Annotated in this window: 100 protein-coding genes, 5 tRNA genes and 4 pseudogenes (2 of these 109 cut by a window edge); 53 read left to right on the top strand and 56 right to left on the bottom strand. The window is 51.9% G+C overall.

The window, feature by feature from the left end; all coding sequences use genetic code 11:
* The 6 genes in view from TPCCA_RS00780 to TPCCA_RS00755 are tightly spaced (each overlapping or abutting the next) and all read left to right on the top strand, a layout consistent with a single transcriptional unit that may run on beyond the window.
* Positions 1 to 704, top strand: the 3' portion of a protein-coding gene (locus TPCCA_RS00780) for an SLBB domain-containing protein (RefSeq protein ID WP_013944852.1). It extends 781 nt beyond the left edge of the window; the window shows 704 of its 1,485 coding nt (coding positions 782–1,485); its start codon lies off the left edge, out of view; its stop codon occupies positions 702 to 704.
* The gene (locus TPCCA_RS00775; protein ID WP_013944851.1) at positions 691 to 1,710 is read left to right on the top strand and encodes an RnfABCDGE type electron transport complex subunit D; all 1,020 of its coding nucleotides are present in this window, start codon (positions 691 to 693) and stop codon (positions 1,708 to 1,710) included. Before TPCCA_RS00780 ends, TPCCA_RS00775 begins: the two co-directional genes overlap by 14 nt.
* Entirely contained in the window at positions 1,694 to 2,161 is a 468-nt protein-coding gene (locus tag TPCCA_RS00770) for a hypothetical protein (protein ID WP_193386053.1), read from the top strand. The genes TPCCA_RS00775 and TPCCA_RS00770 overlap by 17 nt, the downstream gene beginning before the upstream one ends.
* Positions 2,154 to 2,747 (top strand): hypothetical protein, encoded by a 594-nt coding sequence (locus TPCCA_RS00765; RefSeq protein WP_013944849.1) that lies wholly within the window; start codon positions 2,154 to 2,156, stop codon positions 2,745 to 2,747. The genes TPCCA_RS00770 and TPCCA_RS00765 overlap by 8 nt, the downstream gene beginning before the upstream one ends.
* Positions 2,741 to 3,319 (top strand): hypothetical protein, encoded by a 579-nt coding sequence (locus tag TPCCA_RS00760; protein WP_010881595.1) that lies wholly within the window; start codon positions 2,741 to 2,743, stop codon positions 3,317 to 3,319. Before TPCCA_RS00765 ends, TPCCA_RS00760 begins: the two co-directional genes overlap by 7 nt.
* Positions 3,316 to 5,175, top strand: a complete 1,860-nt coding sequence (locus TPCCA_RS00755; RefSeq protein ID WP_013944848.1) for an alpha-amylase/4-alpha-glucanotransferase domain-containing protein — start codon at positions 3,316 to 3,318, stop codon at positions 5,173 to 5,175. The genes TPCCA_RS00760 and TPCCA_RS00755 overlap by 4 nt, the downstream gene beginning before the upstream one ends.
* Before the next feature lie 9 nt (positions 5,176 to 5,184).
* Here the strand turns inward: TPCCA_RS00755 and TPCCA_RS00750 are convergent, their stop codons facing one another.
* From TPCCA_RS00750 to TPCCA_RS05210, 3 genes are read right to left on the bottom strand one after another with little or no spacing between them, the layout of a single operon-like run.
* Positions 5,185 to 5,475 (bottom strand): hypothetical protein, encoded by a 291-nt coding sequence (locus TPCCA_RS00750; RefSeq protein ID WP_144011657.1) that lies wholly within the window; start codon positions 5,473 to 5,475, stop codon positions 5,185 to 5,187.
* Positions 5,451 to 5,762 carry a chromate transporter gene (locus TPCCA_RS00745; protein ID WP_041610023.1) on the bottom strand — a complete coding sequence of 104 codons (312 nt, stop codon included), beginning with the start codon at positions 5,760 to 5,762 and terminating at the stop codon, positions 5,451 to 5,453. Before TPCCA_RS00745 ends, TPCCA_RS00750 begins: the two co-directional genes overlap by 25 nt.
* Complete coding sequence (locus tag TPCCA_RS05210; protein WP_041610022.1) at positions 5,759 to 6,292, bottom strand: chromate transporter; 534 nt, start codon at positions 6,290 to 6,292, stop codon at positions 5,759 to 5,761. Before TPCCA_RS05210 ends, TPCCA_RS00745 begins: the two co-directional genes overlap by 4 nt.
* 130 nt (positions 6,293 to 6,422) lie before the next feature.
* Between TPCCA_RS05210 and TPCCA_RS00735 the strand changes: the two genes are divergently transcribed.
* Positions 6,423 to 6,504 (top strand) — tRNA-Leu (locus TPCCA_RS00735).
* A gap of 73 nt (positions 6,505 to 6,577) precedes the next feature.
* Here the strand turns inward: TPCCA_RS00735 and TPCCA_RS00730 are convergent.
* Positions 6,578 to 8,548 carry an AMP-dependent synthetase/ligase gene (locus TPCCA_RS00730; protein WP_049774978.1) on the bottom strand — a complete coding sequence of 657 codons (1,971 nt, stop codon included), beginning with the start codon at positions 8,546 to 8,548 and terminating at the stop codon, positions 6,578 to 6,580.
* Between the two features lie 109 nt (positions 8,549 to 8,657).
* Here TPCCA_RS00730 and TPCCA_RS00725 point away from each other — a divergent pair, with 109 nt between their 5' ends.
* From TPCCA_RS00725 to TPCCA_RS00715, 3 genes are read left to right on the top strand one after another with little or no spacing between them, the layout of a single operon-like run.
* Complete coding sequence (locus TPCCA_RS00725) at positions 8,658 to 9,665, top strand: thiamine ABC transporter substrate-binding protein (RefSeq protein ID WP_013944846.1); 1,008 nt, start codon at positions 8,658 to 8,660, stop codon at positions 9,663 to 9,665.
* Positions 9,662 to 11,404 carry an ABC transporter permease gene (locus TPCCA_RS00720; protein ID WP_245522152.1) on the top strand — a complete coding sequence of 581 codons (1,743 nt, stop codon included), beginning with the start codon at positions 9,662 to 9,664 and terminating at the stop codon, positions 11,402 to 11,404. Before TPCCA_RS00725 ends, TPCCA_RS00720 begins: the two co-directional genes overlap by 4 nt.
* Positions 11,397 to 12,059 carry an ABC transporter ATP-binding protein gene (locus tag TPCCA_RS00715; protein ID WP_013944844.1) on the top strand — a complete coding sequence of 221 codons (663 nt, stop codon included), beginning with the start codon at positions 11,397 to 11,399 and terminating at the stop codon, positions 12,057 to 12,059. The genes TPCCA_RS00720 and TPCCA_RS00715 overlap by 8 nt, the downstream gene beginning before the upstream one ends.
* Here the strand turns inward: TPCCA_RS00715 and TPCCA_RS00710 are convergent.
* Positions 12,010 to 12,543: a methylated-DNA--[protein]-cysteine S-methyltransferase gene (locus tag TPCCA_RS00710; RefSeq protein WP_013944843.1), complete on the bottom strand. Its 534-nt coding sequence runs from the start codon at positions 12,541 to 12,543 to the stop codon at positions 12,010 to 12,012. The genes TPCCA_RS00715 and TPCCA_RS00710 overlap by 50 nt on opposite strands.
* A 170-nt stretch (positions 12,544 to 12,713) precedes the next feature.
* On the opposite strand from TPCCA_RS00710, the gene TPCCA_RS00705 reads away from it, so the two are divergent.
* Genes TPCCA_RS00705 through TPCCA_RS00695 form a run of 3 tightly spaced genes read left to right on the top strand, consistent with a single transcriptional unit; the run spans position 12,714 to position 15,918 of the window.
* Complete coding sequence (locus TPCCA_RS00705; protein WP_013944841.1) at positions 12,714 to 14,441, top strand: TrkH family potassium uptake protein; 1,728 nt, start codon at positions 12,714 to 12,716, stop codon at positions 14,439 to 14,441.
* 39 nt (positions 14,442 to 14,480) lie between these two features.
* On the top strand, positions 14,481 to 15,173 hold the full coding sequence (locus TPCCA_RS00700; RefSeq protein WP_013944840.1) for a potassium channel family protein: 693 nt from the start codon (positions 14,481 to 14,483) through the stop codon (positions 15,171 to 15,173).
* A gap of 7 nt (positions 15,174 to 15,180) precedes the next feature.
* Positions 15,181 to 15,918: a hypothetical protein gene (locus TPCCA_RS00695; RefSeq protein ID WP_013944839.1), complete on the top strand. Its 738-nt coding sequence runs from the start codon at positions 15,181 to 15,183 to the stop codon at positions 15,916 to 15,918.
* Here TPCCA_RS00695 and TPCCA_RS05205 read toward each other — a convergent pair.
* From TPCCA_RS05205 to TPCCA_RS05530, 4 genes are all read right to left on the bottom strand, one after another.
* Entirely contained in the window at positions 15,865 to 16,056 is a 192-nt protein-coding gene (locus tag TPCCA_RS05205) for a major outer sheath C-terminal domain-containing protein (RefSeq protein WP_083815490.1), read from the bottom strand. The genes TPCCA_RS00695 and TPCCA_RS05205 overlap by 54 nt on opposite strands.
* Before the next feature lie 276 nt (positions 16,057 to 16,332).
* The gene (locus TPCCA_RS00690; RefSeq protein WP_049774992.1) at positions 16,333 to 17,532 is read right to left on the bottom strand and encodes a hypothetical protein; all 1,200 of its coding nucleotides are present in this window, start codon (positions 17,530 to 17,532) and stop codon (positions 16,333 to 16,335) included.
* Between the two features lie 250 nt (positions 17,533 to 17,782).
* A tRNA-Val gene (locus TPCCA_RS00685) sits at positions 17,783 to 17,855 on the bottom strand.
* Positions 17,856 to 18,003: 148 nt separating this feature from the next.
* The gene (locus tag TPCCA_RS05530) at positions 18,004 to 18,690 is read right to left on the bottom strand and encodes a hypothetical protein (protein WP_041609983.1); all 687 of its coding nucleotides are present in this window, start codon (positions 18,688 to 18,690) and stop codon (positions 18,004 to 18,006) included.
* A gap of 246 nt (positions 18,691 to 18,936) precedes the next feature.
* Here TPCCA_RS05530 and TPCCA_RS00675 point away from each other — a divergent pair, with 246 nt between their 5' ends.
* Both TPCCA_RS00675 and TPCCA_RS00665 read left to right on the top strand, forming a co-directional pair.
* Positions 18,937 to 20,184 carry a hypothetical protein gene (locus TPCCA_RS00675; RefSeq protein ID WP_144011656.1) on the top strand — a complete coding sequence of 416 codons (1,248 nt, stop codon included), beginning with the start codon at positions 18,937 to 18,939 and terminating at the stop codon, positions 20,182 to 20,184.
* Between the two features lie 239 nt (positions 20,185 to 20,423).
* A pseudogene (locus TPCCA_RS00665) lies at positions 20,424 to 22,215 on the top strand (major outer sheath N-terminal domain-containing protein).
* A gap of 806 nt (positions 22,216 to 23,021) precedes the next feature.
* Here the strand turns inward: TPCCA_RS00665 and TPCCA_RS05600 are convergent.
* Positions 23,022 to 23,374 (bottom strand): annotated as a pseudogene (locus tag TPCCA_RS05600) (hypothetical protein).
* A 104-nt stretch (positions 23,375 to 23,478) separates the two neighbouring features.
* Between TPCCA_RS05600 and TPCCA_RS05760 the strand changes: the two are divergent.
* From TPCCA_RS05760 to TPCCA_RS00640, 3 genes and pseudogenes are all read left to right on the top strand, one after another.
* Positions 23,479 to 23,700, top strand: a pseudogene (locus tag TPCCA_RS05760) (major outer sheath C-terminal domain-containing protein); the annotation flags it as partial.
* Between the two features lie 160 nt (positions 23,701 to 23,860).
* Positions 23,861 to 24,262 (top strand): major outer sheath C-terminal domain-containing protein, encoded by a 402-nt coding sequence (locus tag TPCCA_RS05590; RefSeq protein WP_013944830.1) that lies wholly within the window; start codon positions 23,861 to 23,863, stop codon positions 24,260 to 24,262.
* A 529-nt stretch (positions 24,263 to 24,791) separates the two neighbouring features.
* A complete protein-coding gene (locus TPCCA_RS00640) occupies positions 24,792 to 25,463 on the top strand; it encodes a hypothetical protein (protein WP_013944828.1) in 672 nt (223 codons plus the stop codon).
* Between the two features lie 63 nt (positions 25,464 to 25,526).
* Here the strand turns inward: TPCCA_RS00640 and TPCCA_RS00635 are convergent, their stop codons facing one another.
* The 3 genes from TPCCA_RS00635 to TPCCA_RS00625 form a co-directional block, all read right to left on the bottom strand.
* Positions 25,527 to 26,321 (bottom strand): exodeoxyribonuclease III, encoded by a 795-nt coding sequence (locus TPCCA_RS00635; RefSeq protein WP_010881574.1) that lies wholly within the window; start codon positions 26,319 to 26,321, stop codon positions 25,527 to 25,529.
* Between the two features lie 76 nt (positions 26,322 to 26,397).
* Positions 26,398 to 27,504 carry a redox-regulated ATPase YchF gene (gene ychF, locus TPCCA_RS00630; protein WP_013944827.1) on the bottom strand — a complete coding sequence of 369 codons (1,107 nt, stop codon included), beginning with the start codon at positions 27,502 to 27,504 and terminating at the stop codon, positions 26,398 to 26,400.
* 13 nt (positions 27,505 to 27,517) lie between these two features.
* The gene (locus TPCCA_RS00625; protein WP_193386052.1) at positions 27,518 to 30,088 is read right to left on the bottom strand and encodes a tetratricopeptide repeat protein; all 2,571 of its coding nucleotides are present in this window, start codon (positions 30,086 to 30,088) and stop codon (positions 27,518 to 27,520) included.
* A 105-nt stretch (positions 30,089 to 30,193) separates the two neighbouring features.
* Between TPCCA_RS00625 and TPCCA_RS00620 the strand changes: the two genes are divergently transcribed.
* Entirely contained in the window at positions 30,194 to 32,050 is a 1,857-nt protein-coding gene (locus TPCCA_RS00620; RefSeq protein ID WP_013944825.1) for a phosphoenolpyruvate carboxykinase (GTP), read from the top strand.
* 218 nt (positions 32,051 to 32,268) lie between these two features.
* On the opposite strand, the gene TPCCA_RS00610 is transcribed toward TPCCA_RS00620, so the two are convergent.
* Positions 32,269 to 33,330 carry a KamA family radical SAM protein gene (locus TPCCA_RS00610; protein WP_013944824.1) on the bottom strand — a complete coding sequence of 354 codons (1,062 nt, stop codon included), beginning with the start codon at positions 33,328 to 33,330 and terminating at the stop codon, positions 32,269 to 32,271.
* A gap of 137 nt (positions 33,331 to 33,467) precedes the next feature.
* Between TPCCA_RS00610 and TPCCA_RS00605 the strand changes: the two genes are divergently transcribed.
* The 4 genes and pseudogenes from TPCCA_RS00605 (at position 33,468) to TPCCA_RS00590 (ending at position 38,169) form a co-directional block, all read left to right on the top strand.
* Entirely contained in the window at positions 33,468 to 34,277 is an 810-nt protein-coding gene (locus TPCCA_RS00605; RefSeq protein WP_010881569.1) for a methionine ABC transporter ATP-binding protein, read from the top strand.
* Positions 34,277 to 34,936 carry a methionine ABC transporter permease gene (locus TPCCA_RS00600; RefSeq protein WP_010881568.1) on the top strand — a complete coding sequence of 220 codons (660 nt, stop codon included), beginning with the start codon at positions 34,277 to 34,279 and terminating at the stop codon, positions 34,934 to 34,936. The genes TPCCA_RS00605 and TPCCA_RS00600 overlap by 1 nt, the downstream gene beginning before the upstream one ends.
* Positions 34,937 to 35,033: 97 nt before the next feature.
* Entirely contained in the window at positions 35,034 to 36,299 is a 1,266-nt protein-coding gene (locus tag TPCCA_RS00595) for a hypothetical protein (protein WP_013944823.1), read from the top strand.
* Positions 36,300 to 36,377: 78 nt separating this feature from the next.
* Positions 36,378 to 38,169, top strand: a pseudogene (locus tag TPCCA_RS00590) (major outer sheath N-terminal domain-containing protein).
* 31 nt (positions 38,170 to 38,200) lie between these two features.
* On the opposite strand, the gene uvrB reads toward TPCCA_RS00590, so the two are convergent.
* A complete protein-coding gene (uvrB, locus tag TPCCA_RS00585; RefSeq protein WP_013944822.1) occupies positions 38,201 to 40,207 on the bottom strand; it encodes an excinuclease ABC subunit UvrB in 2,007 nt (668 codons plus the stop codon).
* 151 nt (positions 40,208 to 40,358) lie between these two features.
* Between uvrB and thiD the strand changes: the two genes are divergently transcribed.
* Positions 40,359 to 41,168: a bifunctional hydroxymethylpyrimidine kinase/phosphomethylpyrimidine kinase gene (gene thiD / locus TPCCA_RS00580; RefSeq protein WP_013944821.1), complete on the top strand. Its 810-nt coding sequence runs from the start codon at positions 40,359 to 40,361 to the stop codon at positions 41,166 to 41,168.
* Between the two features lie 24 nt (positions 41,169 to 41,192).
* On the opposite strand, the gene hflC is transcribed toward thiD, so the two are convergent.
* Together hflC and hflK are read right to left on the bottom strand one after the other, a co-directional pair.
* A complete protein-coding gene (gene hflC, locus TPCCA_RS00575; protein ID WP_010881563.1) occupies positions 41,193 to 42,188 on the bottom strand; it encodes a protease modulator HflC in 996 nt (331 codons plus the stop codon).
* A gap of 4 nt (positions 42,189 to 42,192) precedes the next feature.
* The gene (gene hflK / locus TPCCA_RS00570; RefSeq protein ID WP_013944820.1) at positions 42,193 to 43,179 is read right to left on the bottom strand and encodes an FtsH protease activity modulator HflK; all 987 of its coding nucleotides are present in this window, start codon (positions 43,177 to 43,179) and stop codon (positions 42,193 to 42,195) included.
* A gap of 141 nt (positions 43,180 to 43,320) precedes the next feature.
* Here hflK and TPCCA_RS00565 point away from each other — a divergent pair, with 141 nt between their 5' ends.
* Complete coding sequence (locus TPCCA_RS00565) at positions 43,321 to 44,673, top strand: C1 family peptidase (RefSeq protein WP_041610018.1); 1,353 nt, start codon at positions 43,321 to 43,323, stop codon at positions 44,671 to 44,673.
* On the opposite strand, the gene rpoN is transcribed toward TPCCA_RS00565, so the two are convergent.
* From rpoN to TPCCA_RS00540, 5 genes are all read right to left on the bottom strand, one after another.
* Positions 44,670 to 46,097, bottom strand: a complete 1,428-nt coding sequence (gene rpoN / locus TPCCA_RS00560; protein WP_193386051.1) for an RNA polymerase factor sigma-54 — start codon at positions 46,095 to 46,097, stop codon at positions 44,670 to 44,672. The genes TPCCA_RS00565 and rpoN overlap by 4 nt on opposite strands.
* Positions 46,098 to 46,156: 59 nt before the next feature.
* Complete coding sequence (locus TPCCA_RS00555; RefSeq protein WP_013944816.1) at positions 46,157 to 47,890, bottom strand: DUF5312 domain-containing protein; 1,734 nt, start codon at positions 47,888 to 47,890, stop codon at positions 46,157 to 46,159.
* Positions 47,891 to 47,911: 21 nt separating this feature from the next.
* Positions 47,912 to 47,983, bottom strand: a tRNA-Glu gene (locus tag TPCCA_RS00550).
* A 36-nt stretch (positions 47,984 to 48,019) separates the two neighbouring features.
* Positions 48,020 to 48,091 (bottom strand) — tRNA-Glu (locus TPCCA_RS00545).
* 9 nt (positions 48,092 to 48,100) lie between these two features.
* Positions 48,101 to 48,171 (bottom strand) — tRNA-Gln (locus TPCCA_RS00540).
* 259 nt (positions 48,172 to 48,430) lie between these two features.
* Here TPCCA_RS00540 and rlmB point away from each other — a divergent pair.
* The 4 genes from rlmB (at position 48,431) to TPCCA_RS00520 (ending at position 54,240) form a co-directional block, all read left to right on the top strand.
* The gene (gene rlmB / locus TPCCA_RS00535) at positions 48,431 to 49,309 is read left to right on the top strand and encodes a 23S rRNA (guanosine(2251)-2'-O)-methyltransferase RlmB (protein ID WP_013944814.1); all 879 of its coding nucleotides are present in this window, start codon (positions 48,431 to 48,433) and stop codon (positions 49,307 to 49,309) included.
* 101 nt (positions 49,310 to 49,410) lie between these two features.
* Entirely contained in the window at positions 49,411 to 50,796 is a 1,386-nt protein-coding gene (locus tag TPCCA_RS00530; protein WP_013944813.1) for an ATP-dependent 6-phosphofructokinase, read from the top strand.
* Between the two features lie 119 nt (positions 50,797 to 50,915).
* Positions 50,916 to 52,727, top strand: a complete 1,812-nt coding sequence (locus TPCCA_RS00525) for a phosphotransferase (RefSeq protein ID WP_144011655.1) — start codon at positions 50,916 to 50,918, stop codon at positions 52,725 to 52,727.
* On the top strand, positions 52,708 to 54,240 hold the full coding sequence (locus TPCCA_RS00520) for a BCCT family transporter (protein ID WP_013944811.1): 1,533 nt from the start codon (positions 52,708 to 52,710) through the stop codon (positions 54,238 to 54,240). Before TPCCA_RS00525 ends, TPCCA_RS00520 begins: the two co-directional genes overlap by 20 nt.
* 31 nt (positions 54,241 to 54,271) lie before the next feature.
* Here the strand turns inward: TPCCA_RS00520 and polA are convergent, their stop codons facing one another.
* From polA to TPCCA_RS00505, 4 genes are all read right to left on the bottom strand, one after another.
* Positions 54,272 to 57,265 (bottom strand): DNA polymerase I, encoded by a 2,994-nt coding sequence (gene polA, locus TPCCA_RS00515; protein WP_013944810.1) that lies wholly within the window; start codon positions 57,263 to 57,265, stop codon positions 54,272 to 54,274.
* Positions 57,266 to 57,430: 165 nt separating this feature from the next.
* Positions 57,431 to 59,059, bottom strand: a complete 1,629-nt coding sequence (nadN, locus tag TPCCA_RS00510; RefSeq protein ID WP_013944809.1) for an NAD nucleotidase — start codon at positions 59,057 to 59,059, stop codon at positions 57,431 to 57,433.
* Positions 59,060 to 59,305: 246 nt separating this feature from the next.
* Entirely contained in the window at positions 59,306 to 59,779 is a 474-nt protein-coding gene (locus tag TPCCA_RS05585) for a RecQ family ATP-dependent DNA helicase (RefSeq protein ID WP_245522148.1), read from the bottom strand.
* Positions 59,764 to 61,128, bottom strand: coding sequence for a DEAD/DEAH box helicase (locus TPCCA_RS00505; RefSeq protein WP_245522147.1), 1,365 nt, complete (start codon positions 61,126 to 61,128; stop codon positions 59,764 to 59,766). The genes TPCCA_RS05585 and TPCCA_RS00505 overlap by 16 nt, the downstream gene beginning before the upstream one ends.
* Before the next feature lie 64 nt (positions 61,129 to 61,192).
* On the opposite strand from TPCCA_RS00505, the gene TPCCA_RS00500 reads away from it, so the two are divergent.
* Positions 61,193 to 63,166 carry an ATP-dependent helicase gene (locus TPCCA_RS00500; RefSeq protein WP_013944808.1) on the top strand — a complete coding sequence of 658 codons (1,974 nt, stop codon included), beginning with the start codon at positions 61,193 to 61,195 and terminating at the stop codon, positions 63,164 to 63,166.
* A 37-nt stretch (positions 63,167 to 63,203) separates the two neighbouring features.
* Here the strand turns inward: TPCCA_RS00500 and TPCCA_RS00495 are convergent, their stop codons facing one another.
* A complete protein-coding gene (locus TPCCA_RS00495) occupies positions 63,204 to 63,998 on the bottom strand; it encodes a cytochrome c biogenesis protein CcdA (RefSeq protein ID WP_013944807.1) in 795 nt (264 codons plus the stop codon).
* The gene (locus TPCCA_RS00490) at positions 63,991 to 64,593 is read right to left on the bottom strand and encodes a TlpA disulfide reductase family protein (RefSeq protein WP_013944806.1); all 603 of its coding nucleotides are present in this window, start codon (positions 64,591 to 64,593) and stop codon (positions 63,991 to 63,993) included. Before TPCCA_RS00490 ends, TPCCA_RS00495 begins: the two co-directional genes overlap by 8 nt.
* Positions 64,594 to 64,787: 194 nt before the next feature.
* Here TPCCA_RS00490 and TPCCA_RS00485 point away from each other — a divergent pair, with 194 nt between their 5' ends.
* On the top strand, positions 64,788 to 65,543 hold the full coding sequence (locus TPCCA_RS00485; protein ID WP_013944805.1) for a UMP kinase: 756 nt from the start codon (positions 64,788 to 64,790) through the stop codon (positions 65,541 to 65,543).
* 3 nt (positions 65,544 to 65,546) lie between these two features.
* Positions 65,547 to 66,203, top strand: coding sequence for a J domain-containing protein (locus tag TPCCA_RS00480; protein ID WP_013944804.1), 657 nt, complete (start codon positions 65,547 to 65,549; stop codon positions 66,201 to 66,203).
* Positions 66,204 to 66,255: 52 nt separating this feature from the next.
* Here TPCCA_RS00480 and infA read toward each other — a convergent pair whose 3' ends face one another.
* A complete protein-coding gene (gene infA, locus TPCCA_RS00475; protein ID WP_010881546.1) occupies positions 66,256 to 66,474 on the bottom strand; it encodes a translation initiation factor IF-1 in 219 nt (72 codons plus the stop codon).
* Between the two features lie 169 nt (positions 66,475 to 66,643).
* On the opposite strand from infA, the gene TPCCA_RS00470 reads away from it, so the two are divergent.
* Positions 66,644 to 67,006, top strand: a complete 363-nt coding sequence (locus tag TPCCA_RS00470; protein WP_010881545.1) for a TraR/DksA family transcriptional regulator — start codon at positions 66,644 to 66,646, stop codon at positions 67,004 to 67,006.
* A 73-nt stretch (positions 67,007 to 67,079) separates the two neighbouring features.
* Here the strand turns inward: TPCCA_RS00470 and TPCCA_RS00465 are convergent, their stop codons facing one another.
* The 5 genes from TPCCA_RS00465 to TPCCA_RS00445 form a co-directional block, all read right to left on the bottom strand.
* Positions 67,080 to 69,026: a tetratricopeptide repeat protein gene (locus TPCCA_RS00465; RefSeq protein WP_013944803.1), complete on the bottom strand. Its 1,947-nt coding sequence runs from the start codon at positions 69,024 to 69,026 to the stop codon at positions 67,080 to 67,082.
* Positions 69,026 to 70,036 carry a phosphate acetyltransferase gene (gene pta / locus TPCCA_RS00460; protein ID WP_013944802.1) on the bottom strand — a complete coding sequence of 337 codons (1,011 nt, stop codon included), beginning with the start codon at positions 70,034 to 70,036 and terminating at the stop codon, positions 69,026 to 69,028. Before pta ends, TPCCA_RS00465 begins: the two co-directional genes overlap by 1 nt.
* Positions 70,037 to 70,173: 137 nt before the next feature.
* Positions 70,174 to 70,782, bottom strand: coding sequence for an anti-sigma factor family protein (locus TPCCA_RS00455; RefSeq protein WP_245522145.1), 609 nt, complete (start codon positions 70,780 to 70,782; stop codon positions 70,174 to 70,176).
* A gap of 22 nt (positions 70,783 to 70,804) precedes the next feature.
* A complete protein-coding gene (locus tag TPCCA_RS00450; RefSeq protein WP_010881541.1) occupies positions 70,805 to 71,293 on the bottom strand; it encodes an RNA polymerase sigma factor in 489 nt (162 codons plus the stop codon).
* A 70-nt stretch (positions 71,294 to 71,363) separates the two neighbouring features.
* Complete coding sequence (locus TPCCA_RS00445) at positions 71,364 to 72,926, bottom strand: cysteine--tRNA ligase (protein WP_013944799.1); 1,563 nt, start codon at positions 72,924 to 72,926, stop codon at positions 71,364 to 71,366.
* A 181-nt stretch (positions 72,927 to 73,107) separates the two neighbouring features.
* Between TPCCA_RS00445 and TPCCA_RS00440 the strand changes: the two genes are divergently transcribed.
* The 4 genes from TPCCA_RS00440 (at position 73,108) to TPCCA_RS05700 (ending at position 76,657) form a co-directional block, all read left to right on the top strand.
* A complete protein-coding gene (locus TPCCA_RS00440) occupies positions 73,108 to 74,172 on the top strand; it encodes a UDP-N-acetylmuramate dehydrogenase (RefSeq protein ID WP_013944798.1) in 1,065 nt (354 codons plus the stop codon).
* A gap of 82 nt (positions 74,173 to 74,254) precedes the next feature.
* Positions 74,255 to 75,490 carry a Crp/Fnr family transcriptional regulator gene (locus TPCCA_RS00435; protein ID WP_013944797.1) on the top strand — a complete coding sequence of 412 codons (1,236 nt, stop codon included), beginning with the start codon at positions 74,255 to 74,257 and terminating at the stop codon, positions 75,488 to 75,490.
* A gap of 29 nt (positions 75,491 to 75,519) precedes the next feature.
* Positions 75,520 to 76,134: a hypothetical protein gene (locus TPCCA_RS00430; protein ID WP_013944796.1), complete on the top strand. Its 615-nt coding sequence runs from the start codon at positions 75,520 to 75,522 to the stop codon at positions 76,132 to 76,134.
* Entirely contained in the window at positions 76,094 to 76,657 is a 564-nt protein-coding gene (locus tag TPCCA_RS05700) for a DUF192 domain-containing protein (protein WP_013944795.1), read from the top strand. The genes TPCCA_RS00430 and TPCCA_RS05700 overlap by 41 nt, the downstream gene beginning before the upstream one ends.
* A 2-nt stretch (positions 76,658 to 76,659) precedes the next feature.
* Here TPCCA_RS05700 and TPCCA_RS00420 read toward each other — a convergent pair whose 3' ends face one another.
* Positions 76,660 to 77,568 carry a PilZ domain-containing protein gene (locus TPCCA_RS00420; RefSeq protein WP_245522144.1) on the bottom strand — a complete coding sequence of 303 codons (909 nt, stop codon included), beginning with the start codon at positions 77,566 to 77,568 and terminating at the stop codon, positions 76,660 to 76,662.
* A gap of 116 nt (positions 77,569 to 77,684) precedes the next feature.
* On the opposite strand from TPCCA_RS00420, the gene TPCCA_RS00415 reads away from it, so the two are divergent.
* Complete coding sequence (locus TPCCA_RS00415) at positions 77,685 to 78,131, top strand: PTS sugar transporter subunit IIA (RefSeq protein WP_013944793.1); 447 nt, start codon at positions 77,685 to 77,687, stop codon at positions 78,129 to 78,131.
* 111 nt (positions 78,132 to 78,242) lie between these two features.
* On the top strand, positions 78,243 to 78,476 hold the full coding sequence (locus TPCCA_RS00410; protein WP_013944792.1) for a hypothetical protein: 234 nt from the start codon (positions 78,243 to 78,245) through the stop codon (positions 78,474 to 78,476).
* 79 nt (positions 78,477 to 78,555) lie between these two features.
* Here the strand turns inward: TPCCA_RS00410 and TPCCA_RS00405 are convergent, their stop codons facing one another.
* Complete coding sequence (locus tag TPCCA_RS00405) at positions 78,556 to 80,538, bottom strand: putative glycoside hydrolase (protein WP_013944791.1); 1,983 nt, start codon at positions 80,536 to 80,538, stop codon at positions 78,556 to 78,558.
* Positions 80,539 to 80,700: 162 nt separating this feature from the next.
* Between TPCCA_RS00405 and TPCCA_RS00400 the strand changes: the two genes are divergently transcribed.
* Positions 80,701 to 82,287 (top strand): sigma-54 interaction domain-containing protein, encoded by a 1,587-nt coding sequence (locus TPCCA_RS00400; protein ID WP_013944789.1) that lies wholly within the window; start codon positions 80,701 to 80,703, stop codon positions 82,285 to 82,287.
* Between the two features lie 46 nt (positions 82,288 to 82,333).
* Here the strand turns inward: TPCCA_RS00400 and TPCCA_RS00395 are convergent, their stop codons facing one another.
* The 8 genes from TPCCA_RS00395 to TPCCA_RS00360 form a co-directional block, all read right to left on the bottom strand.
* Entirely contained in the window at positions 82,334 to 83,182 is an 849-nt protein-coding gene (locus tag TPCCA_RS00395; protein ID WP_013944788.1) for an FAD binding domain-containing protein, read from the bottom strand.
* 6 nt (positions 83,183 to 83,188) lie between these two features.
* Positions 83,189 to 83,656, bottom strand: a complete 468-nt coding sequence (locus TPCCA_RS00390) for a (2Fe-2S)-binding protein (RefSeq protein WP_010881529.1) — start codon at positions 83,654 to 83,656, stop codon at positions 83,189 to 83,191.
* Entirely contained in the window at positions 83,653 to 85,875 is a 2,223-nt protein-coding gene (locus TPCCA_RS00385; RefSeq protein WP_013944787.1) for a xanthine dehydrogenase family protein molybdopterin-binding subunit, read from the bottom strand. The genes TPCCA_RS00390 and TPCCA_RS00385 overlap by 4 nt, the downstream gene beginning before the upstream one ends.
* Positions 85,803 to 87,041, bottom strand: a complete 1,239-nt coding sequence (locus tag TPCCA_RS00380) for a DegT/DnrJ/EryC1/StrS aminotransferase family protein (protein ID WP_010881527.1) — start codon at positions 87,039 to 87,041, stop codon at positions 85,803 to 85,805. Before TPCCA_RS00380 ends, TPCCA_RS00385 begins: the two co-directional genes overlap by 73 nt.
* A 4-nt stretch (positions 87,042 to 87,045) precedes the next feature.
* Complete coding sequence (locus TPCCA_RS00375; RefSeq protein ID WP_013944786.1) at positions 87,046 to 88,548, bottom strand: polysaccharide biosynthesis protein; 1,503 nt, start codon at positions 88,546 to 88,548, stop codon at positions 87,046 to 87,048.
* 146 nt (positions 88,549 to 88,694) lie between these two features.
* Complete coding sequence (locus TPCCA_RS00370; protein ID WP_013944785.1) at positions 88,695 to 89,525, bottom strand: carbohydrate ABC transporter permease; 831 nt, start codon at positions 89,523 to 89,525, stop codon at positions 88,695 to 88,697.
* A 39-nt stretch (positions 89,526 to 89,564) separates the two neighbouring features.
* Complete coding sequence (locus TPCCA_RS00365; RefSeq protein WP_013944784.1) at positions 89,565 to 90,455, bottom strand: carbohydrate ABC transporter permease; 891 nt, start codon at positions 90,453 to 90,455, stop codon at positions 89,565 to 89,567.
* Positions 90,456 to 90,572: 117 nt separating this feature from the next.
* Positions 90,573 to 92,039: an extracellular solute-binding protein gene (locus tag TPCCA_RS00360; protein ID WP_245522141.1), complete on the bottom strand. Its 1,467-nt coding sequence runs from the start codon at positions 92,037 to 92,039 to the stop codon at positions 90,573 to 90,575.
* A gap of 247 nt (positions 92,040 to 92,286) precedes the next feature.
* Between TPCCA_RS00360 and TPCCA_RS00355 the strand changes: the two genes are divergently transcribed.
* Positions 92,287 to 93,828, top strand: a complete 1,542-nt coding sequence (locus tag TPCCA_RS00355) for an HDOD domain-containing protein (RefSeq protein WP_013944781.1) — start codon at positions 92,287 to 92,289, stop codon at positions 93,826 to 93,828.
* A 69-nt stretch (positions 93,829 to 93,897) separates the two neighbouring features.
* Here the strand turns inward: TPCCA_RS00355 and TPCCA_RS00350 are convergent, their stop codons facing one another.
* The gene (locus tag TPCCA_RS00350; RefSeq protein ID WP_010881521.1) at positions 93,898 to 94,170 is read right to left on the bottom strand and encodes a glutaredoxin domain-containing protein; all 273 of its coding nucleotides are present in this window, start codon (positions 94,168 to 94,170) and stop codon (positions 93,898 to 93,900) included.
* Between the two features lie 203 nt (positions 94,171 to 94,373).
* Between TPCCA_RS00350 and clpB the strand changes: the two genes are divergently transcribed.
* The 3 genes from clpB to TPCCA_RS00335 are packed head-to-tail and all read left to right on the top strand — an operon-like array spanning position 94,374 to position 97,827.
* Entirely contained in the window at positions 94,374 to 97,010 is a 2,637-nt protein-coding gene (gene clpB / locus TPCCA_RS00345) for an ATP-dependent chaperone ClpB (protein ID WP_010881520.1), read from the top strand.
* 50 nt (positions 97,011 to 97,060) lie between these two features.
* Entirely contained in the window at positions 97,061 to 97,447 is a 387-nt protein-coding gene (locus tag TPCCA_RS00340) for a hypothetical protein (RefSeq protein ID WP_010881519.1), read from the top strand.
* Entirely contained in the window at positions 97,444 to 97,827 is a 384-nt protein-coding gene (locus tag TPCCA_RS00335) for a hypothetical protein (RefSeq protein WP_013944780.1), read from the top strand. The genes TPCCA_RS00340 and TPCCA_RS00335 overlap by 4 nt, the downstream gene beginning before the upstream one ends.
* Positions 97,828 to 97,882: 55 nt before the next feature.
* On the opposite strand, the gene rlmN is transcribed toward TPCCA_RS00335, so the two are convergent.
* The 5 genes from rlmN to TPCCA_RS00310 all read right to left on the bottom strand — a co-directional run bounded on the left by rlmN (position 97,883) and on the right by TPCCA_RS00310 (position 101,790).
* Positions 97,883 to 98,905, bottom strand: a complete 1,023-nt coding sequence (gene rlmN, locus TPCCA_RS00330) for a dual-specificity RNA methyltransferase RlmN (RefSeq protein ID WP_013944779.1) — start codon at positions 98,903 to 98,905, stop codon at positions 97,883 to 97,885.
* A 180-nt stretch (positions 98,906 to 99,085) separates the two neighbouring features.
* Positions 99,086 to 100,267, bottom strand: a complete 1,182-nt coding sequence (locus tag TPCCA_RS00325) for a tetratricopeptide repeat protein (protein ID WP_013944778.1) — start codon at positions 100,265 to 100,267, stop codon at positions 99,086 to 99,088.
* A complete protein-coding gene (locus TPCCA_RS00320) occupies positions 100,255 to 100,569 on the bottom strand; it encodes a hypothetical protein (protein WP_041609981.1) in 315 nt (104 codons plus the stop codon). The genes TPCCA_RS00325 and TPCCA_RS00320 overlap by 13 nt, the downstream gene beginning before the upstream one ends.
* 44 nt (positions 100,570 to 100,613) lie before the next feature.
* Positions 100,614 to 101,159, bottom strand: a complete 546-nt coding sequence (gene rsmD / locus TPCCA_RS00315) for a 16S rRNA (guanine(966)-N(2))-methyltransferase RsmD (RefSeq protein WP_013944776.1) — start codon at positions 101,157 to 101,159, stop codon at positions 100,614 to 100,616.
* Positions 101,160 to 101,214: 55 nt separating this feature from the next.
* A complete protein-coding gene (locus TPCCA_RS00310; RefSeq protein WP_010881513.1) occupies positions 101,215 to 101,790 on the bottom strand; it encodes a hypothetical protein in 576 nt (191 codons plus the stop codon).
* A 141-nt stretch (positions 101,791 to 101,931) separates the two neighbouring features.
* Here TPCCA_RS00310 and rpsF point away from each other — a divergent pair, with 141 nt between their 5' ends.
* From rpsF to dnaB, 6 genes are all read left to right on the top strand, one after another.
* On the top strand, positions 101,932 to 102,213 hold the full coding sequence (rpsF, locus tag TPCCA_RS00305) for a 30S ribosomal protein S6 (protein ID WP_010881512.1): 282 nt from the start codon (positions 101,932 to 101,934) through the stop codon (positions 102,211 to 102,213).
* A gap of 8 nt (positions 102,214 to 102,221) precedes the next feature.
* On the top strand, positions 102,222 to 102,752 hold the full coding sequence (locus tag TPCCA_RS00300; protein ID WP_010881511.1) for a single-stranded DNA-binding protein: 531 nt from the start codon (positions 102,222 to 102,224) through the stop codon (positions 102,750 to 102,752).
* A gap of 116 nt (positions 102,753 to 102,868) precedes the next feature.
* Positions 102,869 to 103,168, top strand: coding sequence for a 30S ribosomal protein S18 (gene rpsR, locus TPCCA_RS00295; protein ID WP_013944774.1), 300 nt, complete (start codon positions 102,869 to 102,871; stop codon positions 103,166 to 103,168).
* A 105-nt stretch (positions 103,169 to 103,273) separates the two neighbouring features.
* Complete coding sequence (rplI, locus tag TPCCA_RS00290) at positions 103,274 to 103,744, top strand: 50S ribosomal protein L9 (protein ID WP_010881509.1); 471 nt, start codon at positions 103,274 to 103,276, stop codon at positions 103,742 to 103,744.
* Between the two features lie 5 nt (positions 103,745 to 103,749).
* On the top strand, positions 103,750 to 103,977 hold the full coding sequence (locus tag TPCCA_RS05175) for a hypothetical protein (RefSeq protein ID WP_083815486.1): 228 nt from the start codon (positions 103,750 to 103,752) through the stop codon (positions 103,975 to 103,977).
* Positions 103,961 to 105,277, top strand: coding sequence for a replicative DNA helicase (gene dnaB, locus TPCCA_RS00285; RefSeq protein ID WP_013944773.1), 1,317 nt, complete (start codon positions 103,961 to 103,963; stop codon positions 105,275 to 105,277). Before TPCCA_RS05175 ends, dnaB begins: the two co-directional genes overlap by 17 nt.
* Before the next feature lie 74 nt (positions 105,278 to 105,351).
* Here the strand turns inward: dnaB and TPCCA_RS00280 are convergent, their stop codons facing one another.
* The 4 genes from TPCCA_RS00280 to TPCCA_RS00265 form a co-directional block, all read right to left on the bottom strand.
* A complete protein-coding gene (locus TPCCA_RS00280; RefSeq protein ID WP_013944772.1) occupies positions 105,352 to 106,761 on the bottom strand; it encodes a sodium ion-translocating decarboxylase subunit beta in 1,410 nt (469 codons plus the stop codon).
* An 11-nt stretch (positions 106,762 to 106,772) separates the two neighbouring features.
* Entirely contained in the window at positions 106,773 to 108,554 is a 1,782-nt protein-coding gene (gene oadA / locus TPCCA_RS00275; protein WP_013944771.1) for a sodium-extruding oxaloacetate decarboxylase subunit alpha, read from the bottom strand.
* Positions 108,551 to 108,787, bottom strand: coding sequence for an OadG family protein (locus TPCCA_RS00270; RefSeq protein WP_013944770.1), 237 nt, complete (start codon positions 108,785 to 108,787; stop codon positions 108,551 to 108,553). Before TPCCA_RS00270 ends, oadA begins: the two co-directional genes overlap by 4 nt.
* Before the next feature lie 206 nt (positions 108,788 to 108,993).
* Entirely contained in the window at positions 108,994 to 109,953 is a 960-nt protein-coding gene (locus TPCCA_RS00265; protein WP_013944768.1) for a TrmH family RNA methyltransferase, read from the bottom strand.
* Positions 109,954 to 110,123: 170 nt separating this feature from the next.
* Here TPCCA_RS00265 and TPCCA_RS00260 point away from each other — a divergent pair, with 170 nt between their 5' ends.
* Positions 110,124 to 111,179, top strand: a complete 1,056-nt coding sequence (locus TPCCA_RS00260; protein ID WP_013944767.1) for a ribonucleotide-diphosphate reductase subunit beta — start codon at positions 110,124 to 110,126, stop codon at positions 111,177 to 111,179.
* A 69-nt stretch (positions 111,180 to 111,248) separates the two neighbouring features.
* On the opposite strand, the gene prmC is transcribed toward TPCCA_RS00260, so the two are convergent.
* Entirely contained in the window at positions 111,249 to 112,286 is a 1,038-nt protein-coding gene (gene prmC / locus TPCCA_RS00255; protein ID WP_013944766.1) for a peptide chain release factor N(5)-glutamine methyltransferase, read from the bottom strand.
* Entirely contained in the window at positions 112,286 to 113,341 is a 1,056-nt protein-coding gene (gene prfA / locus TPCCA_RS00250) for a peptide chain release factor 1 (protein ID WP_013944765.1), read from the bottom strand. The genes prmC and prfA overlap by 1 nt, the downstream gene beginning before the upstream one ends.
* A gap of 151 nt (positions 113,342 to 113,492) precedes the next feature.
* Between prfA and TPCCA_RS00245 the strand changes: the two genes are divergently transcribed.
* Positions 113,493 to 114,101 carry a phosphoribosyltransferase gene (locus TPCCA_RS00245; protein WP_013944764.1) on the top strand — a complete coding sequence of 203 codons (609 nt, stop codon included), beginning with the start codon at positions 113,493 to 113,495 and terminating at the stop codon, positions 114,099 to 114,101.
* 230 nt (positions 114,102 to 114,331) lie between these two features.
* Positions 114,332 to 115,343: the 5' portion of a M23 family metallopeptidase gene (locus TPCCA_RS00240; RefSeq protein ID WP_013944763.1), read on the top strand. 80 nt of this gene lie beyond the right edge of the window; the window shows 1,012 of its 1,092 coding nt (coding positions 1–1,012); it begins with the start codon at positions 114,332 to 114,334; its stop codon lies off the right edge, out of view.

Here is a 115,343-nt window from a genome sequence, read left to right as displayed (position 1 = left end):
TGCGCGCTGTCTTTCCATTCAACGAGATGCACGACGCGTATAGACGACATTATCCTTTTAGCAATCTATGTGCCCCACGCTATCGTGCAGGTTGCACAATCGATGCACTCACTGCAGTGCACGTGTATGAGGCAGTGGTACTCAGTCAGCCGCAAATCAGTTCCTACATTGCTCTGACAGGCGCTGGATTAAAATCACCGCAGGTACTCCGCGCGCGTATCGGCACCCCCCTTGGCGCGCTCATCGAGGAGTGTGGAGGGTTTCGCACACGCCCCGGGCATCTCATCATCAATGGACTGCTCAAGGGTAGTGTTTTAGAGTCGTTGGACCTGCCTTTCTCAAAGGGGATCAAATCGCTCCACGTCACCGGTAAAGCGCTTTCAAGCTCTGCGTCCTGTACCTCCTGTCAAAACTGTGGTGATTGCGCGCGCATTTGCCCAGTATATCTTGACCCAATAAAAATTGCGCGTGCCGCACACCGTAATCAGTTTACTGAAGAAGTGCTCCAATCCCTGCGGATTTGCCACCAATGCGGTCTGTGTTCTGCCGCCTGTACTGCGCGTATTCCTCTTGCAAAACTTTTGCACGATGCACAAGAACGCGCACTGCATCTTTCCCGTGCTCCAGTCACCAAAATAGAACCCCACTCCACACAAAGCGTCGGGAAAACTATCCGCGAGGCACCTGCCAATGCACACCGCTGAGTACAAACACGCACCCTTCCTTTACACCGGCTTAAGTGCTGGACAGAACGACAGTGTACTGTTGGCGCTGCTTGTTGCGCACGTGTTCGTCGTTGCAGCCATGCGCGACACGGTCGCGCTTTTTTCCATCGTCAGTACCGAACTCGGCGCACTGAGCGCCGCGCTCGTTCAAACACTACGCACACCACATGCGCCCCTGAGCGACTCTCTCGTACTGGGCCTGCTCATCGGTGCAGTACTCCCCGCACACAACTCTTTTTTGAACACATTTTGTGTTGCGTTCTGTGCCGTATTTTTTACGCGCGTTTTGTTCGGTGGCAAAACCGGGAATTGGCTCAACCCCATAGCGCTTGCCCCTGTCCTCCTCCGTCTGTGCACGGAGGGAACTTCCCTCCCAACGTCTGGGCGTGTCTCTGTTGTACAGGGAGCGATGTCTTATCCTCTTTTCTATTCTGCGCTTGTCGAGTGGGACGCCGCCGTGCGTACGTGGTGCAATACGCAGGTGTTCCAACCACTTGGTCTTACCCTCCCTGAGGGAGCGTTGAGCGCCTGTGTGTTCACTCAGGCTGCAGCGCCTGGGTTTCGCTATCCAGTACTTACCCTTCTTGCTGCACTGTGTGTATACGCAGTGCGGGCGCGACGCTACATCTGTTCGTGCGCGTTCCTTATGGTGTACAGCACACTGTTTTTTTTACCCGCACACGCACACCCTGCAACCCTTGTTTCCCTCATAAAAAGCGGCGCGCTGTTTACTGCATTCTTTGTACTCCCTGAGCCAGATACGTCAATGCGCACAAATGGCGGGGCTTGGATCTCAGGGGGACTCTGTGCTATGTGCGCGTTTTTTCTTGCAAAAAAGAATAGTTCTGCCCCAGATATGTGGGGTGCACACGACATGCACTTGTGGAGTGCGATACTACTCACCAACATCGTACAGCCACTCATTCTACGCGCAGAATCCTGGTACTACTATGTGCGGAGGCGTCGCTATGACGTACAACACTAACACGCGTCTTTCATCCTACGCAGGATTGAGCGCATTTGCGTTGTCAGTCTTTTGCATTCTATGGGGCACCGCGCGCACTGGTTCTTTTTTAAAAGAAAAGGCGCTCATCACCTGCGCCGTAGATATCCTTGCAAGGCAAGCCCCAGAACTTGGGGTCACGTCACGCACCCTGCGCATGGTACCGAGCTCCCCCATACCGCAGGCTGAGGTGCTTCGGGGAAAAAAGAATACGGGAGAGGAAATATTCCTATACTTTTTCCCACTCAGGGGAATGTACGGTTCGTTTCCTACCCTTTTTTTGTACGATAAAAAAGATGGTGCACGCTTTTGCCATCTCATAGGTAATCACCCTACACCACGTGATGCACGCTTTTATGGCATATCGAGTGCGCGCATCGCGCTTCAGTGTAGAAAAATAGAACACCTCCATCAAACAGTCGCATATGAGTAAGTACACGGTTAAGCGCGCGAGTGTATTGTGCATTTTTGGCATAGGACTATTTGTTCCTGCAACCGGAACCTTTGCCTGCGGTCTACTACTCGTACTTGGCTTTTGGGTTCTATTTTTTTCCTCGCTGCTGGCGAGATTTCTCTCGCAGTTTTTTATGCGCACGCGCAGCGCTCCTTTGTTCGAGGTCTGTCTTACCCTCTCAGCCGCCATTATGTATGACAACTTGATCCAAGGCTTTTTCCCGCTTGTGCGTATGATGCTGTGTCCTTACCTTTTCATTACCGCGCTTTCGCGCACACTCGATCTCTGTCTTACCGCATACGATGCAGATGCCGAATCGCTCGAATGCGCAGGTGTCTTCGGCATCATGATTGCGGGAATTTCTCTTGTACGTGAATTAGTTGCCTTCGGGTGCGTTTCGCTACCGGCCCCGTCGGGGTTCTTGCGCATCATCTCTTTTCCACCCAGCAATGTAATACGCTTTGCAGCCACCGGCGCAGGGACCCTCATAAGCTGTGGTATTGTTCTTTGGATATTCCGCAGTGCAGGTAACGACCACACGCCCTCTTTAAGGAGTGAATGGTGACAATGGTGCCACCCCTGTTTTTCGTATGCGCCCTTTTCTTTGCCGAGGGCATCGGATTAGATCGCCTGTGCATCGCTGCGCTCTCTCCACGTTGCACGCTCTTCCATACATGTCGCTTCCTTTTCCTAGGCGGAATATTGATAACCGGTAACTGGGTCTGTATACATTACGTATATGACCCGCTTGCGTTGCGTTTTCTTACACCGTTGGGTGTGGGCGCAAGTGCCTTTTGTCTGAGTACATGCAGCGGAAAACTGTCGCGCACGTGTACATCACACCGTGCTCAGAGCGAGTGGGGTCTTTTATACGCACTCGTATTTTACATTACGTACACTGCCCTTAACCTTTTTGAGGCGCTCGTTATGTGGGGAGTGAGCTGTGTCGGCTTTTTATGTTTCTCCACCATCTTACGCGCGATACATCAGCGCATCACGCAGGGAAACGGCACTGCAGTGGAGAAAACAGCTGCACTTCTCTTAGCAAGTATGGGTTTTATTGCACTGAGCCTGTACGGTACTGACGAGCTGTGGCTTTTTCCGATACCCGCGGCGGGGATGAGAACCCGATTATGAAAAAAGGAGACAATTCCAAAATACGTATCGCATTTGCTGCGAAGTTAACGGGAGCATGTGTTCAGTCCCTGCACGCAGAGCACGATCCTTCTCAGTACCAGGCATTTTTTTCAGGCCTGTGCAGGCACGAACAACTCCCACTGACGGTGCACATGACCGGTTCTTTTTTTCAATTTATACAAAAAAAGAATTCTCCCTATCCTTATCTTATCAACAATCTGCTTGGTTCCAAACGGCTTGAATTACTCAGCGGCGGTTTTTACCAGCCGTATCTTCCCCTCCTCCCTCAGGCGGATGTAATTAGTCAAATTGAGCTACTCACTTCTACCTTGCGAGAACACGTTATAAAACGCCCACGGGGCTGCTTTCTGGAAGCATCTGCATGGAGCGCCGCGCTCATTCCCTCACTCGTAAAGGCCGGAATGGAATACTGTCTCCTAGATTACCGTCTCTTCGAAGCCTCTGATATGCCCGCTACTAAACCTGCAGTACTTGAGGACAGCAGCAAATGCCTTGTTGCATTACCGTACCGCGAACTGACGATTGACACCCCCGCTGAAACATTCTATGCGCAACTTGTCGCACGGTACGGCGACACCCCCGGTACTGTGCTCATTTTCATGCTTCCGCTCGACTGCTACCAAAAATTATTTTTTACACACGACAATGCATCCACTTGGTTTAAAACATTTATTCAATACGTGCAAAAACCGAACTCTCCCTTTCGTTTAACGCATACTGGAGAAATATACAAAGAGCCTCCTGTTTGTCTCGGATACATCGCTTCGAATATGGTGCGAAACGATGTCCTTTTGCACAAAACGGCCAAGCAATTAATAATATGCAGCACACACGCGCGGTTGTTGTACGCAAAGATGATGTACGTACACAATATTGCTATGCAAATTAAAGGAGATAAACAACGCAAGCATCACGCACTGTCCGAATTATGGAAAGCAGAACAGGGAGTTTTTTTTATTTCTTCTGATCGGGGGTACGCATCCGCAGGAAGCGCGCAACGTACTGCATATAAATACCTCCTGACTGCAGAAAAAGTGGCACGCACTCCTGGTGTGTTTAATAATTCTCTCATTACGTTCGACTTTAACTTCGATGGTGTACGGGAGTTTCTCTCTCAAAGGGAGCTGATGAATATGTACGTCCAATTACCAGGTGGACTGATTTTTGAATTTGACATTTTTTCATCGTATAAAAACTATGCAGCAGTCCCTCGACAACCGGGAGGCATTTTTATTGACTATGTGCTCTCTGAGCAAGATGTTGTGCACCTGCGAGAAACCCCCGGCCATGCCGTGCCCACGGTGTTCTCGCATACCCCTTATCAGGAAATAGGATTCGATCCTATAAAGCACGAGCTTACACTTAGGGCGGAAGGTATCTTTGAAGAATTCAATCAGCCTGTTTCATTAAAAAAACAGTACTTTTTTAAGTCTGAAGGCGTACAAGTTCAGTACATCTTAAAAAACGAAAGTCCCCTCAATCTATCCGCATTTTTTGCAGTGGAAATGAATCTTGCCGTACACGGTACTGGTGACGCTGCACCCGAGCTTGTGGTTTTTTCGGAAAATGAAAAGTACACTGCAGCAATTACCCGTGATCATTTTCCCTGCATTTCATGGATGCGTCTTACCGATCCTGAGGGGAAGACTGTCTTTACGATCGAAGGAAACGAGAACCCTGACGTGGCTATCACGCCTCTGTGCGAAAGTACATCGAACCAGTATGCAAACACCGAAGGCATCAAGTGTCTTTTCTACTGGAAAGTCGACTTGAACGCTGGATACGAAACAGAAAAGATGCTCTTTCTCAAAGCCTTTTCTACAAAGAAAAGGTAACGTACTGATTCAATTACCAAAGCATAACGCACCCAGCGCGCCCAGGAATATCAAGAAAACTGGGTGTATCCTTTTGAAGAAAAAGCTCAGTGCGCATAACACCAAAAATAGCGTGAGTGTATGCACACCGAGCGATGGTGGTGTATTTCTTTTTCCAATTACAAACTGAAAAAACTGTGCATAGGGAAATACTGCTATAGAAAACACAGTCCCCACAGCGCCTGCGATCATACCCAAGGCACCGGCACGCAGACCATACAGCATGCGCGTAAGTATCACGCTGTGTTGAAAGGCGCGCAAAACACGCTCCATAAAAAAATAATGATAAACGAAGGAAACACCAATGCGCTCGTGCACACAAGCGCACCTGCTATACCTGCATACTCGTAGCCCACGTAGGTTGCCAAGTTAATTCCAATTGGTCCAGGTGTAGACTCTGAAATAGCAACCATTGAATAAAAATGCTCGGCACTCACCATACCCCGGATTAAAAGCTCACGCTGCATGACGCTGAGGGATACCAAGCCACCTCCAATAGAACAGAGACCGACATACATGAATAAAAAGCACAAAGACCACAAGTTCATACGCGTGACGCACACCACATACGTACGGTTTTTATTGCCAATCCTGCAAGCGCTGCACTTAACATGGCAAGGAGGGAGGGAAAATGAAATACATGCATCATCCCATACGTACCCATGGCAGTAACCCAGGCACCTGCATCGGGTAACGATTTTTTCCTAAGCGCGAAAAGCGTCCGCATCAGTAGCACTGATACCGCGACGTTCATGCCTTTGAGCACACGCGTGGTCCATGCATAGGTGTGGAGACTACGAATCCCAACTGCAAGGAAAACGATGATAAGAAATGAGGGTGTCACTACCCCCAGCGTGGTGCAAAGCGCGCCCCAAAAGCGTGCACGCTTTGCACCGCAAAAGGTAGCGACGTTTACCGCAATAATGACAGGTGTACACTGACCGATGGCAAAACAATTCACCAACTCTTCCTCATCCACCCACTTTTTGTGTTCGCAGAGCAAACGCTTCAAAAGCGGAAGCATCGCAACTCCACCACCAAAAGTACTCAAACCTATCTTGAAAAAGACCCAGAACAACTGAGCAAGCTCGCTACACGAAGGTCGGCGTGAACTCAGAGCATGCCTCCTTTTTGAAAGGAAAAACGAGAGAATACACAAAAAGCCATTGATCTCCTGAAGCCAAATATGACAGGCTTGCGCCCGCTGTGCGGCGGTGGTGGAAGTGGTATACACGCTAGCTTGAGGTGCTAGTGCCGTAAGGCTTGCTGGTTCAAGTCCAGTCCGCCGCAAAGGCCCGTGGGCCAGGGTTTGCGGAGCAGAGGAGCGACGTACACGCCCGTTCCCCTGCCACCAGGGACCCTGCTAGGAAAAGAGCTGCGCGATCTCCTTTGCGTACAGGTCGGCGACCCGGTGGCGCATTACCTCCTGCTTTGCGGAAAGCTCCACTCCCACTTCAAAGACCTTCGGCAGAAGCACAAAACGATTAATCCGCTCGAATATCTTAAACCCGTTCTCGGGTGATATCCGCTTTGCTATTTCCTGCTCGAAAAACTTCACCACCGCAGGATTTACTAGCAATTCTTCCATGCACTCTGTGCGGAGTTCCTGCGCCTCTGCCCACAGCCGCAGCTCTGCCTCGTCCGGAACTATCAACGCCGCCAAATACCGCTCATCCTGCCCGACTACCACTGCACGCGCAATAAAACGGGACTCCTGCATACTCATTTCGAGGGGAACTGGCTCCACGTTCTCCCCACCACGCAGCACAACTGTATCCTTCTTACGTCCCCGTAACACAATCTGTCCACCCACGCAGCGGTAGCCAATATCCCCCGTATTAAACCAACCGTCTGCATCTAACACCTGCGCGGTAAGCTCAGGATTTTTATAGTACCCCTGCATTATATTTTTGCCGCGTACAAGCACTATCCCCTTATACCCCACCGGAAGCTGGGCGCCAGTGTCATCCACAATCTTCACTTCATTGTACGCGCAGGGTGTACCCACGGAACCGAACACTGGTCTGCGCTCACTGCGCATGGCAATTACCGGCGCCGTTTCCGTCAGACCGTACCCCTCAAGCACTCTCACGCCAATAGCGTACAAAAACTCATCCACATTTGGAGGAAGCGCGCCCCCCCCTGAGATAGCAGTCTTAAAGGAGGTACCAAACTCCTTCCGTACCTTGCGGAACACCAAGACGTTTCCAAGAAAGTGCAGAGGAACTAAAAGGAGCCACGGCACACAGGCAAACAGCGGCGCACAAAACTGCGCACGACGCGTGGTATGCGTACGCAGCCCAAACACACTGCGGTAAAAGTAAGCGTACGCTTTGCCTGCTGCCAAAAAGAAATGGAAAAGTGCTGCAGCAACACCCCCTTTCTTACGCACATTCTTGAAAATGCCATCGTGAATGGCCTCCCAGATGCGAGGCACAGAAGGCAAAAAGTGAGGATTAAGCTTTGCCAAATCCGCAAGCATCACCGACCCTACCGGCTTGGAGTAAGCAACGCCCCCTGCGTGGGACAGTACCACATACTCGCTAATTCGCTCAAAAACGTGCCACACAGGCAACACTGACAACGCGATATCCCCCGGACACACGGTCAGCCTGTGGGAGATATCGATTAACTGACAAAGAAAATTCTCGTGCGAAAGCACCACTCCCTTCGGGGTGCCCGTGGTACCGGATGTGAAAATAATAGTAGCAACGTCCGCACGCGTGGTACGCCCAATCTCATCCTCTATCCTGCCTGGATGGTGCACCCGAAACTGTGTCCCATGCGCGAGTATGTCCTGGTAGGTGAAAAAAGAACACTTCCGCGCAGAACCGTCCTCATTCTGGACAAACTCATCCTTCATCGCCTGGTACGCACCGCCCGCATCCAACAGCACGATCTGCGACACGCTCGGCAACGCATCAAAACACCGCGCGAGTTTTTTCAACTGCGCGTCATTCTCCACAATTACGGTGCGTGCCTCTACCGCACCGAGAATCTGCACAAGATCACGCTCGGTAGCGTCAGAGCCGCGCGGGACGTCTGCTGCACCAAGCGCCTGAATACCAAAGCTCGCGTGGAGCCACTCAACCCGATTGTCGGAAATCAAACCAATGCAATCACCACGACCACATCCAATGCTGGCCAGACCCGCGGCAAACAGGCAAACATGCTCGTAAAACGAGGCAAAAGAAGTAGTTTCAAAGACTCCTGAGCTACTTTTAGCATACTGAGCAGGCAGCTGCGCGTACGCACCAGCAACCTGCGCGACAAGGTGAACGAGATTCTTGCTCCGTTCAATCCGCTCTTCGGAGGACGTACAACACACACTCATGCGGGCGAGTGTACCGAATGCACTCCCTTTGAGCAAGACAGCAGCACTGTACCCCTCACCCTGGATAGGAGCTCTAGAGCTATGCTATAGTCCCCGGCGGGGAGGGGCTATGGCTCACCGTATGCGTGTTGTCTTCTGCTGCGCTGCAGCGTTGTCGCTCTGCTGCTGTAGTCGCAGCCGGACGGACGCGCCGTCGCTTGTTATCTATGTCTACGACTCCTTTGCTTCTGAATGGGGACCTGGCCCTGAACTTGCGCGGCGCTTCTACGCGAAAACAGGGTATTCCGTTCAGTACGTGGTGTTTGAGGACGTCACGCGCGCTATTCATCGTGCCATCCGCGATCAGCACACGCCGTCATCCAGAGGTGCCGATCTTATCATCGGGGTTGACCAATACACCCTCCCCCTTGCGCGTGAAGCAGATCTCTTCAGTCCCTACCAACCGGCCCTTCCGCTTCCTCACGCCTTGCGCATAGACCCACACAACCTCGCAGTCCCCTATGACTGGGGGTACGTCGCCTTCATGTTCAACACAGACGCTGAGCTTCCCGAGCCACAGCGGCTTTCAGATCTTGCAAATCCCGTCTACGCAAAAAGCATTGCACTTGCAGACCCGCATACTAACGTGCTTGGTACGATCTTTATCGGTTGGGCCCACACATCACTCGGCGCTGCATGGCCTGCGTTCTGGAATACGCTCTATCGCGCGAATCTCCTTGCGCTCGCCCCGAGCTGGAGCGCCGCATACGGCTTGTTCACCGCAGGGGAAGCCGCACTGGTACTTAGTTACACCACAAGTGCAGCATACCACCTGCACCATGACAACCATACGCGCTTTAAACCTCTCCTCTTTCCCGAGGGCCACCCCATGCATATCGAAGGTATTAGCCTGGTGAAGCGTACGAAACATGCGCGGGTTGCTACTCAGTTTATCGACTTTCTGCTCAGCACTGAAGCGCAGGAGCTCCTTCCCCTCACTCAGTGGATGTACCCGGCCAATCCTGACGTACCGTTGCCTGCCGCATTCTCTGCAGTCCCTCAACCTGCCGCCTGCGTGTCTCTCTCGCCGCAGATGTGCCGCGCTGCAGCAGCGGCATTACACGCATCAACCCCATGACCACGCTCTTACATCCGTGCCGCCGCTCGTGTGCGTCTGGAGCTCTCTATCTGACAAGAGGAAGGGACGCGCGCAACTACTGTGTTGCTCTCATCTGTGCGTTGTGCTTCTCGCTGAGTATGGGCACATTCCTTATCCCCGTGTTCACGGCGGGAAGCGCCTTTTTCTCTAAACCGAGATTAGAAAACACTGCGGCACATCCCTCACCGGGAGCTTTGCAGACAGGTTCCCCCATCACTCCTTTCTTCTTCCCTCCCGGCACGCCTGGTGCCGCACGCTTTGGGACACTGTTTGCGCAGAGCGTTTTTCAAGCACTCTGCTCAGCGGTGCTCGCGTGCGCAGTAGGTTTTGGCGCCGCGTTTTTTTTTGTAAAACGCTCCCTTCGCGCGCGGGCGTTTTTTCCTGCACTCTGCGCCATACCACTTGCTGTCCCGCCCTTAACCATGGCGCTGGCATTTCTTCTTTCCTTCGGGAAAAATGGTTTGTGCACGCGTACGCTCGGCACACTCTGGGGTGTCTCCACGCCACGCACCTTTTTATATTCTGCCTCTGGCGTGGTGATTGCGCACGCCTGGTATAATTTTCCCCTCGCACTCGCTATCATCGCTAGAGCCTGGAATACCATCTCCACAGACGCTGAAGACGCCGCGCGCCTGTTAGGCGCGCGCGCGTATAGAGTTTTCTATACCATCACCCTTCCTGCACTCGCCGGCGCACTGCGTTCTTCCTTTCTTGTTATTTTTTTGTACTGCTTTTTCAACCTCATGATGGTGCTCTTACTCGGCGGCACAACGTTCACCACGTTGGAAGTGGAGCTCTATCGCAGTATACGAACACAGGCTGCACACCCCTACGCGAGTACCCTCGCACTGAGTCAGACGTTTTACGCACTGCTTATGATCTGGGGCGTTTCCACAGAAGAATCGCAGCAGGCGCAGTCGTGCGTAGCGCGCACACGCCCTCTGCCCACACAAAGCATACAGGGAAACATTGAGCGCATAGGATTTTTTGCACTGCTGTGCGGAATTCTTTTTTTTCTCATTCTCCCTCTTTTTTCTCTTATTCTTCACTCAATAACGCGCCACCGTACAGGAAGGACCGTATCGTTCACCCTCACTGCGTGGCACACCCTTTTTTCTGCGCCATCGTTCTGGCATGCGCTGCGCAGCACCATATGGATCGGCTTTTGGAGTTTTTGCGTCACTGTCGGTAGCGTGCTGTGCTACGGATATATGGTACTCATGCGACACGTTTCCAGATGGAAAACACGCCTACCCTTTCTACCCCTCGCAGTTTCTCCTATGGTGCTCGCCTTTGGCTGGTCGCTCATGCCGCGGTGTGCTTCGCGCATACTCTTGGTGTGTGCCCAAAGTGCACTTGCATTTCCCTTCGCATGGCTGTCACTGTACTCAACGCTCATGCGCATTCCTACACCTGTTATTTTTACAGGACAGATGTTGTCGCGCAACCGACTAGATTTTTTCTTACGTACTATATGCCCCTTATGTAAAAAAGGAATTGTAAGTGCTGGCGTATACGCCTTTGCACTCAGTGCGGCGGACGCTGCATTTCCGCTCGTGTTAGAAATTCCTGACTTTCAAAGCGTAGCATTACTGCTTTACCGTCTCTCGAGCACATACCGTTTTGCAGAAAGCTCTGCGCTTGCTCTGGTGCTATCGCTTGCAAGCAGCGTGCTTTTAATAGGCGTACACCAATGTAAGGAATACTCCTATGGATAATAGGCCGTACGTAGTAGTACAAGAACTGACAAAAGTATGGGAAGAAAAAAGGATCAGCCTGTCTTTCTCGCTGAGGCAAGGCACATCGCTCGCACTGTTAGGCGCATCTGGCTGCGGCAAGTCCACCATTCTAAAAATGATTGCAGGCCTTATCACTCCAGATCATGGATCGGTTTTTATCGCTGGAACAAACGTAACTCATTGGGCTCCTGCACGTCGGAGAATTGGAATGATATGCCAAGATTTTGCGCTGTTTCCTCACCTTTCTCTTGAAGACAATATAGGCTACGGATTAGTTTCCCAGGGACTCACAAAAAAAACTGCGCGCGTGCATGCTCGGGAGTGGATGGCACGCTTTGGTTTACAGAACATGGAGAAACGATCGGTAACCACGCTGTCCCATGGGGAAAAGCAACGGGTGGCGCTTGCACGTAGCCTTGCGGTCCGCCCTGCGCTCATATTGTTTGACGAAGCGCTTTCTGCAATAGACGCAGATTTACGGACTACGTTGCAAGGAGAGCTGCGCGCGCTGCAGCGTTCACTTGGGTACACTGCAGTCTACGTCACGCACGACAGTACAGAAGCGGCAGTCCTTGCGGACACCGTCATTCACATGCGCACACAGCCGCCTCTTGCTGCAGCAAAAAATGCTTGAGAGCACTCCCGTACGCAAAATCGCCGATTGATGCACGCGCACTTATTACCCGATGGCAAGGAATAAGCAAAAGCAGCGGGTTGCGATGCAATGCCTGTCCAACTGCGCGTGCGGCGCGTGGACAGCCGATGTCCTGTGAAAGCTGTGCATAGCTTTTTGTCGTGCCGTACGCGATGTTGCGCGTGGCGCCCCAGACGCGTTGCATAAAAGGCGTGCCCTCTGCCGTGACCGGTACTGAAAACTCGCGCAGCGCTCCACAAAAGTAAGCGTGAATTTGGGACTGCGTCTCACGCAAGAGCGCCGTTTTACCCGGGCACACGTGCTGCGCGCACACACCAGATACAGGAGATCCTCTTGGACCAACCCGATGGAGCCACACATACACAATAGTGTGCGCTCGCTCGGCTATGCACATACGACCGAGCGGTGTTTCCATCTCTAGATACAGCAAGGGAAAACGTATCCCACCCTGATGCACAGACATTGCCTGTCTCCCCCCCCTCCACGAACACAGATATCTTCGTTTTTCAAAGAAAAACTACATCTGATCTTTACAACCTGTGTGTTCTTATCGTGTTCGTATATGCGTACGAGCTCGCTCATGCACCCTCCCCATACAGACAGAGACTTGAGCTCTCCTGAAAAATAGCTATAATGCGCCCCATGCATATTGGCAATTTCACTCATCTTACGATGCTCGTGTTGTGCCTTGCGATTCGTTTGTGTGATCAATTCCTCCCGTTCTCGGTGCAGTTTTTCACGATTGTAGGAGACGTGGGGATCTTGGTGCTTGTATGGTCTTCCCTTGCTTCTTCCCTGAACAAAGAGAAGTATGTGCGCACCTTTCTGCGCCAGTACACCGTACCGGTGTTCCTTGGATTGCTCATCACGCTCCTTACCTTCGTGCGTGCAAGTGTGACGCTTACCACTGCCTCCGGTGATCTTTACACCACGCTGACACATATACAGAATATTACGCTCGGTGTCTTTGCACTCATCGCCTTCAAAGCACAAAAGAAGTTTGCAGAGCGGGCAGTATCTAATCCATCACAGACGTTAATTGTTTCCTTTTTGGTGGTAATTTTCATAGGCACACATCTTCTGATGTTTCCCGGTGCCACGCCGCATAGTCAGCCCCTCCCCATGCTGACTGCCTTGTTCACTGCAACATCCGCGGTATGCGTGACAGGGCTCTCGGTCATTGACGTTGCAACGCAGCTGAGTACGTGGGGAAAAGCCATCCTCGCTGCACTCATTCAGATTGGGGGACTAGGATTTATGGTGTTTTCGTTTTTTGGTATGATCACCATAAAGAAAAAGATGAGCCTCGAAAGCAGACTCGTCGCCTCGCATCTGGTGAGCGACAGTGACATGGGCAGCCTATCCCATAACCTAAAGCTCATTATTTTCTCAACCTTTTTCATTGAAGCGCTCAGTGCGCTGTTTCTATTCATCGGTTTTAGCCAAACAGAAGGCTATACCATACAGTCTCTCGGCAATGCCTACTTCCATGCGATATCTGCGTTTTGCAATGCGGGGTTCTCCCTGTACCCAAACAGTTTGGAATCATTCGTTTCCAACCCATGGATAACGTTCCCCATTGCCTTTACCATCATATTGGGGGGAATCAGTTTTGTGGTCATCGATGAAGTACTGTGCCGTGTCCACGGAAGTATCAAAAACATTTTTTTTAAGGGAAAAAATATCCTCGGCTCTCTCAGCCTGAATACTTTTGTCGTGTTGAAAGCAACTGTTCTGCTTCTTGCTGTTTCTTTTGTTGGTATCTATCTACTCGAACATACTCACTCCATGAAAGTCTATCAGGTAGGCACGCAGTACCTGGCCGCCTTTTTTCAAGCGGTGACGCTGCGAACGGCAGGATTTTCTACTATCCCGTTTTCAAACCTCCGTACGGCGACGTTGTTTTTTATGACCTTTATTATGTTCGTAGGAGGAGCGTCAGGGAGCACGGCAGGGGGGATCAAACTTAATACAGCGGCAGCGATTATCGCTTCTTTTCGCTCATTCATCCATCATGATCCAAAGCCACGCATTAGAAATCTAGTTATTCAGGGTAAGCAGGTTGAGCGGTCGTTTCTTATTCTAGGGTTCGGTATTTGCACAGTGTGCCTTGCAGGTTTCTGCTTGAGTTTGACGGATAACATCCCGTTCATTTACCTTTTGTTCGAGTCGGTTTCTGCATTCGCAACGGTTGGTCTTTCAGTTGGGATAACTGCCAATCTCAGTACTGCAGGGCTGATGATCCTCTTAATTCTCATGTTTACCGGCAGGGTGGGAACCTTGACTATTTTAACTGCAGCAAGTAAAGAAGAACAGGACATGAGCGTCGAATACGCGTGTGGGGACTTAGCCATTGGTTGATGCGCGTAACGTGTGCATGCGCGACGTGAAAGGAACATCATGGCAGTGAAGAGAAATTTTGCTGTGGTCGGCTTAGGGGCTTTTGGCTATCGCGTTTGCGAGGTACTTGTCCAAGGTGGGGGAAGTGTTGTCGCGATAGACAACAATGCCCAGACCGTTGAGAAGGTCAAAAAGGTTGTATCCGTTGCTATTCTCATAGACACCACAAGCGAAACAGAGCTCATGAAAGCGCCGCTGGATGACGTAGACGTCGCAATCGTTGCTATTGGAACCAATCTGCAGGCGAGCATTCTTACCACAGCGCTGTTGAAGCAACGGGATATTCCTTACATCCTTGCGCGTGCAACTTCTCCAATACACGAAACTATCTTGCGCAAGATAGGCGCAAACGAAATCCTAAACATCGAAGTAGCGAGTGCTACAACCATCGCCAAGCGATTGGTTGCTCCTGACGTCACGGATGCCATTGCTATGACAGACGATATTTCCTTACGGGAAATTGTTGCGCCACGCTTTTTTACCGACAAAACACTTGAAGAGCTGGAATTGAGAGAAAAGTTTAACGTAAAGATTGTGGCAGTGGTGCGCACAGATATGGATATCGACCCGACGGGAAACTCCCTTCCGAAAAAGAATATTTACTACCCGGATAACGCGTTCACCTTCAAACGTGCCGATCGGATGTTTGTGCTTGGCCACAATCGTGATTTGCGGGAATTAACCCAAATCTGAGCGTTGGGTGCAGCCGCCGCGCCCAGCCTGTCAAGACGAAGGAACTCATGGAAAGGAGGTGTGTATGCTCTTGATACAGAAGAAGCGTCTGCTAATCGTGTTAATAGTCTCCTTTCTCTCCATTCTTTTTTCTGCCGGGTATGCGTTCCGTATAGGGATGTTGCATGCGCATAAGGGATCGGCTGAAACCATTTTGTTTTATGGATTCGTTGCTGCTGCTTTTCACTTCATTTTGTCCCTTTATCTTATGCTTCACGCGCATCACAAAAAGAAAGAGTTGTTGAAGCTTGCGGACATGCTGCGTTATGGGGGGAGTATTGGAGAGAGTCATTTTAAAAAGTTTGGTGTATTAGGAACGCAGATACAGTTCCTTCTCAAGGAACTCCTTGCGCTTTCAGCGCAAAAGAGCTTGAAGATTGCCGCGCTCAGCGGTTTGCAAAGAGCACTGACAGAGCTTGTCCCCACACCAGTTATTATCATCGACTTGAACGGAACTATCCTCGATATGACAAAGGGCGCACGCAAACGAGTACAGCGCGCAGACAAAACCCTTACGATTGAACATATCTTTCCGGCAACAGACAGTACGCGCGCAGTCCAAGAAGCGGAAAAGACACACACGCCCGTGGAACAAGAGGGGGGCATTGTGTTCATCCCAGTTTTCTCGGCAGTTGGTAACATTTCGCACTTTTTAGTGGATATTTCTAAGCAACCCGCTTCGGACGAACCCCTGTCCCTCGCGTGAGCACACCCACCGAGGGACAGCCCCTACGAATTGCCAACGCTCCGTCACGTTCTTCTCTATCACTACATTGCTGTTCTCTTGTAGCTTGCCTTGCTCCCAGCTCAGCCGAACCTCCACCTTCTCTAACGGACTGACCACTACCCCACACTCGTAATACCCACAATATTCCTTGCTCCACGTCTGACTGCACCGTCGTGCGTCCGCATGGGTGTGGTATCGGTGAGAAAGACATCTTTAAACACATTGCTGGCCTTCGATGCGGGCGGACGTCCCACACCGGGAAGTTGATGTCTAGGATTGGGGCTGGGGCTCGGGGTAGGGCATAGTCGCCAGAAAGCGTGGAATTGTAACTACAACCGGGAAGTAAATGGCTGGGGGTAGGGCTTGCTCAGATGAAGAAAAGAAAACGCCCCGTTACTCGCGATTCCAGGTATTCGTAGCGGTGTCGAACTTCCAGAGCCCGGTGTACGTATCGTTCGTGTCTCCCACCGCCACGTAGAGGTCTGGTCTTTCGCAGTTTGCTGAGGTGTCCCGCTTTTTCCGACCACCGCCAGGTTTTTTTTCGATTACGTAAATACCGCTCACTGCCCAGCGGCCGATCGTACTACGATACTGCTCGGCGCTGCGTTTCGGGGTGGAGCTCTTCTCATCCCAGCCGGTTTGATCGTGTACATTCTGTTCCTTCAGGTGGACGCACTGTGCTCCGTTCCCGCTGCTTCCTGAACTTCTTTCCAACTTTATCTCTCCGTAGCCCTGCCGGCCCCCGATGAGCAAGAACTCGTCGTTGCCGTTTTTGAAGAACGCTATGGAGTGCGCGTCTGCTACCTTATGGGCAACACTGTGTGCCCCGGCTGGCGCCGGCGCTGCTGCTGCGGCAGACTGCGGGCAATCCTGAATTTTCTTTTCGCTTTGATTAACTTTTTTGCAGTACACCTTGTCTTTCGTGAGGATATAAACGTGCCCGCTCCCGTCGTCAGTTGCCGCAAGAATCGGCGGAACTGGTTCTTCGCCATCACTCTTTGCCACGGTAGAATCACCACCGACACACACCTTTTTGGTGGTAACTAAAAACCCGTTACCGGCGTGCAGGCAGAACTCATTCATTTCTCCTAACGCAGTCGTTCCATTACTGGTACTGGTTTCCCCAACCTTATCATCCGTGTGGTTAAGAAGGTACACGCCTGATGTCCCGGTCCCTACCACGCTGAGTGCTTTTTCTGTGCCACTCAGGGCAGACAGACTTCCGTTTGTCTGGCAGTCCTTATGCTGCCACTTGTACGCCCCCTTGCCAGGAATGCAGGCAACGAGTACGCCATTCCCACCGTTGTCTGCCGCAAGGCTCGTGATGCGGCTGCCGCCTATCACCGAGTCAAAACAGGACACCGGCTTCCACTCAGTGCCGCTCGGATCCTTTTCCCAAAGCCGGCCGTTGGTGGCGTAGAGCTTACCCCCGGCCTTGACCAGCCCATAAATCGCCCCCGGAATAGACGGCGACTTAATGGCAACTTCCTGCTGAATGGTGGCAAAAATGCCGGAGAAATCACAGGTTGTCAGCAAACTCGTGCCGCACAGGCACACCGTAGCGCGCACCACCGTGCACACCCGGCGCCTCATATACTGCGTATCCATCGTACTCCTCCCCACACACAAAACGCCCTCTTCTCGGAGCGCGCACACACCCTGAAAAGACACGGCCCGCCCGACGGCTCGGGTCTTCCCGTACAACACCAGTTAAGAAAAAGGCCGCGTCCCGGGGCAGCACGCGGTACACGAGCGCGCTACAAGACACGAACAGGAGGTGGGAACCCACACCCGTTGCCAGCCCAGTCGTCCTTTATCCGATAGCAGAAACGCGGCTGCACGTTGGGCGCTAACGGGTTTGAACCGCTGACCTCTTGGGTGTAAACCAAGCGCTCTGCCCGCTGAGCTAAGCGCCCTGCGTATTGTTTTGGTATGCGACCGCGCGCGACGCACAAGCGCGTCGCGCAGTGCCTATACCGCCTTCCATGATACCCCGACACTGCGCGGCGCGCAACACGATGTACTGCATTCGGCGGCACGCCCAGGACTCGGCGGATGCGCGCGTCAGAGGTGATAGCGGATATCTACCCCGGCGGTGACAAACTGCGCAGTGCGCGTGTTGGTCTGCTTGTCGTTCCGCTCAAAAACCTTTTCGCAGGCCCTCGGCACGCCGCTGTACGCAGCACTGGCGCCCACCGACCAACGCTCAGTGAGCTGGACGTAACAGCCAGCCCCCGCTTTGAGCAACAGGCCGCAGTACGTGGACGTGTTGTAATGCTGATAATTGAAGCCAGCCCCCACCGTCAGTGGCAAGCGGATGCGCCAGAAGGCGAGCGTGTACCCGGCGGTGAGCGCAATGGGGACGGCGATGTACGAGCACAGCTGGTTCACGTTGTTGTACGGATAGCTGCAGTAGTGCTGCGCGCTCGCATCAATCCCGAGCGACAGGCCGCGATACACAAAGTACTCGTATCCAAAAGACACCCCAAACGCGGGGTAAACTTCCTTATTCCCGTTGGCTGCAACGCCCTGCAGATCCCCGCGGGCGGTATTGCACCAGTTCACCTGGAAAAGGGGCACCGTTCCAATAAACGAAACGCGCGCGATCCCCCGCCCCGCGGCGGTTACATCCCACGATGCGGCAGGCGCCACCTCCTGCGCATACGCCGCACCCGCGGCAACACCCACCCCGTAGGCGCAGACCTGCAGAAAGCGTATCCCGTGTGCCGCGCACTGTTTTAGCTGTTTCATACGTTTTTTCGCTCCACACCTTTCAAAAAGCTGCGGGCAACCCACACAGCCTCCCAAAATTCTACCCCCCCCGGCCAACATTTGTCGAGTTCTTTTTTTGCAGGAGGGTCGCGCCCCGCGCACCCATAGCACGCGGCACCCACACGGTGCCCCACGCACCACCGCTGCATACCCAGTGCGCGCCTGTAACATTCTGACCGAGGAGGTTTTTTCTCACATCAGGGAGGTTTTATGTGCAAACCGCGAATGAATGGCTCTAACCCTACGCTTCCCCTACTCCCGCGCGTACGGCGGGGCAGGCGTAGGGCGCGCACTGCGGTGCGCGCTACGGTGTGCCTGTGCGGCACGAGTTTGCTGACAACCTGTGATTTCTCCGGCATTTTTGCCACCATTCAGCAGGAAGTTGCCATTAAGTCGCCGTCTATTCCGGGGGCGATTTATGGGCTGGTCAAGGCCGGGGGTAAGCTCTACGCCACCAACGGCCGGCTTTGGGAAAAGGATCCGAGCGGCACTGAGTGGAAGCCGGTGTCCTGTTTTGACTCGGTGATAGGCGGCAGCCGCATCACGAGCCTTGCGGCAGACAACGGTGGGAATGGCGTACTCGTTGCCTGCATTCCTGGCAAGGGGGCGTACAAGTGGCAGCATAAGGACTGCCAGACAAACGGAAGTCTGTCTGCCCTGAGTGGCACAGAAAAAGCACTCAGCGTGGTAGGGACCGGGACATCAGGCGTGTACCTTCTTAACCACACGGATGATAAGGTTGGGGAAACCAGTACCAGTAATGGAACGACTGCGTTAGGAGAAATGAATGAGTTCTGCCTGCACGCCGGTAACGGGTTTTTAGTTACCACCAAAAAGGTGTGTGTCGGTGGTGATTCTACCGTGGCAAAGAGTGATGGCGAAGAACCAGTTCCGCCGATTCTTGCGGCAACTGACGACGGGAGCGGGCACGTTTATATCCTCACGAAAGACAAGGTGTACTGCAAAAAAGTTAATCAAAGCGAAAAGAAAATTCAGGATTGCCCGCAGTCTGCCGCAGCAGCAGCGCCGGCGCCAGCCGGGGCACACAGTGTTGCCCATAAGGTAGCAGACGCGCACTCCATAGCGTTCTTCAAAAACGGCAACGACGAGTTCTTGCTCATCGGGGGCCGGCAGGGCTACGGAGAGATAAAGTTGGAAAGAAGTTCAGGAAGCAGCGGGAACGGAGCACAGTGCGTCCACCTGAAGGAACAGAATGTACACGATCAAACCGGCTGGGATGAGAAGAGCTCCACCCCGAAACGCAGCGCCGAGCAGTATCGTAGTACGATCGGCCGCTGGGCAGTGAGCGGTATTTACGTAATCGAAAAAAAACCTGGCGGTGGTCGGAAAAAGCGGGACACCTCAGCAAACTGCGAAAGACCAGACCTCTACGTGGCGGTGGGAGACACGAACGATACGTACACCGGGCTCTGGAAGTTCGACACCACTACGAATACCTGGAATCGCGAATGAGTGGCTCTAACCCTACGCTTCCCCTACTCCCGCGCGTACGGCGGGGCAGGCGTAGGGCGTAATTTTGAAAAATCGAGCAGATTCTCAGTACAAGAAGAGAGTATAGGTGCGCCGGGTTCTGCGCGTACCGCTTTGCAGTTCAAATTGTTTTTGCTTTCCCGCCTCTTTTTTATTTTTACGTCACATATTTCCTAGACGGGTGGGGGGGGGTGAGGTAGAAGTGAGAGGAGGGGGAGTGAGTGGGCAGGCAGGTGATGCAAGCGGGGGTACGTGCGGGCGTGGTATGTGCTGCCTCTGGTTATGCAGGCGTACTCACCCCGCAGGTCAGTGGCACAGCCCAGCTCCAGTGGGGCATTGCGTTCCAGAAGAATCCACACACTGACCCGGGCAAGCACACCCATGGGTTTCGCACTACCAATAGTCTGACTATTTCCCTGCCGTTGGTGTCAAAGCACACCCACACCCGCCGAGGGGAGGCACGCTCAGGGGTGTGGGCACAGCTGCAGCTGAAGGACCTGGCAGTAGAGCTTGCATCTTCTAAAAGCTCAACGGCCCTGTCCTTTACCAAACCTACCGCTTCCTTCCAGGCAACCCTGCACTGTTATGGGGCCTACCTGACAGTGGGTACCAGTCCTTCCTGTGTGGTTAACTTCGCCCAGCTGTGGGAACCCTTTGTCGACCCGTGCCTATTCAGAAAAGAACACTCGCTATGCCCCTGGTTTCTCCGGCTCCGGGGCAAAACTCGGCTACCAGGCCCACAATGTGGGAAACAGCGGAGTAGATGTGGACATCGGTTTCCTCTCCTTCCTTTCCAATGGTGCCTGGGATAGTACTGACACCACGCACAGCAAGTATGGCTTCGGGGCCGATGCAACGCTTTCCTATGGCGTCGACCGTCAGCGGCTGCTTACGTTGGAGCTGGCAGGGAATGCCACACTGGAGCAGAACTACCTCAAGGGTACCGAAGACCCCAAGAACGAAAACAAAACAGCACTCCTGTGGGGAGTAGGAGGCCGACTCACCCTCGAACCAGGCGCCGGCTTCCGCTTCTCCTTCGCCCTCGACGCCGGTAACCAACACCAGAGTGACGCACAATTCTACGCTAGAATGGCTCCCTCACAGAGGGTCCATGAAGTCATCAATAGTCTTGGGGACACGCTGCTGACCTCCCCGAAACAAGATGTTGTTTCATTCTTTGTGCAAGAACTGAGCAAAGGCAGTCTTTTGGAGAAAGCTGGCTTAGTAACGCTCTTGGCGCAGCGGACCATCGTCAGCTTAGCGTCAACCGGTGGTTACCTAAGACATCTGAATGGCAAAGGCCTAGAAATAAACATGAGGCTCATAGAGCAGCAGAAGAATCCTGACGCGCGGATGCGGACAGCACTCTTTATTTCCTGGTTGCAATTCACGTACACCAAAACGCTCAACATAGACGCGCTCCTGGGTATGCAGTGGAGGTGGCTTTCCTCCGGCATATACTTTGCCACCGCAGGCACTAATATCTTTGGAGAACGTGTTTTCTTTAAGAACCAAGCAGATCACTTTGATTTTGCCGGATTCCTCAAGCTCGAAACCAAAAGCGGTGACCCCTACACCCACCTGCTCACCGGCCTGAACGCCGGCGTCGAAGCACGCGTGTACATCCCCCTCACCTACATCTTTTACAAAAATAACGGAGGTGCGCAGTACAAGGGAAGTAATTCGGACGGCGTCATCAACACGCCTATCTTGAGCAAAGCGTGGTGCAGCTATCGCATCCCCCTCGGTTCCCACGCCTGGCTTGCACCGCACACATCCGTGCTATGGGCAACAAACCGCTTCAACCACAACCAGAGTGGGGATGCGCTCCTGCGTGAGCATGCGCTTCAGTACCAGGTGGGACTGACGTTCAGTCCCTTCGAGAAGGTGGAGCTCAGCGCCCAGTGGGAACAGGGGGTGCTTGCTGACGCTCCTTACATGGGTATTACTGAGAGCATCTGGTCCGAACGCCACTTCGGCACCTTTGTCTGTGGAATGAAAGTGACATGGTAAAAACGCGTGCACTCCCCGTGCGTTCTAGCGGCTATGCCGCAGCCCCAGCCATCAACTTCCCGGTGTGGGACGTCCGCCCGCATCGAAGGCCAGCAATGTGTTTATAGACGTCTTTCTCACCAATGCCATGGACATGCAGACGCACGACTGCGCACGCTCCATGGGGCATAAGAAAAACGGAGCGAATGGCGACATAGGCGCAGACTGCGTGAGTGTGGAGACCCGTTCAGCCTCTCAGGCGATGCCGCGGGCATTGCATCTGAAACTGGTGGCGCCGGAGCCCTCAGGCAAGAAGGCACACATTAAGGGACAGACGCGGCCTGCCTCATACCGACTGGGAGGGCAAAGACAGTCAGGGCAAGGCCCCAGCAGGAACTTCCAGCACGTACGGCGGTACGAACAAAAAGGCCACGCCCCCTGCTGCTCCTGCTGTTCCTACGAAGTGGAAGGCAGAATATTGCTGAGTATGCCCGCGCGGAAATAAGACGAACGTACGAACCCTCGTCTACTCAGAAAACCCGAGCCCTACCCGCAGCCGCAGCCGCAGTCAACAACGACATCTTATAGGATGCAGGCGTACATGCCCGTCCACTACAAGGTCCTGACCGGACCCCAAGCCCAAGCCGCAGCCAACATCAACTTCCCGGTATGGAGATGCCTCACGCACATCGCAGGCCAGCAATGTATTTCAGGGAGTATTTCTCAACATGGCCATGACCGCACACGACTGCGCCAGCCTCGTGGGGCGTAAGAAAGACGGAGCGCAGGGCACCGTAGGCGCGGACTGCGTGAATGTGGAGGCTCGTTTAGCTTCTCAGACGTGTCGGGGGCATTGCATCCGATGGTGGCACCATCAAGCAGGGAGGACAGCGTGCACTGGGAGGGCAAAGACAGCAAGGGCGTCGTCCAAGCAGGAGCAAACCACAGCACGTACAGGCGGTACGAACAAAAAAGCTGCTGCTGCAGCCCCTGCTCCTGGTACGAAGTGGAGCACAAGAACAGGACACGCGCGCACATCCTCTTCACACAAAAAACCTTGTCCCACGCCCGAGCCGCAGCCCCAGCCGGAGCCAACGACATCTCATAAGACGCAGGCTGTACATGCCCGTCCATTGGAAAGCCCTGGCCGGAGCCCTACCCCGAGCCCCAGACATCTTATGGGATGTCGGGGCTAAAGTGAGTATGAAGCTTTGGGGTATGTGTGCACTGGTTGCTACAGACGTGGGGCATAAGAGAAACGTCCGAGCCCAAGCCCAAGCCGCAGATGCGTTGTTGACGTTGGGATATCGTTGGTTCTCGGCGGGAGGATATTTCGCATCGAAGGCCAGCAATGTGTTTAAAGATGTCTTTCTCGCTAGAAACATGGACATGCAGACGCACGACTGTGCTACTTATATCAAGCTCGAAACCAAAAGCGGTGACCCCTACACCCACCTGCTCACCGGCCTGAACGCCGGCGTCGAAGCACGCGTGTACATGCCCGTCCATTGGAAAGCCCGAGCCGCAGCCCCACCCGGAGCCCCTGATAAGATTTTAGACTTCTACTCTCCTGCGCACGAGAGTCCGGTCAGTCACCACCGTGCGCGTATATTCGGGGGAGTATTTCTCACCAATAACATGCTGCAGCACGACTGCGCAGTCAGACGTGGGGCATAAGAAAGAGAATGCAGCGAACGTCAATGGCACCGTGAGCGCCGGCACGCGGGCATTGCATCCGAAGATGGTAGCGCCGGAAACCTCAAGCATGGAAAGCCGCGCGCAAAAGACGCAATTCCACCCTGACGGGGAGGGCAAGTCAAACACGGGCGCCGCCCGAGCAGGAAGAAACCACAGCGCCGCGTTTGCACGCTATGCTCCTGCTCTTACGAAGTGGAGCAAAGGATATTGTGGGTATTACGAGTGTGGGGTAGTGGTCAGTCCGTTAGAGAAGGTGGAGGTTCGGCTGAGCTGGGAGCAAGGCAAGCTACAAGAGAACAGCAATGTAGTGATAGAGAAGAACGTGACGGAGCGTTGGCAATTCGTAGGGGCATGTCGCTTGATTTGGTAGAGAACGGCATGCCCGTCCATTGGAACGTCAGTGTACAGTCCCACGCCCGAGCCCTACCCCCAGCCGCAGCCCCAGCCAATGACATCTTATGGGACGCAGGCGTACATGCCCGTCCATTGGAACGCCTTCACCCAAGCCCGAGCCCTGCCCGGAGCCCCAGTCCCAGCCATTTACTTCCCGGTTGTAGTTACAATTCCACGCTTTCTGGCGACTATGCCCGACCCGGAGCCGCAGCCGGAGTCGACATCAACTTCCCGGTGTATGGGGGTGTCTTGCACGCATCGCAGGCTAGCAATGTATTCGAGGGAGTATTTCTCACCACACCCATGCGGACGCACGACATACCCCGCAGTCCCCTCGTGGGGCATAAGAAAAACGCAGCTCCCGATGGCATAGGCGCCTCACGCGCGTGCTGCCCAGCGCGCGAGAACGAACCCTTTAAAAAGGGTTCGACAAACAGCCGTGGGGGGGGGTAGAATAGAGTGGGTCCTCGGCGAGATGCGTAAGGGGATCGGCGTTGGAGCGGGGTATGAAACAATTGAAGTGGTGGGCGGTCGGCCCGGTGCTGGGAATATGCGCGGGAGTGTGGGGAGCTGCACACCCGGTGCACGCGGACCCGTGGGACACTACTGCGGCGGGCCGGAGTACTATACGCCTTTCGGCCATGGGCGCGGTGCCCCTCTTTCAAGTGGATTGGTGTAACAGCGGGCGCGGGGACGACCGTAATGCCAACGCGCAAACCAACGGGCACAAGTACATCTACCCCGCGTTCAGTGCGGCGTTAGGGTTTGAACACTTTGTGTGCCGCGGCCTGTCGCTCGGGATTGACGCAAGTGTGCAGTACCATTGCAGCTATCCAAACAGTACGTACAGTCCCACTACTCCGTACTATTACCTTGCAATTCCCGTTGCCCTCACTGCCGGGTACACGGTTGCCTTCTGGCGCATCCGCTTGCCACTGACGGTGGGGGCTGGCTTCAATTATCAGCATTACTACACGTCTACCTACTACGGTCTTGTGCTCAAGGCGGCAGCGGGGTGCTATTTTCAACTGACAGAGCACTGGTCCTTGGGGGTAAGCGCCACGTACAGCGGCGTACCCCGGTCATGCGAAAAGATTATTGAAGAAGATAGACAGCAGACCAACACGCGCACCGCACAGTTCATAGCCGCGGGTGTGGACGTTCGCTACCACCTCTGACACTGCCTGTGCGCGCAGGTACGTCTTAGTTTGCGCGGACGTGCCGCTCACCCCGGAAACGGATTAGTCCGCGTACGTCAAACACACTGGGCAGTGATCCGATCCTGTCACCTCGGACAGTATCTGCGAAGAGGTCACGCGCGCTAAAAAGGCTTGGTCCACACACTGGTAATCGATGCGCCATCCAATGTTACGCGCGCGTGCACGGGCACGGTAGCTCCACCACGTGTACTGCTGCCCTTCTGTACAGAAGGCTCGGAAGCTATCCGCATAGCCTGCCTCCGTAAATGTATCCATCCATGCACGCTCCTGAGGCAGGAATCCAGGATTCCCCTCATTTTCCTGAGGATGTGCCAGGTCGATTTCCTTATGCGCTATGTTGTAGTCACCACACAAGATCACGTGCTGCCCGGCCGTACGCTCTTCATCACAGAACGCACGAAACGCTGCGCAAAAATCAAGCTTATACGCGAGCCGCTTGCCCCCTTCCTGCGCATTCGGAAAATACGCACTTACCACCGTCAGCTCGCCAAAGCGCGCCGCAAGCATCCGCCCCTCGCAGTCAAAAGCCGGAACCCCGAAGAAACGCACCGCATCTGGCGCGCGCTTACTGAACAGCGCCGTGCCACTGTATCCAGGACGCTGCGCACTGTGAAAATAGGTATAGTACGTACCCCCTGCCCCAGCACTCCAGACCGGAGCACGAAGCGCAGCACTCAGCTGCGACTCATGCGCCTTAATCTCCTGCAAACAGAGAACATCAGGCGCCTCACGCGCGAGCCAGCTGAGAAAATCTTTCCGCTCTATGGCACGAATTCCATTCACATTCCAAGATATGATACGCTGCACGGGCCGCATTGTGCCTGCTTTCAAACGCAGAATCAAGGCTCACTGTATCGCACACGGCGCACAGACGGAACGGAGTGCCTGTGTTTCACACATTGAATTTAAAAAAGATAACGTCCCCGTCTTGCACCTCGTACTCCTTCCCCTCCTGCCGAACGCGGTTTGCCTCCCTCACCTTTGCCACACTCCCACAGGACGCAAGATCATCGAAAGAATACGTTTCTGCACGAATAAAACCACGCTCAAGGTCGCTGTGGATCACTCCTGCCGCGTGCGGTGCACGCAGCCCTGCCCGAATGGTCCACGCGCGACACTCCTCAGGCCCCGCGGTAAAAAAGGTACGCAACCCCATCAGGGAATACACTGCGCGCGCAAGCGCCGCACGTCCTGATTCGCGCAACCCTAATTCTTGCAAAAAGGCGTTTTGCTCTGCCACATCAGAAAGCTGCGCAAGCTCTGCTTCAAATTTTCCACACATAACAATTGCCTGCGTGTTATGCACACGTGCGTGCTCTTGCACCGCGCGCACGAAATCATTTCCGTACTGCATGCCGCTTTCGTCTGTATTGCACACATACAGGTGCGGCTTCATTGTCAACAAGCGCATATCGCGCACCGCGTTGCGCTCCTCATCCGACAGCGGCGCCATACATGCCGCCTTTCCCATTTCTAAATATTCGCGCAGCGTATCGAGTGCCCGTAATACCAGCGTGCTTTCCTTTTGAAGGGACTTTCCCATACGCGACTCCTTTTGAGCACGCGCAGCCCGTTTTTCTACCGAGGCCAGGTCTGCCAATGCCAGCTCTATATGCACCGTTTCAATATCTGAAAGAGGATCGACCTTGTTATGTACATGAACGACATCCGTATGCTCAAAACAGCGCACCACATGTGCAAGTACTCCAACCTCTCGCACATGCGCAAGAAAACGATTGCCCAATCCCTCCCCCTGCGAGGCACCTTTTACCAAACCAGCAATATCCACACATTCAATGGAGGCATACACCGTTTTCTTTGGCCGAAAATGACCAGCCAGTGCTTCAAGACGCACATCAGGTACTGTCACCATACCCACGTTAGGTTCGATAGTACAAAAGGGATAATTCGCCGCCTCCACGACGTTTGCAGTGAGCGCGGAGAAAATTGTCGACTTCCCCACATTCGGCAGACCGATAATGCCACAATTGACCGCCATAGTGTCCCCTGCTTTAAATGAGTTTGTTTGCCTGCGCGGCGGCAAACAGTTTTGCATTCCAAAAGTTATCCTGCATGAACTGTGCGCGAACGGTATTTTCTGACATATACGCAACGCTGCGCTGCATCACTTTAAACGCCCTACTCAGGTGCGCTGTCGTGACAGCAGCCTCTGCGCCGTGCACGCGGTAGGACACATCATAGCAGAGGTACAGAAACAACGCAGCACTCGGATCACCTATTTGAAACGCGCGACGTGCAATGGCCTCAAGTTTTTGCTTATGGTGGTGGAATGTTTGCATATCCTCGGCACGGTGCAGATGCACCCTGCAATGGTAGTAATGAGCAAATACCGTACTGTGCTGCGTACTCACTGCAAACGCACACTGCCTGCCCCATACCAGATCTTCTGCGCAGGAGAACCCAGAGTAAATCGGCGTATCAAGAGAGAAGGACGGCACACATGGCTCGCGAGAGGTCGTTTCCTCAGGAAACGATTGAAACAACGTGGGATCGTCAAAATATTCTGCACGGACATAGCTTTCTACAAGAAAGAGATATGCATCAGGGTACTGATCACACATGTCCTGAAACAGCGCGTGCGCTGCATACGACTTATCCGCAAGTAGCCGTGCATGTGCAGCCCACACTCTGCACAAGGGTTCTTGGTGTTCAAAGTACTGCAGTGCAAAATCGGCAGCCTCATCAAAACACCGACGCGCCTGTGCATACTCCCCGAGGCTGAGAGAAATTCTGCCCTGCATAAACAGACTGACAGTTTTCCATCGCTGCTCAAAATACGTGGATATCGCATCGGATAGCTTACTCAGAAAAAGCCGCGCCTGGGTAAAATTATGCTGCAAAAAGTAGGTAATACTCAAATGAAAAAGCGCAGAACAGAGAAAATCACCGTCGCGCAGCTGTTCTGCATCATCGAGTGCATAGCCAAAATACACCAACGCGTCTTCAAATTTGCTCTGACCTATGGTTAGAAATCCTAAGAGGGAAAAGGTCCGGTATTCAGCGGACACAAAACGCCGCGCCTGCAGTGTTGTCAGACAAGCCTTTGCTTCTCTGAACGCGGCCTCTGCGTCTTCACGCATGCCCACCAGCAGCGTGTGTTGGTATACCTTTAACACTGCGCCGACATCCGTGCCGGTGTACTCTTCTACCTGTAGGTGCGCAATCTGCACGTCAGAATACGTATGAAACAAGCTGTGTAACACACAATCGGATGTGTATTTGTACTGAAGCTCCTGGAAAGTTCTAAGCAGATCCGTACTAGCACAAAGCGATCCTTCCTGATATTTCTTCCAAAGGAAGGAAGAAATACATTCGCGTATTACAGGCATTTTCACGCGCACACGCTTTTCTAGACTGTCGTGTACATCCTCTGGAATGGCATACGCGTTGTGCGGCACCATCGTCACCTGGGTACAAAACATTTTGTCAAATAAATCACCGACGAAGTCAGCATGTTTTTTCAAAAACAGAAAAAATTCCTCTATTTCGTCCGCGAAAATATAACGGGAGGCAAGCGAAAGCGTATACATGACTTCTGCTAGATCTTGCGGAATAGCTTCAATATCTGCGCAGGATGCAGGCAACCGCATAAGGGGAGAATGTGGACTGACGATCAGTACTTTCTCTGCCTGCTTTTGGCTCTCATGTCCAGCACAAGGGTCTACATAAATGGGCGGCGGCGCCGCATTTGGCGCCGCTTCGTAATAAAGCTTAAAGTACAGACCCACATACTGAAGAAATGCATCGGTTAAATATTGTGGAAAAGACGAATCATACCGCCGTCTTTTAAAAAAAGACACCGCAGCGCGCAGATGAAAAAAAAACGCACGCGTTTCCTCAGATAGCGTTGAGTAGACCGCTTCGGACAACGGATGGAGCGCCATGAAATTACACAGAGCACTCATGTATGAAGAAGTGGTACGCACAACTATGCAGTGCGTGGTTACCTCTTGTGGAAAAGGTTTTTCCGCGCAAAGTGAAAGGAAACCATTAACCTGGTATATATTCAGCGCTGGCAGTGGCAAAAATTCAAGGTAATGCTTGAGAAGCTGTTTTGCACGAAAGGATGCAAAAAAACCACGGTCAGGAATCAGCGTACTGCGGTATGCATAGAAGCGATCTTCTATCAGACAGGGAGAAGCATCGTCAGCAACAACGTCCATGAGGATACGAAATTCCTTCACCTGCTTTTCGTATGTGTCCAGTGTTTGATACAGCGCACGCACGCAGCGTACCGCGGCGTATACAGAACCGAGACTGTGTGCTTCAAATGCAAAGATACGAACGGACGATGCCTCGTGGAGGGCAGCACCGTTGTGGACAGCGAACCTTTTCATACGCGCACATAGCGATTCGATGTCAGCAGGGAAGATGCGCGTCAGTTGATAGTAATAGGGAAGCTCAACGTAGATACATAGCATAAAAACCTCTTGCGCACCCCTGACGGTATCGGCACACGTCATCACTTTTTGAGAAAAACAACTGACAGGTAATAGACAGAGAGTGAAACGTCCTAGGTAAAGAACACCGCTCATGTCGGCTCCCTGCGGTGACAGAGACACTCGGTTTGAAGAGGTCTTTTTTATTTACCTTTAGCGCGCTATACTTCTGGGGCGATACGTGCCTGGAATACCCGTGCAGCACGCTACGCACCAAGGAGCGGCGTTATGGAACTTCACGAGATTGCCCACGCTCGAGCAAAGGCGTGGATAGAAGAGATGGTCGCACTCTGTGCCCCAGATACCGTCTACGTCTGCGACGGTTCGAAAAAAGAGTACGACACCATTATGCAGAAAATGGTGGATGCTGGCTTGGCTACCCCATTAAAAAAACGTAAGAACTGCTTCCTCTTTCGCTCACAGCCCTCCGACGTTGCGCGCGTCGAAGCGCGCACCTTCATCGCCTCAAAAAGGGAGGATGATGCAGGACCCACTAACCATTGGACCGATCCTGCAGAATTAAAAAAGACTATGACCGGTCTCTATTCCCAGTGCATGAAGGGCCGTACCATGTACGTCATTCCCTTTTCCATGGGACCGGTCGGCTCACCCATCTCTAAAAATGGCATCGAAATCACCGATTCTGAGTACGTCGTTTGCAACATGCACATCATGACACGCGTGGGTACCCGCGTGCTTGAGGCGTTGGGTACTGATGGTGAGTTCGTCCCCTGTTTGCACTCTGTGGGGAAGCCGTTAGGACCGGGCGTAACTGACGCAGGCCAGTGGCCCTGCGCGGATATGGAGCGCAAATACATCTCTCACTTTCCTGAAGAGCGCTTGGTTTGGTCTTTCGGTTCAGGATACGGAGGGAATGCCCTGTTGGGGAAAAAGTGTTTCGCATTACGCATCGCTTCAGTACTCGCACGAGACGAAGGGTGGCTTGCAGAGCACATGCTCATCCTTAAAATCACCAACCCTGCTGGAAAGACCAAGTACATTGGTGCGGCGTTTCCCTCTGCATGTGGCAAAACGAATCTGGCTATGATGATCCCTACCCTTCCTGGATGGAAGGTCGAGACCGTAGGCGATGACATCGCGTGGATGAAATTCGGAAAGGACGGCCGCCTGTACGCTATCAATCCTGAAGCGGGGTTCTTCGGCGTAGCACCAGGGACATCTGATTTCTCGAACAAGAATGCCATGGACTCTATCAAGGAAAACGCCATTTTCACCAACTGTGGTCTGACCGAAGACGGCGACGTGTGGTGGGAGGGTATCGGCTATCCCGCTAAAGGAACGATCATTGATTGGCACGGCGTGTCGCGCCCCGCACCTACACGCGATAAAAGTCCAAAAGGAGAAGAAATTGCGCATCCAAATGCGCGTTTTACCGCTCCTGCGCGACAGTGCCCTGCAATTGCAAGTAACTGGGAAGATCCCGAAGGGGTCCCTATCGACGCTTTTCTGTTTGGAGGCCGTCGCCCCAGTACGGTTCCCCTGGTGCATCAGGCCCGGGACTGGAATCACGGGGTGTTTCTAGGTTCCATCATCGGCTCGGAGGTAACTGCAGCAGTTATCTCTGACCAGGTAGGTCAGATTCGCCGAGACCCGTTCGCGATGCTCCCCTTCTGCGGCTACCATATGGCAGACTACTTTTCGCACTGGATTAAGCTCGGATCGCAGGCGCGTGCCGAAAACCTGCCAAAGATTTTCTGCGTTAACTGGTTTCGTAAAGATGCAGAGGGCGACTTCCTGTGGCCCGGATATGGCGATAACAGCCGAGTACTCGCGTGGATCTTTGACCGCTGTGATGGTGTGGACAACGCGGTGGAAACAGCGATCGGTTGGATGCCCAAAGAGGGAGCCTTGAACACAGAGGGGTTAAACGTAAGCACGCAGGCAGTGAAAGAGCTTTTGTCGGTGGACATAGCCGGATGGAAAAAGGAAATTAAAGACATCCGAGAGAATCACTACCCAAAGTTTGGCGCGCGGCTGCCACAGCAGCTTCGCGATGCACTCGAGGTTTTGGAAGCTCGCATCAACGGCAGCGAGGGGGCTGCGTGCACGCGTGATATGTGTTAGCCGGTAGAGAGCGCGTCCTCTTTTCTCACCGTTCTGTGGCGCTGCGTGGGCGCGCGGGGCAGAAGAGGAACCCTCGGGGGGGGCGGCGGTGCATCACTGGGTTCGGTGCATACCACCGTACCCTCTCCTCCGCCTACCTTCACGCAGGGGTGTTTCGCGCTGCCCCGTGTACCACGCGGCGCACTCTCCACTCGATGAGGCGCGGGGTGTTTTGACGGTCAGAACGGGTACGTGTACCACGCGCCATCGATGCCACGTGCGGAGAACGCCTCGCGTTCCTGATGCCACGCGACATCTTGCTGCAAGGCCAATGCCACAAGCGGAAACTTTCCTCCACCCCCTGGCAAGTCCACCGCAAGCGTGGGAAGCGACAACCCTGAGAGGCGCTCCTTCAATGTGCGCCACAGAGCTAGCGTGTCAGAAAGTGGCACACGAAAATCCCCAGTTCCAGGCGCCAAATCTAACTGAAACAGATACCCTGGCTTAACCCCCAGACAAGTGAGCGCGTGAAACAGTGTGCACAGCGTCTCTACCGAATCGTTCACCTCGCGCAACAGTACCGACTGCGATTGCACAGGGAGGCCTGCGCCTACGCAGGCCTCGAGCACCGCGCGCTGCGTAGAACCGAGCTCTGCCGGGTGATTAATATGCGGAATTATCCACACCGGCTTCATCTCCTGCAGAAACGCAATCAGCTCGGGAGTAAAGGCTTGCGGAGCAAAGGTGACTGCGCGAGTGCACAGACGAATAATCAAATCCGGCGCTACACTGCGCAGTGCGCGGAAAAGCGATGTGACCTGTGCAAAAGAACCAGTGAGTGGATCACCACCTGAAACCAGGATTTCCTTCACCGAAGGGGTAGCACGAAGATACGTAATAATCTTCTCGCGCTCTTCGTTGGGGATCCACCCTGCACGTTGGGCGACGAAACCGCGGCGAAAACAATAGCGACAGTGTGAAAAGCAACGTCCTGTTGCCAACATCAACACACGATTCGCATACTGATGCACCAAAAAGGGTGTCACGCAGTACCGGTCCTCACCCAATGGGTCGGCACACTCGCAAGCATGCACCACACGCTCCTGTGGCGCAAAGCACACCTGACGTTTCAGCGCCTGCGCGTCCGCGCCCTGCGCTTGTGCAATCAAATGCGCATACGCTGGAGAAATATGCTCCGTCAGCGCATCTGCCGCGCAAGAGGCAGGACTCAACGTCCGCCAATGCTCATCAGCACGCCCTGCACCTCGTCTCTTTCTCTGTTCCCGGGTACACTCAGCCATAGAGACACAGACCACGAGTGCGCATCCTACGGTAAAAATGCATGCGTGTACAAGTCACGCCGTGCACCGCACCCGTGCTGCAGGATCGCATACCGTAGTGTTGACACACGTACCTATTTGCAGAGACCCTGGTCCCCATGGTCAGACTCGAGCGGCTAAAGAAGACATACGCAGGTGTTCCTATACTTCGAGATATTTCCCTAGAGATCCCGGCGCACGGAATGTATGGAATCATCGGCAAAAGTGGTGCAGGAAAATCAACGCTACTGCGCATCATGAGTCTTTTGGAGAAACCTGACGAAGGAGCCGTTTTTTATCACACCACGAGGGTAGATTTACTGCGCGGTGCTGCCTTGCGTGCACAGCGCAGGCGCATAGGATTGATCTTTCAACAATTTCATCTGTTTTCTTCCCGTACCGTCTTTGGGAATGTTGCCTACCCGCTTGAGATTGCACGGTATGCACGTAAGGACGCCTACGCGCGCGTGTTGCATTTGCTACACTTGGTTGGTCTTGCAGATAAAGCACAGGCGCGTATCAGCACGCTGTCAGGTGGGCAGAAGCAGCGCGTAGCCATTGCGCGCGCCTTGGCTGCAGAACCTGCAATACTTTTCTGCGACGAAGCAACAAGCGCTCTCGACCCTCAAACAACACAGTCAATTCTGACGTTGCTGAAAAATGTGCAGTGCTCACTGCGTCTGACGGTCGTATTGATTACACACCAGATGGAGGTGGTACGCGACTTGTGCGATCGGGCCGCCGTATTGCACGAGGGAGAAATAGTGGAAGAAGGAAGGGTGACACAACTTTTTGCTGCGCCACGGCGGCTGATCACACAGCAGTTGTTGTCGGGCTGTTCTTTTGCCTCTTTTGCAAAGTCAGAACCCTTCCATCGAATGTCTTCGGGTGCGTGTGCCGTGCATGCTATTGACAAGGCACACTGGTAATGGCGAACCAGACACTGTGGCTTTTAGTAGCTCGTGCAACCGGACAGACAAGTCTGATGGTGTGTGCTTCAGCAAGTATTGCGCTAGCAGCGGGAACCCCGTTGGGGATATTGCTGTGCGTAATGTCGCCTGGACACGTGTGGGCGCATCCTGCGTGGCATCGTGTGTTAAGTTCGTCAATGAACGTGCTGCGCGCTTTCCCATTTGTGATTTTGCTGGTGGTGTTGCTTCCGCTCTCGCGTATGCTCACGGGACGCACAGTGGGAACGGCGGCGGCTATCCTCCCGCTTGCGATAGCTGCGCTCCCTTTCGTGGCACGGGTGATTGAAAGTGCTCTGCTGGAGGTGGAGCCAGGGATAATCCAAGCGGCGGTGGCGATGGGTTCAAGCATGCGGCAACTTGTACTAAAAATCATGCTGCCTGAGGCTGCTCCTGCATGTGTTTCTGGTGTAGCACTGATGGTAATTAATCTAATTGGATACTCAGCAATGGCAGGGGCGATTGGGGGAGGAGGTTTAGGAGACGTAGCGATCCGCTACGGGTATCAGCGCTTCCAACCAGAGGTGATGACAATGGCAGTGCTTGCAATCCTGGCGCAGGTTGCGCTAACGCAATGGATCGGGCGTATAATCTGTACCCGAATACGAGCGCGCAGGTAGTACCCCGCCAGAGTTAGGCAGGACGTCTGTCCTTGCGTGGGTAGAGAGGGAGTGAGGTGCCCTGTACATACGCAGGGGAAGTGTTTACAATGCGGTCATGTTCGCGGATAAGAGTCTTTCCGCGCTGAATGCCGCGTGTCAGCGTGCGCAGCAGGATCTGCAGAGCCATTGTTGCAGTCTCGGTGAACATATTGTGCGCGGCGGTGCTGCGTGTGACATCAGCAAACTTGGCGTACAGGACACTGACATCAGCCGATGCCACGCGCTTCAACGTCAGCGCGATCAGGTTGCTGAGTCTATCCTTGATATTAAGTCGATACTTCAAAGACAAGAAGAACTTGCCGCTCTTGGAAAGCGGGTGAGCAAAGTATTGCACCGCCACGCTCGTCAGGAGCGGGATGTACTCAGGAGTTTTGTAGCCCAGTACTATGCCACCTACGCGCACGTAGGCCTACCTGCGCTCGAACCGATTTATGCGCGTACGGCGGAGCTTGAGTCTACTCTGCAGGATTTACGCGCCAAGCGTGACCAGCTCTTGGAAACATGCACATTTGGTTCAATTCTTGAAAGAGTTGGCCTCCAGGCGAAGAGCGCGGTTGTTCAGCGCAGGATTCGCGTGCTCGAAGCAAAAATTCAAAAGATTATTACGCTCTGTACCCCGGATGTCATTGCGCATCCGGACGTCGAGCGCATGTATCACGCAGGCGAGTTTTCCTCCGCACTCAGTGCCGCGTACGCACGGCTCATATCCGACCGCGGCGTCTACGCGAGCAACCTTCAACATAGCCAGGAGCTTATGGATGAGCAAGAAGCACTCGACGCGCGCCTGCGCGCCCTTGACTGTGGTGCCAAGCCGCTGAAGCGCGTTGCGGCGTTCACAGCGCAGGTCAGTGAACTGGATGAGGATATCAATGCGCTGTGCGCGCATATCGGTGCTGCATACGCAAGTTGTTTCTTTACCGAGGAAGGATTTGCTCAGCCTCCTTTATCTCAGAAGACAAGACTGACGGTACCCGATGAACTCAGCACGCTGTTGCGTACCGTGGCAGAAGCGCGGATGCGCGTGGCACGTGCAGGGTATCAGGTAGAGTGCGCCAAGCTCCGTCAAAAGCTTCAGTCAGAGCAGCGTGTGTGCGAAAGCTTTTGCAGATCAATCGAGGAATATCGACGGGGGATCAAAGAGTACGAGGCGATGATTGAATCGGCGCAGCAGAACGTTGCGTTAAGCAAAGCCACGGTAGCGCGTCTGGCGCAGTCATTAGAGGAGGCGTCAGAACGCCTTGCCCTATTCGAAACATCGCCGGAACCTATTGTTCTCTCTTCGGAAGTTCTGTCTGTCCCCCAAGAGAAGGCGAGTGTGTAGGTGCTCATGAGATAGAGCTCTCCGTGTCTTCTAGACGGGTGGGGGGGGGTGAGGTAGAAGTGAGAGGAGGGGGAGTGAGTGGGCAGGCAGGTGATGCAAGCGGGGGTACGTGCGGGCGTGGTATGTGCTGCCTCTGGTTATGCAGGCGTACTCACCCCGCAGGTCAGTGGCACAGCCCAGCTCCAGTGGGGCATTGCGTTCCAGAAGAATCCACACACTGACCCGGGCAAGCACACCCATGGGTTTCGCACTACCAATAGTCTGACTATTTCCCTGCCGTTGGTGTCAAAGCACACCCACACCCGCCGAGGGGAGGCACGCTCAGGGGTGTGGGCACAGCTGCAGCTGAAGGACCTGGCAGTAGAGCTTGCATCTTCTAAAAGCTCAACGGCCCTGTCCTTTACCAAACCTACCGCTTCCTTCCAGGCAACCCTGCACTGTTATGGGGCCTACCTGACAGTGGGTACCAGTCCTTCCTGTGTGGTTAACTTCGCCCAGCTGTGGGAACCCTTTGTCGACCCGTGCCTATTCAGAAAAGAACACTCGCTATGCCCCTGGTTTCTCCGGCTCCGGGGCAAAACTCGGCTACCAGGCCCACAATGTGGGAAACAGCGGAGTAGATGTGGACATCGGTTTCCTCTCCTTCCTTTCCAATGGTGCCTGGGATAGTACTGACACCACGCACAGCAAGTATGGCTTCGGGGCCGATGCAACGCTTTCCTATGGCGTCGACCGTCAGCGGCTGCTTACGTTGGAGCTGGCAGGGAATGCCACACTGGAGCAGAACTACCTCAAGGGTACCGAAGACCCCAAGAACGAAAACAAAACAGCACTCCTGTGGGGAGTAGGAGGCCGACTCACCCTCGAACCAGGCGCCGGCTTCCGCTTCTCCTTCGCCCTCGACGCCGGTAACCAACACCAGAGTGACGCACAATTCTACGCTAGAATGGCTCCCTCACAGAGGGTCCATGAAGTCATCAATAGTCTTGGGGACACGCTGCTGACCTCCCCGAAACAAGATGTTGTTTCATTCTTTGTGCAAGAACTGAGCAAAGGCAGTCTTTTGGAGAAAGCTGGCTTAGTAACGCTCTTGGCGCAGCGGACCATCGTCAGCTTAGCGTCAACCGGTGGTTACCTAAGACATCTGAATGGCAAAGGCCTAGAAATAAACATGAGGCTCATAGAGCAGCAGAAGAATCCTGACGCGCGGATGCGGACAGCACTCTTTATTTCCTGGTTGCAATTCACGTACACCAAAACGCTCAACATAGACGCGCTCCTGGGTATGCAGTGGAGGTGGCTTTCCTCCGGCATATACTTTGCCACCGCAGGCACTAATATCTTTGGAGAACGTGTTTTCTTTAAGAACCAAGCAGATCACTTTGATTTTGCCGGATTCCTCAAGCTCGAAACCAAAAGCGGTGACCCCTACACCCACCTGCTCACCGGCCTGAACGCCGGCGTCGAAGCACGCGTGTACATCCCCCTCACCTACATCTTTTACAAAAATAACGGAGGTGCGCAGTACAAGGGAAGTAATTCGGACGGCGTCATCAACACGCCTATCTTGAGCAAAGCGTGGTGCAGCTATCGCATCCCCCTCGGTTCCCACGCCTGGCTTGCACCGCACACATCCGTGCTATGGGCAACAAACCGCTTCAACCACAACCAGAGTGGGGATGCGCTCCTGCGTGAGCATGCGCTTCAGTACCAGGTGGGACTGACGTTCAGTCCCTTCGAGAAGGTGGAGCTCAGCGCCCAGTGGGAACAGGGGGTGCTTGCTGACGCTCCTTACATGGGTATTACTGAGAGCATCTGGTCCGAACGCCACTTCGGCACCTTTGTCTGTGGAATGAAAGTGACATGGTAAAAACGCGTGCTGTTCGATTCCACCTCCCCTATCAAACCCCGTTTTGCTCGTCTTGCCTTTGCAGTTGCAAAATTTTGTCTCGGATGAGGGCTGCCTCTTCAAATCGTAACTCACGCGCACAAACCTTCATGTGTAGGCGCAACGCCTGTACCATTTTTTTGCGTGCAGCATGTGTGCGCACGTCTGCGTCTGCTGCGCGCAACAGGGGTGCAACCTGTACACGCGCAGCGTCTTTTTTTACTTCCTGCTCACGGACCAGAATATCTTCAATAGACTTTTTAATCGTACGGGGTGTAATCCCATGAGCACGATTATACGCCATCTGAATCTTTCTCCGTCGAGCAGTTTCCTCTATTGCTTCACGCATCGCATCGCTGATTGCATCCGCGTACATTACCACAGTTCCGCGAGCATTACGTGCTGCTCGACCAATAATTTGGATGAGACTCGTCGTCGAACGTAAAAAACCGACTATATTGGCATCCAAAATAGCAATGAATGCCACCTCGGGCAAATCAATACCTTCTCGTAATAAATTTATTCCAACTAATACCTCAAACTCCCCCGCACGCAGACTCGTGAGAATTTCTACGCGTTCAATAGTTTCAATTTCCGAATGAACATACTTTGTCCTTATTCCCAGTCCATTGAAATAATCTGTTAAATCTTCAGCCATTTTTTTTGTCAATGTTAGCACCAAACTACGTTCGTTCCGCGCACTACAAGCTTTTACCCGCTGACATATGTCTTCTATTTGTCCATCCGTTTTTCTCACTTCGACGCATGGATCTAAAAGTCCAGTGGGACGAATCAGTTGTTCAACTATTTGCACAGACTGTGTGCGTTCCTTCACCCCAGGAGTTGCAGAAATAAAAACTGCTTGATTTAACAATGCCTCAAATTCCGAATCTTTCAGTGGACGGTTATCTCGTGCACACGGCAAGCGAAAGCCAAAATCGATGAGATTCTGTTTACGCACCCGATCTCCTTCATACATTGCACCAAGCTGCGGGAGTGTTACGTGACTTTCATCAACAAAGAGCACAAAATCCTTTGGAAAATAATGAAGAAGCGTCACCGGCGGTTCACCAGATTTTCTACCTGCAATCGGCGCAGAATAATTTTCTATACCGTGGCAATACCCCATCTCTCCGAGCATTTCAAGATCGTATTCTGTGCGCGTTTTTAAACGTGCCGCTTCTGCAAGCTTATTCTCTTGAGTTAATTGTACCAACCGTTCATCGAGTTCTTGTCTAATACGGTCCATGGCGCGAGGGATTGCATCCTCTTTAAGTACAAAATGCTTTGCAGGGTAAACGGTAAGTTCTTCAAATTCCCTTAGAACAGCACCGCTTACAGGATGAATGCGACGGATACGAACAACTCGATCCCAATCGCACTCGATACGATAAAATTCTTCTAAATACGCAGGGAAAATTTCAATAACGTCTCCCCGAACTCGGAAGCGACCGCACTCGAGCACCGCGTCGTTACGCTCGTATTGCAGAGATACAAGTTGCCGCTTGAGATCTTCAAGATCAAGACACTGGTTGACTTCCACGTGGATACGCAGATCACGCCAGGATTCAGGCAACCCAAGACCGTAAATACACGAAACAGTTGCGACTACAATAACATCACGACGTTCCATGAGACTAAACGTTGCAGATAAACGCATTCTATTTATCTCTGCATTGATAGAAGCATCTTTCTCAATGTAGAGATCACGAGCAGGGACATACGATTCAGGCTGATAATAATCGTAGTACGACACAAAATACTCCACCGCATTGTCTGGGAAAAAACCTTTAAATTCCCGGTACAATTGTGCAGAGAGCGTTTTATTATGACTGATGACAAGCGTCGGTTTTTGCACGCGTGCAATAACGTTTGCAACTGTAAACGTTTTCCCCGAACCGGTAACACCCTTGAGCGTTTGAAAACGCGCCCCCGCATGCAAGCCACGCACGAGTGCGTCGATTGCGGCAATCTGATCGCCTGCAGGTTGGAAAGAAGCGTGTAATCTAAATTCTTTCATGTACTTCGCAGTATCGGTTATTACCATAGGATTTAAAAAATCTGTAGTACATGCTGTGCCTTCCCCTTTGATTTTGCTCTCTTAGAACCTCTGGTTGACAAACCACACCCATGGTGAATAGAGTGGATCCTCGCTTGCGGGGAGGCACGTTATGCTCAAGTTGCTTAGCATTGGTGGATCGGATGCTTCAGGTGGTGCGGGTATCGAGGCGGATCTGAAAACTTTCCAAGAGTATGGAGCGTTCGGTGTGGCTACGCTCACTGCCATCGTTACTATGGACCCATCCCGGAACTGGTCGCATCGTGTACATTCACTTGAGGAAGACTGTGTGCGCGATCAGCTTGAAACCGCATTTGCAGGCGTGGGGGTCAGCGCGGTGAAAAGCGGTATGCTTGCTTCTGTCCATGCAATCGAATGTGTCGCGGAGTATCTCGAACGTTTTGCAGTTGCTGCATACGTCTTTGATCCTGTCATGGTATGCAAAGGATCGGGAGATGCATTGCACCGTGAGTTGAACGAATTGATGATCCAGAAACTTTTGCCACGCGCGACAGTTGTTACTCCCAATCTTTTTGAAACCGCCCAGATTGCCGGTATCAGCGTACCACGGACAGTGGACGAAATGAAGGAGGGTGCACGTTTGATTCACGAGCGCGGCGCGTCGCACGTGTTCGTCAAAGGCGGCGGAAGACTCCCCGGTTGCAAGCACGCTCTGGATGTTTTCTACGACGGCAAGACGTTTCACCTCGTTGAAGATGAACTTGTGCAGAGTGGATGGAATCACGGCGCGGGCTGCACCGTATCTGCGGCTATTACTGCAGGACTGGGCCGAGGACTCACCGCCTACGACGCGATACTGAGTGCTAAGAGATTCGTGACTACAGGCCTCCGCCACGGATTCCAAGTCAACCAGTGGGTTGGAACAGGAAACCTCAGCAAATGGCGCGACCGCTTCCACTGACTCAGGCGGTACATACGTGGGCGATCAGTGCTGGTATAGGTGCTTGAAGTATTCCAAGTCGGTTGAGAGGATCTTCTCCGTGTCGGGGAGCGATTTCTTGTACACCTCCAAGCTTTTCCAGAAGCCGTAGAACTCAGGAGATTTCCCGTATGACTGCGCGTACACGGCCGCGGCGCGGGCGTCTGCTTCACCCTTGATACGCTCTGCCTCCTCGTACGCTTTTGAAAGTAAACTGCGTTTTTCGTTGTCGAGCTTTCCAAGCCACTCTGCCTTCTTTCCTTCGCCTGTGGAGCGGAACATTTGCGCGATCTGGTTGCGCTCTTTTACCATCCGATTGAACACAGATGCTTGCAGCTCATCTGAGTACTTAATCCCCTTGAAGATCACATCGACAACGACAATACCGAAATCTTTTAACTGATCATTCGCCGCCTGTGAGATCTCCCGCGCAAGAGACTCTCGCCCCTTTTCTATCGTCATGTGCGCAGTTTTCTCCGCGCCCCTATCAAAGGCAAGCTGCGACACCGGGACGTCAAACTGCTCGGAGTGATTGGACTCGTTGATAGCGTTCGTGCTTCGCACAACATCGTCTAGGCCATTGACAGTGATAATATCCCTAACTGAGGAATCGATAATGTCAGAAATACGCGAGTAAGCCGCCTCATAAGTCCCCAAAGACTGATAAAACTTTTTGACGTCTTCAATCCTCCACCTACTGGTGGTATCCACCTCAATGAACTGTTTTTCCTTTGTGGGAATCTTCTGAGGATCTCCATCAACGCGCAGGAGCTTGGCTGTATACTTATGCACGTGATGCAGAAAAGGAGCTCTGACATACAATCCAGCGGTGTTATTCGTTTTTATGATTTCTCCGAACTGGGTGATGAGCGCAACCTGTCCTTCCTGGATGAGGTAAAACGGTTGCAGGAGCACAACACCACCTAACAGCACCCCAACGACTATACCTATGTTCAGAACAGGTCGTACACGTGCGTGTACCTGTAGTCCACGTTTCCTCATACCCCTACTCCTCGCGTGTTCCTGCCACGACCTTCTTCGATACCTTACTAATATCCTTGAGCGTCAAAAGATTCTCCAGTTTTTTGTCAATCAACAGCACATTTTCAGTCTTTTCCAGGATAGCCCCCAGTCCCTCAAGGTACAAACGCGTTTTGGTAACATGAGGTGCTTTGACATATTCAGCATAGATTGAGTCAAAACGTGCTACATCTCCTTTTGCTCTATTTACGCGTTCATTCGCATATCCCATAGCCTCCTGAATCAACTTGTCCGCGTCACCTCGGGCCTTAGGAATTTCCCTATTGTAGGACTCTTTTCCCTCGTTAATGAGTCGATTCATATCCTGAATAGCAATATTCACGTCTTCAAACGCTTGCTGTACCTCCTGAGGAGGAACAACATTTTGCAGCTGCACGGAGGAAACAAGAACACCTAGGCCAATCCTTTTCAGGAGAACATTCATCATATCCTTCGCACGCATCTGAATCGCACTGCGCTCCGGCCCCATGATATCAAGAATCGCTCGATCTCCAATTAAACTGTTCACCACTGCTTTTGAAATGTCTCGAATGGTTTGCCTTCGCTCCTGGGACTCAACATTAAACACCCATGCTCTTGGATCTACAATGCGATACTGAACCACCCACTCGACGTCTACAATATTCAAATCCCCCGTAAGCATAAGAGACTCGTGACTGATATTATTCACATAGTGACTCTGCTCGGAACTCTTCGACGTTCTGAACCCGAACTCTTCCTTTTGCACCTTGGTTACCGGCACTTTATACACCCGCTCTACAAAGGGGATAAGATAATGCAATCCCGGTTCTAGCGTCCGATGATACTTGCCAAAACGGGTGACCACCCCATTATCAGTGGGAGAAATGATCCTAATAGGGGAGGCAATTCCAACAATCACGATACCGAGCACCCCACCTATGCATCCTGCCACCACGCTCCACGTTGCTGGAGTCCACTTTGGTATTCGCATCACGGCACCTTCCTACACACGCTCGTCTTTTCGCCCATCTTACGGGAAACATTTTCCTGTGACAACACTCACCGTATTCACACAGACTTCGTTGTAGACAGAATAAAAATTCTCACTCAGTATAAAAACACAGGAGGCATGATGTATCTTACAAAGGAACTACTCGATACGTTTGCGCACGAAGTCGCCGCAGATCCTATACACAAAGCGGTCGCAGGAGCTGTTGCGCGCGTCGGTCTTGAAGAAGCTGCACTGAACACAGAAGTGGCGCGTCAGCACACACATATTTTTTCTACCGAGACAAAACGTGGAGAAATGACCAATCAAAAAATGAGTGGTCGCTGCTGGATATTTGCTGCGCTCAACGCCGCGCGTGTAAGCACCATGAAAAAGTTGGACATTGAAACAGTTGAGTTTTCCCAAAACTATCTTTTCTTTTGGGATAAATTGGAGAAAGCAAATTTCTTTTTAGAAAATATCCTAGAAACACTTGATGAACCTCTCACCAGTCGGTTGATGGCACACCTGCTTGCAAATCCCGTCCAAGATGGCGGGCAATGGGATATGTTTTCAGGGTTATTAGAAAAATACGGTCTTGTGCCCAAAGAATGTATGCCTGAAACTTTTCACTCTTCCAACTCACGCGTTCTTCTCTCAGTCCTCACTCGTCGGCTGAGGAAGCATGCACAGCTTTTACGTTCTGCGCATGAAGAAGGCGTTGCGCTGCATACCCTGAGGGAGAAAAAGGAAGCGTTCCTTTCTTCCATCTACTCTATCCTCGTGAAGGCTCTCGGGAGACCTCCGGAGAAATTTGACTTTGTGTACAAGGATAAGGAAAAAAAATTTCACAAAGTCAGAGACCTTACGCCGCAGAAGTTTTTTTGCGATTTCGTCGGATGGGATCTTAAAAACAAAGTGAGTTTGATTCACGCGCCAACTGCGGATAAACCGTTTGGCAGAGCATACACGGTTAAATTTCTAGGCACCGTAAAGGAAGCCCCGTGCATCTGCTATGTCAATACTCCCATTGAAGTGCTCAAAGAAGCTACAGCTTCTGCAATCCGAGCCGGGGAGCCGGTATGGTTTGGTTGTGATGTAGGTCAAATGATGACGCGCAAAGATGGTATCATGGATACGGAGATATTCGGGTACGAGTCGATGCTCGGCACTACCCCTGAATTCAATAAAGCAGAACGGCTTGACTATGGCGAAAGTCTTTTAACACACGCGATGGTCATAACCGGTTTTGACGAGGATGCACAAGGTAACCCCGTACGCTGGCAGGTAGAAAATTCGTGGGGAGATGACACAGGAAAAAAGGGCATGTTCTCTATGAGCGATCGCTGGTTTGACGAATATCTCTACCAAATTACGATCGACAAGAAGTTCGTACCACAGGTGTGGCTCGATGCGCTAGAGAAGCCAATAATAGCGCTCGAACCTTGGGATCCGATGGGAGCGCTGGCGGACACCCCCCTGTATCTTAAAAATTAAGAAGAAGAACAAGTGCGTAATTCTGATCGGTACTTATTTACGGTACGTCTTGCGCACTTGATGCCCTGCTCACCGAGCAACTGGGCTATCCTTCGGTCGGAAAGGGATATACGCTGCGTTCGTGCCTCTTGTATGAGACGTGATATCCGGTGCTTAACTGATACTTTTGAGTGCGGAGAACTCGGGTAATTCTGTCCAAGACTGGACCGATCACGATATTCTTCGGTGGATAAAACCCGAGGGGAGAAAAAGTACCTTAAGGAAAAGTGTTGCGATCCGTACTGGAGCCATTTGTCGCGCACTATGCGGGACACTGTTGAAACGCTCAATCCGGTCCTGTGTGCAACATCTGTCATTCTCAGGGGCGTGAGCTTTGCAGGTCCGTGATCAAAGAAACCGCATTGGTAGTGAACTATTGTTTTCGCGATATCCAGCAAGGTACGTTCCCGGTATGAGAGCATACTTACAAGACTGAGCGCGTCGTGCATGCATGCTTTCAACGCGTGGTTTTTTTCTGCTGCTTTTGAATGCATGCAGTAATCGTTTCGGAAAACCACAGTTGGGATGCCCGTGCAGTTAATCTGTGTAACAAACCCGTGCGCAGTTTTTGTAATCAATACATCTGGTTCAAGCAACATGTTCGTGTCAGCCCGCTGAGCGTTCGACACACACTTACCTGGAAAGGGATGTAGTTCCTTAATGAGGAGCAAAATATCTTTCACGTCATTTGACGAAACCTTCTGCACACAAAGCCCCATACTATTAATCTGTGTCGTCAGCGCGTGCACGGATACGCGTCCATCACACACATTGTCAGAGCAGAAAAGCAATTCGCTGTGGTGTGTTAGTAGATTGATAACACATCGATACAAGGGATCAGAGAAACGCTCAAAGCGCAGCCGCGCTTGGACTGCCAATGATTCTTTAAAACTAAAAACAGCACACCCTTGTGGCTCAAGTCTTTGAATGAGCGCTATTGCCTGCGGTATTTTTTCTTGAAGGGCCGTGGGCATACTACCACACATGTTCTGAAAGATCGCAGGAGATATGGAAAAAAAACCGTGATCATCTAACATCTGGATAAACGCGCACGCCAAATCGAGCACAATCGCTTCGTGTTTTTGATAAAAAACTTGTTCACGCAATACAGCTCGGATATTGTCAACCTGCTTATCGGGCTGATTTTCCAGCAATTGCTGAAAGCGATCACGTGCGCGCATGCGCTCACGTCTATCACCGAGCGACAGGTAACAAGCCTTCCCAGTGTGACGAGCGGACGAAGGACGTATTTCTAAAAGGGGATTGCGTTGCACGGCACGGAGAACCTCGGTCTTCAAATCCCCCCGAGAAAGCTGCAGTAAACAAAGCCCGTGCACCAACCGCTGATTGAGAACTAACCGCTGCTGTTGAACAAGCTGCTGCATATCACCACGTGCCCTGCAAACCAATCCCACGAAAGGAATACAGAAAAGGAGCGAAACGCTCACAGGTGCGTAGTTTCTAGGTTCTCCATTTCTACTAGCGCACGCGACGCCGTTTGCACATACGCTCTCGCCTGAGAAGCCTGCTCACGGAAGCTAGCATTGTCGCTCCCACGGATATCAGACCAATTGGTAAGCGTTGCGTAGGCACTTGTTTTCGACGCCCCGATCATACTCGCCAACATAGCGCCAATGCAATGAAATGCCTTTAAGGTTGCATCAAGCAAGACAGTCGCCTCAGAGTCAATTACCTTTATCAGAGCTTCCAGAATACCCTTACTTTTCATGGTAACTGTGTGCTCTTTACGCTGGGCACTAAAGGCGACTCCCCATTCCCCCACCGGCGAAAGTCTTACCTCGAAATTCCTAATCTTTGCTCCCATCTGCTCCAGTACATTTACCGCGTCAGTGTACTCTATCAACTCATCTCGACGATAGAAACTGCCCTCAGCAAGAATAACGTTCAGCGGCGGTGAAACGACGCGCGCATACGCATCTTCGAACAAATTTTTTAAAAAGACAAAAGACATCTCTCGCCTAAACACAAGCTGATACCAAAACCCTTCCCATGGCCGATGAGTCAACTCTGAGAACTGCTCCCTTCCGAGAAGAGAAAGCATTTGCTCCTTAAGCACTAAACGCTTCTGTGCAGTAGACCACAGCGCCCATTTTTCATTGAAACGTTTTTTCCACGCATTCTTAAAATGGACAAACCAATCCTCACCACCGGCAATTGCCCGAGGTTGCCAACGAATGTTCCTACCTGCAAAACGGACAAAATCCTCAATAGGAATGCTGTGTGATAAATCCTTGATAACAACGAGCGCTGCACTCGCCTCCTTAAGAAAGGCAGCAGCGTGCGCAGCGTTATCCACCTGCGCGTCATGCAGCGATGTTTTACTCTTCAGCACAAAAAGCCCCTGCAATACCGCGTCAGGAATATGCTTGCTGTCATGGATAACACACGCAAGCTTTTCCAATTCAGATTGCAAAATAGTAATGGGACACACGGCACTCGCCGGGGAGATAACGGTAAAACGCAGCAGAATACGATCGACAGGCACTTCACAAAAAACCTTCATCCACTCGATAGCGCGCGCCGCCTGATACAACTCAGTTTTATGAGGACCACTCAGGGTGGCAAGGGCGACGTCCATTCTTTTAAGGAGGGACGCACGCAAACCAGAAGGAGTACCATCTCCCTGCGCAGCAAACGGATCGCTGCACGCCATCAGCTGCTCATACGCAACGGGAGTGATAAAAGAGCTCAACAGGAGGTAGAAGTCCCCCTTATCGCTATTGTAGCAGGCGAGCAATGAATCAAAAAATACCTGTGTTTTACGCAACTCGCCCATCTTGTCGTAAAAAACCTTTGTGAAGGTTTTTTCCTTTACGTCAATGTACTGCGCGTAATGCGCCTTAAGATCATTGCCCAGACGCTGGAGAAGTGTTTCCTCGTACAACGCTTCCACCGACGAAGACCGAAAAAAGGACTTTACCCCAATCCAGAAGCGGAAAAAAAAGGTTTCGCCCGCCAAGCTATCCTCTCTGGTATCCCAGCGAGCAAAGGCGCGCTTTTTCTTGACTTTCGCGGGAGTCTCCGCGTTAGCTTCACTAGTACGCAGTGCTTTCCCGATATCGGCAAGCATACGCTGCGCGTCCTCAGTGGAGAGCGTTTCCACCAATTTATCAAATGTTGAGAGCTGTTCGTTCATAGCGTCACCATAGCCACGCACTCAGGGGAATACACACCCCAATAGTCCCTACGGGAATTGAACCCGTCTTTTAAGATTGAGAATCTCATGTCCTAACCGATAGACGAAGGGACCACACGCGCTCCTCCCCTTTTTAAATAGAGAAAAGAATAGTCCCTACGGGAATTGAACCCGTCTTCTGAGATTGAAAATCTCATGTCCTAACCGATAGACGAAGGGACCACACGCGCTTTCCCTAGGGAGGACTCGAACCCCCACACACAGAACCAGAATCTGCGGTGCTACCATTACACAACCAGGGAGGGAGGCCCAGGCTAGTACGACACGTATTTTCTGTCAAGCAGATAACGAACACTCACTCAGATCAAAAACTTATCCGGTACCTCCACTTGACCGACGCAGACTGGCAGCTGCCATCAGCAGCCCCACAGCACACGCGCATTCCGGCAAAGACACACAACTGCACATTGCCGATACAATTGTGCAGTCGCTCCTTCCAGTCAGCAGCGCTATTGCAAAGCGCGCCTGGCTGCGATACAAGGAGGAGAACACTTACTCCGTATGGTTATTTCAGGATTACGCGCCATCGAAGAGTTTCTACGCGCGCAGCCTGCCGCGCCAGAAGGGTTACACGCGGGGGGAAAAAACAGCAAGACGCAACAAAGCTGCGTGCGTGTGCTCACGCTCTATTATGCAGCGGAAAATGCGCGTATCAAACGACTCCTTGGTATGGCCGCGGCACGGGGGATACGGATCACGCACACAACGTGTGCTGTGCTTGATAAGCTAGCGCGTAGCTTACCCCCTGCGCTGCGCGATCACCGCGGTATCCTTGCTGTTCTAAGTTCACCGAGCGCAACGCCGCAGGGTTCTCATACAAGAAAAAAACAACCCGCTGTGGACAGCTCGCAGGAACGAACGTTGTTACATGCACTGGCAACGCACACGCACGCGCTTGTGCTCGTCTTAGACGCAATTACTGATCCCCACAACGTTGGGGCAATTGTACGCAGCGCAGACCAATTTTCTGTCGATGCAGTGCTCCTGCCGCACCATCATGGGGCAGGAGGTACAGAAACTATCGCGCGAGTGAGCGCAGGCGCTGTTGCATGGGTACCGCTTGTGCGTGTACGCAACCTAGTGCGCACTGCAGGTATCCTCAAGCGTTCAGGATTCTGGCTATACGGTGCTGATGTAGCAGGAGAAGCAATAGGCGCCCGTACTTTTCCTCCTAAGACAGCGCTTGTGTTAGGCAACGAGGGGCACGGCGTTTCGCCGTTGCTGCGCACGCACTGCGACGCACTCATCTCTATCCCAACGCAGGGGAATGTAGACAGTCTGAACGTGTCGGTTGCCGCAGGTATTCTGTTATACGAAATACGCCGGAGTCAGCAGTCTCCCTACTCCGTACAAAGGCAAAACGAAATGAACGCTCAATGAAAACACCCAGGGCATCTTCGCATCTTTAATTCATATTGCATCTTTCACCCCATTGCGTTAGCCTGAGGGAGTCTCTACGCACGCGGTACGCGGAGGACCCCATGGCACATCTTCCTAAAGAGTACGATTTTTCTATAGAGTCATTGGGGGAGAGCAAAATTCCCTCTCCCATCTACCTGTCTCACACCCTTGGCGACTTCATTCCTAACTACGTCAGTGACAATGAGTACATCAGCCATGAACTGAGTGCGCATCTGGGGGAGACGGTAGGGCCCTTTACTCATAAAAACTTGATGGAACGTGCGGGCCCGCGCCAGAAGATTTTCTTCAACCCGCATCACGTTCATGCAGGTATTGTCACCTGTGGAGGGCTCTGTCCCGGACTCAACGATGTCATTCGCGCCATCGTCCGCTGCCTTTGGGGCCGCTATGGCGTTAAGCGCATTAGTGGTATCCGCTTTGGCTATAAGGGCCTCTTGCCCGATTACAACTTCGATATCCTGCCGCTCACCCCTGAGGTCATCGATAACTGCCACAAAACAGGTGGTTCGCTGCTAGGCACCTCGCGCGGTGGGGGGAACCGTGTGGTTGACATCGTCGATGGTATCGAGCGGCTCAACCTGCACATTCTCTTTATCATTGGGGGGGATGGCAGTCAGAAGGGAGCAAAAGAGATTGCCGACGAAATAAAACACCGCAACCTTAAGATTTCCATCATCGGCATTCCCAAAACGGTGGACAACGACATCTCTTTTGTTCAAAAGTCATTTGGCTTCGATACTGCTATTGTCAAAGCAACAGAGGCAGTTGCCGCAGCGCACATGGAGGCTCGTTCACAGATTAACGGCATTGGACTGGTCAAACTCATGGGGCGTGAGTCTGGATTCATCGCTACGTACACGGCGATTGCGAGCCATGAGACAAACTTCGTACTCATCCCTGAAGTGAGCTTTGACCTTGACGGTCCAAATGGGCTTTTGGCTCACCTAGAGAAGCGAATCGCGCTACGTAAGCATGCGGTGCTCGTTGTAGCAGAAGGTGCGGGGCAAGACCTAATGGTAAATGCGGACGGTGTGCCCTCCGGTGATTCCCAAGGAGGTAGTTTGCGCGTGAGCAGCGGCACGGATGCGTCGGGTAACAAGCGCCTTGCGGATATCGGTTTGTTCTTAAAAGAAAAGATTGAAGTCTATTTCAAAGAAAAGCGTATACACACCAATTTAAAGTACATCGATCCGAGCTACTTGATTCGTTCCGCGGTTGCTGCGCCCATAGATTCGATTTACTGCGAACGCCTCGGTAACAATGCGGTGCATGCGGCGATGTGCGGTAAAACGAAAATGATCATTGGCTTGGTGCACAATAAGTTTGTACACCTCCCAATCGATGTGGTGGTGTGCCAACGCAAACACGTAAATCCTGAAGGATCGTTGTGGCGCGACGCCCTTGATGCAACAGGACAGCCGATTGTGATGAAAAATATTATCTAGGAGAGCGAAGGATGCGCTCCTCACGGCTGTGTGCAGAAAGCGAGCAGGGAGGGGTGTGCTTTTCCCCCTGTTTTTTGCGTGCTTGACGACGGGCGAACACGCCCGTACACTTCCTCAGTGTGAGGCGTCGTTTTTTCCAGATTTTTCAGCTTTTGCGCGATGCGCCTCGGCTTTGCCAGCGTGATATCGCCAAGGCGTTGCGCCTGTCCTTGGCTTACACCAATCGCCTTCTACACGCTATGAAGTCTGCAGGACTCCTTGAAACCCACGGGACCTTTGGTGCGCGGACGCGTTCTCTCACCCCCCTTGCACATAGTCAGTATCAGTCTTGCCGGGTTCATAATGCGGTAATAATGGCTGCAGGCTTTGGCTCCCGTTGCGTGCCTCTTACGTACGCTACTCCAAAGGGCCTGCTGAAAGTCTTTGGTGAGCCCATGATTGAGCGTCAAATTCGTCAGTTACACGAAGTCGGCATTACTGACATCACGGTCGTCGTCGGCTACCTCAAAGAGGCCTTTGAGTACCTCGTCGACAAGCATGACGTGACGCTCACCTATAACCCTGACTATGAAACTGCCAACAACCTATCCACCCTCTACCACGCCCGTCATTTACTTCGAAATACCTACATACTCTCAAGCGATAACTGGCTACGCGAAAACATTTATCACTCCCATGAGTGGGATTCCTGGTATGCGGCTGTCAAGACACAAGGGAAAACAAAGGAGTGGGTGCTAAAAACCGGATTGTACGACAAAATTACCGCCGTGAAAATTGGTGGCAGAAGTGGGTGGATCATGTACGGTCCGGCTTACTTTTCTGCATCGTTTTCTAAAAAGATCATCCCCCTCATCGAAGCTGCCTACATGCGCCCAGAAAACCGCGCGTGGTTCTGGGAAGACGTCTTTATGCGCAATACAAAATCCCTTACCATGTTTGCCAACAAACAGGCTGACAACCTTATCTACGAATTTGAGTCGCTCGATGAGCTGCGCAAGTTTGATTTTGCGTACATGGTTTCGAGCGATAACGAGTGGATGCGCGTCATTTCCCATGTTTTCAACCAACCCGAAATGACAATCGGTAAGCTGCGTCCACTTAAAGCAGGAATGACGAACAAATCTTTTATCTTTGAGCTGAATGATAAGCCGTACCTATTCAGAATTCCTGGAGAGGGTACCGAACTCCTTGTCAATCGCTTCCAAGAAGCTGCCGTGTATGAAGCAATTAAGCCCCTTAATATTTGTGACACTCTCGTTCACCTTGAGCCTGCCCGTGGTATTAAAATCACTGTCTTCCACAAAGACTGCCGCAGTGCAAACCCTAGTGATCCGGCAGACCTTGACTTGTGCATGAGGATTGCGCGCAAACTCCATCAATCAGGTATTTGTGTTGCCCATAGGTTCGACTTCAGATCGCGTATTGCGTATTACGAAAAGCTTGCCCTCGACCAGTACAGTATTCTTTACGCTGACTATCGTTCAGTGAGAGAAAAAATGAATACACTCTTGGCTATTGTCGACTCAGTGGACAAACCGTGCGTACTTACGCATGTCGATCTAACCCCAGATAACTTCCTGCTTTGCGATGGCAGCGCCCAGCTCATCGATTGGGAATATGCGGGCATGTGTGATCCGCTTGTGGATATCGCAATGTTCTCTTTGTATGCCCACTTTAACACCGCCCAGATAGAAGATCTCATGTATCGTTATTTTCAGCGTAATCCGCACGGAGAAGAGCGCCTGCGCGTCTTTTGCTATATTGCTCTTGGGGGATTTTTGTGGTCTTTGTGGACGAGCTACAAACAGGCACTTGGTATCTCGTTTGGAGATTATGGACTGAAAATGTACCGATATGCAAAAGAATATTACGAAGCAGTTCAGACGCTCCTGAAAACACATAGGGCAGATCATGCAGAAAGAAAAATGTGACTTCAGCGTCTCTCTCATCCCATTGGGAATCGTGATCTCGTGCGCACTCCTATTTATTTCCTTTCCTGACATTTCTCATCGGGTAATCGGTACCCTCTTGAATATACTGGTAAACAAACTGGGCTTTTTCTATATCCTTACCGGACTGTTTTTTTTAGGAACAACGCTGACTATTGCTTTTTCACGGTATGGTGCGGTGTATCTGGGTACTACGCGCACCGCACGCTATTCCAACTTTACGTGGGGCTCCATGATTTTTACGTCCACTATGGCGGCGGATATTTTGTATTGGTCGCTCATCGAATGGGCGCACTACTTCACTCAAGCTCCGTTTATAGCAGAACACTCCCCTCCCACGGAAAGACAAGAATGGGCGGCAGCGTATCCCCTTTTCCATTGGGGCATCATACCTTGGTCTTTTTACGTTCTTCTCGCAGTGGCCTTCGGCTACATGTTGCATGTAAAGAAGCGACACACACACAAAATTTCTGAAGCCTGTCGTCCGCTGCTGGGCGCGTACGTAGACGGAATAATAGGAGAAGCAATCGATATCTGTTCTGTAGTGGGATTGCTTCTAGGCGTTGCAACCACGTTTTCCTTAGCAACGCCCCTCCTTTCGCTCATGGTTTCTCTCTTGTTCGGTATTTCTAACACCCAGCTGCTCGCTTTAGCGTTGCTCTGCGTTATTGCGTTGGTGTACACCACAGCAGTACTGCTGGGTACCCAGGGGATCTCAAAGCTCTCGCGTGCCGCGGTGTACTGCTTTAGTACTGTTCTTGTTTTCTTCTTGTGTGCAGGACCAACCGTGTATCTTATCGAGACGGGTATCACCGCGATAGGGAAAATGCTACAAAACTTCTTTCTTATGGCAACGTGGATGGATCCTTCTCGTATTTCATTACAGGAAACGGATGGGACGCTTGGATTTCCACAGCGGTGGACTATCTTTTACTGGGCGTATTGGATCACGTGGTCTGTTGCAACCCCATTCTTCATCGGCGCGATATCCGAAGGGAGAACCATCCGGAATACCATCGTCGGAGGGCTCTGCTGGGGTATCGCAGGTACGTACGGCTCCTTCATCGTCTTGGGGAACTACGGGCTCTATTTACAAACGCACCACCTCCTTCCTGCCGCGTACTTGCTGCGCGCGGGGAATACACCCGCTGAAGTGATTATCGCAATTATTCAGACACTGCCCTGCGCGTACATCGTTATGGCGCTGTTGGCAGCTACCATGATCGCCTTTTATGCAAGTACTTTTGACGCATTAACGCTCATCATCGCTTCCTATTCGCAAAAAAGCGTTGCACCGGGAGAAGAACCACGTCAAATAATGAAATCGTTTTGGGCGGTTGCGTGCATTCTCCTTCCCGCTTCTCTCATATTCTCCCAGTCCACACTCATGCACCTGAAAAGTTTAGCCATCATTGCGGCATTTCCTTTAGCGCTGATTATGTTGTGCGTGGTAGCATCATTTTTTAAGGAACTACGCGCCGAGGTAACCTCATAACGTGCCCTGTTGCATCCCTCAGATGGGTATGCTAATGAAAATCACCCCAACTATTTCCAGACTCCACGTGTATACGCAGCGGGATCGAGAGCTCAACAGCATGTTCCATCTCAGCAAAGAGAATTTCTTTCACTATCGCTGTCTCAGCAGCTGGCGCCTCAAAAATCAATTCATCGTGTACCTGTAGCAACAATTGTGCACGTAACGGTCGGCGCGCAAACGCGCGCTGGATTGCTATCATGGCAATTTTCACAATATCCGCCGCAGAACTCTGAATTTGAGTATTCAACGCCATACGTTCGGCACGCGCGCGCTCAAGCGTATTGCGGCTATCGATGGTACGGATGTAGCGTCGTCTTCCAGCCAAGCTAGTCACATAGCCGGTTTTACGTGTCTGCTCTGCAACCTGTGTACTAAAAGCATACACCCCCGGGTACGTTTCAAAATAACGGTAAATGAAGCTCTGCGCTTCCTTCTGAGAAATTTTAAGTTCATCACTCAATCTAAAAGCGCTCATTCCATACACGATTCCAAAGTTAATAGTTTTTGCGATTCTTCTCATTGCAGGTTGTACATCGTCTATAGACACATTGAAAATATATGCAGCAGTCAATGCATGAATATCAATGTGCTGTCGAAATGCATTGAGAAGATTTCTATCTTGAGATAGATGGGCCAACACGACCAGCTCTATTTGTGTATAGTCTGCCGAAATTAACTCATGCCCAACAGTAGCTTGAAACGCCTGCCTTATTTTTCTTCCTTCTGTGCTTTTAATGGGAATGTTTTGTAAATTTGGATTTCTACTCGAAAGCCTTCCAGTTGCGGTACCAATTTGCACAAAACTAGTATGTACACGCCCTGTTTGATCAGCAAGTTTTGCAAGCGATTCGGTATACGTCGAACGTAACTTTGAAAGATCTCTAAAGAGCAATATTTTTTCTGCAATGGGATGCTTACGTGCAAGTTTCTTCAATACAGAATAATCAGTAGAATAACCTTGAGTATTCTTTTTACCGGGCGGTAAATGTAATTCTTGAAAAAGGACTGTCTGCAGTTGCTTCGGAGAACCAATATTAAATTCATGACCGGCAAGAGAAAAAATATCGTGCTCGTACTGCTGGATCAAATCTGAAAAAGATCGAGTGAGCTGCTGCACAACATCCTTACGTAAAAAAATCCCCACTTCTTCCATACGTGCTAGGATAGGCAAAAGCGGCATTTCTATGGTCTCAAACACAGAAAGCAATCCTGCTGTTTCCAAGCGGAGTTTTAAATAATGGTATAAACGAAAAGTAATATCTGCATCCTCCGCTGCATAGCGGACTGCACACTCATAAGGGACGTGCGCAAAGGTTTGCCCTTTTGCTACCACTTCTTCAAATGTAATCGTTCTGATCTGAAAAAATGATGCGGCAAGTACATCCATACCGTATGTACCGCGATCGGGATCCAGCAACCAAGCTGCAACCATCGTATCGAAAATATTACATGCACAGTGCTCAAAAACGCCTGCACGATGCATAACGTGATAATCAAACTTTCCATTATGCATAACAAGTGTGAGCGTCTCATCATTCCAAAGACGTCGAAGCTGGTGCATGACAGCTTGGACATATGCCGGATCCTGCACAGCAGATGCAGATACCCCATGCTGTTCTGTGCACTCCTTTTCAGTCTCGACATTAGTGCTACGTGCACATGTACACTGAGTTGACTCGGTATGAAGAGAAACGTCCGGAACAATAAGAGGAACATAAAAAGCCTCTGCTTCCTGAAAGCAGATCGAAAATCCGACCAGACGTGTATCGTGCGGATGCAATCCATCCGTTTCACAATCAAACGCGACTACACCATTCGCACACGCGCAATCAATAATACGTTTAAGTTCTACAGGGTCAGTAACACCACGATAATGACCTGCACTGCGTGCAAGCATAACATCCTGCCTAAGATCTCTATTTTCTATAGGCATGGCGCCAGACACAGCACTCGTCTTCAACTCCGACTTCAATACGGAGTTCACCTCCGGTGTACTAGCCCTCCCTTCTACCTGAGATAAGAAACACTCATTTGCACATCGACCAGATGTGAGCACAGAAGACTCTGTCATTTGTAATGTATCGTTTGTTGCTTCTGTATCTATTTCTTGCACACAAGCACGATATTGTTGTGCAAGCGCATGCAATCCTTCTCGCACAAAAATACGTGCAGCAGACGTTACATCGAGCGGAATACAACAGGAATCTTCGAGCGAAAAAACACATGGTACATCGTCACGCAACTCAATGAGTGAACGAGAAAAAAATGCATCTTTCTTCCCACACACTATCTTCGTGCGCAGCGCTTCTTTTAAGGAATAGGTATGACGATAAATACCATCAAGTGTGCCAAAACAGTGGAGAAGATGTGCAGCCGTCTTAGGACCAATCCCTCTCACACCAGGCACATTGTCGGAGGAATCTCCCATGAGAGAGAACAAATCGAGTAATTGTGTTGGCATGACCGTCCACCGTTGCTGTACGTACGCAGCGTCGCAGCATGTCCACTTATGATCTATGTCAAGTCTGAGCACTTGCACTGTATCACACACAAGCTGAAGTACATCTTTATCTGAGGAGATAATCACAACATGACAGTGCTCAGCCGCAACTCGTTTTACTAGGGTTGCAATGAGGTCGTCAGCTTCAAAGCCGTCATGACGCAAAACTGTAATGCCCAGTGCACACAGGATTTCTTCGATAAGGGGAATTTGTGCATAAAGCTCTGCAGAAGTCTTATCCCTTTTTGCCTTATAGGCTGGGTACTGTACGTGCCGAAAGGTAGGCGTGAGAGAATCAAAAACAGCAACAAAATAACGGGGTCGATAGTGACACAGGAGCGTGTGCAAACTCCGAAAAAAACCATATACGGCAGAAACATTCGCACCGCTGTCGTTAATCAACGGCGCACGCGCGAACGCGTGGTAACTCCGGTAAATAAGTCCGTAGGCATCAAGAAGGTAAAGCGTCTTTTTCTCTTGCATAAGGTGCAAGGAGTATACCACGGTCAATCGCAAAGATAAGGTTATGTGCGCACCCTTCTTCCCGCTCCTAACGTGGCATACCCTTTGTCTTTCCCGGAAAAGCAGATTGGCACAGCCTGTAAAGAACTACGTTCTTTACAGGCCTCTAACGTAAGTTACTTCCTACTATTTAAGAATGTACGAGTTCACACCCAACCGATACGGCGCGCGCTCATCTACTGGCACCCACGCTCCATCTTTTTTTTGCACCTCAAGCTTTATCACTCGTTTGCCATGTTCATCTGGTTCTTGGCGCGCTTCATACCGGACACCTGCCCCATAGGGGAAGGCTCCCGTGGAACCATCACCAAGTGCAAACTGCAATGCATCCTCTATAATTTGTTTCAACTCTGCACCGCTGACGTCCACCAACACCAGCGTGTTACTAAAGGGGAGGAGCGTGTATGCGTCATTATACGTAATCTCACCAGGCTGAATATTTGACCGCGCACCGCCTGCATTTTGAATTACGCAATCTACCTTCCCCGCACCAAAACTTTGAATGTCTGAGAGCATCGTCTCTGCTACAAACCGCGTTGCAACCGAACCCTGTGGATTCTGTGCATCGGGAACTCGATGCACAGAACCACCTCGCATTGAGGCACCGGTAATTACGCCAATTGCCTGCGCACCAAGCGTCTCCTTTTCCTTTTTAAATTCTTCCAACACAGATATAATCTGATCATTCTCCTGCGCAAATATAATCTCCGGCGTCATCCTCAGTGCCACAAGCAGCGCTTCACGCTCTGCCTCCTCAAGAGGATAATTTTTTCTATCCGCTCCTTTTTTTTGCAATGTATTCGTATGTAACAAAAAACGCGGCATGCCTACTGCACTCGTTATTACTCCTGTTCGGTCAAAGACTACGTTCAGCTCGCCCAGACACTTACCATACTCCCACGCCTCTACCACATACACAGGCTCCCCTGCAGGGGACATAATCTTTCTGGGATATTCACCAACTACCGGAAGACCTAGCCGTCCGAGCGATTCATCCCCCAAAAGGTAGTGGGTATCACCTGACACGATGACGTCAATACCAGAAATGTTCTGAGCAATTTCACAGTTCTTCTCAAAACCTGCATGAGAAAGGAGGATTATTTTATTTACTCCTTGCTGCTGCATTTCAACAGTTGCACGACGCACCGCCTCTATCTCATCAATAAAATTGATATCCTTACCGGGACTGGATGACTCCACGGTTTTCTTTACCGTATCAAGTCCGATAACCCCAATACGCTCACCTGCACGCTCCACAATAGCGCTCGGCTTCCACAAGCCATGCAACGTGCTGTCAGCATTAGGAACCACATTTGCAGAGAGAACTGGCACTTCCAAATAGTGCAGAAATTCTTTGAGCCCCTCATTTCCATTATCAAATTCGTGATTACCAAGGGTAAAAAAATCAAATCCTGCATGGTTCATCAGCACCGCGTCCGCACGCCCTCTAAAGAGGGTAGAATACAGCGTACCTATGAGTGCATCTCCTGCATGCAGTACCAATGCGTTCTTCGACTCCGCACGCAACCGTTGTATCTCGTGCACAAGCGCCGCATAACCGCCTACAGCCGCTCTGAGTCTTTCCCCTGCCACTGCAAGCTCTAAGGGTTCTGGTTCCAAATGCGAATGATGATCGTTGATATGTATAATCGTTAACTCAAAATCCCCCGCACGAGAATCGAGTTTCCTACAACCTACAAGTGCAAGCCCGATACACACCGCGTGAATCACCCGATGGGGAATAAACCTTTTCATAATATCCTCCACGAACAGACGCGTCCGCTCGATGTGTTCTGTGCCCGCACGGTACGGAACCTAGACCACACCGTATCGGAGACACATGAACGACGGCTCAGTATATAAAATTGCATAAAAAACCTGTAGAAGTAATGCTAACCACTCGGCCATAAAAATGCGCGTAACTCGCGGAATATACAAGGCAACTGTATGTTCTCGCCATCCTTCTTGCTTTCCTGCAGATACGATCTGCTCGCAGAATCGTTAACGTGCAACATACAGGACATCACCCCACAAGAGTGAATGTTTTTTTTTCACACGTCCTGTTTCGAGCGCGTAATATAGCAAGGCATGTACATCCGCCACACTGAGCACTTTCTGATGTAGCGCGAGGTGCTGCACCAACGATGATACAGTGAATCTGCGCGCATTCTTTTTCAAAAACTGTAAGAGCGCTTCTACATCCTCACATACAAAACGTGCAGTGCCTGCACACACATCACATCCGGCACACACATTCTGTTCCCCCAAAGACTCAAGTAAAACTGCGCGGCAACAACGTCCGCTTTCAGCAAAGTGGCGCAACACGTGCGCACGCACCCGTTGTGCATGCGGCAGTGTTTCTATCGAGCGAGCATCTCGAGGTGACCACAATAAAAATGCGTCTGCACGCATTCCGTCCCGTCCTGCTCTTCCAACCTCCTGTACGTACGCCTCCACAGTCAGTGGCGCATCCACGTGAATGACCGTACGTACATTCGGTTATCAACTCCCATTCCCCACGCGCAAGTAGTTACCAAAACGGCAGAATCATGGGTATGAAACCATCGCTCCACTGTTTCTTTTTCTTCCCTCTGCAACCCTGCGTGATAAAAACGTATCTGTGTGTCAGAAAGACACGTGCGCAAATGGTGGGTTACACGCTCCACCTGTACCCGACGAGCACAAAAAATAACTGCAGGGCGCACACAACGCGCTACAAGTTGAGTCAGTGCTGTCTGCTTACACAGCACCGTGCGTACGGTGTATCGAATGTTCGGGCGATCTACTGTTCCCTGCAACACGTGCGCACGACCGCCAAACAGCACTTCCATGATGCGCGCAAGCACTGTTTGACTTGCAGTCGCCGTAAATGCAGTCACCACTTGAGGCGCAAGATCCTGCACCAATTCGCCTAGTCGCACGTAATCAGGACGAAACGAATCTCCCCACTCGGACACACAGTGCGCTTCATCAATAACCAAATGCGCAACGCGACATGCACGCACGCGTGCGCGCAGCGCAGGTTGTGTGAGTATCTCTGGACTTGCGATGATGCATACACCTCTTCGACTTTCTGTCCTTTTCTGAGCAAGACGTTCATCCACATGTACCACCTTCGAGAAGGTACTCACGTCATCAGAGAAGAGTGACGCATCAAAAGAGATCGAATCTGCAGGGGGAAATTCTGCCGTCTGGTGTGCAGGAGGCGTAACGCCTCGCATCCGGCCATACGCCTCAGCACACCTATCCAACTGCGCATACATGTACGCGCGCTCTTGCGCATTCAGTCCACCACGTAACAAGATGACCGAAAATCCCACTGCCTGCATCCGACGGCACTGATCACGCATGAGCGATAACAGTGGGTACACCACTAGCGTCGGCCCCTCTAAAAAGAGGGCAGGTACTTGAAAACACAGCGATTTTCCTGCACCTGTTGGTAATAGCACCACTTGATGTGCGCGTGACACGCCATCCTGATCAAAACGTGTGTCTTGCATGGCACCGACGAAATTATCCTCAGGCTGCACGTCATCCACATGAGTCACCCTCGTAGCATCGGTTTGAGAAGAACCTGCCGCAGCGAACGGAGTTGTATGTGTACACGCATGCGCCGCATCCAGTATGTTAGCAATTACCAAGCGCTGCCAAGGAAACAGCGCACGAATACCAAAAACTGCTTGGGCAGTACGCGCTATGACGTCATGCGACATGTGCGCATCACAAGCAGGATTATCCGTAGGAGCAGGCACGGGGGCCGCACCCTGCGCGGCATACACATAGCGCAATCCATCCATCTCTACCCAATCTGAAGTATTACCCACAGTCTATGCCCTCCCACATACGGATATTCTTTTTTCCGCCCTATTTTGCTACGCTTGTGCGTCTATGCTCTCTACACTTAATCCTGAGCAACGTCGAGCCGTTACCACACTTGAGGGACCGCTTCTCATTATCGCCGGCGCAGGCTCAGGGAAAACGCGCGTAATCACGGCGCGCATCGCGTATATGCTCGAATGCGGTATTCTGCAATCGCGCATTCTTGCACTGACCTTCACTAACAAGGCCGCACACGAGATGTCTGAACGTATTAAAGCTCTCACGGGCAAACCTTTACGCAACATGACCGTCAGTACTTTTCACGCTTTTGGCGTTACGATTTTGCGAGAACATATCCATGTTCTCGGCTGGAGGAAGAACTTTAGCATTTATGATGAAAATGATAAACGTGCTCTCATTCGCGAAGCAGCAAAGGAAGTACATCTCCTGCCAGAAGTTCTTGACACAAACTGCGTGAGCACGCTCTTTTCCGCTATTAAAATGCAGCGTAAGAACTTAAAAGAGCTACAGCACAAGGAACGTGCTCTTTGGCACGAATATCAGACTGCGTTGAAATTATTTAATGCGGTAGACTTTGACGATTTGATCGTGCTGCCAATCCAGATCTTCAGTGAATATCCTGATATCCTTGCTTCATATAAAGATCGCTATCGTTACATTTTAGTGGACGAATTCCAAGACACCAGTGCACAGCAGTACCGTTTAATGAAAATGCTCGCTACACAAAATATCTGTGTAGTAGGGGACGATGATCAATCAATTTATTCTTGGCGTGGAGCATACCATGACAATTTTCTCTCTTTTGAAAAAGACTTCCCCTACGCCACAGAAATTACCTTAGAGCAAAATTACCGTTCCACCGGAACTATTTTGGCTGCCGCAAACGGCGTTATCGCACACAATATACAACGCAAGGAAAAGGCACTGTGGTCCGGTAACGATTCAGGAAAACCTATTGAAATCTTCAATCCCGAAACGGAACGTGATGAAGCAATCTTTATTGCAAACACAATTCTCGCAGAACAAATACGCGCATCCTATTCTTTCAGTAGTTTTGGAGTCCTACTCCGCACGAATAGTTTTATGCGCATAATTGAAGACGTATTTTTGCAAGAAAATATTCCATACCGTGTCTCAGGCGGCATGAGCTTTTTTCAGAGGAAAGAAATAAAGGATGTGCTTAGTTATCTGCGGGTAATTTCTAATCCTGACGACGATGTCAACCTATTACGCATCATTAATACCCCGAGGCGAGGAATTGGAAAAAAAACACTGCATCTAGTCTCCGACATTGCTAATACACAACAATGTTCCGTGTTCAATGCACTGAATCAAATTATCAATAAAACACATGCAGTCGATTTAAAAGAATCACATCGTACCGCTGTGGAAAATTTTCTCCAGCTCATTACCCAGGCGCGTACCCATCTACTTTCGGGGAAAAATCTTGCGTACAAGGTACGCAAATTTGTTGAAGACATTCAGTATTTTAATTACCTCATCCAAGAATTCCAAAAAAACGAACATGCCGCACGTTTTAAATTCTTGCAAATCGAACACTTAGTCGAATCCATCGAACACTGGGAACAGAGTTCAGAACACGGAAGCTTGTACGACTACCTAAACCGCGTTACGTTGCTAGCACGCGATAACGTCCAAAAAGAAACAGAGGGCGCTGTGTCGCTCATGACAATTCATGCGTCGAAAGGGCTGGAATTTCCCGTAGTGCTTATCGCCGGCGTGGAAGCGGGAACCATTCCACACGAACGAAGTATAGAAGAGGTTCACAGCATCGAGGAAGAACGACGCCTTTTCTACGTTGCAATTACCCGCGCAAAAGAGAAGTTGTACCTGACACACTGCCGCACAAGGAAACGCGGCGGAAAAAGGGAAGAGCGCACCGCCTCCCCTTTTCTGGACGAAATTCCCAAACACCTGGTGCGTGCCCATGCACCGGAAGGAAAAATAAGCGAGGAAGAGGTCACGCTGGCCTTCACACGCATCAAAAAACTATTTACGTGATGGCTACCCACCCGCACAGCCCCAAAGCCGCTCGCGCTCAAACCCCCTGGTACAAAAACCACTGCGCAAGAAGTGCCGCTATTTGCCGAAGAGGGGTTATTCCCCGCGTCGAGTATTCCTCTAACGCGAATCCTGCCCGTAGAAAAAGCCGACTGAGTGCCTGCAACCCCGACGTTAGCATCAGCAGTCCGAAAAAGACGATCAACATCCCGGAGGCGAGCTTTACTGCGTGCATGTGACGCTTTACCCACGCAAACACCCGCTCCGCACGTCCAAAAAAGATCCCTGCAAACACGAAGGGAAGTCCCAATCCCAGTGCATACACGGTCAGGAGCCCTGCTGCGTGGAGCAGCTGCCCAGAACTCGCCGCATAGAACAACAGAGAAGAGAGAATCGGCCCCACGCACGGAGTCCATCCCGTTGCGAACAGCAACCCAAAAAGATACGCACGAAACACACCCACCCGTCGCACCGTTGTGTGCATACGCCTTTCCACACGCAAAAACGGAACCACGTCGAAGATTGTGTTTAAGCCGAGGAGTATCACCCCCACGCCCGCTACACGCGTGAGCACAGTGAGCACACCCGCACCTGCAAGCTGCACCCCTCCGCTAAACACGATCGAAAACAACACAAAAACCGTCGTCAGTCCTAATACAAAAAAAACACTGCTGAGAAAAACCTGGAGCCGCGCCGCCCCCGCCCGGATAGAACCGAGCGATTCTCCCGAAATGAAAGAGACGTACGCCGGAATAAGCGGCAGGACGCAGGGACTGAGAAAAGAAAGCAATCCGGCCAAAAAGGAACCCACAACGCCGGGGACACTAGTCACGCGCCAGTTCCTTAAAGAGAGCCACTAGCTCTGGTTGGTCATACTCCACACTCCCGACAACCACCGCCACGATGCGCCCTGCCTTGTCCACAACATAAGTAGTTGGCAGACCACGGGAGGCAAAAACACTCCCCAAACTCCCCTCCTCGTCAAGATAGATAGGAAAGGTATGCTTTCCACGCGCGATAAAACTTTCCACCTGTTTTCTCGAGTCACCAACGTTGACCGCGACAATCTGAAAGTCATTCCCCCTCATAAGAGCCTGCATGCGATCCATAGACGGCATCTCCGCACGACAGGGCGGACACCACGTAGCCCAAAAGTTCAAAAGCGTCACCTTCCCCTTGAAAAGGCTAGGAACCAGTGCCCCCTCCTTCAAGGCCTTCGCATGAAAGTCACTAGAAAGGTCGAGCGGCTTGGGATACACAAAAAAACGGAAACGCTCGAGCGCCTTCAGCGAGCGGGAAGGTACATCCGCATTGTGCGCCACATCGGCGGCTTGTACGCAGGAAACACCCCACACCGCAAGCACCAGGACGGAACGGAACACAAGGGGGACCGCGCGTAAAGCACCGGTCGTACGGGAGTAACTCATGCACAGAGAACACTCACTAGACTACGGAGATACAGTTTTTACGTCGGTTTTTGCACAGAATACAAGAACTAGGAGTCTGTGTCGCCTGTGTAGAACACTCCATCGCCCCGTGCACACTGGGACGCAATGCCAGATACACATAGGGCCTGGATCCAAAGGGTCTCTTTGCGTTACGATGCCAGCGAGAGGGTTTCATGGTCACCGTTCTGTCACTTGGAGGTTCCATCGTTGCGCCTGAGACGCCCGACGTAGAGCTTCTCGGGCGGTTCGTTCGTTCCGTTCAACGGTACCTATACGAAGACGCCTCACGGAAGCTCATTGTCGTTTCAGGCGGTGGTGCACCTGCGCGCACTTATCAAAACGCCTATCGTGCGCTACGACGGAGCCTGTCTTCTCCGGCCTGTGCGAAACCTGCGCACGAGGGCGATAATCAGGAGGACAGGGAACTGTATGCCACGGCCGAACACGTTGAACTTGACTGGATTGGCATCATGGCTACGCGTTTGAACGCGCAGCTGCTCAAATCCCTTTTTGGAATCCTTTGTCCAAATCCGGTCGTGTATGACCCGACTGCGGCGAACGTTTTTTCAGGTCAGGTGCTCGTTGCTGCCGGTTGGAAACCGGGTTTTTCCACCGACACCGACGCTGTGCTCCTTGCAGAGCGTTATTCTGCAAAGACGGTTATTAACCTTTCCGACGTTGCGCATGTGTACACGGGGGATCCTCGTTCAGACAAGGATGCGAAGGCGCTCACATCCCTCTCCTGGGATGATTTCCTCCTCCTTGTCGACAAGGAGTGGGTACCGGGCAGCCATGTCCCCTTTGACCCAGTCGCTAGTGTCCGGGCAAAAAAGTCGGGAATTCAGGTCATTTGCGCAACAGGGCGTGACTTACCGAATTTGGAGCGCATCCTGAACAGGCAAGAGTTCGTGGGGACCACCATTGGGTAAACGATGAGCGAGCGCACTGTTCCTGACCATTACGCCATACTGGGCGTTGCTGCCGATGCTTCTGAGGAACACATTAAGAAAGCTTTTCGCGCACAGGCGCTTAAGTATCATCCGGATAAAAATCCGGGCGACGCGTGTGCGGAGGACCAGTTTAAAAGGATCAACGCAGCTTACGCCGTCCTCTCTGACCGTGCATCACGCGCACGCTACGATGCCGAACGCGCAGGTGGCACATTTTGGTCCTCGCGTGCAGGACGCGACGCCTCAGAGGGCTTTGGCGCTTGGACCTCAGGTATGGATGACAAGGCAGGAGCGCGCACCCGCTACACACACACGCGCGGTCCCTGGAGAGGGCACGCGCAGGAAACCGAACACTTCGAGGGATGGTACACCTTCTTCGGTGGTTTTCCTGGAAATGGGTGGAGTTATTGGAGCAGTGCAGACGCTCCGCCCGATCCGGCGGGTCCTACCGCGCGCACGGGCTCCAGGAAAGACGGGGCGCGTCTTCTCATTCAGGGAGCGGCGCTCGTCCTCCTGGCTCTATTCGGGCTACGCTTCTTTTTAGTATTTGGCTTCTTCGGGATCGCATTCAGCGTGTCCTGCCTGGCGCGCGGAGTGCACACCCTGAGGGCAGGACTCTCAATCCTCCTTGAAGGATGAGCAACCCCGCTGCTAAAGAGGAGCAAGCACCTCTCTCCTGCGAGAGAGGAATCTAACGCTCACGAAACATAATTCTGCCGCGGGAAAGGTCGTAGGGTGAGAGCGCGACCTTCACCGAGTCTCCGGGCACGATACGGATGTAGTGCTTGCGCATCCGACCTGAAAGATACGCAAGTATCTCGTGCCCATTCTGCAATTGCACTCTAAAGGTGGTGTTCGGCAGCGCTTCCTTAACCACTCCGTCCACCTCGATTGCTTCTTCTTTCGTCACTGACCCTCCACGTGCACCGGACGCAACCTGCCGGGCAGAACATTGCCTTTTCCCTCCATCGTCCGTATAATGGACGGAGCGGTCCCTCCAGCAGTCTACGCTCTAGGTCGGGTGCTGTCAATCAGACTGGTAGGTGCCGGATACGTTGTACCGCATACAGGAGTGTCAGGTGGATCAGTCGTTTGTTGAGGAAATGAAAGTGAGCTTAGTAGAGCGCAAGCGCTCGCTTGCGCGTTCGCTGACAACCAACAATGAAGATTTTCAAGCGATTGTCGCCGGGGTGGACCCTAAGGATTCTGCCGATATTGCCTCTGATGACATGGATCGTAAGATGCTCGAGTCTTTGAGCGCAAAGGATCTCAGATGTCTACAACAGATCGAGTCTGCGCTTTTGCGTATCGAACAGGGACGCTACGGGAAATGCGCCGATTGCGGCGAATCTATCCCCGAGGATCGGCTGCGCGCCATCCCCTACTCGCTCATGTGCATTGAGTGCCAAAGCGCGCGTGAGTCAAAGCGGCGTGCCTTTTAGGGTGCGCTACGCTCCGAACGTGGCTAGCTCGTTTCCCTCTTGGGGGATTGGTCAGGAAGGAGCGCGCCCATGCCTAGGCCCGGCTACTCGCCAGCGCGTAGGCCTTTGCCAGGAGCTCGCTTGCTGCGGTGTAGCCCGGTCGCTGTTCTAGGACCGCGCGGAGTGTGCGGATTGCCGCGTTGATGCGTCTTGTGTGTAAGCACAGCACCCCTTCAATCAGGCGTGATTCCACGCTCGTCCCAAACGCGTTGCACGCAGCGCGGAGCAGCCTTAGCCCTGCGTCTGCCTGCCCCATCTTGTCAAGACAGTATACCAAGTTGTGCAGTAAAACCCGCTCGTCCGGTCTCTGACGTAAGAGCGCCCGGTAGATAATTGCAGCCTGCCTGTACTGGCCGGCTTTTTTACGCGCAAACGCAAGGCGAGTACCCCAAAAACCCCCTCGCTCACCCGAGGCGAGCAACTCGATGTGATCCGCCGCTTCGGACCACCGTTCTGTTCTCTCAAGAAAGGCTATAAAATCCTTGCGGATAACCCGATTGTCCCTCCAGCGGGACAGGTACGCTCCATACTGGGTGTACGCGCGCGCGTCGTCGCAGAGCGTCTCGTAGCAGGCGATCAGTCCCACGCACGCTTCTTCGTCCTCTGCATCCAGAAGAAGGGTTTTTTCATACCAGCGAAGTGCGAGATCTGCCATTCCCAGTCGCACATACGTTACCCCAAGAGCATTGAACAAAAGCTGATCGGCCTTCCCTCCACGCGCAAGTTCTTGCAGATGCGGTAACACCTCCTCGGGAGGATTGCTCAAATGGGCAGCTGTAATCACCCGGTAGTAGTAGCAATCCTGCGCGTCGCACCCTGCGCCTTCTGCACGTCTGATTGCCTTTGCCAGCTCTTGCCAGCGCCTCGCTTCCTGCAAACACACCATAAGACCATAATGCGGATAACAATTTTTCGGTTCTATTTTCATCGCACGCGTGTAGTGGTTCAAAGCCACGTTCACGCGCCCCGCACGCCGGTGAACCTCTGCCATTAGCAGGTGAATTTCTACAGAACCCCCAAAAGTTTTCAGGTATAAATGCGCTGCAGAAGCGGCACGAGCCCACGCCCCCTCCTCCATGTGCTTGCGCACGGCGCCCATCACTAGAAAACGATCCGAAATCTGATCACGCTCGATGGAAACACCCAACGTCGACAGCAACGCTGCCGCCTGCGACAGACACCCCATTTCTACAAGCATGGCCGCTTCGTACCACTTGAGGACAGTATCGTGCGGCGCAAATGCGCTTGCTGCACGATACTGGGTAAGCGCTTCAGGAAAATGTTTCAAAGAACGAAACGCGTGCGCCAAGTATAAACGCGGCGCAACCCCGTCTACATCCTGATTAATCAGAAACGTAAACATCTGACGCGCAAGATCTGCGCTCCCCCGTTTTAGATGCTGCACTGCTTCTACAAAAAGCGAATTCAAATACCCTGCGTTCAAGCGCTTATTGTCTGGATACTGCGCAAGTGCTTGCTCAAACACCATGCGCGCTGCACGCGGCTTCTTACTCCGCAGATAGGCGAGTCCTAACAGCGCCTGCGCCTCAAGAGAGGCAGGATTTTCTCGTACACTGCGCCGAAGCGCTGCAACCGCATACCCTCCCTGATGCAGTGCAAGATAGCTCCTTCCCAAAAAGAACCAACCTGCGCCGTCGCGCGGCACGCGCCTGGAATACACAGTAGCGTACGTTACCGCGCGCGCATACTGCCTTTGTGCGTGGTATGCACGCGCAAGATACAAATAAATCTCAGGATACGCATCCTGCGTACCATCTCCACCGTGCGCGTGCGACTCAGACGACCCCTCATCCCACTCTTCCTGTGCCCCCCTCTCATACACCGCACCGCCATCTGGGTGATGACATCCTTCTGCCTTTCCTGAAGCGGCAAGCTCTTCAAGAATACGGATAGCGCGCGCATAATCTCGGACGCTCCCTGCACGGACTGCCTCACGTATACGCGCCTGGGTGGACGTCATTAGCGTCCATTCGATTGCACGAGTGTGACTGCACAAGCGGCGACGATATCTTCAACCGAGCACCCGCGCGAGAGATCAGACAGTGGTTTTGCAAAACCTTGCAGGAAAGGTCCGTATGCATCCGCATCTGAAAGGCGCTGGACAAGCTTGTACCCAATATTACCCGAAGAAAGATCGGGAAACACGAGTGTGTTCACCTTTCCCATGATAGGACTGTGAGGCGCTTTTTTTTCGGTAATCTTAGGTACGAGCGCAGCATCGAGCTGCAATTCCCCATCGAAGGTAAAGTCCACCCGCCGTTCGTGTAGAATCCTGACTGCCTCACGTACACGCAGGATATTCTCGTCACTATCACCTCCTGATCCTTTAGTAGAGTAGGAAAGAAGTGCGACAGTCGGTTCCTCTCCAATGAAGGTGCGGCAGCTTTCTGCAGCAGAGCAGGCGATATCAGCCAACTGTTCTGCGGTGGGAGTGGGGATCACTGCACAGTCTGAAAAAATAAATAGACCACGTGTTCCTCCCAGACGGGGGTTATTAGTATCCATAACGAAGCAGGAAGAGGCAGTTTTAACACTCGGAAGGGTTCCGATGATGGTGAGGCCTGCACGAAGAACGCGCGCGGTAGTGTTTTCTGCACCGGCAACCATGGCATCTGCGTGACCTTGGTCAAGCATCATAGCAGCGAAACGCAGAGGATCGCGCATATCCTCTGCAGCCTGGGCAAGACTTATTCCTTTGTGTTTTCGCTTCTGAAAATAACGTTCTGCGAACTGATCTCTGTGCTTGCTAACGCTCGGATCGATGACGACCATGTCGGTAAGGTCGATACCGCACCTGTCTGCGGTGTTTTTGATATCACGCTCGCATCCGACAAGAAAAACTTTTGCGGCCATGTTTCTGAACACAATCAAACGGGCGGCTTCGAGCGTACGCTGCTCGCAAGCCTCAGGAAGCACGAGTCGTTTTTGCGCAAGCACAGCACGCCGCTGCATTGATTCAACGAAGGTCATAGACATTCTCCTTATGGCTACCTGACAAGCAGGTCAATCAAGTTTGCAGACAGGAACACCCAACGATCGGAACGGTTTGAAAAGAACAGGAAACACGTCCGCGCGGGCGCATTATTTTTACTACACATTTGCCTGGATTATGGGGAAAAGAACTGCGCTTTTGAAGCACTGAGCACATAGGAAGGCACAGGAATAACCGATAGCCTCACCGGCACTGTTTCCATTTCATACGCAGGATCTGAGCCATACAACTGCGCAAACGCACAGACGGTGAACACCGCAGCTGGTTTGCGCAGCACGTTGGAATTCGCACTAACGGCAGGACCAAACACTTTCACACCGCGCGCGTACCCAACAGGGGCGCGAACACGCATAGGTACAATGGGGGTAAAACTCGCCTCACCCGCACGGGATACAGGACGCCTTTCAACAATATGAGTAAGCAACAGGGTGCATACACATAAAGATGCGACCGCCACAGCGAGTGCCGCAGCACGGACCGGTCCTGCAGCAGAAAGAGGAGAGGAACGTGCCTGCCACCACGGCTTCGGCATACAGGAAGCGACACGGTGACGCACGCGCAAATATGGAAAAGCCATTGTAAAATCACGGGAAGAAACGCAATCAGCATGCTTGACAAGACTCCGCATGGCGCGATAGTGCGCCACACACGTGGCACAGTGCGTGCAACCCTGCAGATGCGCGCATATCTCACGGCGTTGCAGTTGCGAACCTTCTCCGTCCACATAAGCACACCAAGCAGCACAATCAGGACAGGTACGCATCCGTCTCTCCTAAATACTTCGCTAATCGTTCGCGCGCTCTGAACACCCTCACCTTTACATTCCCCTCGCTGATGCCCAGGATACGTCCGATCTCCTTGTAGTTTAAGTCCCCATACTCGCGCAACTGCAAAACCACACGGAGGTGCTCGGGCAGTCGATCTAAGGCCGCGCGCACCTGCTCAATCGTCTCTATTCTTAACAAGCGAAGCTCACCGGTATCCGGCTCGCACACATGCTCGCGCGACGCTTGCTCACAAGAATGACGCTCACGTACACGACGCTTAGCGTAATTTAACGAGGCATTTTTCACCACGCGGATCAACCAATACTTTGCGTCCGACAGAGACGGAAACTCCATCCTCTTTTCTGTCATTGCAATGAAGGCATCATGGCAGAGCCCCTCAGCGATGTCCTCCTCGCGCACCACGTTGTACGCTACGCGGTAGAGCACTGGCACAAGCTGCTCGTACATGAGCTTAAAATCTGCATCATCCTGTGCTCTTAAAAGCTCCTGCTCATGCAACAATGTATCTCCCAAAATGTTACACGCGCTTCCAAATAGTCCCAAGATGGGTGTCTTCAAGTTCAATCCCTTCAGCCTTCAACTGCCGACGGATCTCATCTGCACGGGGAAAATCACGCGTTTGGCGTGCATGTGCACGCGCACGCACCAACTGTCCAATCCACTCCTCACTCGGTGAAGGACGCTGCGGCAACGCATCGCCAGCAGGAACCTGCGCAGATAGCGATGCGGTCGCTTCCTGTATTATGCCTAACCCTAGCACTGTATCCGCCACCTGGAGTGCCGAAACACACAGCGATGGCGGCACCGAGGTATCACGCACCAATTTTTGTAAGGCGCTCAGAGCACGTGGCGTAGAAAAGTCATCCTCCAACGCAGCACGAAAGTCAGTTAAGAGCAGCTCAGATTCTGATGCGCGCGATTCACACACCCTTTCTGCGGCACACTCTGCACTAGTGTCGCGCACGCTGCCTGTAGTTGCTCGAGCAGCGTCCACTACACGCGCCACTCGCCGCACAAAACTCCGTCGGGCGGCACGCGCCGTTTTTAGCGCATCCCAAGAAAAAGCAAGTTGCGTGCGATACTGACCACTCAACAAAAAGAAGCGAAAATCAGCTGGCTGAAAGCCACGCTCCTGCAGCGAAGAAAGCGTCAAAAACTGCCCACAGGACTTGGACATTTTAGAAAAAGACGACACCACCGAACTGCCCATATCCGCATGTACTGCGCGCTTTTGCAGCTGCATCAGCAAGAACTCGTGGTGTAACCAGTACCTCACCCAGGGTGCACCAGTAATTGCTTCACACTGAGCACGCTCGTTACGGTGATGCACACGAATATGATCCACCCCTCCGATGTGGATGTCGCAACGCGGTCCTAAAAACTTCATGCTCATTGCAGAACACCCGATGTGCCACCCGGGGTACCCCCGCCCCCACGGAGAATCCCACGTCAACGCATGACGCACAAATTTACTACGGGTAAACCACAGCACAAAATCACGTGCATCACGCTTATGCGTATCGTGTGCCACCCGCGCGCGCGCCGCATCCTCCCCTTCCTGAACATCTTCTACCGCGGCAGAACCGAAGCTTTCGTAGCTAGGAAAGGATCGCACATCAAAATACACGTTCCCTCCTGCACAGTACGCGTGCCCACGCGCGAGCAATTGCTCGATAAACGCGATCATATCCTGGATACAATCGCTGGCATTACAGACAATGGACGGCTCTTCAATACCGAGCAGTGCAGTATCGCGGAAAAAGGCTGCGCGATAGTGCGCTGCAACCTGCAACACCGAGTGGCCATGCGCCTGTGCGCTCCTTACCAGCTTATCCTCACCGCTGTCTGCGTCACTTTCTAAATGCCCAACGTCGGTAATATTCATAACGTAGGTGACGCGGTATCCAAGAAAGTGCAAGGTACGTCGAACCGTATCCTGAAAAACGTATGCGCGCAGATTCCCCAGATGGGGATAATTGTACACCGTAGGCCCACAACCGTAGAGACGCACGTGCCCGTGCTCCCAGGGTTGAAAGTGCTCTTGCTGACGAGTAAGGGTGTTGTATACGCGCAAGGCCATGTGCGCCCCTTCGAAGTTTCTCCCAACCGGGCGCAGAACACGTGCGGACCACGCCCAGCCCCATTGTCGCGCAAACGCCTTTGCCCGCCTGCGCTTCAGTCTACCCTCCCTCGAAACGCAAAGAAGGCCAAGACCGCGCCATTGTAGCATAAGCGCGTGAAATCGTATATGTTCTCTGTCCATGTCCGCGCACCGGATACGCGCGCGTCGGATCACGCGCCGTAACGTCCCACTTGCAGAGCGATGTTCTTTCCGCATTGGTGGCGCTGCGCAGTTTTGGGCGGAGCCGCGCTCCTGCACACAGCTGCGCGCGCTTATTGAGGAAGCGCAGCGCGCACGCATTCCGCTGTCCCTTATTGGGGGAGGCTCTAACGTGTTAATCGCAGACGAGGGCGTACCGGGTCTGATGTTGAGCCTTCGTCGCTTTCGCAGTCTACACACCCAAACACAGCGCGATGGCTCAGTGCTCGTACATGCAGGCGCGGGGTTACCTGTGGCCGCCCTCCTGGCCTTTTGTGCCCATCACGCTCTACGCGGGCTTGAGACCTTTGCAGGGCTGCCTGGTAGTGTCGGTGGTGCCGCGTACATGAACGCCCGATGTTATGGGCGTGCAATCGCAGATTGCTTTCACTCCGCGCGCACGCTCGTACTTCACCCCGTGCGTTCGCGCGCAAAAGAACTGCCAGAGGTGAGAAAAAACGCACAAGACAAAAGAGGGGAATATCTTGGCCTCTACGGTGGACCGTTTACCTGTAGCAGTTTTCAGACCGTCTTCGCGCGCGCGGGGGATTGGGGCTACAAGCGCTCTCCTTTCCAGAGTCCTCACGGTGTTGAACTCCATGCAGGAAGGCGTCTTATCCTCTCGCTGTGTGTACGTCTCACTCCCGGCAATCCGGCGCAGATTAGGAAGCACATGCAGGAGAAGATTGCCGATCGTATTTCAAAGGGGCAGTTTCGCTTTCCGTCAGCAGGCAGCGCGTTTAAAAACAACCCAGCTTTTGGTAAACCGTCTGGCATTCTCATAGAAGAGGCAGGTTTACGGGGCACCTCCTGCGGGGCTGCGCAGGTAGCACCCTGGCATGGAAATCTCATTATCAATACGGGGAATGCCACCGCACATCAGGTGCGCACACTCTTGCGCGTTGTTCGGCAACGCGTGTTTGAAACACACGGAGTGTGGCTCGAACGGGAAATCATTTTTTCTGGAGAATCTGTGAGGATGACTTCCAGTTCGCGAGACTCATGAGGCAGGCACCTGTGCACTGCAAGACGTACGGGTTGTCTTGTAAACAGAGCATAGAGCGACGATTAGGAAGGAGTGGGATACTTTGTTACAGCTGACGTTTGTTAACTTCAAGAAGGGTTCTTACATACTAGTAGAGGGGAAAGCTGACGCAGATCTTTTCTATATCATTCACAGCGGTCAGGTATGTATTGCAAAACAAGTAGAGATAGTTGCAGAGGAGGAAGGAAACGTCCTAACCGCGGGTAACTTTTTAGGTGTAGTTGCCTGCATGTCGCGGCATAATCAGATTGAAACTGCAGTTGCGCTCACTGATGTCGTGCTTATTGCAATTCGTTATGAGCAGTTCCCCCAGCTCATTGAAAAGAACGCGGCGATTGCTATGAAAATCATCCTTTCCTTCACAAAGAAAATGCGCTACCTCAATGAGGCGCTTACCCAATTGACATTGAAAAAACACACTGATGTGGATGTCTCGCATCTTTTCGCTGTTGGCGAATACTACGTCAAAATGACGAAGTTTGAACTTGCGCTCTATGCGTACTATCATTATCTCAAGGAAAGTCCCAAGGGGACGTATGCAGAGGAAGCACGCAAACGGTTTGTTGCGATTAAATCCACAGGAGTTAAGGTACCAGTAGAAATACTCGAACCTAACATACTTGAAGCCACGCGCTGCTACGATCGAGAGGCGATGGTGTTCTGTGAGTGTCAATCGGGAAATGAGTTTTACATCATCCAAAAAGGACATGTAAAAATTACTAAGATTGTTGATAACAATGAGGTAGTGCTGGCGATTTTAAAAGAAGGAGATATGTTTGGGGAAATGGCGTTGCTGGAGAACAAGCCGCGTTCTGCAAGCGCCATTGTTATGTCTGATGGTTGCCAGCTTTTGGCCGTGAACCGCAAGAACTTCCAACAGCTGGTAGCCACACAACCGCAATTGACTGCGCGTCTTACCACCACGCTCGCAGATCGCATCTGGTCGATGTACCGACAGCTCGCGAATACTTTGCTTCCGGAACCGACTGAAAAAATGTACGACATGTTGGCCATTCAGTTAGAAAAGATTCGCTACATACCTAGCACCGGCAAGGCCTACGATTTTGAATTCGGTCCCATAGAACTCGCACACATGTGCGGTTTCCCTAAAGACATCGTCTCTCAGGTAACCGAGGACTTTTTACGAGAACCTATTGTCCGCTGTGTCGATAACAAAATATCTGTCACCGACGACCTAGAATTGGTGAAGCGCGTTGCCTATTTTAAGAAAAAGCGTATCCTCGCCAAGGCACGCAAGGACCCACACAACAGGCAGTAGATGTATCCACACAAGGAGAGGAAAACGGCATGAATTATGCTAAAAATTGTATGGCGCTTGCGTTGGGCGGGGTGTTGCATATGCAGTCTTATTTATGTTCTTCCCCTTCCCCTAGTCGCGGCGCAGGCGGTGCGAGAATGCTGGCTACAGTCACTCCTCTTTCGCAGACACATTCTCCTGAGAAAATTCCCGCCGTGTACCGCGCGCTGAGTTTGGGTATGGGCGTAACCGAGGTAAAGGAAGCACTGAAAAAGGATAGTATTTTTGGATATCGCGGCGAGCGCGACGTGTCACTGCTAATGAGTGAGAACCGTATCTTGATTGAGACCACGGGTCCCCACTTTATTGCACGCAGCTGGTTTCAGTTCTACCGTGACCGTCTATATGCTATGACGTTCAAACTCAACACTGACGCGATAGACTACTACTCGGTATATGAGAACTTGTGTAAAAAATACGGCGAACCTCATAAGCTCAGTCCTCGGGTTGCCTTGTGGGAAGACGCGTCCACACGCCTAGTGCTCGAGCGGCCTCTTATTATCAAGTACATAGATATCCGCGCCTTTAACGAACAGCTTAGTGCACGCGACACTCAAAAGAGCAATGCTGAAAAGGATCGAAAGCGTTTTGTACAAGGCTTTTGAAGAGCACGTCTCCTTCTACCTGCACAGGACACCTGCTGCGCTGTCGCTTTTGTTACTGGGGTTGCTTTCCTGTGTGGCGTGCAGAACGAATAGCCTAGAAACAGCGCAAATCGCTTTTTGTACAGGAGGGCAGTACGTGCCGGTGGTTGTAGAACTCGCACTCACGGAAGAAGCGCGGCGGCGCGGGTACATGGGGCGTACACGGATCCCCGACGGGACGGGCATGCTTTTCGTGTATAAACAGGACACACGCCTCTCCTTTTGGATGAAGGACACCCCACACCCGCTCTCTCTCGCATTCCTGGATGCTCAAGGGGCGATCGTACAGATAGAAGACTTAGTCCCGCTGAGCACACACAGCGTACGCAGCAACCGGTCAGTACGATACGCACTGGAAGTGCCACGAGGCTGGTTTGTGCGTTCGAAACTACTGGTCGGAGCGCGGCTCAGTGCACGGAGCCTCGCGCGCATCCGCAGACATGCGGACCCCCCTAAGGGGCAATCCGGTGACAAGCGCCATTAAAACTAAGACAGAGAGAAGGGTACAGAAAGGTCAATGCCTTCAGCGCCCGCTGACGACCGCCCTGGATCGCCGGCAGACGCCGCAGAGCAGTCCTCGTCCGTACCGGGAAAACGGCGACAGCGGTCCGATGCGTAGCGGTTCAAACACATACGATACGCGACAGGCACCACATCAAAGTCGTACTCCATGGCCACGGCCACCAGGTCTTTACGCCCCTCAACCTGATCTGCACGCACCACGTGCCCCCTAATACTCATGCTCGTACTCGGCTCCTCAAAATCAAGCTTCAGCACCGTCTCCTTGCCTTTCAAAAACGGCGCAACGCCCATCATGATGAACTTCGCACCACCAAAGGAAACATCCCGCAGAACGCAGCGGCGAGGAATCGCCTGAATGAACACGATGGTCTCCGCTCTCATCAAGCCGATCCTGCGCATACTCTCCTTGTTCACCGCAATACGCTCCGACTTACGCTTCTTGGAACTAATGTTGGCCTCAACAAGCAAACCCAAACGCTCTATGAGCATATCAGGTATGCGCTGCGTATACGCCACGCTTAACACCACTAGCTCCGTACTCTCGGCATAGTCTTCAACACCGAGAACCCTGGAAGTAACGAAGAAGGAAACCGCATCCCGCGCATCGGACTCAAAGAAAGAAAACCGTATGCTGACGCTCGCCCCTTCCACTTGAATGCTCTCAAGCAGACTACTCTTCCTGCTGAGAATAACTTTCGCACCCACCATAGACGCAGAATTCATTACGCAGGAACACTGACCTCCCGCGCTTCGCACGCACACCTGCCGCGCATTAAAACAGAGCGCCTGCATCACATCCTTTGAGAAAGTTACATCGACATCCTTGTACAAATCGTAGTACCTATTCAGCTGTTCCCTGGTGGCGAACCCCATGCGCGCATGGTAAAGTCCAAGTAGGCAAAAGGTCAAGATATCCTGGGAGCGGAAAGAGCGTGGGGAGCTTTTCCAAAAAGCTTGACTTTTCCTTTGAGAGTTTTTAGCTTGGGGGAATGAATTTGGAGACCGTGTTGACGCCGGAAACCGTAAGCCTGCACCTAAAGGGTTCTACCAAGGAGGAGATCATCGACGAAATGCTCGAGATGTTCGTCCGTGCAGGAAGGGTGAGCGACAAGGTTGCTGCGCGGGAGTGTGTGCTCGATCGAGAGCGAAAAATGTCTACGGGGATGAAGTATGGCATTGCCATACCCCACGGTAAAACTAATTCAGTGAGTAGTCTGGTTGCAGGGGTTGGTGTTTCTGACAGTCCGGTTGACTTCGACTCTTTGGATCAAGAACCTTGTCGTATTTTCATAATGACCCTTTCTCCACTTGACGTCACTGGTCCGCACCTGCAGTTCTTGGCTGAGATCAGTCTCCTGTTTAAGAGTTCTGAGAAGCGTCGGGAGATCCTTGATGCAACAAGTAAAGCGGAGGTTATTAAAATCCTCACCGAGTAGCGGTCTTTTGCGTGTGCTGTGCGCCGAGTTGACTGAACTCGCGTAGCTTGTGCGGTATCGGTGCAGGGGGGGGGGTAAGCCCCAGACTGACGGAAACGGAGGGAGTTTGCTATGGTTGTCAACGCTGTGGTAGGGGCAGACGAGGCGAGCGCGCGCCTGCGCGAGTATTGCAGTGGTCTGCCAGATGTAGAAAAAAAGATTGCTGAATCGACTTCCCCCGAAGGGGCCAAGTTGGTCTCGGATTTCGGTATAGGTAGCGTTCCAATGGTTGTTATCCTTGACGAGGACAGCAGCGAGCTTTTTAGGACTGCGGACATAGACGAGCTAGAGAAGTTCTTCTCCTGAGAGGACGGACGCTGATTTTCGGTCCTATGTGGGAAAACGGCCCAGCAAGGGGCGTCCGCTCGCCGGGTTGCCTTGGCGGCTAACGGAGGCGCGCGTCGTCGGGCCGGACGTCTGAGTAACGCCCTGAGTTGTTCCAGTACGTGTATCCTTCATCGATTGATTCGCGGATGCCAGCCACCTGGCGCTGCACGTAATCCTCGCCGTAGTACGCCCGGTCGTAAGAGACCGGTAGGTAGAAGGCCTGCACCCAGGGTCGGATGACCACCCGGTTGCGGGCCAGCACCCGGTTGCGGTACGCGCCGTAGTAGTAGATGCGATAGGGACGCTCCTGCGCAGGCGCGTAAGCTAGGAAGCTCTGGCTAAAGTGGCTGGGGTAGAACATCGGGCAGATCACATCCACATACTCAGCTAGCAGTTCCACGTCCTGGCCCGTGCGCGCGCCTGTACGGTACCACCCGTTCGCTCCGTAGATATCAATGGAGATTGGCGCGTCTATGCGCTCGCGCGCGTACGCCAGGAACGACATCAACGCACTCTCCCTATCCATCCCGGACTCTCTTGCCGGATACTCCGCCTGGTGGAGGTTATCTCCGTCGGTAGGGAACCGAATATAATCGAACTGTACCTCATCAAAGCCAAACTCAATTGCTTCTTTCGCGATGGCGACATTGTACCGCCACACCTTTTCGTTGTACGGATCCACCCAATGCTCGTGAATTTCTTCCTTACGGAGCGCTCCATTTTTATACCCCTGCCAAGGCTTGCCACCCGCCTTAACCGCAAGCTCAAAGCCATTCCAACGGAACAAATACTTGTCCTTAAACACCACAATACGTGCTATTAGGTACAACTTTTTTTCCTTTGCCTGCTTCACAAACGTCTTCATATCAACAAAAGGACGAACTGCACCGACCGATCGCACAAATGGATCTTGCGACTGATAACGCACCATTCCAAGCTCATCCTTCATGTCGTACACAAGCATATTAAGTTTATTGTCCGCAATCGTTTTGAAGTGCATTGCACGAAGCTTAGGATCCTTAATGTGATGCGCCGGTACGTAGATACCCTTTTTCAAATCTGCCCGCGCAAAACGTCCCTCTTTTGCAAGACTAGACCGGTCGTGCAAAAGCCATAACTCAGAAAGAGACAGTGCATCACCCGTTTGTGACACATGACGCGGAACCCACGCACATAAGATTTGATCCGGGATCCGACGCAAATCCTGTTCAAGACGCGCCAAATCAAAGGGGCGAGGCATAATGAGGGGGATCTCAAACAAACTACCATCCCGACACCCAACGAGCGAAGCGACAGACGCACTCAATCCATCAATGCAGCGCGCATCTTTCAGCGCAGCCGTCCACACACGTACGTCCTGAAAGCGTTTTTTGGCCCAGTTAAGGCGTACGATCTTGGGCACGAACGTGTAGCTTGCAAAAAGCTCATTGCCATGCACGCTCCTGCGCACCGCAATGTCTGAGATTTCTTCAGTGGCTTCAGGACCAAGCGCAAGCGTAGCGCTAATATCAGTCCAAAAACGACCTTTCTCTGGCTGCATCCACGCAATACCACGCAGGGAATGCGAAACAAACACGGTAAGCACTGGCTTACCCGTTTCATCAGGAAAATCGAGCACCGCGACCGCCTTAATCCCACTGCTGTTTGCATTACAGCCCAGATTTTGCCAAGTCCGTCCCCCATTTTTGCTGAGAAACACTGCGTCATTGGTAGCGGTAACCAAAACCGCTCCGTTATCCGGATGTACCTCAAGATCTTTCAATGGCTGCGGCTGAGACACAAAAACCTTTTCCCGATCGACTATCTTCTTCACTACCTTCTTTGGTAATTGCTCACCCACGTGCGCGAAAGTCCTTAAGTCGCGCGAGGTCATGATACCTCGAGACGTAAGCAAGAACCAGTTCTCTCCCGCAGCAACAATCTTGCTAACCGAAACGCCAGAGAGCAGTACGTCTTGAGCGTAAGGAGCAATACGGTACAATCCCTTTGCACCGCCTGCGAGAAATTCTCCCTTCGCATTTGCCCATACGCAAGGAAACATCAGAACACTCATCCACACGCGTCCCATGCGCGCGATTATATCCCATAAAAAACGCGAGGAAAAGGATTCGAAAAACAAATACCATACCCTGCACACGACACGCCCACAGGCTCCATGCGGAGAATTGCACGGATATGCCTTTTTCTTCTATACTCGGGCCCCATGAACTGTTCGGGCTGTCCTGCACGCGCGCTCTCCCCCCTGCCTGCGGAAAAGTCGCTGGAAATGATTCTGGACGCCCTCTATGAGATTGCCCGTTACGAGCTAGCCGTGGTCCTCAGCTTTGAATCTTCTCAAATACTGCGAGTTCGCAAGGCGCGTGGTCCCCTGTACACTCCCCGCCTCCAACACCACACCATAGACCTCACCAAAAGGCAGGATCTTGCGCGCATCCTATCACAGAAGAGTCCATACCTTTTCGATCCGACGCTTGCCCGCACTGATACCTACACAGAGCTTATTCCCATGCCCCAAAATCATTCCTGTCTCATCGCGCCGCTTTACATCGATGATACCCCCATTGGCATGCTCACGCTCGACCATCGCCTGTGCGAGCAGTTTACCCCAGACGTTGTACGCTTCATTACTACTCTTTCTAAACTTATCTCGCTCGCAGTAGCCCAGACCGACGCGTCCGAGACACTGAGTCAAAAGAGTCACGCTCTTTTGACCGAACGAAATGCGCTCTTAGCTCCCCAATCACCTGCATTTAAAAATATGATCGGAACCTCTCCTGCTTGGACACGCACACTCGATGCTATAAAGCTCGTAGCAGCCTCTGACCTCCCTGTCCTTGTTTGTGGAGAAACCGGCACTGGAAAAGAGCTTGTTGCGCGAACCGTTCACCAACTTTCCACCCGCAGCGACAAGCCCTTCGTCCCCGTCAATTGCTCAGCACTCGTCCATAGCCTTGCAGAAAGCGAATTATTCGGACATGAAAAAGGTGCCTTCTCAGGTGCGGTCGGCACCCATCGGGGAAGATTTGAACTGGCTCACGGTGGCACCCTTTTTCTCGATGAGGTCGGAGATCTCCCCCTGGAACTGCAACCGAAGCTCCTCCGCGTACTCCAAGACGGAGTATTTGAGCGCGTTGGAGGGGAGCGTTCAGTAAGCGTCTCGGTTCGCATTATTGCAGCTACGAATATCAACCTTTCAGAAGCAGTCACCCAAGGGAAATTCAGGGAAGACCTCCTCTACCGGCTCGATGTTTTTCCCCTCAGTCTCCCCCCTTTGCGCGAGCGTGCAGAAGACGTTGCGCTTCTAGCGGAGCATTTTATCCAAAAAATTAAGACTCGCCCGGGGTTTGAGCGCACTCAGCTTTCTCCCAGCGCGTTTAAGAAAATCTTCTCGCTCACGTTTCCTGGCAATGTGCGTGAGTTACGCAACCTACTCGAACGTGCTGCACTTCTTGCACGCGGAGATACCATCGGCGCAGAACACCTTGTATGTAGGACCCCGGAATCCGGCACGCAGACTACTGTCTATCCTCGGGAGCACACCGAAGTGTCAGAAAGCATTCAACCAGCTATACCTCTGTGCATACGCGATAGCTCTTGTATGGTGCGATGCACACAGGGGAAAAAGGAAGAAACTACGCTGGTGGTCAACTTTCATCAGGCGCAACGCGCAGCAATTCAAGCGGCGCTTGATGCAAGCAACGGTAAGATATACGGAGCAAATGGCGCAGCAGAAATTCTTGGTCTTAAGCCAAGTACATTGCAAAGCAAAATGAAAAAACTCGGTCTTTAGCATCAGCTGTCTGCGCGTGCCTGGGTAAAACTCGCCACCTGTAGGTTCATCTTAAGCGGCGCAAACAGTCTTCCAGCAGATGAAAGAAGCAGTGCGCGATGTACGCACTCTTAAAGGATTCAGGCGCAAAGAACTCTCTGCTTCGATATACGATTGCCGCAATATCCCCTGCAGAAAGAGGAATCGCTCTGCCTAACAGCAAATTGTCAAATTCTCTATTTCTCATTACTACATCTGAAAAAAATACCATACGCATTTCAGACAACGCGTTTTTCTGCTGCTGTGCAAGAAACACGAAATCGGCACGTTCACCAAATAATGCACGCGACCCAATACGTCTGTAGTAGGAAAAGTCCCAGTAATCTGTTGGAAGGCGAATACGGGTAATTACATGACTCCGGTGTCGCAGCGTGTCAGAACGCGCATGTGCATAGTGTGCCACAGAAATCCAAAAGTTTTCATGTCCAGTCCGCACCTCCATTTTTGCATCAAGCGCGATAAGCGGCGCAAGAGCAGAAGCATGCGGACGCGTACCTGCAATATTCCCCCCAATAGTGGCCAGAGTCCGTATCCCAGGATTTGCTGCGTGCGACAGCGCCTCGTGCAGTGCCACGGGAATATTTTTTCTTCCCAATTGCACAATTGCTTGCAACGACACAGCACCACCAAACTCAAGAAAGTGCTCAGTTTTAGAAATGACTTTCAACTCTGGTACACCGTTTAGAACAACCAAATGTGAAGGCAACGTTAAAACCGGGGTTATCTGATATTGCACCAAGCCCGTTCCACCCCCAACTGGCTGTACCTGCGCGACGTTACGTAGTACCGCACACAATTGACCCAAACTTTTTACGTAATAAATAACACTTGATTCTGAGTTCTTATACAGACGCATACAGTTTTAGGAAAACTCATGACAAGCAGGCATACGTTGAAGTGCTCGAATCAACGCATTGATATCAGTACACCGGCATTGCATGCCTGAAAAGGCGTGTCTTACCTCTTCTTCGTTGGGCACAGAATTCCTTTGTAATAAGCTCTCTGCGGTGAGAATTTTTCCTGCATCGCAATACCCACAAAAAGAAATATGATGCTGCGCAAAGCACGCAACAATCCACCGTCCTCTTTTAGTCTTTTGAAAAAAATCAAGTGTAACTATCTGTGTTTCGTGTGCAAGAAAAAAGGGTATGATATACGCGGATACTGCCTCCCCATTAAACAAAATGGTAGACGCGCCATTCTCTCCATGTCCGTGTGAACCTTTTATCGAAGGAAGATGAAAACATCTCCGTAAAACGGTCGAAAGACGCTCATGAGGCATAGCATCCACATGTACCTGTTCTGTATTCAACGTAAAGCGAATATTCATAGAGAATCGTCTGCACTGAGGGAAAACATCTCATAAAAAATATCCCGCGCAACAAAAGGAACCTTATGGGTAGCGTTTTGAGAAATCGGCAAAATTTGCCGCAGTGCTGCGTAGTACGCAGCAGGAACAATACCTTCGGCAACCGTTCCCACCGCACGCGCAGCAGCATTTGAACTCAAAAGGGTGACGTGATAGGGAGGAGTATCGGATGGATCGATGATAACATACTCGGGTGTGCGCGCACACTCCCAAATCTTTTCTACAGATACGTGCGAAAGCGCACGAGTAATGCTTCGACTCACGGTACGGTACACATCTTTTTCACAAAAGACATACCCAGGATCGCAAACAAACCACAACCTGACAATCTTAGGTTGCACGCACAACGCATCTAATTCGAGTTCAATAATACAGGCTGCAGGAGTGTGCGTGCTCATTCCGTGCATTTTGGTAAAACCGTTCATATCCTCACATTTTCCGCTAGTATCAGCAGTCACAGGTACCTTTGAGGCACACTGCTCAGATTGCGCATCAGGCACCGAAACATCTGACTTAGCAACAGTCACCACTTGATACACCTGCCCCTTCTTGGCCGTGTTAAAGGACCCCTGTACCGTGATAGGAAGTGGCTTTCTGAAGCGTTGTCTCTGAATTGCTCGTACACACTTTCTCACCAACCGTGCAAACACCCTCATCCCCACTGATTCCACAGACGGACCCAACAGATCCACGCCATACGCCTCATCACTACTTTTAAAAAAGATCGCATCCTCCAGACACGTAAACTCTCTGATGAGAAACGCAACCACTACCCGTTTAAACGAATCAGAAAGCGGAACGCTGTGCACCACAATGCGCGCATCAGTGTGCAGCGTCATTTGTAATACATAGGAAAAACCCGAACGGGCTAACATCGCAGACGGATCATATTGAAACCCCAACGCAAGTCCAATACCACGCCAGGCATGGGTGTCATGTGCCTTTCGTGCTGCATTGACCATGCTGAAGGCCGCGTGCTTTCGACGAAAATCTCCTTCCTCACACAGATAGGCGAGCAACTGCGCAAAACGCTGTGTTTCCCGCGTATCTTTCATGTGCGCCACACGCCACTCGTCAGGGAATATATGAAGCTCAGCACATAACTGATTAATATGCATTTCTAATGCATTAGAAGTATATGCATCTGCCCATCCATTAAAAACATCCGTTAATCCAACATTTGAACGAAACGCTGTGCATTCAATGTGGTACCGAGGAATTGCATAATTTCCTAATGCAGTATGGACCATATGCGCAACCATACGATCGATCAATAAATTCCCCGCTCCTGCATCGAGGGAGATAAAAACAAACATACCTTCTACCGCATGCGCGGCGTTGAGCGCCGTGCGATGTGCAATGGTAATCTTGGGAGTCTTAGGACAGTACTGCACATACTCTTGAAAGGAAAAAGACAAGCGTACCGGCTTTTTCGCACAATAGGCTGCAAGCGCCGCCTGACTTGCCATCACTGAGGGGAACCATATTCTCCCATCACAGGAAAGCGCTTCCTGCTGCGGATGTACGTGCACCGCATGCTCAGAAATATTCAGTACCTGCGCGATAGTTTTTCTCATGTGCGCAGGCCACTGCGTAGCAGCGTACACGTGCAGACCGTGCGCGTCGGGTAGTGCCTGTACTTCTGGCATTTCCGCAAAGTAGTGTACACGCGGCTCAAATGTACAAGAGGAGCATACCGTGTGTGATGCGCGTTTAAAAGCAGTTTCTGCATCTCCTTGCACCGCCACCTTTTGAGCGAGGGGTTCCCCTTCACTGATTCCACAGAGTATTTCCGACGCACAGGCCCGCTCTGCGCACGTATGCACCACCACATCTTGCACTAAATTACGTACCACATGCTCATCAGGCCCAATGAGGATACCCACCGGTTCCCCTGCGTACACCACCTCTCCATGCGCAAAAACCGGCACAGTATTTTCCCCACACTGAACGGCATTGCATCCGGGAATATGTGCTGCAGTATAAAAAGAGTACCCGTCAGGGAGAGAGGGAATATCTATGTTCAGCAGCAATCCTGCAACGCGCGGCGCACGGACAAGCTGTGCATAGACGCTCCCTGTGCGCGCACCGTCTGAAACGAACACGCTCATATATATGCTCTTCCCTTTGCACATTCTTGTGCGGTGCGCACCACGGTCTCTATCACATACGCCACGCAACTGTCATCCATTCCCGGCCACAACGGAAGCGTAAGCGTGTGCTGATACTTGTGCGCACACTCAGGGAAATCTTCCGCTCGTACACACAGACTTTTCTTAAAAAACGTCATCTCGAAATGAGGAATAAAATGCATAGAAACGCCCAATCCCCGTTCCTGCAATAATCTGACGAACTCGTCCCGAGAAACAGAAAGCGTTCCAGGAACTAAGCGCAACAAATACAAATGCCACGCGTTTCCATCCCCATCAGGCGGAGTACAAAAAAATTCATAACGAGAAAAAGCACGCGTGAACGCGGCGGCAATACGCGCGCGTTGTGCAAAAAGATGCGCCGCCTTCTGCAACTGTACGCGTCCAATTGCTGCTAAAATATCCGGCAGGTTACACTTCCACCCAAGGCTTGTTACGTCATAACGCCACGGTGCGGTGCCATTTGTGTACCGATCCCAAATAGCCCGGTCAATGCCATGTGAACGCAAACACGCAATACGTGCTGCAAGCTTCGCATCATTTGTGCAAACCATACCTCCTTCACCGGTGGTTAACGGCTTGGTGGCATAAAAGGAAAATACCCCCGCATGTGACAGTGTGCCTGCATACCCACACGCAGTCTTCGATGGAAAAGCATGTGCTGCATCTTCCACCACTGCCACTTGATACTTACGCGCAAGAGCATTGAGATCACGCATATTGCATACATTCCCGGCAATATGGATGGGTACAATAGCACGGATGCGCGCATCCTTTTTTAAACACGCTTCAACACACTCCGCACTGATATTATAAGAGTCGCGCTCGATATCGGCGTACACCACCTGCGCACCTAAGTGGAGTGCAGAGCTCGCCGTAGACACAAACGTATAAGGACTGGTAAGTATCTTACTATCCGGCCCAATGCCCATTGCATCAAAGGTGAGAAGCAAACCACTGGTAGCTGAGTTAACCGCACACGCATAGGGAGCACCCACATACGCGGCAAACTCTTTTTCAAACGCGAGTGCTTGTGTTCCCGTCGTAATCCATCCTGAACGCAACACATCGCAGACTGCGCGCTCTTCCGCTTCAGAAAACGAGGGCACAAAAAACGGCACTTGTTTGTTGAACACCGCATGCTGCGCGTTATCATCACGAACACCCTCTTTCTTTTTTTTCACGGTACCTTCCATTTTCCTATGCCTCGCTATTTGGCATATACCGCTGTTTCAGTGTCGCGCACGAGTCGCATAGCACGCGGACAAGTCCTTCTTTGTGCCGGTACCGCACCTTTTCTCCTGAAGGGAAACAGTAAGGATACAGTTGATCCCACAGGCGTTCAAGGTGCGCAAAATCCAAAGGTTCACGTTCACGCAAACGCAGAACCTTTGGATATACCGTCGGCTCTATACGCTCGTCTTTGGAAACGAGTGGCTCACTGAGACGCTCGCCAGGACGCAAGCCTACCACGTGGATAGGAATATCTCTGTCTGGTTCGTAACCAAAATAGCGGATAAGTTGCTGCGCAGTCTCCATAATGCTCACAGGCTCCCCCATGTCCAAAAGATACGACGCTCCATTTATTCCTACTCCACCGACTTGCAAAACGAGTGAACACGCTTCGGGAATAGTCATAAAGAATCGTGTCATGGCAGGATCTGTCACGGTAACGGGCCCCCCTTTCTTTATTTGTTCAATAAAGAGCGGCATGATAGAACCACGGGAACCCAATACGTTTCCAAAACGGACAAACATATACGCGGCATCGTGACCGAAATCGCGCACACGCTCAGCAGCATACAAGACATTCTTCTCGTTGAGCATCTTAGATACTCCGTAGATAGAAACAGGATCCACGGCCTTGTCAGTGGACAAAAGTACAAAGCGCTTAACCCTACACGCAATACAGGCATCGAGCAAGAATTTGGTGCCGAAGACATTATTTTCAATCACTGAAACAGGATTGAGTTCCATCATAGGAACGTGCTTATACGCGGCAGCATGAAAAACCGCATCGCAGCGCAGCTGCTCGATAAGATAGCGCACGTACGCAGCATCCTTTAAATCGCCAATAACAGGAACAATAACTGTGCGAGATCCAACACCCTCTTCCTGCAGCCTACGAATTTTTTTATCGATTTGGTAGATGGAGTTCTCTCCATGACCGAACAAATAGAGACGCTCCACATCACCAGAGAGCAACTGACAGGCTAGTTCGCTGCCGATAGATCCTCCAGCACCAGTAACTAACACGCGTTTCCCGCATAGGTACGCCAGGCTCTTTTTAAGATTAATGGTCACCGGTGTGCGCGTGAGTAAATCCTGCGGATCAATTTCACGTGTTTGCACTAAATGCGCAGTACCATCGATGATTTGAGCAAGCGCCGGCAGAAGTTTGATAACCGTAAACCCCGCAGCGCGCAGCGTCAGGTAAATGTCACGCAAACGCTCAATGGAGATAGAAGGAATTGCAATCAGCGCGTGATCATGCGGAGTAATACGCACAATCCGGGCAACTTCAAAAATGGGACCAAGCACCGGGACACCGTGAAGATTCGATCCGATTTTGCACGGATCGTCATCCAAAAAAGCAATAACTGTGCCGAGTACTTTTTTCGTTTGGATCTCACGGGCAAGGACACTCCCTGCGAATCCTGCGCCAACGATGTAGATGCCATCCCGGTGCGCACTCTCTCTCACCGCAGACCTACCATAGCCTCATACATTTTCTGCACCCACCCCATCTCTCCCTACATACAACGCATTGACACGCGCACACGACCCGACGCAGTCTCCCAGGGATGCGCCGCACATATCTGCTGCACGTACTCACCCGCGCAGAGTGTTTATCCCTTTACCGCACCTGCGGTCAAACCCACCACCAAGTACTTCGCCGCCGCAAAGGTAAAAACACATGCAGGAATTGCAATCAGCGTTGCTGCTGCGGTAATCCGCCCCCATTCGACACCACTATCCGTGAGAAAAAGTGAAAGTGCCACCGGCAGTGTCCGTGTTTTCCGATTGGTCAGCGCAAATCCAAGCATATACTCATTCCATGCAAAACGAAATGTAAAAATACTCACCACCGCAAGTGCGGGTGTAATCAGTGGCATCACAATGCGGGTAAAAATCATCCAGTGAGAACATCCATCCAATTTTGCAGATTCACCCAGCGAAGGGGGAATTTCCGCAACAAAGGTAGTGATTACCCACACATTAAATGGAACATTGAGCGCACCATACACGAGCGCAAGTCCTGCTAAAGAATTCACTAACCCGAGCGCAGTCCACCACACAAAGATAGGAATTACAAGCACAACCGGCGGAATCACTCGCAAGAGCAACAACGCCACCGTGATTGCCTTTTTACCTCGGTACCGAAAGCGCTGCATTGCATACGCTGCTGCAGCCCCTGCACTGACACTCACCACCGTGGAACTCAACGTCACCACCAAGCTGTTATACAGGGCACGTCCAAAATGATGTTCCTGCAAGAGTTGCCGATAGTTTTCAATTGTTGGTATAAAAAACCATGCCGGCGGCAACCGAAATGCGTCCGCATCACGCTTCAAAGAAGTAGCTACCATTTCATAGAGAGGGAACATACTCACCAACGCAATACAGCTTAACAGACACAACACCAACGCGGTACGCCACTTCAAAAAAATCATGTTCATGCTATCTGCTCCTGCTCTTATCTAACCCGTACGCAACCCTCACCGCGCCTGTCTCCTCATCGTAGGGAGAATGAAAATACAAGTCAAAAGACTTGTCAGGAGAAACAGGAGCACAGCAACTGCCGATGCTTTACCCAGACGGTGATCCTCAAAGGCAATACGCTGCAAGTGAAGCGGCAGGATTTCTGTTGCAACTCCCGGACCACCATTTGTCAGTGTCATAATCACTACCAAACCACGGAAAGAATCTATCAAACGGAGGACGGTCGCAATGCCAAGCACAGGCGCAATATGTGGAATCTTTATATGCAGGAGTGTTTGCATATAATTTGCTCCGTCCACTTTCGCCGCATACAAAAGATGTTGCGGAATACCCTGCAAACCTGCAAGCAACACAAGGAATACGAAAGGCGTCCATTGCCACACATCAGTGAGTATCACAGACAAAAGCGCAAGACGCGGATTCGCAAGCCACAATACCGGTCCAAGCTCAAAAGCCTGCAAGGCGTAGTTGATTTTACCAAACTGTGGGTGATACAAAAACCCCCAGAGCACTCCCACCACCACGGGAGCGATCATCATCGGCAACACAAACACTGTACGAAAAAAACGCAACCCGGGTACTCCGTGTTCCAACACCAGCGCGAGTGCAAGTCCAAGTACAACCTCAAGCACCACCACTGAGAGCGTAAAGACAAGCGTCGTTCTTACACTGGCCCAAAAGTGAATACTGGAGAAAAGCTCCCGGTAATTTTCAAAACCCACAAATACAGGTTGCGTGCGCAACGCGCTCAGTTGCCACTGAAAAAAACTCATACGGAGCCCCAAAAAGGCCGGCAACACCAGCACGAACATCAGCAATACAAGCGCTGGAGCGCTAAAACAATACGCGCTTATGGTATCACGTGGTTTGCTCATACTCTTCCCCACGCACTCCCCCTCTTACGCTACCCAACGTAACGCGCTCCACAGATAGAACACGTCATTCTGTTTCCGCTCATATCCAGCATCTTTTCTGCCCTCTCTTCCCCAAGAGGAAGAGACTTTTTACGGCACATAACGTGCGTGCGCGTGACGACGGAGAATACGACGTGCCGGCAGCACTAATGCGCTCATCGCTTCCTCTGGCTCACTCACACCGGTGAGCACCTCATTTATCCCAATTCCCAAAAGGGTTCCCAACTCCCCCCAGGTAGGCACAATAGGACGCCAATCTGGATCGCAATGTGCAAGCTGACGCTCTAATACCTCAAACTCAGCAAAACGTGCACGCAATGCGCGGTCCGCAAGCTGCGACTGGCGGAATGGTAGCGCACCCTGTTCCACCACTCGCCGTCCTGTTTGCGGCGCCGTAATCCACTGCAAAAGCAAGAACGCTGCTTCGGGCGCAGCACTATTGTGTGGAATTGCAAGCCCGAAGCCGCCAACTTCTCCTGCACGCACCTGTGCCATCGGGTGCAACGCAAATCCCACATGGTGTGGGCGTATGGCTGAGCGTGTCGGATCACGAACTAACGGTCCAATCATATTGGTATCCAAGTACATCCCCGTCTGCCCTTGCAAAAAGGCCTGCAATGCTTCGTTTTGGGCAAAACTCGCCATACCCGGTGGACCGTACGCGAACATTTCTTGCATCCACCGTAATGTGGCGATAGAACGCGAACGATGGAATGCAGGAACTAAAGAATCGTCCAACACCTTAGCACCAAAGGGTGCGGCGTGTAGTAAATATGCGTGCAACGCCTGCTGTCCTGAAGCACCGCGGCTTGCAAGACCGTATAGTTGCGCGCGTTCACGCAGTCTCTTACAGGCATCCAAAAGCTCATCATAATTTTCTGGTACCTTGATGCGGTACTTGTGGAAGATATCTTTGCGGTAGGCAAGTATGCTCGTCTCCGCTCCAAAGGGCACGGCGCACAAAAACGCACCCGGACCCCCAAGCCAGGGTTTGCGTCCACCTACATACCCGATCGTCTCTACGTACACAGGAATGAGATCTTCAAAATCGTAATGCGGCATACACAGGGAAGGATTTTGAAAAAACGAATCGAGTGACCGGAGTAGCCCACGCGACGCGTACTCCGTCTTCCACGTACACAGCATAGCGATAAGGTCATAGTCACCACGCGGTTTACTTAGTTCGAGTACCTGCTTATCGTGCATGCGCGCATACTGAAGCCAGTCAATTTCAACAGCGATACCCGTCAGTGACTCGAATTCCGGAACAAACGCTTTGAGTGCGCGATAAGAAGCATGGTACGGAAAACACACGCGCAGGCGTGTACCCGCATAGCGCCGCCAGTGAAAGGATGTGGCCTCGGGTACTGCGGCACGGACCGATCCAGAATGCAGAGGCACGGAAGAAGGAGTGCGCACACGACACGCGAGAAACAACACAGTGCAGCACACCGCGCCCACCGCACCACGGGAAAACAACCGACTCCGCGCAAAGCACATCCTGTCCGTTTTTCCCCTCACACCCCAGTCCTGATACATCAAACCAGCACGACACATAGCACCACACCAATCGACGCACGCCCCTGCGCAGTCCTACAAAATCTTGCGACCTCAGTCGAGAAGGAGCGTATCCACCGCGCGCATCGCACCCCATATCGATATGGGAAAACAAAGATTACATGAGCACGTACAGTTTGCTCCCCCTTCAACCTAACGGGGCAGATTCTCGTACGCTTTTCTCCCCGTTGTCAACAAAGACATACACCGCACCCACACGCGTTTGCATTCTGGCACAGGGAAAGCTGTGCATTTCGCGCGTGTTGTCAAAAGCATACACAGCGTGTACAGTCTGCCCATGTGTGATACACAGATAGTTGTTGACACTGAAAAAATTCGTAAGGCAATTGAACTGCAACTCCCGATTGCCATCACCACCTATACGCTCCCCCGTGATATGGACATCTACATTGGACAGGTGGCAAAGACAATCCTAGATCTCATTGGCCAGCCGCACGTGAAGGATTATTTAACGTACTGCATTAGTGAACTCACCACAAACGCGAAAAAGGCCAACACCAAGCGTATTTACTTCCGCGAAAAAGGACTGGATATCTTTGATCCACAGGACTACAAGCGCGGTATGAAAAGCTTCAAGGAAGAAAGCCTTGAGAACATCAATCATTACCTCAAGTCCCAACAACAGGAGGGGTTGTACGTAAAGGTGACCATGCAGGTGCTCTCACATGCGCTTGTCATCGAGGTGATCAATAACTGCAAAATGACTCCCATGGAATTTAAGCGCGTTTTTGACAAGCGCGTTCGTGCGCGCCGTTATTCTGGTTTGGAAGAGGCACTCGCGCACATCCTGGACAATTCCGAGGGGGCTGGTCTCGGGCTTGTAATTATGATGCTCATGCTCAAAAAGCTCGGACTTGAGGAAGACGTGTACCGCCTCGTAGTGGAAGAGGATCGAACCATTTCGCGCATGGTAGTTCCCCGCAACATTGAGATCCAAACTCAAACCACAAAGCTTGCCGCGTCTATCGCCGACCGCATCGACGACATACCCCAGCTGCCAAGCAAACTACTGGAGATTCAACGCGCCATTGAAAATCCTGACGTCCAACTCTCAGACATTGTAGCTCTCATTAGCCAAGACGTAGCGCTCGTAACCGACCTTCTCAAACTCGTCAACTCCGCGCGCTTCGGTATGAACAAACGTTGTTTGGATATCAGCGAAGCGGTGAAGCGCGTCGGGCTGCGCGGATTACAGAATCTGTTGTACTCAGTCGGCGCCGGGCGCGTGCTGCAGTCTACCGACGATGAGCGAAAGCAGCTGTGGAACCAGGCGTACCGCACCGGCTGCTTTGCGCTCGGTCTTGCCAAAGCCACTGGCGACCAGGCGCTCATCGCAGACTCTTACATCTGCGGCCTCCTGCACAACCTGGGGGAAGTCGTTTTCACCTCCGCATACCCTGAGATGCTCATCAAACTCACAGAAATTCAGGCGGAGCGTAACATACCCCCGCATGTGCTCGACACCATCATGTCCGACGTAGGCCACGCGGAAATTGGCGCGGCGCTCGCACAGCGCTGGAATCTACCTGAACCGGTTATCAACACCATTCGCTTTCACCACAATCTGCCACACGCTCCTGAGGAATATAAGCCGCTCATCTCCACCGTGGCGTTTGCAAACATGACCATCCGCTTTCTCGACGGCGAAACTCCTTACGAGCAGATCCCACGCAGCCTCCTCTCCTTCTTCCGCATTCAATCTGAACAGCAGCTGCGCACAACCGCACAGACGCTCCAGAGCAGCTTTGAAGCAGGGCAAACCGCCTAGCTGGTCGCCCGAAAAGAGCGCAAAGAGGGGGACGACATCACGCCCCCGAACACACCGGCCCACTAACCCCTAGCGAAACGCCGAGAGGTCCAAACCTTCCACACCAAGGAAGACCTGTTCTCCGTCGTTCACCGAAAGACACGGGATACCAATGCGCCCTTCCTTCTTCACGTCATCAAAGAGTGGCATTGAATCACGCATCTTTAAAAAACGCTTGAGGTTCTTCCCGCTGCCGGTGATATCCACGTACTCAAAGTTAATGTGATTGCTCCGCAAATACTCAAGCGCCGTAGCGCATTGTCCACAATGGTTGCTCCCAAAAAGCGTTAACGTTTTTTCCATATTCCCAACCTCCCAACTCGCAGGAGCCTACTTCAAAACAAGAAAATATAAAAGGCTACGCCTTACCGCAGCCTGCCAAAGCGCACTGCATACCATGTACACCCCTGTTCTCCACCGCGACTACTCCCGTAAGTCCCCTGCAAGCGGTAGAAAAAACATACCGATGACGAGAAAAAAGCGTTCAAAAGACCTATAATCACGCCATGAACACAGACAGGTACACGGTCAAAGCAAGCGAAGCGCTCAATGACGCCATATCTCTGGCAGAAGCGGAGAACCACGGTCAAGTTGAGGAGGAACATCTACTCCACGCCCTACTTTCCCAGAAAGACGGGATTATCTCTCCGCTCATTGAAAAAATTGGGGCAAAACCGGACTTCCTGTACGATGAATTACTCCAATGCCTGCGCCGCAAACCACGTGTTACCGGTCCTGCCGCCCAAACGCGCTGTGCACCAACGCTGAGCAAAGCCTGTGCACGTGCAGAACGCCTCGCGCTCAAGAACCAAGATGAATATGTCTCCTGCGAACATCTCCTGCTTGCCATAAGTGAGACAGATAGCAACACTGCACGTCTCCTTCACAGTCAGGGCATTACCAGTAAAACTATCAGTGCCGCCCTCAAAGATATACGCGGCAGCAAGCGCGTTACGAGCCAGGATCCAGAATCAACATTCCAGTGCTTGGAGAAATACTGCCGAGATCTTACTACCCTCGCCCGAGAAGAAAAAATAGATCCGGTTATTGGACGTGATGAAGAGATCCGGCGCGTTATGCAGGTACTCTCACGTCGTACAAAAAATAACCCAGTGCTTATTGGAGAACCCGGCGTAGGGAAAACCGCTATTGTCGAGGGACTTGCACGCCGTATCGTTTCAGGAGACGTGCCAGAAAGCCTCAAGGGAAAGCGTTTGCTTTCCCTTGACCTCGGCGCATTGGTTGCCGGTGCAAAGTTCCGCGGGGAATTTGAAGAACGACTAAAAGCGGTAATTGAAGCGGTGCAGAAAAGCGACGGTGGCGTTATTTTATTCATTGATGAACTACACACGCTCGTAGGCGCCGGCGCAAGTGAGGGATCTATGGATGCGTCGAACCTTCTGAAACCTGCGCTTGCGCGCGGTGAATTGCGTTCAATCGGCGCAACCACGCTCAACGAATATCGCAAGTATATCGAAAAGGACGCAGCGCTCGAACGCCGCTTTCAGCAAGTGTACTGCGTACAGCCTACGGTGGAGGACACCATTGCTATCCTGCGCGGTTTGCAAGAAAAGTACGAAGTACATCACGGGGTACGTATCAAAGATGAAGCGCTTGTTGCAGCAACCGTTTTGTCTGACCGTTACATCACCAACCGCTTTTTACCAGACAAGGCGATTGATCTGGTGGATGAAGCAGCAAGCCGCCTAAAAATGGAAATTGAAAGTCAGCCTGTTGAGCTAGACCAGGTGGAGCGCAAGATATTGCAGCTGAATATCGAAAAGGCCTCTCTCCTTAAAGAAAGTGATCCGGCTTCAAAGGAACGTTTGGAAAAGTTAGAAAAAGAGCTCGCAGGCTTCCTAGAGCGCCGTGCTGCAATGCAGGTCCAATGGCAAAATGAGAAAGGGAGGATAGAAGAGTCACGCCGCTACAAAGAGGAGCTTGAGCGTCTCCGCATTGAGGAAACCATGTTTTCACGTGAAGGGGACCTGAACAAGGCTGCAGAACTTCGGTATGGCAAAATTCCAGAACTTGAAAAAAAAATCATGCTTCTTACTGCAGAAGTAGAGAAAAAATCCGGTCTAGAAGGACAGCTCTTGCGCGAGGAAGTGTGTGAAGAGGACATTGCGAAAATTATTTCTATGTGGACCGGAATTCCGGTATCCAAAATGATGGCAAGCGAGCAACAAAAATATCTGCAGCTTGAGTCAGTACTCATGCAACGTGTGGTAGGGCAGGACGAAGCAGTGCGGGTAATTTCCGACGCGATTCGTCGTAATAAGGCAGGACTTTCTGATACGCGCCGTCCTCTTGGCAGTTTCTTATGTGTCGGTCCCACGGGGGTAGGAAAGACAGAACTTGCACGTACGTTAGCTGATTTTCTTTTCAACGATGAGCGTGCACTGACGCGTATCGATATGAGTGAATACATGGAAAAACACGCGATCAGCCGACTCATTGGCGCGCCCCCGGGGTATGTGGGCTATGACGAAGGGGGACAATTGACAGAAGCGGTACGACGTAGACCCTACAGCGTACTTCTTTTTGATGAAGTAGAGAAAGCGCACCAGGATGTGTTTAATATATTCCTGCAAATACTCGACGATGGGCGCTTGACTGACGGCCAAGGAAGGGTGGTGGATTTCCGTAACACGATCATCATCATGACCAGCAATATCGGATCAGAGCATATTCTTTCTGCACGCGAGTCGCGCACACACACGTCGGACTTGCCTGTACCCGAGACACAATCTACAGAAGAACAAACTCTACCAGAGCAGATACGGGGATTACTGCACACATACTTTCGCCCAGAATTCTTAAACCGGATTGACGAGGTGTTAATTTTTAAGCGTCTCACACGGAAACATATTCGCCTCATCACAGACATCCAACTGCAGATGGTAGTGGAGCGTTTGGAAAGTCGACATATAAAACTTCGTGTGCGTGACGCGGCGAAAGCCTATCTTGCGGAGCGCGGATACGACGACACTTTCGGAGCACGACCACTGAAGCGTGCAATCCAAACGGAATTGGAAAATGCCCTAGCGCGTGAGATTCTCAGTGGCCGATTCAGAGGCGGCTCAACTATCGTGGTGGATATGTGTAAGGATGCTCTGTGTTTCACTGAACAAACATCCTGAGTGCATATTCAAATATGGCAATGTCATGCCACATGTAAGAGGAGACCATCATGTTACCGTTTTACTTTTTATCTGTGGCGACCAACGCTGCGATAGGCTTTATCCTCACGGTGCTCGACTCCCAAGAGGAGAGTGCGCACGACTGTCCCTTTCTGTATGACGCGACTTTCTCTCTAGTGCTGGCGCTTCTCTCGGGAATTGCCGCAGTGTGCAAGTGCGTTAATCCTATCGGTGCCCAACTTCCCGTGCTTGGGGATCTCATACCCACCCTTGCCGGCGGTACAGGATGTGCTCTTTTTCTACATCGGTATTGTGTGGCCCTTTCCAAGCCGTCACCTATTCCGCGCACGCTGGTGCAGTATGCCAAACCCTTGGGATTGTTTTCTCTCGCAGCGAGCATTCTACACCTTCTGTTTGCGCCGACGCTTTTTCTATGAAGGTACGCGGTATCCCCGTGCTGCAGCGCAGCACATGGGCGTTGGTACTGCTCGTACTCAGCAGCACTTCCGCCTGTGTGCGGAAAAATTCACTGGAAGATGTACGGTTCCCCCCGAACTCTCCAATTGGAGAAGCGCGTCGCTTCGCAGTAATCACCAAGGCTTATGTTTTGCTTCGTGACAAACCAGGTGTCACGGGGATCGTCATTGCGTACGCACGGCGCAAAGACATATTTCCAGTGCTCGGCATTGATTTGCTTTCAAAGGATAAAGAGTCAGCGCTGTGGGTGAACGTAGAAAGAGGTTGGTTACCCTGGGACTGCGTACAGCTCTACTCGAGCAAGGCAAAAGCGCTGGCTGCCTCAAAGAAACTTTCCTGAAAAACAGGAACGAGCATGGCCACACGTACAAACATCTACAAACGGAGCGAAAGAGTTACACGCCGGCTGTTTTACCTAGTTGTCCGCATGCGCCTCCAATGCCATTCCCACGCTGATAGCGGCGTGTCACGGGGATGCGGGCGCGCATGAGAAGCGCCTCAAAATGCGCAACCTCCACTTCCCGAGGTGTTTCAAAGTGGATTGATGCTACCGGATTCCAGGGAATTAAGTTCACGTGCACGTTAAGTCCATGTGCAAAATCGATAACTTCTTGCGCATGCCGTTCAGAAGTATTCACTCCCCGCATGAGAGCGAGCTCGAGTGTCACACGCTTTCCACTCTTCTCGTTAAAATAGTGAATAGCGCTTTTCAGTTTTGCTAAACTGTCGTGCGCAGCACGTGGCATGAGGCGCGCGCGCAACGGTGCATTCGCGGTGGTTAAAGACACCGCCAAGCGAACCTGCAGCGCGCGGTCAGCAAGCGAATAAATACCACGGCAATGTCCAGACGTAGAAATAGTAATACGTTTTTCAGATAGGTCACGACCCTGTGGATGAGACAGTATCTCAATAGCCCTACACACCGCATCCAGATTGAGCATGGGCTCACCCATTCCCATAAACACAACATTATCCAATGTACCGACACATCGTTCCAGATGAAGGAACTGCTCGACGATCTCTGAGGCAGAAAGGTTTCGCGCGAAACCCAACTGGCCTGTTTGACAAAACGCGCACGCCATAGGACAGCCGACTTGACAGGATAGACAAGCAGTCTTACGCGAGACTTGATCGACGAGTAAGACTGCCTCTACGCGCCGTTTATCTTTCAGTTCAATACCCAGCTTGAGCGTACCATCCACATCACGCAGCGTGGTATAGACACGAGTGTCCGAGATGACGCACGCCCTCGCCAGGCGTGCACGCGTCTCAGAAGAGAGATCACTCATCGCATGGAAGTCAGTGCACCCTGCGGCAATCCATCTGAACACCTGCACCCCACGAAAGCGCTCAGCAAACGCACACGCCTTCTGGATTTCTTCTGGCAAAAGCCCCGAAAGGGCGCAGCACCACTCCATATACGCTCCACCCCCTCGTCGCAAAGTCCTGCACCTCCTCCGACGAAGAGGAGGACCCCGACCACCACACAAAAAGCGCCGAATCGACAGGCATCGCGCAGCCACACCTGTGCAACGAGCCGTTCACACTTGGCAAACGCCACCCATACCCAAGCTTACCAGGAAGAAAAAGTGGGGAAACTACGATGCACCCTCCAACTCACTCATAAGCTCGGAAACAACACGGTTCTTAACCCCAAACTGCTGAAAGAGACGAAGTGTCTCAAGCGCCTTTTGCTTCTGCCCGAGCTTGCGGTAGCAGTCTGCAAGCTCCACATATACGCGATAGTTTTTCCGATCAAGCTGCACGAGTCGATCAAGACTCACAACCGCCTCTTCGTATCTCCCCTGGAGTTTACAAAGGACTGCGAGCCCGAGCGTGGCATAGGCATCGTAATCGATATCCAACGCCCTTTTATACGTTTGATGGGCCTTTTCGTATTCCCCAATGTGCCGATATGCGTCGGCAATACGGGTGAGGATGACACGATTCTGCGTGTCCTTCTCCAGAATCTTCTCCCAGTACTGGATGGAACGCTCCTGCATGTTCATGCCGCGGTAGCAGTCAGCCATCCCAAAAAATCCATAAAAATTACCTGGGTCACGCTTCAGCGCTTCCTGAAAATAGGGCAATCCCTGACTAAAGAGTTTCATTTTACGATAACAATTCCCGATAGAGGTGAGTACACGGATATCCACACTGTGTTCTGCACACTCCAGGAGCTTTTTCCAGTAGATGAGTGCTTCACGGTACTTCTTGAAGTCGTAGTGCAAGTGAGCAAGCCCAATTAGCGCGTAGGAATTATGTTCATCCAGGGCGATAACCTGGGAGTAAAGGTTTCTCGAGTTTTGAAAATCATGTATTTTACGGTAAGCATCGGCCATGCGCGTAAGCACCGCAATGTTGTGGCTATCCTGCTCCAGGTACTGCTGCCACACTTCCACTGCCTTCACGTACCGACGCATGTTCTTATAACAGTCCGCAAGACCAAAGAGCGCACAGCTGTTGCGAGGGTAATGCTGTAAGCACCTCGTGTAATAGTCAGATGCCTCTTGGTACGCGCGCCTCTTGCGCGCCGCATCCCCGAGCCCCACGAGGGCATAGTTGTTATCCGCTTCAATTTGGAGAATTTTACCGAACTCGCTCTCTGCCCTCTCAAGGTCATTGACCTTTAAGAACGCGTAGCCATCCCGGGACAGACGCATAATCCTGTCCGCATCCACTGACCGTTTGCCCGTTTCAACCGTTTCAAAAGGCGGAACACTACACTCGCACCCCATAAGCCCCATACCCCCCCCCGGCGTCAAAATTATATAAGACATCGAATCAACACTGAGAGCGCTGAAACGATGGGCCTCATTTTCTGCTCATTGCGAGCAAAATAATAAAACCGCAGTGCGGTCAACACGTCCGCCTTGCGCATATACACATCGCCAATCCTGGTCAATCCATCGTGGTAACCAGTGGTAATGAAAACGCGTGCCGCTTCCTGCAGCTTCCCTTCATTCAGGTATGCATTGCCCTGCCTGTTTAGCAGCGCCCGATCGCGATCGGAGAGAGTGGAAACAGGGCGCTGTATACCTTTAACGAAGTACGGCGTGTCGCTCTCAAGCACCCTCTGCATCCCCTCGCACAAAAAACAGCAAGATCCTACAACGGGTTTCAGTTCTACGCAAGACCGGCTTTATCCCTGCGGTAAAAATCAACTACCGAGCGCCCGTACACACGCTGATCGGTCCGCACAAGTGAATCGATTTTATCCGCAAGTTTTTTCTCTCTTGGTCGGTGCACCATCACCACGCTTCCTTCTCTACACAATGACGCACGAGAAAGCCGCTGCAACAGCTCAGCGTGAAAGCGATAGGGAAAAGGTGGATCAAGATAAACAAAATGAAACAGCGTACGTGCACGCGCAATATACCGCTCCACTGCCATACATCTACATTCCAAACGACACAGCGCCACTTGCACGTTCTGCAACAAAACAGAAAAAGAACGCACATTCCGCTCTACAAACACTACCGGATACGCCCCGCGTGAATAAGCCTCCAAGCCGCACACTCCCGATCCGGCGAAAAGATCCAAAAAGGAACAGCCGTGCATATCACCCAAAACCGCAAATAACGACTCACGCATGCGATCCATTGCAGGACGGATAGGACCATCCGGACAACGTAATACGTGGTTTTTTAGCATCCCCCCCGTAATCCTCACCCGTGCCAACCTCCGTACACAAAACGTCGCGCCTTGTAACAAGCAAGCGGATTACCTAATGCTCAAGCAACTCATCTATCTCATCTTGAGAAACCACGTGGCTTGCATCTGCGCTCGTGTCCACCTCTTGAATGGAGCGTGCGAGGTTCTCATGCAATGCGCTGTGTCTTTTCTCAATAAACGGGAGCATCCGGGTAAACTCAACCTGCGCAGTCACAGGAGAGGCACGATGAATAAGAAAATTCAATAAGTTCAAGAATCGTGCACCGCAGGAGAATAGGCAATGAAGAATTGGTAAGTAATCGGGGAAGTGAGACTGGCGATCGATATGCGCGCACAACTTTTGCAGCGCATGGTCAAAAAAACGCACGTCATACACAACTTTCTCCGCATAAAGGCACTCATCTAAGTTAAGCTGAAGCCCCTCATACAGGACATCAATAGAACGTGCTAGGTGATAAATATTATCTTGAAACACAAAATTCTGCACCACAGACCTCCCCACACATACGTGACCGACGCGGGCACACAGGAAAGCGCACCTTCTGCGAACAGGTTCCTCACCTCGTCTGCCGTAAGGAGCACACGCACGAATGTACCCCCTCAGACGACGCTGCGCCGTCGGCAGCATCGGATAAAAGGACAAAAGACTTGATGCGGCACACAGATTTACGCTACGCTAGCGCCTCGCCGCGCGTTCTGCGCACGCTACTCCTCCTTGTCGGGTGAGTCTAGTGCAGCCTGATAAGGTGAACCGTCCATAGGAGTTATTATGAGGACCTACGAGCTAATGGCCGTTTTCAGTGCACACGAGGATCTCTTTCTTCAGGGTTCCACCGCCGTTCGTGCCCTCCTACAGGAAAACGACGCAGTCATCGCCCGCGAAGACCATATTGGAGAGCGGGAACTTGCGTATCCTCTGAAGAAGCAAAAGAGGGGCCGTTACCTGCTCTTCATTGTTCAGTGTGAGCCGGGGAAGGTGCGCGAACTCGATCATAAGCTCAGATTGCGACACGACTTACTCACGCACTTGTTTGTGCGTGTCGATTCCTGAGAGAAGATATGGCAGACGTCAATCATGTAGTGCTCGTTGGTCGGCTTACGCGTGATGCGGAGCTCAAGTACACTTCTGCAGGTGGTGCTCTGTGTCGTTTTTCTGTTGCTATCAATCGGCGCAGGAAAAGTGGTGATGATTGGGTTGAGGAAGTTAATTTCTTCGATATCGTTCTATGGGGACGCCAGGGCGAAGTCATCAGCCAGTATCTTATCAAAGGCAAGCAGGTAGCCGTCGAGGGGGAATTGCGTCAAAGCCGTTGGGAGCAAGAGGGGCAGTCACGCAGCAAGGTAGAGATCTCTGCGACTAACGTTCAACTCCTCGGTTCTGTCCTCGGTGGCGCTGCTCGTGCCGAGGACGGTGAGTTTTCTTCCTCGCGCGTTGCCGCCGAGTCGACCGCTGGTCGTGTCCGCGGCACATCCTCAGATTCTAGGTCACCCACAGGCGATATCTTGGGTGAGAAAAGAGGACTGGACGCAACCTCGTCCCTTGATGAGGCTGATTTTTCAAGTTCAGATCTGGACACCGTTCCATTTTAGGTCTCTTTCCCCACAAGGAGCATGCATAATGAATAAAAGTATGACCGAACCTGGCGTTCGCCTGGACCTTGGAAAGGAATTGGGCGTGCTAATTTTTCCACTTCTAGGAGCATATCATGGCAGAAGATCATCCGAGTGTTGACCTGGATACGCATCTCAGTTCTCATCGTGAAAGTGAAGAGAGCGCACCCAAGAAAAACAGACAATTCTATCGAAAGAAAGTATGCCGTTTTTGCACGCAGAAGCTTTCAGCTGATTATAAGGATCCGGACACGCTTCGTCGCTTTATCACAGAGCGGGGTAAGATTCTGCCGAGACGCATCACCGGTACGTGTGCCAAACACCAGCGCCGTGTTGCTCTCGAAGTCAAGCGTTCCCGCGCCGTTGCGCTCCTACCTTTCGTTCTGACCGAGTAGCGCTGGTATACAGCGGTTGTTTTTCCTAGTTCAGTAGAAGTTGCTGTGCATAGGCAGAGTGGCTCTGCGTGGACTTTTATTCCTGCGTAGGAGGGGACAAAACGTATGAAGATTATTCTCAATCAAGACGTAAAAATCCTTGGTGAAGAAGGTGATGTGAAAGAGGTCGCCGCAGGCTATTTTCGTAATTACCTCTACCCTCGAAACCTTGCTGTTCCTCATAATCGTTTTACCGTGGCTCGCTTCAAACAGCGACAACAGGACATAGAGATGCGAAAGTCTCTCAAGCGACAAGACGCCGCAAATCTTAAGGCTCGTTTAGAGGCTCAGCCTGTGGTTATTGCCATGCCCGCCGGTACCAACGGTAAGTTGTACGGCGCTGTCACGAGTCATACCGTTGCAGAACAACTTGCGTGCATGGGATTTGAGGTTGAGCGCAAGCGTGTGGAGGTCCCCGGTCTTACTCTGAAATGTGTGGGGAACTATCACGTCACTATAAGACTATACGAGGAAATATGTGCTGTTGTTCCTGTCACCATCAAAAACCAAAGCGAAGCGGACAGTGTGAGTGAGTAGACCGTTTGCGGAAGTATCTCTCTGCACGGAGTATGTGCTGTTCGTTTTTTAGTTGTGCAAAGAACTGTGCCACTTTGGGGCTGGATTCCACGGAAGGGAGACAGTTCTTGGCAGTTGGGCCTCAACCCTTTGCCTCGTTAGAGGGTTTCCACGGAGAGGGGGGGGGCTGTCTTTTCACCACCTTCCCTCCTCTGAGTATTCCTCGGAGGAGGTTCTGTGCCGGGCATGCCTAATCCCACTCAGGAACTCAAGGGAAAAATTCCCCCTCATAACCTAGAGGCCGAGCGGGCTGTGCTCGGCGCTGTTCTACTGGATGACTCTGCTCTGAGCACGGTAACAGAGCAGTTGTCTGCGAGCTCTTTTTACTCCGCTGCGCACCAGCGCATCTTTCAAGCGCTCGTAGAGTTATCGGATTTAGGTCAACGCCCTGATATCCTCGTGCTCAGCGAGCACCTGCGCTCCTGTGAGGCGCTCGATTTCGTCGGTGGCAGCGCGTATGTTGCCTCTCTCACCGATGCGGTCCCAAGCGCCGCGAATATTGAATACTACACACGCATCGTTTGCGACGCTGCCATGCGCCGGTCGCTACTAAAAGTAGCCCGCATTATCACCGCAGAGGCATTCAATGACACCGTGTCGGGCAACATCGTACTCGAAACAGCACAAAGAGAAATCTATGACCTAACAAATGCAAGGAGAGTAGCAACCTTCAAATTGCTGAAAAACCTCATTCCTGATTTGGTCAATACCATTGAGACTCGTTACCGAAATCAAAGCGATCTGGTCGGAATTGCCACCGGCCTAACGGCTCTGGATAATCTTACCGGTGGATTCCAGAACTCCGAGCTTATTGTCATAGGTGCGCGTCCTTCTATGGGGAAAACTGCGCTCGCCATGACTATGGCCTCGAACATTGCCATAAGGCAACGTATTCCAACCGCCTTTTTTTCTCTGGAAATGTCTAATTTGCTTCTGATGCAGCGACTTATCGCCGCAGAGTCAGGAGTATCCGCGACGAACCTGCGCAAAGGGCTTTTACAACTTTCCGATTTCGGGCGCATCCAAAACGCCGCAGGAGAGATGTACGACGCCCCACTTTACATCGTGGATGTGCCAAACATGAAGCTACTGGATCTCCGTGCCGTGGCTCGTCGATTATGCGTACAAGAAAAGATCCAGATTATTTTTGTCGACTACTTGGGACTTATCGTAGCAGACAATCCCTTTGCGCCCCGCTACGAACAATTTGCAGCGATCTCCCAATCACTAAAAAGCCTCGCGCGCGAGCTAGACATCCCCATCGTAGCACTTTCGCAAGTCGGTCGACCGGCAGAGGGCTCTGCGCCAAACCTGGCGGACATTCGTGGTTCGGGGGCAATTGAGCAGGACGCCGACGTAGTCATGTTTCTACACCGCGACCGCAACGAAACCGAGACTCAACTCATTTTAGCGAAGCAACGCAACGGCCCCATTGGGACAGTTGAGCTCGAATTCCAAGCGAGCTTTACCCGCTTCGTCTGCAAAAGCCCCTAGCCACCTGAGAGGGTGTGCCCGCGCACGGAGGAAAGGGTACCTAAGCGGCAAAACCCCGCGGTTACTCTTCCTCCCTACCCTCCGTAGGCCGAGATGAACACCCCTGCGGCTATCGCGGTCCCAATGACACCAGCCACGTTAGGACCCATCGCGTGCATAAGCAAGAAGTTAGAAGGATCCTCCTCTAGCCCCACCTTATTAGAAACACGCGCGGCCATAGGAACAGCACTCACCCCTGCGGAACCGATAAGTGGATTAATTTTCTCGCTCAAAAACAAATTCATTAACTTTGCCATGAATACTCCCCCTGCGGTTGCGACAGAAAAGGCAACGAGTCCCAACACGATAATGCCCAAGGCATTGGGGTTCATAATCTTATCGGGTGTCATCTGAGAACCAACACCCAAAGACAGCAAGATCGACACGATGTTCAAAAGCTCATTAGCCATCGTCTTAGACAACCGCTCCACAACACCGCATTCCTTAACAAAGTTCCCGAAGGCGATCATACCGATGAGTGGGGAAGCCGCAGGAATGAGCAGCACCGAGAGCAAGAGCAAGACAAGCGGAAAGAGTACTCTCTCTATCCGCGAAACAGGACGCAGCTGTTTCATCCTAATAAGACGTTCTTTTCTGGTAGTTAACAGGCGCATAAGCGGAGGCTGAATAATAGGTACAAGAGCCATATACGAATATGCCGCCACCGCGATAACGGCCATGAGTTCGGGAGCAAGCTTCGCAGATACGTAGATGGAAGTTGGCCCGTCCGCCCCACCGATAATGGCAATGGCGCAGGCATCCAGGATGGAGTAGCGGATCCCGGGTACAAAGTTCAACGCCGCAACCCCAAAGAGAGTAAGGAACACCCCTAACTGGGCAGCGGCACCAAGGACTGCCATTTTAGGATTCGCAATCAGTGGTCCAAAATCGGTAAGTGCACCGATACCCATAAAAATGAGCATAGGGAAAAACTCATTCCCCACCCCAGCATCGTAAATGAGTTTGAGCATACCATGCTCACTATACATGCCCGCACCAGGGATGTTGACGAAGACAGTACCAAAGCCAATAGGAATGAGCAGCAGCGGCTCAAAGCCCTGAGCAGCACCGAGATAAATGATGAGCAGACCAACCACGAGCAGCAACGCCTGTTGATAACCGAACACGCTGTGTGTTCGCTGCGGATTTGCAAGATCCGGCACCTGTGTTACGCCATGAAAGAAAGCGTAGAGACCGGTACTATGCCACGTATTGAGTAAAAATTTCCTTACAGAGAGAAGCGGCGCAGCTCCGTGTGACGCACGCATGTCCTCACGCATGGACGACGCCGGCGCACATCGTGCCCCCGTGTCTTTACAACTCTGTACCATAGGCACCGGCGCAGAAGCACGTACCGGGCGGCGCGTAGCTGCACACAGGGGCCCGCACACAAGCAATCCCACCAACACGCACTGGAGTACTCGAAGGGGTAAACGCGTATTCATGGTCACATCCTCTAGCGAATTTCTGCTAAGACTTGCCCCGCACTGACATGCGCGCCAGGCGCTATTAGGAAATGGATAGTACCAGCAGCGGTGGCCTTCACTTCAAGTTCCATCTTCATGGACTCCACCATGAGCACCGTCTCCCCCGAATTTACCGTAGCTCCATCTTGCACGGTGTGTTTAACTACGCTACCTGCGACCGGCGCGGGTAGCGTAGTACACGCCCCAACCTTTGCCGTAGTCACGGTACCCTGCGACGTACCCGAAGCAACGGACGGGCCTGCCTCAACCCTAACGGTGTAGGGAGTACCATTTACCCGGAGAACAGCGCCTTCCTGCACAACTGCGTACGCAGTACCATTTACGGTAGCCACATAAGAAGCTACCGACCCTGCACTCTCACCCCTTTGTTTTTGCCCCTGCCCCTTTCCTCTGAACGAAATAGGCCCTTGCGCACGGGAAGCAAAGAATGTGGGAGCGATCTTGGGAAACATAGCATACGTGAGCACATCCTCAATGGTATCCTGTGCGCCTGCGGCGCGCGCCTCAGACCTCATGCGATCAAGCTCATGAGGCAAGGCATCCGCTGGGCGGCAGACAAGCGACTGCGATAACTTTTCTTCCTTCAAGGCCCGCTCCACCAAACCTGCATCACAGGAGGCGGGAGTCCGGCCATACTGACCCGTGAGCAGACGCCTTGTCTCGGCAGTAAGCCGGTGGTACCGGCCAAACAGCACGTTCAATACTGACTGCGTACCTACAATCTGACTCGTAGGAGTCACAAGCGGGATATAACCGCAGTCCTTCTGTACCAGGGGAATTTCCTTAAGAACCTGGTCCATCTTATCCAGGGCTCCCTGCTCACGCAACTGGTTTTCTAAATTGGAAAGCATACCCCCAGGCACCTGGGACACGAGGATACGCGTGTCTGCACCCAGAAAACTAGACTCAAACTGGGCATAGCACTTCCGTACCTGACGGAAGTAGGCTGCTATTTCTAGCAGGAGATTTATGTCGAGCCCTGAGTCACGGCCCGTGTGCCGTAGGATTTCCACTAAAGTCTCTGTAGGGCTGTGGGAAGTACCCATGGACATAGAAGCAATGGCAGTGTCAATTACATCAACGCCTGCTTCTGCCGCCTTCACCAGGGTTGCAACAGACATACCGGTAGTGGCGTGGGTGTGCAACTCAACGGGCAAATCGACACTCTTTTTAATGGCAGAAACCAGATCGTACGCCCCGTACGGGGTCAGCAACCCCGACATATCCTTAATGCAAATAGAATCCGCACCGAAGCGCGCATACTCCTTTGCTAACTCTACGTACTTCTCTGCGGTATGATAGGGTGTGGTAGCGTAAGAGATAGCCATCTGCACATGCTTGCCTGTTTTCTTTGCAGCACGCGCAGCCTGACTGAGGTTACGTGGGTCATTAAGTGCATCGAAGATGCGGAACACATCAACGCCGTTGCGTGCAGCGGCCTCTACGAACGCATCTACAACGTCATCCGCGTAATGCCGGTAGCCTAGCAAATTTTGCCCACGCAAAAGCATCATAATAGGGGTCTTAGGTAACCGAGCTTTGAGAGCACGCAAACGCTCCCAGGGATCCTCATTTAGAAAGCGAATGCAGGCGTCGTACGTGGCGCCTCCCCACGCCTCCAAACTCCAATACCCAACGCGATCTAGCTTGTCACAAATAGGGAGCATGTCTTCGGTAGTCATGCGCGTAGCGTGCAAAGACTGATGCGCATCACGTAGGACCATTTCGCTAATGCGAACCGGGATACTCATGAAGTACTCCTTGCCTTCTCATGAACGGCGACTGCGATAGCCGCGGCGAGCGCTCCTCCTGCAGGGTCTGCGGCGCCGACACCTTCGTCAGGACCGCGATCCCAGCCGAAAGAAGAGACGAGCGCGCCCACACAGCGCACAACGCATATGAGCAAAAGGAGGAAGGCAAAAACCATCCCCATACCCATGACGCTCACAAGCGCACTCTGGGCAAACAGGCGGATCTGATTCATGCGGGCAACTCCTACGTGATGGATTCAGGCGAACGGGGGCGAGGGTAAAAAAAAAAGACGCTTTGTGCAAGCTCTTTACAAGCTTTCCTACGCGACAACAGAGCAGGCTGCGTTCTCAGAGGCACACGCGGACGCACGTCAACACGCACTGCAAAACCAATTGCGCTGTAGGTTCCATACCTCACACCCGTCTACTTTCCCTACTCTCAACTTTCACGGGAATTGGCACGCGCCCCCGAGCGGGGAATAAGAACACGTGCTCCATTTTTCTGCCCCTTTTCCTCTAATTGCCCACAGCGGTGCACACGCTCTTGTGCACGTGGCGTGGCCCGATGTCCCTGCGTGTAGTCCTGAGGAGATTGACGCAACTGTACGATAGTGGACAAAAAAAGCGCACCCGCTTGCGCAACATTTAGACTTTCCACCTGACCACTGCCTGCAATCCGACAGAGATGATCGCAATGCGCAGTCAAATGCTCAGAAAGCCCTGTCTCCTCGTTTCCCAGTACTAATATTACCGCTTCTTCAGGCGAGAGTATGTTTGAAAGCCGTGTAAGCGATCTGAACGCATGAGGGGAGGCTCCCACACGGGTCATTTTACCCGCACACATTTCCAATACCTCCTGCGCATTTGTACAGCGCAACAATTGCACAAACTCCATTCCTCCCTGCGCAACCCGATATGTTGCGCTTGTAACCTGCGCCTGCTGTCGACAGTCACTCACCACCAGTGAGTGCACTCCAAAAAAAGCAGCACTACGTATAATCGCCCCCAGATTGTGGGCATCTCCTACGCGATCGAGTAACACAACAAACTCACGCCGTTGTACCCAAAATTCAACCTGAGAATGAGTCACGGCTGGAAAGCGCGGCTCGTCTATGGTAGCAGCAACCCCCTGATGGTGAACGGATTGCGTCAATCGCTCAAGTTCCTGCGTATTAACGCTACGGTAGAGCCTCTTTCGTGCAGCAAGGTATGCACACAGGGGTCCGAAGCGTTTCGCACGCACAGGGGTAAAAAAGAACCGATGAATTTTCTCTGGATGTATGCTGCCAAGCGTTTCCACAGCACGCAGGCCGCAGACGGTCAGAGAGGCTCGGCGCCGCTTAGGAGGCTCGTGTGATAGCTGACTTCGTGCTTGTTCATGCTTCATGTGCTCGAGCATAACGGATTTCCTACGTCTCTGTTAGGTTTCCCCAAACCTACCCACAAAACAGGGACCACCACACAAGACACAGAGCCCTGCAGACAGACATTTTTACGCCCGCCGCAATTGAGAATTCAAAGTCCATCAAGTATACTACCCTGTGCCCGCACTCAGGAGGAGGTTTCATCATGATGGAAAGTTCAACGATACTGCAAAGACGCGCGCTGTTTAATGAGGCAGGAGACATTGAACTTCATAAGCGACGCATGGTCGGGGGGAACACTACCAATCTCAACGACTTTAACAATATGAAGTATCCCTGGGTCAGCGAGTGGTATCGGCAGGCAATGAACAACTTCTGGATCCCCGAAGAAATCAACATGAGCAGTGACGTGCAAGATTATCGTAATCTATCCGCTATCGAGAAAACCGCGTACGATAAAATCCTCTCCTTCCTTATTTTCCTAGATAGCATCCAGACTGCGAATCTGCCAAATATTGGTCAGTACATTACCGCAAATGAGATTAACCTGTGCCTAACCATTCAGGCTTTCCAAGAGGCTGTGCATTCGCAGAGTTACAGTTACATGCTGGACACCATTTGCTCCCCCGAAGAACGCAATGACATTCTATACCAGTGGAAGGACGACGAGCATCTGCTTGCGCGCAATAAATTCATTGGCAACTTGTACAACGAGTTTCAAGATGACAAAAGCGTACTCGCACTGCTGAAGGTAGCAATTGCGAATTATGTTTTGGAAGGAATTTATTTCTATTCAGGTTTTATGTTCTTCTATAACTTGGGGCGTAATAATAAGATGCCCGGCTCGGTGCAGGAAATTCGTTATATCAACCGCGATGAAAACACACACCTGTGGCTTTTTCGATCCATTATTCAAGAACTGCAAAAGGAAGAGCCACAGGTGTTCACTGCACGCAATGTACGCTTATTTCGCGATATGATTCGCGAAGGATGCGAACAAGAAATTAAGTGGGGGGATTATGTCATTGGGGATCAGATCCCTGGACTAAATCGCCACATGGTGGCAGACTATATCCGGTATTTGGGTAATCTTCGTTGCGAAAATTTAGGCTTTGAGCCCTTGTACGAGGGGCACCGTGTAGAACCAGAATCGATGAGCTGGGTAAGTCAGTACAGCAACGCAAACTTGATTAAAACCGATTTTTTTGAAGCAAAATCAACCGCGTACGCGAAGTCATCCGCAATGGTGGATGATCTCTAACTCCTTCATGCACTCAGCCTGTCGGCCAACGCGGCGCGGACATCCGCCTGCGAACGCCAGGATAACCACTCAGTCGCCGTGTTTCACCCTAGCCACTCGGCGCGCTGTTACAGCTCTAGACTGCGAGCGCAGGATCCCGCTAATCAGGCGCTCTTTCCCGGAGAGATCTTTTGAAATTTTCACCGTGGCAAACCCTGCTGCCTGGAAGATGCGCGCTGCACGTTGTGCGTGGTTTGAGCCGACCTCGCAAAACACGCACCCGCCTTCCTTTAGCGCTGCGGCACTGTGGTGTGCGAATGCGCGAACCAAGTCTAGCCCATCCGCACCCCCGTCCAAGGCACCGAGAGGCTCCCCTCTCCCGTCCTGCAACAGCGCGCGCGCTTGCGCACTCGGTACGTAAGGCGGATTTGCACATATCACATCATACGGAACGCACACCCCGCGCTCCTGTACCACGTCCGTGCCTTCAGAAGGAGAAAAGAACGGAATAGGAGCACGCACATCTGCGTGCACGAAACGTACGCGCGAATTTGCAGATACATCCAAGAGTCGGCGCGCGTTATACCGCGCTACGGCAAGGGCCCGCATGCAAATGTCGGATGAAATGACATAGAGAGGTGGCGTGCCACGCGCACGCAACATATGCATAAGTGCAATGGCAATACACCCGCATCCCGTACACGCCTCGAATATCTTCAAGACAGGCAGTGCACTTGTGTCTTTATGCACAGATACTGAACGCGGCTTCATCATTTGGGACTCAACGTGCGCCAGGACACTTTCTACAAGCAATTCGGTATCCGGTTTAGGGATAAGCGTAGCACGGGTGACACGGAATCTCAGACCAAAAAACTCTTTTTCTCGAGTCAGATACGCCAACGCACGTCCCCTACAACGAAGATGCACGAGACGCTTAAACTCGTGTGCAACGGAGGCAATCTCATCCTGCTGGTGGGCGAGAATCCACGCACGCGGCTTCGCAAGCAACTTCGACAGAATAAGGTCTGCATCTAAAAGCGGTGTGTTCTGTCCGCGCAAACAGGGGGCGTCTTGAAACAACGCTCGCGCGTACATACGCGCCTGTCGAATCGTACAGAGTTCTTGCACTAGATTACACTCTCTCGAGACGCAATACACAATGGCTCGATAATGTCATCCAACGCACCCTGCATCACTGCATCTAGCTTGTAGAGCGTAACACGCACGCGATGATCCGTAACACGGTTCTGAGGAAAATTATACGTGCGAATGCGCTCGGAACGATCCCCTGAACCAACTTGACTTTTGCGTTCCCTTGCACGGGCAACCTGGCGCTTCGATTCCTCTAAATCATACACTCTGCTGCGCAATACACGCATGGCCTTGGCTTTGTTTTTGATTTGACTCTTCTCGTCCTGACAGACAACGACAATGCCCGTAGGTAGATGTGTAAGACGCACCGCAGAATCAGTGGTGTTGACACACTGCCCACCAGGACCACTTGCACGCATGACATCAACACGCACGTCCTCAGCACGAATGTCCACTTCAGTCTCTTCCATCTCAGGCAGCACTGCAACGGTAACCGCACTGGTATGGATGCGCCCCGACGCTTCAGTGCTAGGGACACGTTGAACGCGATGCACACCCGATTCATAACGTAAACTGCCATACACATCGCGCCCCGAGATAGAGAACGTAATTTCCTTAAATCCTCCCAACTCTGTTTCGCTCACTGCAAGGACTTCATAGCGCCATTGTTTTGACTCAGCGTAGTGCGTGTACATTCTAAATAGATCTGCAGCAAAGAGCGCTGCTTCATCACCGCCGGTACCGCCGCGAATTTCCATGATAATATTCTTCTCTTGCAAAGGGTCGGGGGGAATAAGCAGCGTCTTTAGTCGCTTTTGACTCGTGTGCAGTGCAGCTTCAAGTGTACGGATCTCTTGCCGAATAACGTCCTTAAAATCAGCATCCGACTCATCTTGGATGAGAACGTGCGCGTCTTCCAACTGCTTCTCAGTAAGCAAATAGCGATCATACTCTTCCATCAGTTTGGAAAGATAGGCGTGATCGCGCATACGTTCACGATAACTCTGAGTGGAAGAGAAAAGCGAAGGATTCTCCACTTCCTGCTGTAGTTTTCTCCACTGAGCGCGCAGTTCTTCCAACTTTTCTATCACGGGAGACCCTCGCGCAGGAGCATAAAATATTCAGGCGAAGCTTTCAACAAAGACAGTTCCAGGCCACGACACGAATAGAAAAAGAGCTTGCCATGATGCTAAAAAAGCATTAGATGTAGGGTGTTTTCGTGCTCATGCAGGAGAGGCTAACGTGAAAAAGCGATTTATTCCGTACAACGTGATCCGTGATGAGGGTTTCAGTATGGCCCGGCGCATCGTGGCAGACAGGTTCGTGCCAACGGTTATGTACGTCCCCATACGGGGTGGAGTATATCTGGGTAACGTGCTCAATGAGTATTTAACCATCGCGTACAAGGCAGAGCCTCCTATCCTGTACGCAGCGGTAGTTGCTCACTCGCACTGTGATTTGCGTAAGCGGCGCGTCATCAGCGTAGATGGCTGGACCTACCCTCCTGAGTACCTACGCGTCGGGGATAAGGTGCTCATCGTAGATGATATCTTCGATTCAGGCGCAACCATCAACTACATCGCTTCCCTGCTTATGCAAAAGGGCCTTGCGCGTGGCGACATCCGCGTGGCTGTCTTCAATTACAAAGTATTCGTGGGAGAAAAACAGCCCCCGGTGTTGCCGGACTACTGGTGCATCAAGCACGAGGTACGTAGCGAGGCAGATAACGAGTGGTTCCACTACATGAGCCACGAGCTCTCTGGGCTTACTGCAGCGGAGCTCGAGCAGCACTACTACGCGCAGAACCCTGCCCTGCGCAAAACGTTGGCCGATATCAACAATCAGCTATAGCAGCACGGAAAAGTCCTCCCGCTTTTCCCTCAGCGCGGGGGCCAAGCCAGTGCTCGCTCCTGGCCAGGGTTGGGGCTCGTGTGCCCTCTTGGTCCTCTTTAAAGAAAAGAGCAAGTAGAACCGAAGCTTGGGTTGGGTGCCCGCGTCCTCGTGCTCAGACCGTCCCGTAGTTCCACGGTTTGACAGTATCTAACCGCGGTGATACCGTTTTCCCCGGAGAGGTCTTGCGCATGGCACGCATCCGAAGATACAAGCGTATTGAGTACGCGTTCGTTCGTTTTTGTATTGACCGGTGTACGCGTTGTGCGCGGCTTGTACGCGAAGCCGCAGCGCGCCTGGGCGCCGCAGGCCGTGCAGAACTCACCGTCATGTTAGTACCACACTCTCAGTGTGCGGCCCGGACTTTCTGTACTACCGCTCGCACGCTCTTGTGCGTTCTTCTGTGCGGTGTTGGCGTGTTGGCTTCTTTTTTTTGGTTTGCCCATCAGTCTGTCACCTCCGCACGTCGCCTGGCGGCGGTCCGCGCAGAGGTGGACAGAACGCGGGTGCACCTTGCACTCCTGCGCCAAGAAGCAGCAGAACTTATTCGCACTTCTAAGGCGTTCCAGACTTCCCTTTCCCAAACTTTCTCTCAGGTTGGCCTCAGTGGGCTCCAATCTGGGGCAGAAAAACCAGTACGAAGTGTATCCGACACAAATCAGTCTAACGAGCCGGATGATGCGTCAGCAAAGGACGGAGCACAAAAGGGAAACGTTGGAGTGACAGAACAGCATGGCAAAAACGTGCAGGGCGTTGGGTCGGAGCCACAGGAACTGCGGCGCATAGCCGCCTATTTTCAGAACTCTGTACAGCCAGTACGGGAGATAGGAAAGTTGCTCAATTCGCAAACAGCACTTTTTTCTGACATTCCCAGCCTGTGGCCCATAAAGGGAGGCGTAGGTCACATTTCCATGGCATTTGGCAAGAACCGACATCCATTTACAGGGCAGTGGTATGTACACAAGGGTATTGATCTATCCACTCACCGTTCAGGGGATCCTATCGTTGCCACTGCAGACGGACATGTGGTGACGGTAGAATACGATTCGGGTTGGGGAAACTACGTTATTATCAAGCACAAACATGGGTTTTATACCCGCTACGCGCACATGCAATCCTACACCGTCACCCGTGGGCAGCACATCCGACAAGGACAAATCATCGGTTATATCGGCGCCACAGGTGTAGCGACTGGTCCACATC

Source organism: Treponema paraluiscuniculi Cuniculi A (assembly GCF_000217655.1).
GTDB lineage: Bacteria > Spirochaetota > Spirochaetia > Treponematales > Treponemataceae > Treponema > Treponema pallidum.
This window is presented reverse-complemented; position numbering and strand designations above follow the sequence as displayed.

What these genes read in the sequence shown, in the direction of transcription:
- TPCCA_RS00440 (WP_013944798.1), top strand. Translation starts at nt 73,108, where the DNA reads ATGTCCGCGCACCGGATACGCGCGCGTCGGATCACGCGCCGTAACGTC.
- polA (WP_013944810.1), bottom strand. Translation starts at nt 57,265, where the DNA reads ATGCAAGAGAAAAAGACGCTTTACCTTCTTGATGCCTACGGACTTATT.
- TPCCA_RS00610 (WP_013944824.1), bottom strand. Translation starts at nt 33,330, where the DNA reads ATGGCTGAGTGTACCCGGGAACAGAGAAAGAGACGAGGTGCAGGGCGT.
- rlmN (WP_013944779.1), bottom strand. Translation starts at nt 98,905, where the DNA reads ATGGAGTGGTGCTGCGCCCTTTCGGGGCTTTTGCCAGAAGAAATCCAG.
- TPCCA_RS00405 (WP_013944791.1), bottom strand. Translation starts at nt 80,538, where the DNA reads ATGTTTCCTTGCGTATGGGCAAATGCGAAGGGAGAATTTCTCGCAGGC.
- TPCCA_RS00280 (WP_013944772.1), bottom strand. Translation starts at nt 106,761, where the DNA reads ATGAATACGCGTTTACCCCTTCGAGTACTCCAGTGCGTGTTGGTGGGA.
- TPCCA_RS00395 (WP_013944788.1), bottom strand. Translation starts at nt 83,182, where the DNA reads ATGCGTCTGTATAAGAACTCAGAATCAAGTGTTATTTATTACGTAAAA.
- rplI (WP_010881509.1), top strand. Translation starts at nt 103,274, where the DNA reads ATGAAGATTATTCTCAATCAAGACGTAAAAATCCTTGGTGAAGAAGGT.
- ychF (WP_013944827.1), bottom strand. Translation starts at nt 27,504, where the DNA reads ATGGCGGTCAATTGTGGCATTATCGGTCTGCCGAATGTGGGGAAGTCG.
- TPCCA_RS00595 (WP_013944823.1), top strand. Translation starts at nt 35,034, where the DNA reads ATGTTCGCGGATAAGAGTCTTTCCGCGCTGAATGCCGCGTGTCAGCGT.
- TPCCA_RS00445 (WP_013944799.1), bottom strand. Translation starts at nt 72,926, where the DNA reads ATGGCCTTGCGCGTATACAACACCCTTACTCGTCAGCAAGAGCACTTT.
- TPCCA_RS00325 (WP_013944778.1), bottom strand. Translation starts at nt 100,267, where the DNA reads ATGTCTTATATAATTTTGACGCCGGGGGGGGGTATGGGGCTTATGGGG.
- hflK (WP_013944820.1), bottom strand. Translation starts at nt 43,179, where the DNA reads ATGCGAATACCAAAGTGGACTCCAGCAACGTGGAGCGTGGTGGCAGGA.
- TPCCA_RS00310 (WP_010881513.1), bottom strand. Translation starts at nt 101,790, where the DNA reads ATGCTGCCGACGGCGCAGCGTCGTCTGAGGGGGTACATTCGTGCGTGT.
- TPCCA_RS00730 (WP_049774978.1), bottom strand. Translation starts at nt 8,548, where the DNA reads ATGAGTGTGTGTTGTACGTCCTCCGAAGAGCGGATTGAACGGAGCAAG.
- TPCCA_RS00775 (WP_013944851.1), top strand. Translation starts at nt 691, where the DNA reads ATGCACACCGCTGAGTACAAACACGCACCCTTCCTTTACACCGGCTTA.
- TPCCA_RS00380 (WP_010881527.1), bottom strand. Translation starts at nt 87,041, where the DNA reads ATGGAAGGTACCGTGAAAAAAAAGAAAGAGGGTGTTCGTGATGATAAC.
- TPCCA_RS00270 (WP_013944770.1), bottom strand. Translation starts at nt 108,787, where the DNA reads ATGAATCAGATCCGCCTGTTTGCCCAGAGTGCGCTTGTGAGCGTCATG.
- TPCCA_RS00565 (WP_041610018.1), top strand. Translation starts at nt 43,321, where the DNA reads ATGTATCTTACAAAGGAACTACTCGATACGTTTGCGCACGAAGTCGCC.
- TPCCA_RS00320 (WP_041609981.1), bottom strand. Translation starts at nt 100,569, where the DNA reads ATGCAGAGGGTGCTTGAGAGCGACACGCCGTACTTCGTTAAAGGTATA.
- TPCCA_RS00700 (WP_013944840.1), top strand. Translation starts at nt 14,481, where the DNA reads ATGGCAGTGAAGAGAAATTTTGCTGTGGTCGGCTTAGGGGCTTTTGGC.
- TPCCA_RS00490 (WP_013944806.1), bottom strand. Translation starts at nt 64,593, where the DNA reads ATGAGTTACTCCCGTACGACCGGTGCTTTACGCGCGGTCCCCCTTGTG.
- TPCCA_RS00370 (WP_013944785.1), bottom strand. Translation starts at nt 89,525, where the DNA reads ATGAACATGATTTTTTTGAAGTGGCGTACCGCGTTGGTGTTGTGTCTG.
- TPCCA_RS00640 (WP_013944828.1), top strand. Translation starts at nt 24,792, where the DNA reads ATGAAACAATTGAAGTGGTGGGCGGTCGGCCCGGTGCTGGGAATATGC.
- TPCCA_RS00260 (WP_013944767.1), top strand. Translation starts at nt 110,124, where the DNA reads ATGATGGAAAGTTCAACGATACTGCAAAGACGCGCGCTGTTTAATGAG.
- TPCCA_RS00480 (WP_013944804.1), top strand. Translation starts at nt 65,547, where the DNA reads ATGAGCGAGCGCACTGTTCCTGACCATTACGCCATACTGGGCGTTGCT.
- rpoN (WP_193386051.1), bottom strand. Translation starts at nt 46,097, where the DNA reads ATGCAGCAGCTTGTTCAACAGCAGCGGTTAGTTCTCAATCAGCGGTTG.
- uvrB (WP_013944822.1), bottom strand. Translation starts at nt 40,207, where the DNA reads ATGAAAGAATTTAGATTACACGCTTCTTTCCAACCTGCAGGCGATCAG.
- TPCCA_RS00690 (WP_049774992.1), bottom strand. Translation starts at nt 17,532, where the DNA reads ATGAGGCGCCGGGTGTGCACGGTGGTGCGCGCTACGGTGTGCCTGTGC.
- TPCCA_RS00715 (WP_013944844.1), top strand. Translation starts at nt 11,397, where the DNA reads ATGGATAATAGGCCGTACGTAGTAGTACAAGAACTGACAAAAGTATGG.
- TPCCA_RS00745 (WP_041610023.1), bottom strand. Translation starts at nt 5,762, where the DNA reads ATGAACTTGTGGTCTTTGTGCTTTTTATTCATGTATGTCGGTCTCTGT.
- TPCCA_RS00635 (WP_010881574.1), bottom strand. Translation starts at nt 26,321, where the DNA reads ATGCGGCCCGTGCAGCGTATCATATCTTGGAATGTGAATGGAATTCGT.
- TPCCA_RS00725 (WP_013944846.1), top strand. Translation starts at nt 8,658, where the DNA reads ATGGCTCACCGTATGCGTGTTGTCTTCTGCTGCGCTGCAGCGTTGTCG.
- TPCCA_RS00430 (WP_013944796.1), top strand. Translation starts at nt 75,520, where the DNA reads ATGAATTATGCTAAAAATTGTATGGCGCTTGCGTTGGGCGGGGTGTTG.
- rpsF (WP_010881512.1), top strand. Translation starts at nt 101,932, where the DNA reads ATGAGGACCTACGAGCTAATGGCCGTTTTCAGTGCACACGAGGATCTC.
- clpB (WP_010881520.1), top strand. Translation starts at nt 94,374, where the DNA reads ATGAACACAGACAGGTACACGGTCAAAGCAAGCGAAGCGCTCAATGAC.
- TPCCA_RS00265 (WP_013944768.1), bottom strand. Translation starts at nt 109,953, where the DNA reads ATGCTCGAGCACATGAAGCATGAACAAGCACGAAGTCAGCTATCACAC.
- TPCCA_RS00410 (WP_013944792.1), top strand. Translation starts at nt 78,243, where the DNA reads ATGGTTGTCAACGCTGTGGTAGGGGCAGACGAGGCGAGCGCGCGCCTG.
- TPCCA_RS00520 (WP_013944811.1), top strand. Translation starts at nt 52,708, where the DNA reads ATGCAGAAAGAAAAATGTGACTTCAGCGTCTCTCTCATCCCATTGGGA.
- rpsR (WP_013944774.1), top strand. Translation starts at nt 102,869, where the DNA reads ATGGCAGAAGATCATCCGAGTGTTGACCTGGATACGCATCTCAGTTCT.
- TPCCA_RS00300 (WP_010881511.1), top strand. Translation starts at nt 102,222, where the DNA reads ATGGCAGACGTCAATCATGTAGTGCTCGTTGGTCGGCTTACGCGTGAT.
- TPCCA_RS00765 (WP_013944849.1), top strand. Translation starts at nt 2,154, where the DNA reads ATGAGTAAGTACACGGTTAAGCGCGCGAGTGTATTGTGCATTTTTGGC.
- TPCCA_RS00350 (WP_010881521.1), bottom strand. Translation starts at nt 94,170, where the DNA reads ATGGAAAAAACGTTAACGCTTTTTGGGAGCAACCATTGTGGACAATGC.
- TPCCA_RS00600 (WP_010881568.1), top strand. Translation starts at nt 34,277, where the DNA reads ATGGCGAACCAGACACTGTGGCTTTTAGTAGCTCGTGCAACCGGACAG.
- TPCCA_RS00465 (WP_013944803.1), bottom strand. Translation starts at nt 69,026, where the DNA reads ATGACGTCCACCCAGGCGCGTATACGTGAGGCAGTCCGTGCAGGGAGC.
- TPCCA_RS00605 (WP_010881569.1), top strand. Translation starts at nt 33,468, where the DNA reads ATGGTCAGACTCGAGCGGCTAAAGAAGACATACGCAGGTGTTCCTATA.
- TPCCA_RS00420 (WP_245522144.1), bottom strand. Translation starts at nt 77,568, where the DNA reads ATGGGGTTCGCCACCAGGGAACAGCTGAATAGGTACTACGATTTGTAC.
- TPCCA_RS00340 (WP_010881519.1), top strand. Translation starts at nt 97,061, where the DNA reads ATGTTACCGTTTTACTTTTTATCTGTGGCGACCAACGCTGCGATAGGC.
- TPCCA_RS00710 (WP_013944843.1), bottom strand. Translation starts at nt 12,543, where the DNA reads ATGTCTGTGCATCAGGGTGGGATACGTTTTCCCTTGCTGTATCTAGAG.
- TPCCA_RS00450 (WP_010881541.1), bottom strand. Translation starts at nt 71,293, where the DNA reads ATGTACGAGCAGCTTGTGCCAGTGCTCTACCGCGTAGCGTACAACGTG.
- TPCCA_RS00705 (WP_013944841.1), top strand. Translation starts at nt 12,714, where the DNA reads ATGCGCCCCATGCATATTGGCAATTTCACTCATCTTACGATGCTCGTG.
- rlmB (WP_013944814.1), top strand. Translation starts at nt 48,431, where the DNA reads ATGGTTATTTCAGGATTACGCGCCATCGAAGAGTTTCTACGCGCGCAG.
- TPCCA_RS00335 (WP_013944780.1), top strand. Translation starts at nt 97,444, where the DNA reads ATGAAGGTACGCGGTATCCCCGTGCTGCAGCGCAGCACATGGGCGTTG.
- TPCCA_RS00770 (WP_193386053.1), top strand. Translation starts at nt 1,694, where the DNA reads ATGACGTACAACACTAACACGCGTCTTTCATCCTACGCAGGATTGAGC.
- TPCCA_RS00755 (WP_013944848.1), top strand. Translation starts at nt 3,316, where the DNA reads ATGAAAAAAGGAGACAATTCCAAAATACGTATCGCATTTGCTGCGAAG.
- TPCCA_RS00400 (WP_013944789.1), top strand. Translation starts at nt 80,701, where the DNA reads ATGAACTGTTCGGGCTGTCCTGCACGCGCGCTCTCCCCCCTGCCTGCG.
- TPCCA_RS00720 (WP_245522152.1), top strand. Translation starts at nt 9,662, where the DNA reads ATGACCACGCTCTTACATCCGTGCCGCCGCTCGTGTGCGTCTGGAGCT.
- TPCCA_RS00390 (WP_010881529.1), bottom strand. Translation starts at nt 83,656, where the DNA reads ATGAATATTCGCTTTACGTTGAATACAGAACAGGTACATGTGGATGCT.
- TPCCA_RS00675 (WP_144011656.1), top strand. Translation starts at nt 18,937, where the DNA reads ATGAATGGCTCTAACCCTACGCTTCCCCTACTCCCGCGCGTACGGCGG.
- hflC (WP_010881563.1), bottom strand. Translation starts at nt 42,188, where the DNA reads ATGAGGAAACGTGGACTACAGGTACACGCACGTGTACGACCTGTTCTG.
- oadA (WP_013944771.1), bottom strand. Translation starts at nt 108,554, where the DNA reads ATGAGTATCCCGGTTCGCATTAGCGAAATGGTCCTACGTGATGCGCAT.
- TPCCA_RS00620 (WP_013944825.1), top strand. Translation starts at nt 30,194, where the DNA reads ATGGAACTTCACGAGATTGCCCACGCTCGAGCAAAGGCGTGGATAGAA.
- TPCCA_RS05700 (WP_013944795.1), top strand. Translation starts at nt 76,094, where the DNA reads ATGCTGAAAAGGATCGAAAGCGTTTTGTACAAGGCTTTTGAAGAGCAC.
- TPCCA_RS00485 (WP_013944805.1), top strand. Translation starts at nt 64,788, where the DNA reads ATGGTCACCGTTCTGTCACTTGGAGGTTCCATCGTTGCGCCTGAGACG.
- TPCCA_RS00360 (WP_245522141.1), bottom strand. Translation starts at nt 92,039, where the DNA reads ATGTGTCGTGCTGGTTTGATGTATCAGGACTGGGGTGTGAGGGGAAAA.
- TPCCA_RS05530 (WP_041609983.1), bottom strand. Translation starts at nt 18,690, where the DNA reads ATGAAACAGCTAAAACAGTGCGCGGCACACGGGATACGCTTTCTGCAG.
- TPCCA_RS00500 (WP_013944808.1), top strand. Translation starts at nt 61,193, where the DNA reads ATGCTCTCTACACTTAATCCTGAGCAACGTCGAGCCGTTACCACACTT.
- thiD (WP_013944821.1), top strand. Translation starts at nt 40,359, where the DNA reads ATGCTCAAGTTGCTTAGCATTGGTGGATCGGATGCTTCAGGTGGTGCG.
- nadN (WP_013944809.1), bottom strand. Translation starts at nt 59,059, where the DNA reads ATGAAAAGGTTTATTCCCCATCGGGTGATTCACGCGGTGTGTATCGGG.
- TPCCA_RS00530 (WP_013944813.1), top strand. Translation starts at nt 49,411, where the DNA reads ATGGCACATCTTCCTAAAGAGTACGATTTTTCTATAGAGTCATTGGGG.
- TPCCA_RS00415 (WP_013944793.1), top strand. Translation starts at nt 77,685, where the DNA reads ATGAATTTGGAGACCGTGTTGACGCCGGAAACCGTAAGCCTGCACCTA.
- pta (WP_013944802.1), bottom strand. Translation starts at nt 70,036, where the DNA reads ATGACCTTCGTTGAATCAATGCAGCGGCGTGCTGTGCTTGCGCAAAAA.
- TPCCA_RS00760 (WP_010881595.1), top strand. Translation starts at nt 2,741, where the DNA reads ATGGTGACAATGGTGCCACCCCTGTTTTTCGTATGCGCCCTTTTCTTT.